The following is a 112,989-nucleotide window of genomic DNA, read 5'->3' as shown; positions in this document are numbered from 1 at the left end:
ACGATCAGCCCCGAAGCCGTGGTAATCAAGGCTTTGGAAATACCGCCGGCCAGCACGGCGGCGTTGGTCATCATGCCCGTACCCATGAACGAACTGAAGATATCGATCATGCCCAACACGGTACCCAGCAGACCCAGCAACGGCGCCATGGCGGCAATGGTGCCCAGTGCGTTGATGTAGCGCTCCAGCTCGTGGATCACCCGGGCTGCGGCCTCTTCGATACACTCCTTCATGATCTCGCGACCATGTTTTGAGTTGGCCAGGCCGGCCGCCAGGATCTCGCCCAACGGGGAGTTGGCGCGCAGTTCCTTGAGTTTTTCCTTATTGAGCTGTTTGTCCTTGATCCAGACCCAGACCTGCCCGAGCAAGTGCTCCGGGGTCACGCGGCTGGCGCGCAGAGTCCAGAGACGTTCGGCGACGATGGCCATGGCCACGATGGAGCTCAGAATGATCGGCAGCATCATCCAGCCGCCGGATTTGACCAATTCCCACACAGTGACAGTCCCCTCGAAAAAGTGCGCCACTCTAACATAGGGGGTGGGCGCACCGAAGACCGTGATGTCGCAACCGGTCGGGCTTTGATAACGCTCGGTCATGGGTTCAAAGGCGGCGGATCGCGCCAGAAACGCCGCTCCTGGCGCATTGTCCACGGTGGCTCGAAGCGCCCCAGTTGCAGACGAATGGCACCCTGCTCGACGCTGTCGTAGATCGCCATCCCGCGTTTTTGATAACGCGCGATGACCGTGGGATGCGGATGGCCAAACGAATTGCCCTGGCCGCGGGAGATCAGCGCCCCTTTAGGTTGCAGGACATCCAGCAGGGCGTTAGACGACGAACTGCGACTGCCATGGTGTGGCGCCTGCAGCCAGTCGATGGGCAGGGCCAACGGACTGTCCAGCAGGGCTCTTTCGGCGGCGGCATCGATGTCGCCACTCAACAGCAATCGTTCGCCATTGGCCTCGATCAACAAGACACAAGAGTTCTGGTTGCTGTCGCCGGCCAATTGCCAGTGCCAAAGCTGGAAATCGACGTCATCCCAGGTCCATTGCCGGCCGCTCTCACACCGCCCGGCCTGCAACTCCACAGGCAAGTCTGACGGTTCACCACTGATCACCTGTTTCACCGGCAAGCCCTTGGCAATCGCCGGGGCACCGCCGGCATGATCGGCATGGGCGTGGCTGATCAGCATCAGGTCGAGGCCCTTCACTCCGAGTTTGCGCAACGCCGGCAGCACCACCCGCTCCCCCTGGTCGAGTTCACCGAATCGCGGTCCGGCGTCATACAGCAAGGTGTGATGCCGGGTTCGCACCAGAACAGCCAACCCCTGCCCCACGTCCAGCTGCCAGACTTCAGCGATGCCTTGCGGCAGCGTTGACCGTGGTGGAAACACCAGCAACAGCAGCAGAGGCCAACCCAACGGGCGCAGCGGAACGCCACGCGGCAACAGCAGCAGAAAAGCGCCCAGCGCGCCGAGGCTCCATACCCCCAAAGGAATCGCCTCCGGCACCCACGCGGGTAGCACCTCGGCCAACAACGCCAGGCCCCTGAACAACCCACCAATCAATCCGCCTGCCAGCCACAATAGGCCCTCGCCCACATAGGGCACCGGCAACAGCAATGTCCCGAGCAAGGCCGGTGGCAACACCAGCAGACTGATCCACGGCACCGCCAGCAAATTGGCTGCCGGACCGCTAAGGCTGATCGGCAATCCCAATATCAACAGTAACGGGCACAATCCGATTGCAATCAGCCACTGGGCACGGGTCCAGGTTTGCCACCATCGCCAGGGCCCCAACCGGCCGCCGAAGGTCAAAATCAAGACGGCCACGGCTGCGAAAGACAGCCAGAAACCAGGCTGGAGACTCGCCAGCGGCTCCAGCAGCAAAATGCCGCAGAGTGCCAGCAATAGCGGCCACCATGCACCGAGATGACGAAACCGCAGACGCCACAACAACACCAGGCCCAGCATCAGACAGGCTCGCCGCACCGGCACTCCGAATCCGGCCAGCATCCCGTAACCGAGCGCAGCGGCGAATGCCAGGCCACACGCCCAAGGCAGCCATGGCAGACGGTTCGGCCATAACCCAAGGCGGGCCAGGCCGGCAACCAGCAGATACACGACGCCCGCCAGCAAGCCGATGTGCTGCCCGGAAATCACCAACAGATGCACCGTGCCGGTGTCCTGCAATACCTGCCAGTCTTCGCGACTCAGCCCGGCACCGTCCCCGAGCACTAACGCCGTCAACGCGCCGCCCCGCCCCTGGGCATCCACCGCTTGCAAACGCTGGCGGATGCCATCGCGCCAGGCCCATTGGGCTGGCGCAAGGCGTTCGCCCTGCTTGACCGTCCCGGTCGCCCCGATGTGTTGCGCCAGCAACCAGGCCTGGTAATCGAACGCCTGCGGATTGAGGAGCCCCACCGGACGCTTCAATTTGACTGCCAGACGCCAGCGCTCACCACTGTTCACCGACGGCCCGCCGTACCAGGACAGGCGCATTTGCCGCGGCAGCCGGGTACGCCGGGACTGGATGTCGGTCAATTCGAAACGCACGACACCGTCGTCATGCTGGGGCAAACCTGTGACCCGTCCTTCGACCCAGCGGGTTTCTCCGTCCAGCGCCGGCGGCAACCGATCATCCAGCGCCCATTGCGCATTCGCGCAGGCCCAACTCAGACCGAACAGGTAAAACGCCACCGGATACGCCCTGAACGGCAACAACATCAAACCCGCCACCGGCATCGCCAGCCACAACCAGACCGGCGGCAAAGCCGGTAAAAAACGCAAAGTCAGCAGACCCAGCGCCAACGCCATCATCCCTGTGCGCATAAGCCCGTCCTTGAGAGTCCCCTCCAAGGCTTAGCCCGCCCGTCGCGCGGACGCCGTTATCAATTGTCACAAAGTCTGAATGGGCAGTTCATAGAATCCAGACATACTTGCCCTCCTGACCGACCGAGAAGCCTTATGCCCCGGCGCTTATTCAAACGTTACATGCCAGACCCGATGAGCATCAGGGAACACAAGTCCTTACGCTTTCTCGGCACGCTGCTGCATGACCCGAACCTGTGGCACCTCAACCGCCACTCCGTGGCCCGTGCCATGGCGGTGGGTCTGTTCGCGGCGTTCCTGCCAATCCCGTTGCAGATGCTGCTGGCGGCAACCCTCGCCATTATCGTGCGTGGCAACATGCCGATTGCCGTGAGCCTGGTCTGGCTGACCAACCCGATCACCATGCCTGCCGTGTTCTTTTGCACCTACCAGACCGGCGCCTGGCTAATGGACGTCCCCGCCCGGCAGTTGCCGGACTCACTGACCTGGGAATGGATCAGGGGCGAAATCTCGACCTTGTGGCAACCGTTCCTGTTGGGTTCGGTAGTGACGGGGCTGGCACTCGGCGCGCTGTCCTACTTCATGGTGATGACGTATTGGCGCTGGTGGGTGGCAAGGCAATGGAAGCGGCGCAAGAAGAGCCGGATGTGAAAATGCAAAACGGCCTCCGCTGTGGGAGGCCGTTTTTTTTGCGGTGCCTGGTCTGACGCCATCGCGGGCAAGCCCGCTCCCACAAGGATCTGCTGAGTGACATAAATCGCATTCACACCAGAAACCTGTGGGAGCGGGCTTGCTCCGGGCGGCGTTCCGACGATACAGACAACTCGGTATTTCTCAGGTGCGCATCCCGCGACCGCTGACCAGCAACCGTGCACAACCGATATACAGCACTACGGTCGCCACCAGCATGAAAGCGATGGCCACACTAATGCGGATATCCGATACGCCAAGAATGCCGTAACGGAATGCGTTGACCATGTGCAGCACCGGGTTGGCCAGTGATACGGTCTGCCAGAACGGCGGCAGCAAGCTGATCGAATAGAAGACCCCGCCCAGGTAGGTCAGTGGCGTCAGCACGAAAGTCGGAATGATCGAAATATCATCGAAGTTGCGCGCAAACACGGCGTTGATGAAGCCCAGCAGCGAGAAGATGGTCGCCGTCAGCACCACCACCAGAATCGTCACGCCCAGGTGATGCACCTGCAAGTGGGTGAAGAACAGCGACAGCAGGGTCACGATGATCCCCACCATCAAGCCGCGCAGCACGCCACCCAGGGTGTAGCCGATCAGGATGGTATGCGGCGACAGCGGCGAAACCATCAGTTCTTCGATGGAACGCTGGAATTTGCTGCCGAAGAAACTCGACACCACGTTGCCGTAGGAGTTGGTGATCACCGACATCATGATCAGCCCCGGCACGATGTACTCCATATAGGTGAAGCCACCCATGTCACCGATTTGTCGACCGATCAGGTTACCGAAGATCACGAAGTACAGGACCATGGTGATGGCCGGTGGCAGCAGGGTCTGCGGCCAGATCCGGGTGAAACGCCGGACTTCACGGTAAACGATGGTGTTGAGGGCAATGAGGTTGGGGCGCAACTCGGAACTCATACCGCCACCTTCGACAGATTTTTCTCCACCAGGGACACGAACAACTCCTCGAGGCGATTGGTTTTGTTACGCAGGCTCAGCACTTCGATGTTCTGCTGCGCCAGTTGGGTGAACAGCGCGGTGATGCCCATGGACTTTTCCACCTGGACTTCCAGGGTGTGGCTGTCGATCAGCCGGGACGGGTAGCCGAGCAACTGAGGCGCGGCGGGCAGGTCGCCCTTGAGGTCCAGCAGAAAGGTTTCGACATGCAGTTGGCTGAGCAGCTGACGCATGCTGGTGTTCTCGACGATGGTGCCATGGTCGATGATGCCGATGTTGCGGCACAACTGCTCAGCCTCTTCCAGGTAATGGGTGGTGAGGATGATGGTGATGCCTTTCTGGTTCAGCTCGGTAAGGAAGCTCCACATCGAGCGACGCAGCTCGATGTCCACCCCGGCAGTCGGTTCGTCGAGGATCAGCAGGCGCGGTTCATGCACCAGCGCGCGGGCGATCATCAGGCGACGCTTCATGCCGCCGGACAGTGAACGCGACGGCACGTCCTTCTTGTCCCACAGCCCCAGTTGGGTCAGGTACTGTTCGGCGCGTTCCTTGGCGATTTTCGCCGGGATGCCGTAGTAGCCGGCCTGGGTCACGACGATGTCGAAGGTCTTTTCGAACTGGTTGAAGTTGAATTCCTGAGGCACCACGCCGATGCAGCGCTTGAGCTGCGCAGGATTGCGGTCCAGGTCGTGACCGAAGATATTCACCGTGCCGCTGGTCTTGTTCACCAGGGTCGAGAGAATGCCGATGGTCGTGGATTTGCCGGCGCCGTTGGGGCCGAGCAAGGCGAAAAAGTCACCTTCGGCGACGTCCAGATCGATACCACTCAGGGCCTGGAAACCGTTGCCGTAGGTTTTGGTTAGCTGCCGGATGGACAGAGCGGAACTCATATCTGATTTACGCACCAAGAAGGGAAGAAAGGGATAAGTATGGGCGGCGGCGAACAATACAACCGCAACAACTTGGCACAATGGTGCTTGTCGCCGCCGCACAAGTACAGTCAAGCGTGTCGATAGTGAGTATTAAGTCAACGCGGTCATGACCGCCTTTTGATACGCCGGACGCTGTTTCAACCGCGCGTACCAGGCCTGCAGATGCGGTAGTGGTGCCCGCTCGATCGGCATCTCGAACCAGGCATAAATGAAACTGCCCAAGGGAATATCACCCATACCGATCTCGTCTCCGGACAGGTATGGCTTGTTCGCCAGCGCCTGGTCGGCCATCGCCAGCAGCGTGTCGCACTCCTTGATCGCCGCCTTGATGGCGGGCCAGTCCTGCTGGTCTGCCGGGGTACGCAGCACGCCCCAGAACACGGTGCGGAACGGGCCGGCAAAGCTTGAGGTGGTCCAGTCCATCCATTTGTCGGCAGTGGCACGGGCTTGCAGATCCGCGGGGAACCAGGCCGTGTCGGCGGCGTGGCGGGCCATCAGGTATCGCACGATGGCGTTGGATTCCCACAACACGAAACCATCGTCCTCGATAACCGGCACTCGACCGTTGGGGTTCATCGCGCGGTACTCGGGTGTATCGACGACACCAAAAGCGCCACCGGCATCGATAGCCTCGTAGGCCAGGCCCAGTTCTTCGGCGGCCCACAATGGCTTTCTCACATTCGACGAGTTTTTCCGACCCCAGATCTTCAGCATGACCGCCTCTTTTTTGGTAAGTGGGCAGGCAGCATACGCCGGATCAGGTGCGACTCAAATCGCTCTGCATGTCACCCAACAGCGGTTGCAGTTGCTCACCGAACAGGTGCGGATAGCATTTTTCCAGGTGTTCGAAAAAGAACGCTTCAGGGACGTCGGCGAACTGGCCGTGATCGACGAGGTACTCCATCAGCTTCGCACCATCACGGTTGAAGGGATGAAAAACACTGTCGTTGATCCCGTCGAATTCCAGCGGCGCCACATTGAACAGCTCGCAAAGTTTGCGGTTGAACGCCGGCGTCGCCTTGATCCAGCGACCCTGCAAGTAAAACTCGGTGTAGCCGTGCATGGCGAACATGTCGCTCTTGAGCAATTCAAGCAGCCGAGGCGTCGACAAATGATTGCGCACATCCGCCAGGCCGATCCGCGCGGGAATCCCGCAATGCCGCGCTGCACCTGCCAGCAACGTGGCCTTGGGCACGCAGTAACTCTCCCCGGTCGCCAATGCATGACTGCCGCGCAGGGTCTGCGGATCGCGACTGAAGGTGTACGGGTTGTAGCGCACCGCTTCGCGCACGGCGTAATAGAGACTGATCGCCTGCTCAAGCGGATCGCGACTGGCACCACGGTGTTTTTCGGCGAACTCCACCACGGACGGATGGTCACTATCGATGAAGCGGCCGGGACTCAGGTACTCGTGCATGAGAATAATCTCCAGGGGAAGCCCCGAGTCTAGCGAGAGCTTCAGCACAGAGATAACGACGTTTCGGCCAAACATGGGCGCTTTGCCGCTCGTTCAATGAAGGTTGTTCCCACGCGTGCGGCCCATCTGGCACACGAAAATCATCCTGGGTCACCACCCGCCTGTTTTGCGGATGCGGTCTAAGCTCTGAGGGCTGGTTCGCCCTGGTTTCACGGAGGAATAAATATGCTGCTGTTGTGGATACTGGTTCTGCTGGTCGGTATTGCTTATCTGGCCCACCGCCGCATTGCCCCGCTGCCCGCCCTGGTCATCGTGGCCGTCTATGTCGTGGCCATGGGCGCTTTCAGCCGCGCGCCGGGCTGGTTACTGCTGGTTTTCTGGGTATTGATCGCTGCCGTTGCCGCGCCCTTGCTGCTACCCGACCTGCGTCGCAAATTGTTCAGCGCGCCGATGTTCAACTGGTTCCAGAAAACCCTGCCGCCGATGTCGCAGACCGAACGCGATGCCATCGATGCCGGTACGGTGTGGTGGGACGGAGAGCTGTTCAGTGGCCGTCCGGACTGGAACAAACTGCTGTCCTATCCCAAAGCGCAATTGAACGAAGAAGAACAGGCTTTCATCGACGGGCCGACCGAAACACTCTGCACCATGGTCAATGAATGGCAGCTCGGTCAAACCATGGACCTGCCGCCCGAAGCCTGGACGTTCATCAAGGACAACGGCTTTTTCGCCCTGATCATCCCCAAGGAGTTTGGCGGCAAAGGCTTCTCTGCCTATGCCCACTCGCAAGTGGCGATGAAACTGGCGAGCCACAGCGGCGACCTCGCCTCCACCGTGATGGTCCCCAACTCCCTCGGCCCGGCCGAATTGTTGCTGCACTACGGCACTGACGAACAACGCAATCATTACCTGCCACGCCTGGCACGCGGCGACGACATTCCGTGCTTTGCCCTTACCGGACCGCTGGCCGGCTCCGACGCGGGCGGCATGCCGGACTCCGGGGTGATCTGCAAAGGTGAATGGGAAGGCCAGGAGGTTCTCGGCCTGCGCCTGAACTGGGAAAAGCGTTACATCACCCTCGGCCCGGTGGCTACCCTCCTCGGTCTGGCCTTCAAGGCCTATGACCCGGATCACCTGCTGGGCGACAAGGAAGACCTGGGCATCAGCCTGGCGCTGATTCCGACCGACACCGCCGGTGTCGAGATCGGCCGCCGGCATCTACCGTTGGGCGCCGCGTTCATGAATGGCCCGAACTCGGGCAAGGACGTGTTCGTCCCGCTGGAGTTCCTCATTGGCGGCCAGGAAATGCTCGGCAAGGGCTGGATGATGCTGATGAATTGCCTGTCGGTAGGGCGTTCGATTTCCCTGCCGGCGGTGGGCACCGGCATGGCCAAGTTCACCAGCCTGGTGACGGGCCAATACGCGCAGATTCGTGAGCAGTTCAATGTACCGATTGCCGCATTCGAGGGCATACAGGAAGCCATGGCCCGCATTGGCGGCAACGCCTGGATGATGGATGCCGCCCGCATGCTGACTGCCAATGCAGTCGACCTGGGCGAGAAACCGTCGGTAATGTCGGCGATTCTCAAGTACCACCTGACCGAGCGCGGCCGCGACTGCATCAGCGATGCCATGGATGTGCACGGCGGCAAGGCGATCATCATGGGGCCGAACAATTACCTGGGCCGCAAATGGAACGGCGCGCCGATTTTTATCACGGTGGAAGGCGCGAACATTCTTTCGCGCAACCTGATGATCTTCGGTCAGGGTGCGATTCGCTGCCACCCCTTCGTGCTCAAGGAAATGGCCCTCGCGGGCCGTGAAGACAAGGATCAGGCGCTCAGAGAATTCGACGAGCTGCTGCTCAAGCACATCGGTTTTGCCGTGGGCAACGCCGCCAGTACGCTGGTGCTGAATCTCGGTTTCGGGCACCTCGAACATACCCCGGGCGACAAACTCAGCCAGGGTTACTTCCGCGCCCTCAATCGTCAGGCCGCGGCATTCGCCCTGCTCGCCGACCTCAGCATGATGTTGCTGGGCGGCGCACTGAAACGCCGGGAACGCCTGTCCGCACGGCTGGGTGACGTAATGAGCAACCTTTACCTGGCCTCTGCGGCACTCAAGCGCTATCACGATCTCGACACACCGGAGTACATGACGCCGCTGGTGAGCTGGGCCATGGAAGAAAGCCTGGGGCAGGCGGAACGGGCCATGGATGAGCTGCTGAACAACTTCCCGAACAAAGTCGTGGGCTGCCTGTTGCGGGTGATCGTGTTCCCGCTCGGTCGCCGGCACAAAGGCCCTTCGGACAGGCTCGCGGCCGAAGTCGCTGCCTTGATTGGCCGCACCAAGGGCGACCCTGCCCTGGAGGAATTGCTCCTGGGTTGCTATCGCCCACAGGCGAGCGACGATCCGGTCGGCGCCTTGCAACACGCCTGCAACCTGTTGAGTGCCGCACAGCCGCTGCAGAAAAAGCTGCATGTGGCACTCAAGAGCGGCCAGGTCAAACCGCTGGCCGGCGAGTCGCTGATCGATGCCGCGCTCGAGGCTGGCGTATTGCAGCCGGTGGAAGCGCAAACCCTGCGTGAAGCCGAGGCGGCCCGGCGCAAGGTGATCGATGTCGATGACTTTGACCAGGAGGCTTTGGCACTGGCCGAGGGAAAAGTCCGCTGATCCCTTCAAACATGTAAAAACGGGCGCGGGCGCTTTATACTCCCGCGCCCGTTTTGCTCTTGAGGACTTATCTCGTGTCCAACATCGTTGCCGATCATCTCGTTTTACTCGACCACCTGCGCAGCATCCTGGTCGCCGTAGGTGAGGCCGAGCAGGTTCCCGACGAAAGCCATGCCTTGTTCCTTGAGCGCTTCGACGAGCTGCTGGCGTTACTGCCTGTCGATCCGATCGAAAGCCAGTACCTGGGCCAGGACATTCTGTGCCAGGTCATCACTCGCTATCCGCAAATCGCGCACCTGGTGCCGCGTGACCTGCTGTGGTATTTCGCCGGTGACTGCCTGCATTACATGCCCGATGATGAAATCGACCTGTACCAGGCCCTGGAAGAGCGTCGCTTCGAAGCCGAACAGAACGACGAGCCTTTCGACTGGAACCAGGAAAAGCAGCTGCTGGCGTTGTCGAACCAGGACAGCAAGCACTGATCTGCAAAAGATCGCAGCCTTCGGCAGCTCCTACAGGAACTGCCGATGGCTGCGATACTTTGTTTCGACCTTTAGAACAAGCCGTCACTCTCCGGCAGTTCATACTCCGATGGCGACCAGCCCGGACCATTCGACCGACCCGGCTTGCCCAGCGTCGGCTCCTTCGCCAGACATTCCACCAGGTAATCGATCAACACCCGTAGCTTGGGCGGCAGGTATCGGGTTGGTGAATGCAGCAACCAGGCGCCGCCATGGTAGGACGCCAGAAAGGTCCAGTCCGGCAGCACTTGCACCATCAAACCCTTCTCCAGGGCATGGCGCGCCGTGAAATACGGCAGGCTGCCAATACCGATGTGCTGCAACACCGCGCCATAACGTACACCGGTGTGATTGGCGGCATATCGCCCGCGCACTCCCACGGTTACCGTCTTGCTGCCTTTCTTGAATTTCCAGCGTGCGTCACTGGGTGTTTCGCCCAGGTAAATGCAACTGTGATTGAGCAAGTCATGGGGATGAGTCGGCGTCCCATGTTCGGCCAGATACTGCGGAGTGGCGCAGAGCATGTGATCGATGGTCAGCAACTGCCGCCCCACCAGACCCGCAGGCGGCCGATCGGTGATGCGAATCGCCAGGTCGACATGATCGTCGATCAAATCGACCTGGCGGTCCTCAAGCAACAGCTCCACATCCACCTTGGGATAACGCCGCAAGAACTCCGGCATGTGCGGGTGAATCACGATTCGGCCCACCGCTTTCGGCACGCTGATACGCACCAGCCCCTCGGGTTCATCGGTGAACTGACCACTGATTTCCATCACTGACCGCGCGGCATTGACCATTTCCTGGCACCGCTTGAACACCTCCTCGCCACCGTCGCTCAGACGCAACTTGCGTGTGGTGCGTTGCAGCAACCGGGTGGCGAGCGCCTTCTCCAGGCGCGAAATGCTGCGACTGACCGCCGAGGGCGAAGAGCCCAACTGACGAGCAGCCTCGGAGAAACTGCCCGTCTCGACAACCTTGACGAAAATCGCCATTTCACCCAGCAGCGGCAGAGGAAGATTTATGCTCACAACGCAACAGTCCTTTGATGTTTGCCCGGATTATCACGTATTTACCGGCTTTCTATAATAGAAACCGATTACCAATACGAGCCCGGAATATGACGCTGCGCCTTTTTTTCCATAGTGATGAGCTCAAGGCCAACGTGGAAGTCCTGGAATGCACCCCCCACGAAAACGAGTATGCCGTGGTCTTGCGCGCGACCCTGTTCCACCCCCAGGGCGGTGGACAACCTTGCGACACGGGTTGGATCGGCGAAAGCCAGGTGCTGCGCGTGGTTCAGGATCCCGAGCGGATCATTCATTTTGTCGACCAGCCGGTAAAAACCGGGATGACGCCAATCCGCGTCGACGAACAACGCCGGCGGTTCAACACGCGCATGCATTCGGCTGGCCATTTGATCGGCCACTTTGTACAAGCCATGGGCTGGATGCCGATCAAGGCGCATCACTGGCCTGGTGAAGGCCGTGTGCAATTCCAGCCGGGCAAATCAGCGCAGGACGTCGAGGCCCAGGTCATCGAGCATGGCATCGGGCAGTGGATCGACCACGACCTGCCGCGCCTGACCTCACTGCGCGAAGGATCCCGGGAAATCGGCTTCGGTGACCTGCCCGCCTACGGTTGCGGCGGTACCCATGTACGTAGCTTGAAGGATCTGGGCGCGATCACCATCGCCTCCCTTTCGCAGAAAAAAGGCACGCTGTCCGTCCACTATCACGTGGACTGAGCACTGGGCGTTCGTGGGGGGCGCCTGATTTTATCGATGCAAACATTGCCCGGAACGCAAAAGGCCCGCCCAGTCATACTGGCGGGCCTTTTCTGCTTCAGTACATCCCGTCAACATCCGGCAACCGCACTGCGCTACACCCCTGCCCGCCCACCTGCCTCCACTCTTTGCACCAATAGTTTTCCTTTCATTCATGGCACTTTGGTTTGATTGAACTAATGTCAAACCATAAGAAGTCATAACGGCTCGAATTTCCACGTTAGCTTCAGTGATCAGATAGCGGATTGGCAAAAGGAGTTACCTCACTATGATCCTGGCAGGCGATTTCCGGCGCTGTACCTTCATTGCCGACTATTTCCCAGGGAAGCCAGGTCGGCGGACGGTGCAGTCCATGGCCGCGAGTCTCGCTCTGACAGGCAATCCAGATAACCGGATCACTAAAACCGTTTTTTGCAAAGGTCGCTCGCGGTCCAGCCGGATCAGCGAATGGCGCCCGCTCGTGAGTAGCACGCAAGGAATAACGCCTGGGCCACGGATGAGTGGTCTGGCGCATTGGGGGGGATAGCCCGATCCCCGTGAAGTGATCCGAGACAGCTCAGCCTGTCCAAGATTGGCCTATTCAGTGAGGATGTACTTGATGAGCCTTCGTCCCGTGCCCGCTTTCAAGCGAATTATCCATGGCCTGTTCTGGATGGGCCTCAGCGTGGATGCGGCTCAGGCCGCGCCGGCCAACTGTCCGCAACTGGACAATTGGCCGACAACGTACGAGGTCGGTCAGGGACTGCAGAATGAACTGCGCAGCCCCGTTCCGGTAACGCAACTGGCGGTGGGTGACCCGAAAATTGCCGACGTGCAACCCAGCGGCAGCAACGCGTTCATACTCACGGGCATTGCGCCGGGGACCACCAGCCTGATGGTCTGGACCGCCTGTTCGAAAACGCCGCGCCAAGCCATGGTGTTCGTCAAGGGCAGGGCCACGTCGGCGCTGACCAGCGTGCCGTCGGTGCCTTCCGACGACCCGTTGCTGCCGAGCCAGGTGCAGACCGATGTCCGCTTCGTTGAAGTCAGCCGGACCAAGCTCAAGGAAGCCTCCGCCTCGATTTTCGGCGTCCGGGGCAACTGGCTGTTCGGCTCGCCGAGAACCTTGCCCACCATCGGCGGCATAGTCACACCGGGGATACCGGTGAGAAACGACCAGTTCAACCTCACGTTTGCTACCGGCAGTACCCTGGTGGCGATCAACGCGCTGGAAGGCAGCGGTTTCGCCTACACCCTGGCGCGACCAAGCCTGGTTGCGCTCAGCGGGCAAAGTGCGAGCTTTCTGGCCGGCGGTGAAGTACCGATTCCAGTGCCCAGTTCAGGCAGCGATAACGTGTCCATCGAGTACAAGGAATTCGGTATACGCCTGACCCTGACGCCAACCATCGTCGGGAAAAACCGTATCGCACTGAAGGTGGCGCCGGAAGTCAGTGAACTGGATTTCACCAATGCAGTGAGCATCGCCGGCACGATTGTCCCGGCCCTGACCGTGCGCCGTACCGATACCAGCATCTCCCTGGCCGACGGCGAAAGCTTCGTCATCAGCGGCCTGATCAGCACCCACAACGACTCCCAGGTGAACAAGTTTCCGGGGTTGGGCGATATCCCGATTCTGGGCGCGTTTTTCCGCGACAACACCATCAACCGTGAAGAGCGCGAACTGCTGATGATCGTCACCCCGCATCTGGTCCAGCCATTGGCTGCCGATGCACAACTACCGACACTGCCTGGCGAACAGCTGCGCAATTACGACCCGAACTTCTACCGCATGTTCTTTCTGGAAAATGGTGACTTCGACAGTCTCAGCGGACTCTCGCAATGAAACGCAGCCTGAACCGCACTGACCTCGCCCTCACTCGTAACGGTGACTTTGAACACTTGCCGGGCCAGCTGTGCTGCCATTGGCCAGGCGTTCAACCTGTTGTAGCCAGAGGACATTCAATGAAAGCAGTCATTGCAATAGCGGCGACATTAATGCTCGCAGGTTGTGCCAGCAATGGCATGCCTTCGCGACCGGGTAGCTGTGCCAAGCCCGGTTCGGAGCAAGAACTGGCCCTGAACCTGGCCGACAACATGGCCGAAGAAGGCCGTTTGTATGCCAGCCTGGCGAATCTGGAAGGTTTGCCCGATAGCGTGGTCCAGGTTCGCCTGCGCAAGGCTCGGGTGCTGCGCTTGATGGGGCGTAGCGGCGACGCGCAGCCGTTGTACGAAAGCTTGCTCGGCACCTGTCTGGCGGCTGAAGGGGAACATGGCCTGGGCCAGTTGGCCGCCGCCAGAAATGATAACGCCAGCGCTACCACTCACCTTGAGCGTGCGGTGAAGATGGCCCCCACCGATGACAGGATGCGCAATGACCTGGGGGTCGTCTACCTCAACCAGCGACGGATCCCTGAAGCACGCTTTGAATTCATGACCGCCATGGAGCTCAAGCAGGCGAACACACTGGCGGCACTCAATATGGTGACGCTGCTGATCTACCAGGATAACTGGAAGGCGGCTGCCGAACTCGTGACCCGCGCCGACTTGAGCCCCAAGCAAGTCGTAGAGGCCCAAACCCGCGCGGAAAAACTCAAGGCTTCCGCCAGAAAAGTGGTGGCCTCCGAGGGCAATCGCAAGACTGAGGTAGCCGATGCCTCTACCAGTGCGAACAAGTAGAACGTACGAGGAGTCGAGATGAAGACCAAAAGGCTGTTGATCGGGTGCATGGCTTGCCTGTCCACCACTGCCTGGGCCATTGAACCGGGCCCTTCTTCGCCGTATCAACAAGGCACCGAACAGTGGTTGCAGCTGCAGATTCGCGGCGTGGTTGCCTCCCCTCACCTGCAAACCGCTTCGGCCACCGAACGTGACCTGGCCATGCAGCGCTGGCTGAACAGCTTCAACTACCCGATTCCGGAGTTTTATGACCAGGATACCGCGGGAGAAATCACTAGCGGCAACTGAGGGATGTCGATGGATGACAAGTCTCTGGCGTAATCCAGAGTGGCCTGGCTGCAAAGCCGGGCTTGATGTTGTGTGCAGAAAAGCAGTGGCATCTACGCATGATCCATTCCTGGACGAATTGCCCCGTAGGAGCTGCCGAAGGCCGCGATCTTTTGACTTCAAGCGATCGTGAAATCGCAGGAAGATCAAAAGATCGCGGCCTTCGGCAGCTCCTACAGGGGGTGTGTAAACCTATGGCAGGAAAGTGCAGATCTGGCTTGGTTGGCAAGGCTGTCGCACGCGACAGCCTCAAGCCGTTTGACCTCACCCGAATGCTCTCAACACCCCGATCAGGGCTGGGCCGATGGCAACCAGAAAGAAGCTCGGCCACAGACAGAAAATCAGCGGAAATATCAGTTTGGTACCGATTTTCGCCCCCGCTTCTTCGGCGGCCTGAGTGCGCCGGTCACGGAATTCATCGGCATAGATGCGCAGGGTGTCGGCCACGCTGGTACCAAAGCGGATGCTCTGCGCCAACAGGCTGACCAACCCTTGTACGTCCTCCAGACCGGTGCGCACAGCCAGTTGCTTGAGTGCCTCGGTACTGGTAATGCCCGCTCGGATTTGCGCATTGACCTGGGCCAGTTCCTCCGCCAGCTCAACGTGGCTGACCGACATCTCTTCAGCCACACGCTCAATGGTCGTGGGCAGGGCCAAGCCAGACTCCACGCAGACGACCATCAGGTCCAGCGCATCTGGAAACCCGACACGCAACCGGTTTTGACGCGACTCCTTACGCTTGCTGACATACAGTGCCGGCAGCAACCAACCGATACCGGCCGCCATGGTCACCACCAACAGGCCGATCATCAATGAAACCTTGGGGATCAACGGCAACAGCAGCAACGCCAGGCCGATCAGTAACAGCGGTAACATCAGGCGCACCGCCCAGTACATCTGCACTGCCGAAGAGGAACGGTAACCCGCATGCATCAACAGGGTCCGGGTTGCGGACGTCTTGTTCGACTCGGCCGAAGCAAAGCGCTGGCCGACCCGCTCCAGTAACAATTGCAGGTTACCCGGAGCCTCCTGCCCGACCGTATTGCCTAAATGACCACGCTTGATCAACGCCAGGCGACGCTGCACCGGGTCCTGAAGGCCTAACATCAACAACATCACGGCGACAACCGAAAGCACCGTACTGAAACCGATCACGCTAATGAACAAAATGCGCGCCAGTTCTTCGTTCCCCGTGAGCCGACTGAACAGCCCAAGTAAAAAGTCCATGATCCTGTACCTCCCGGTAGCGAGTACCGCTTAAACCTGAATCCGGATGATTTTTTTTATCCAGAAAATTCCGACCAACATGGCGCCGAACGCCCCGATGATCAGCTTATGGCCCGTGGGGTCATTGATCAGCACAGGAAGGTAACTGGGGCTTGTAACGATGATCGCGATCGCCAGCACGAAAGGAATCGCCACCAGCACCCAGGCCGACATACGTCCTTCCGCCGACAAGGTCTTGATCTTGCGCTGAAAGCGAAAGCGTCCACGGATCAGCCGACTCAGGCGCTCCAGCACTTCCGTCAGATTGCCGCCAGTCTCGCGATGGATGAGGATCGAAGTCACCAGCATCATCACCGTCATGCTTGGCATACGCTCCAACAGGCCGAGCATGGCCCGGCGCACATCGTTGCCATAGTTGATATCGGCGAAGGTCAGGCCAAACTCATGAGCGACCGCCCCTCGATGCTCCTCGGCGACCAGGCGCAGGGTTTCGTTGAAGGGGTGCCCGGCGCGCAGGGCTCGGCACATGGCATCCAGCGCATCTGGCAAACCTTCCTCGAACTGCGCAAAACGTTTGTTGCGATCACGCAGGATTTTCAGAACCGGGACCCAGGCCACCACAAAAGCCACCGCCAGCGCCATCCACCAGATCGCCGAAACCATCAGGACTACGGCGCCGGCTGCAACACCTAGGGCAAGCCCGAGCAATATCACCCGATAAGCACGATATTCATGGCCCGACTGCTCGATCAGCTGTGTCAGGTTCGCCATGAAAGGCAACTGCTCGAGCATCGCCTCCAGGGGCGACAAGCGCGTCAGGTACTTCTGCCTCAACACCGTTTGCATATTGGGTAGATGGTTGGCTTTCTCCAGTACATGCAAGCGGTTGCGGATGAGCTTGCGCATCTTCCCGGCTTCGCCGAATACCGGCACCGCCACGCCCTGGGACAGAAGGAACACGGCAATAAACACCATGCCGAGGAACATCAGAATGAATTCACCAGGAATTTGGTTCATGACTGCCGTGCCTCCATCCACTCAGGCCTGAACATCGTCAGCGGCAACTCGATGCCGCGCTTGGCCAGCACATCTCGGAAGGCGGGGATCATGCCGCTGGGACGATAATCCCCCAGCACCTCGCCGTTTTCGCCCACGCCATGGCGTGCGAAGGAGAAGATTTCGGTCATGGTGATGATCTCGCCTTCCATGCCGTTGATTTCCTGCACGCTGACCAGGCGGCGCTTGCCGTCCTCCTGACGTTCCAGCTGGATCACCACATCGATGGCCGAAGCGATCTGCTGACGCATGGCCTTGATCGGGAAGGTCGCCCCGGTCATCGACACCATGTTCTCGACCCGCCCCAACGCATCACGCGCGGTGTTGGCGTGGATCGTGGTCAACGAGCCGTCGTGGCCGGTGTTCATCGCCGTCAGCATATCGAGCGCCTCGACGCCGCGCACTTCACCGATCACGATGCGGTCCGGGCGCATCCGCAGGCTGTTGCGCACCAACTCCCGCTGGCTCACCTCGCCGCGCCCCTCGATGTTCGAAGGCCGGGTCTCCAGGCGCACCACATGGGGCTGCTGCAGCTGCAGTTCGGCCGAGTCCTCGATGGTGACGATCCGCTCGTTGTGCGGAATGAAACTGGACAGGACATTGAGCATGGTGGTCTTGCCACTGCCGGTACCGCCGGAAATCAGCACGTTCAAGCGCCCACGCACTATCGCCTTGAGCAGCAGGGCAATGGCCGGGGTCAATGTACCCACCTGGATCAGGCTGTCGGTATTGAGCAGGTCCACCGCAAAGCGCCGGATCGACATGCTCGGGCCGTCGATGGCCAGCGGCGGAATAATCGCGTTGACCCGCGAACCGTCCTTGAGCCGGGCGTCCACCAAAGGCGAAGACTCATCGATACGCCGCCCCAGGCTGGAAACGATACGGTCAATAATGTTCAGCAAATGCTGATCATCGCGAAAGCGCACATCGGTGCGTTGCAACTTACCGAAGCGCTCGACATACACCGAGGCAAAGCCGTTGACCAGAATATCGGACACGCTGTGATCGGCCAGCAAAGGCTCCAGGGGGCCAAGGCCGAGCACCTCATCGATGATCTGCTTTATGATCAACTGGCGGCTGGACGTACTCACCGGTGCCGAATGCTCATCAAGCAGGCGCTGACAAATGTCGCGAATCTGCCGCGTGGCCTCAGCCTGCTCAAGGGAGTCCAGCAAGGACAGGTCCATGACCTTGAGCAACTGCTGGTAGATCTTTTCTCGCCACTCGGCCTCCACCGGGGTGACCTGGGTTCTGGTTTCGTACATGACATCCGGGATTGCGTGCTCCCAAGCCATCAATTCATCTACCGGATCCGGAAGGTCACCGTCCAACGGGGTAGCCGACGATGAGGCGGGTTTAGCGGACTGTTTGCGCAAGCGGTTACGAAAGTCGCTGATCATGGGTCATCCCCCGAAAAAACGGTTGAAGGCGCGTTTGAGTACGCCTTTGTTCCCGGTAGCCTGTTGACCGACCAGGCCCTCGGTCATGTCGCGCAGTGCAGCAGTGATCGCTGCCTTCGGCGCATGCAGAGCCAAAGGCACGCCAGTGTTCTGACTCTGGCTGACCAGGTTGAAGTCGTTGGGTAATTTGGACAGGTTCGTGCAGCGCAGCGCCTCGCCGATATCCTTGAGGCTGACCGCTGCCGACTTGTCATAGCGGTTGACCACTATCTGCAATTGATCCCCGCGTACGCCCAGATCTTCGCGAAGAATCCGCACTAGGGAGCTGGCATCGCGCAGATGGCTGACGCTCTGCTGCACCACCACGTACACCCGGTCTGCCTGCTCCAGCACGGAGCCTGTGAGGTGGTCGATTTGCCGTGGCAGATCGATCACTACCCAGTCATAGGTGGCGCGGGCCAACTGCAACAAGGAGTCAAGTTGCTCGGGTTGGGCATCCTGCGGCAGACACAGCTCACCGGCACGGCCACCCAGCACATGCAAGGTTGGGCTGAAGTGGCTGCAAAAACCTCGTAGTGCAACACTGTCCATGCCGTCGATCTGATGCAACACCTCAAGATGGCTGTGGGTTTGCGCCACATCCAGGTAATGCGTCACGCTGCCAAATTGAAGATCCATGTCCAGCAACAGGGTACTGCCACCCTTCATGCTGAGCTGTTGGGCCAGGTTGCAGGCCAGCATGGTGCCGCCCGATCCGCCCTTGGAGCTGGTCACGGCGATCAATTTCCCTTCTGTGCCGCTGCCGGTCCGAACCTCCATGACCAGCCGATTCAAGGCGGCGACCAGTTCTGTCTCGGCGACGGGCTCGGGCAACACGTCACGGGCACCGGCCTGCATCGCCAGACGCATGCCTTCCTGTTCGCTGAGCAACCCGCACACCAGCATCGGCGGACGCTCATGGGCCGGGCGCTGCAACAGTGCCGCAAGCTCTTCACGCCACAGGTGGCTGACGCGCAACAGCAACAGATCAGGCATCCGGTCCAGGCCGTAGAGCGGGTCGACATGCCCATTGCTCACCAGGCGAGTGCTCACCTCCAGGCTGGGCATGCGCTGGCAGACGCTCTGCAGGTCGCGCAACGATGTGGCATCACGGCTACTGATCAGCAACCGTAGTCCGGCTTTGCCGGTCGCGGTAGAGAGTGGAGTATCCTTGGTATTCAGCATGGCGTGATCTCCCCGGAATCGGAATGACGCCCGAGGCTTTCGCGTGGCAACGTTGCCCTGATTACGGGCAAGGTAATGGGCACGCCGAACCCGGGAATAAACAGATTGAAAACGTAGTTCTGCAGACTCAACTGGACATAGCGGATGGCACGAAATCCATTGCTCCCACTCGTGTCGGTGGGGTTGGTTACCAACGCACCGTTTGCGTCCAGATATCTCAGCGTCAGGTTGCTGGTGCTCAGATTGGCTATCAGCTGGCTGGTACCCGCGTCGCCTGCGGCATTGAAGATCGCCCGCTGCAGGACCACCGGATCGCTGATGTTGCAAACCGCAGCCAGGCGCGTACCACGCCGTACGACTTCATCCAGCGCATTGACCGTGAAGTACACGCGGCCCATTTCCACTACGCCGAACAACAGTGTGAATACCAGCAGACCAACGATGGCGAACTCCACCGTATAGGTGCCGTGCATGTGTTTTCTATTCATCACAGAGCCCTCATCACGGTAGTGGCAACCAGCGGAATACTCAGAGCAATCTGATTACCCAAAAAACCGGGAAGCGATCCGGTGCAATTGCCACCGCCAATCACCGGGCAGAACGTGTAAGTGATGGTGACCCGCACATGGTCTGTGCCCACCGCGGCAACGACCACGTTGCCAGTCGTCAACCCTGACACCACCGCGGTCCCGGTGTTGGCAGGTACGCCATACACCGCAACGTTTTTTGTCTGGGTCAGTAGCGTATTGCTCAGAGAGACCGCACCCAGCGTCGAGTCCCAGGCATTGCTGGCGACGAAACGGTCCGCATCACGACTGGCCTGAAGCAGGATGTTGTACTGATAGAGCATGCGGCCGAACTCACCGAAGGCCAGCAGCAGCAACAGCAACACCGGCAGGACCAAAGTGAATTCCACCATGGCTAGGCCTCGCTGACGCTGCCGACTTTTAAATCCATGAAGTCTCATGACGCCCCCTACGAGTCAGTGCTCGGAGTACCGCTGCCGTTGAGATAGGTTTTGTACAGCTGAATGATCTGCGGGCCGGAATCGGTTGACGGCGAGGGGCCGGCCACGTTGTCGCCCTCACACTCCTTCACGAACTGGCCGAAGATCTGCGCGTCACCGCCCCCGCCATCCATGGGCTGCACCACGAAATAACAGCCAAAACCGAGAACGGGGATCGAGGTTGAACCGCCCTGTTTGCCGGCACAGTTGCCCACCACGACTTTCAGCATCCGGCGTTCGAACACCCCATTACTCTCACAGCCACTGCCAGACCCTGCGACACATGCGGCAACGCTCGCACGCCAGTCGTTGTAATCCATTATCGAGTTGCTGCCTGCCGTAAGATTGCCGTTGTTCGAGGTGACGGTCTGGCCTTGGTACTTGGCTTGTGGAGGAGAGACTGAGTCGTCGTAGATGATTGCGGGATTACTGGACGAGGTCACCAGGTCTGGCGGATAGTTCGAGGCACTGACCGGACCGTTGTAGATGCCGAAGCGAGTGTTCAGACCTTGAGACGCAGGACCGACCATGTTGCCCGGGGATGTCTGGACATTTTGCCCTACGTCGCGACAGACCTTGCCGCCTCCGGCCAGATCTTCCCGGACCTGACTGCCACCCGAGCCAAAATCGAGCAACTGAAAATTGCCTGGGCCAATGGGTGACGAATTGCCGGCCGCCGTCTTCAAAACCTGCAAATCACCAAACTGAAACCCCCAGAACATGCCGGCGCCCGGGTTGTATTGAGTCGGGTTGCCACAGACCATCAAAGGGGCAAGATCACAGGGACTGGTAGGGCTGGGTCCGGCGGTGGCGATCGCCGCCACCGCTTTGGCTCCCAGGCCACCAGCGCCGAAGACCTGGGCGAAGTTCCAGAAAAATCCTGTCAGGCCATAGCTCGGTACCGAGACCCGGACGTACTTGGCATCCGTCGGCCCGGGATAGGAGAACGGTCCATAAACGCTGCTTGCCAGTTCCACCACCGCAAATGCAGCGGCGTTGCCGCCAACAGCCGCAGCCAATTCATTGTTGCCCGTGGCATTGGCATTCTGTAGCAGCGTATTGAGCGCGGCGGTCTTCGTCGTGCTAGCACTGTTGACACCACCCGTCACCTGACTCAGGGTTTTTGCGCCACTCAGGGCGGCGGCGTCCACCGCATTCTGCAGGCGCGTTTTGTTCAGCATCATATGCCCGCCGTCCAGAGCCAACGCCGCCATCAGGCCAATCACCGCCAACGTGATCACCATCAATACACTCACCGATCCTTCCTGGCGCCTTGGCGTCGAAGTGAACGGCCGCTGAATACGAAGATTCATCATCAAGCCCTCGATTGCCGATACTGATCCGGATCGGCTCCGCCAATACCCAGGTGCCCGGATACCTGTTGCGCCCGTCAGCGAATGTTGACGACTTTGGCTTCGGTCCCGCGGATAACGGTGATACCCGCGCCCTCGCCACTGCTGCGCTGTACCACTCGTTTTGGCGCTTCGGCAGTGGCCACAGCCATGGCCGGGGCAACAGGTGCAGCAGGCGTGGTAGGCGCAACGGCCGGGCTTTTCTTCTCGAGGTTCAGCGGGTTACGCAGCGCCAGTTGCAACTTGCCTTCCGTCTGCGCCGTGACCAGGGTTTCCGCTTCAGCGGCCGACATCTCCAGGGTCACTGCGCGCACCACGACCGGTTGGGTCTTGTCGGTGCCCGCGGTCTGATCCACCGCCAACACCCGCAAATTCTCGAGGATGGTCCTGGACGTGGCGCTATTACTGCCGGCATTGGTAGTTTTGGTCGCCAGTACATCGACCCGGTTACCCGGCAACAGGAATCCACCCACGCCCACCACATCGTCCACCCGTACCGATATGGCGCGTTTGTCAGGCGCAATCAATGAGGCCAGGGTACTGCCCCCCAAGTGCTCGCTCAGCCGTGCACCGCGCACAACATCGCCCCGCAGAATGTCGAAGGTCGCGATTTTGCCCACGGCTTTTTCACTGGCATCGAAGGCATCGTCCGGGATCGTATCCATGGGCATGCGTACGGTCGTGACCTGCTGGGCCTCAACCATTTGCCCGAATGGAATCTCTACCGTGGCGACCACCACGTTTCGAAGGTGGTCATCCGGGCTGGCATTGAGCCGCGCGCTCAGCCAGGAATCGGCCATCCATGCGGCCCCCAGGCCCATGGCCAGGGAAACACCTATCAGGGTAAGCGTACGAGAACTCATGTCAGTATCTCCGTATCAAAGAAAGTCGAGCTGGACGAAGTAGTTGTGCCAGGCCCATTCCAACTCTTTCGGTGACAGTGGTCCGGAACCGCCTATATAACGCTGGCGATCGAGTGCCATGTTCAGGAGATCGCGGGGATGGCAAGGCACCAGGGGCATGCCTTCACTTGCATAAAGCCTTTGCAGCACATAACGCACCAGCAGCGGGTCATAAGAAACGCCCAGACGCTCGCTTTCCTGACGCCAGATCTTTTCGTACTGCTCGGGCTTCAGGTAACCGAACTGCAGCTTGTAGCCAATCCGGCGAAGGAAGGCCTCATCGGCCAGTTCCAGGGGATTGAGGTTGGTGGAAAACACCAGAATCAGATCGAACGGCAACTCGCAATGCCGACCACCGCCCAGGTTGAGGAAATCGCGCTTTTCCTCCATCGGGACGATCCAGCGATTCAACAGTTCGGCAGGGGCCATGCGCTGGCGTCCCATGTCGTCGATGATGAACAGGCCATTGCTGGCCTTGAGCTGCAAGGCGGCCTGGTACTGACGGGTGAAGGGGTCATATCGAACGTCCAGCTGCTCCATGCTCAACTCACCGCCGGTGATGACAATCGGGCGTTTGCAGCACAGCAGACGACGGTCGATTCCTTCGTTGAGCATCAGACTGTTTTGCTGAACGTTGTCATCGAGCCGCTGATGAACTTGCGGGTCATAGATTTCGATCACTGACTCATTGATGACGATGGCATGAGGGACCCAGATGGCCTCGGCGAACAGTCGGATCAGCCGGGAACTGACATAGGTCTTGCCGGTACCTGCGGGGCCATAAATCATGATTGCGCGCCCGGAGTTCATTGCCACACCCAACTGATCGAGCATCTCCTCCGTGAGCACTACGCCAGCAAGGGCATTGCGCATATCGTTGGCGTTGATGCGACCATGGTGAATGGTCTGTAGCTTGATCAGGGAGCGGTAGGTACTGACCGGGAAGGGTGCCGCTCCGATATAACCACTGCGCGACAGGGCATCACGGGCGGCACTGCGCCCACGTTCGGTCAGGCCGTAACGCAGCATCTGCCCGCCGGTTTGACTCATCTGGCCCAGCACTTCGACACGACCATCCTTGCGCAGAAACGCCAGAACCTCTTCAAGTACCGCGCCAGTCAGCGCCAGGCGATCCACCAGCCGCGACATGTCCAGCACCCCTGCATCAAACAGATGCTTGCACACCAACTCACCGAGAAAACTGTCGGTCAGACCTGTTTCGCGGATTGTGCACGGCTGAGGAGCCAGTCGTTGCACCGCTTCCCGCTCATTGGGGAAGGCATTAGTATCAACCATGACGTGCATGACTAAACTCCCAATCCACTGGCAACAAGTTGCCAGTAGATGCTGCCCAGCGTGCCGAGCAAAATTGCAATCGAATAAGGAAAAGGCTTGCCGGCTACTTCATCCGAAGTTGGCGCCAGATAAGCCTGCGCCCTTAGAATCAACCAATAACGCCCCAGGGTCTGAAACAGTTGACCGCGATACAGCACTATCAAAAAACCGCATACGCCGCCGGCTATCAAACTGAACATTGCAGCCCACAACGCGAAATGAAATGGTAGAAAACTGCCGACCATGGCCATCAACTTGACGTCGCCGGCAGCCATGCCACCGAAGGCGTACATGGGCAGAAACAGCGCAAAACAGATCAGAATACCCAACAGGCTGTCACCCAATCCGCTGATGCCACCTGAATACATTTGAGCCCCCAGTCCCAAGGCAAGCCCCAACAGGACCAGCATGTTGGGAATACGGTGGCGAAGCAGATCGCTCACCACCGCCACGCCCAATAGTCCAAGCAGTAAAACAGTCGACACCAGCAATTCCATGGACATGGCGCGTCTCCCCTGACGGGATTATCGTTAACAGCCAGTACCTTTAACCGCAGTGCACAGCGCTGTGATCTTAGTGTTCACCTCGCCGCCCAAGGTTACAAACATTGCGGCAACAGCTACCGTAATTAACCCACCGGCAACGGCGTACTCCACAATGGTCAGGCCATCTTCATCTTTGGCGAACTTGCTTATCAAAGTTCTGATTGTGTGCAGAGTCATTTTTGTGTACCTCACTTCAGCGGCAATACGGCTTAGAAAGTACATTGGCGGGGACAGCGCGAAGCGCCCCGCCACCGTGAGCTGCAATCATCAGCAGCCAGAACCTTTGACCGCCGTGCACAGCGCAGTGATCTTGGTGTTCACGTTGGTGCCCAAAGTTAAAAACATTGCAGCAACAGCGACCGTAATCAGCCCCCCCGCCACCGCATACTCCACAATGGTCAGGCCATCTTCGTCTTTGACGAACTTCAGAACCGAAGCCTTGATTGTTTGCATGATCATTTTGCCCACCTCACTCGAATGTTGTTTTTTCTGAGGCAGTACTTTCTGCGCTGCCTGAGTGCAACCCTAGTCAGGAGCAAGGCATGGGCGTTAGGAAGATTTTGCACATCGCTAGGACTTTTTTGCGGGGCGACCAATACGGAGCATTGGTCTTTGCAGCAGTCACGGGAGGGGTAAACAAAGCATTGAAACGCAAAGGCAATTGCCATTGATTCACAAGCGACAGGCGGTTAAACCTGGCTTTTTCGACGACACACGAGCAAATAATCGCCCGGAGCTGCCGTCCAGATAACCCATAGAGCGAAAAGAACTAAAGATCGTATTTTCTATCAGGATTAAATCTGCAAGATTGATGGCACATTGGCAATACTGGCGATGAGAGTCACTAGAACCACCAGAGTAGAGACATGACGTCCAATTTGACCAAAAGGCCATCGCTCCTATGGTTCGATCTGACTCATGATCGGTCCACGAAAGAACTCGTCGCGCAGTTCGAGGATGCCTGCGACTGCAAACTGGCAAAAAACTCCGTGTTGCCCATCAGGGAACAGGCAGACATGATCTGCATCCATTTTGATCGCCCCGATACTCCAGGCTTGAAGCTATTACTGGAGATCAAACGCACCACCCCGACCATCCCGATCACCATGTTCACCGTGCAGCACTCGGAGGAACTGGCGGTATGGGCCATGCGCTCCAGCGTCTGGGAATACATGGTGCTCCCGTTCTCGACCTCCGAGAAGAAGCGTTACCTGACGGCGGTGCTGCAGCTCTGCGAGCTGCGCCGAAATGCCAACGGCCAGAACAAGTCTTCGCAGATCGAACACTCCCCGACCCTGCCAGACAGCATCCGGCTGACCTCAGGCCACCAAAAACACCAGGCACTGAACAGCGTCATGCTGTACATCGAACAGCACTTTCGAGACAGCATCGATCAGAGGGACCTGGCGCAGCGCTGCGGCATGACGACATTTCGCTTCAGCCGCCTGTTCAAGGAAGCCAATGGACTTGGCTTCACGGATTACATCCTGGACAAGCGCATGAACTTCGCCAAAGAACTGCTCGACAACAGCCAGATGCCGATTACCAGCATCGGCTATGAGGCCGGCTTCAAGGATCCGTCCTACTTCGCTCGTGCCTTCAAGCAGTTCGCAAACTGCACGCCCAGCGAATACCGCCTGGCACGCCAACTCAGAGCAACTGCAGCTGTGCAACGGGTGCAGGATGAAGAAACCACTGACGCGCTCGAAAGCCTGGTACAGAGCCTCAGCAGTTGATCCGGTTTTTTACGCGCAAACAAAAACGCCGCTCAATGAGCGGCGTTTTCGTTAAATATGGAGCGGGAAACGAGACTCGAACTCGCGACCCCGACCTTGGCAAGGTCGTGCTCTACCAACTGAGCTATTCCCGCAAATGGCGTCCCCTAGGGGACTCGAACCCCTGTTACCGCCGTGAAAGGGCGGTGTCCTAGGCCACTAGACGAAGGGGACACGCTACCCGGAACACATGGTGTGTGTTTCGGTGCCCAGATCCGTATCCGAAGACTTGGTTCTGGTTTCACTCAGCCCTGCCCGAAAGCAACGCTGTTTAAAATTGGAGCGGGAAACGAGACTCGAACTCGCGACCCCGACCTTGGCAAGGTCGTGCTCTACCAACTGAGCTATTCCCGCATTGGCGTCCCCTAGGGGACTCGAACCCCTGTTACCGCCGTGAAAGGGCGGTGTCCTAGGCCACTAGACGAAGGGGACACACTACAACATTCACTCCCTGCTTCGTTTCGCTGTGTGCTTTACGCTGCAAGTGGCGCGCATTCTATGGATGGATTGAGAGGTCGTCAACCCCCTGATATAAATTTATTTAAATCAATGACTTCGCCCTGCTTTTGGACGCCATTGCGGTTTTTCCGCTGCCCGGTGTTTGACGCCTATATTCTGGCACCCGCCAAGACGTTATAGTCCTCCAGTGATGGCAATCTGTATATCGCGTGCCACCATTTATAGAAGCGAGGCTGCGGCCGATATAGGCGCAGGCATGTCCGATCCATCCCGTCATACGGGCCTAGGCGCTCAAATGCCAAGCCACTAGACTCGCATGCGTACCCTAAAAAGAGGTCTTACCGGTGACGCCACTCATGATCACCCTGCTAGTTGTAGCCGGGATCGCACTGTTGATCGCCATTGGCTACATGAACCATGTGGTGGAAAACAACAAGCTGGAAAAGGCCCGTACCAAGATTGAACTCAATGATCGCCTGCGTCGCTGCGGAGAAATCACCGAGACTTTCCCCGGCCAGTTGATGACCCCGGCACTCAAACTGTTGTTGGCCCGCCTGGAACTGAACGTCTGCCAGCGCCTGCTCAACCTGGAAAAATCCAGTGCCAACCTCAAGGCACGGATCGCCGAACTGGAGGCCCTTGTCGGCCAGGGTGAATCGATCCCGGTCAACAATCCGCCGGCACCGATCCAGACCGAAGCCAAGGCCAAGGATGTGCGTTTCCTGCTCGAAGCCCTGCACGGACAAATCACCCGCGCGGCACAGGACGGCTTCCTGCCCCCTAACGAAGCCAAGCGCTGGATTCGTGAGGTGCGCCACATTCTGGTGCTGCTGCACATCGAGTTCTTCAACAACCTCGGCCAGCACTCCCTGCAACAGAACCAGCCGGGGCAGGCTCGCCTGGCATTCGAGCGCGGCGTGCAATACCTGCGCAAGCAACAGGAACCACAGGTCTACGCCGAGCAACTGGAATACCTGGAAAAACTCCTGGCCCGCGCCAATGACCAGGTCATGGATCGAATTGCGCCGGTCGAAGGCGAGGTCAACCAATTGACCGAAGGCCTCAAAGACGTCGAAGCTGACGCGGACTGGAAAAAGAAAGTGATCTACGACTGATCGGCGAAAACAGAAAAGCCACCGCAAGGTGGCTTTTTTTGGCCTGGCCGATCATCATTTCAAAGCCTGAAATGCCCCACCATCCCCTTCAGCTCAACCCCCAGTTGCGCCAACTCGATGCTGGAGGCGGCATTGCCCTGCATCGCCAACGATGATTGATCGGCACTGGCGCGGATACTGGTGACACTGCGGTTGATCTCTTCGGCCACCGAGCTCTGTTCCTCGGCCGCCGCTGCGATCTGCTGGTTCATCTGCTGGATCAACGATACCGCCGCCGCAATACTTCCCAAAGCGCTCTCGGTCTGCAAGGCATCGCTGACCGCCAGCTTCACCAACTCGCCACTGCTCTGGATCTGCTGCACCGACGACTGCGCCGCCGAGCGCAAAGCGCTGACCAGGCGTTCGATTTCCTCGGTCGATTGCTGGGTTCGCCTGGCCAGCGCGCGCACTTCATCGGCGACCACCGCAAAGCCCCTGCCCTGCTCACCCGCCCGGGCCGCCTCGATCGCCGCGTTCAGCGCCAGTAGGTTGGTCTGCTCTGCCACGCTTTTGATTACACTCAAGACCGTGCCGATGTTCTGGATTTCCGCACTCAGGCTTTCAATGCTCGAACTGGCCGAGTTGGCCGAATCCGCCAACTGCTCGATCCGCGCCATGCTCTGGCGCACCACCTGCTGACCACTTTCAACCTTGCCGTCAGCCGTTTGCGCCGCCATGGCTGCTTCCTCTGCGTTGCGCGCGACGTCATGCACCGTGGCCGTCATCTGATTCATCGCAGTGGCGACCTGTTCGGTTTCCTCTTTCTGCGTGCTGACTTCGAGATTGGTCTGTTCCGTCACTGCCGACAGCGATTGGGCGGAAGTGGCCAACTGCTCGATACCCGACTGCAAGCCGCTGACGATTTGGCTGAGCCCCGCGCCCATTTGTTGCATGGCCTGCATCAACTGGCCAATTTCGTCACGGCGGGTCACGTCAATGGTCGCACTCAAATCCCCTGAGGCAATCTGCTGCGCCACCTGGATCACACTGCGCAGCGGCGCCACGATCAACCGGGTGATGAACCACGCAGCAACCAGCCCGACCAGCAACGCCAGAGCCGAGGAGCCAAGGATCAGCATCGAGTTCTTTTTCAGTTCGGCCTGCATCGCCTGGTCTTCAGCGACATAAGCCTGATCCACCCGTTCAACCACTTGGGCTGCGCGTTGGTGCAACTGTTGATAAACGGTTTTTTCCTGTTCCAGCAGACCGGTGTACTCGGCGAGCTTGTCACTGAAACCGGCGATATGACCCGTCACCTCATTGAGGACAGTCTGGTAACCCTCGTCCTTGACCGCGGTCTTGAGCTGCTCGGCCTGGGCCAGTGCCTGGCTGGCCTGTTCGATCTTGCCCTGCCCGGCGCTGTCGTCGCCTTTGCGACTTTGATCCAGGCGCACGCGCGCTTCATTCATGGCTTGCAGCATCAAGCGTGAAACCTGGCTGACCTGACCGGCCTGCTCGATGAATTGCGCACCGTCCTTGCCTTCGGAATCTTTCAGCGTATAAGCGCCGTCATCGGCGAGCCCCGATTGCAATACATCAAGATTATTAGCCACGCTGGACACCGACCAACTGGCCATTTCCAGCGCCAGGTCCTTGGCCTGGGTGAGCGAGACAAACTCGTCGAAGGCCTTGCGATAGGCCCCCAAAGACTGTTCGACATCATTCATCACCGGCACATTGGCGGCAGACGCGGCCTTGAGTTGGCCGGCCAGAGCGAGCAAGCCATCGACGCCCTCGTGCAGGGCATCGACGGTTTTCGGATTGCCGTGCAAGGCGTATTCCTGCTCCAGCAGCCGCACCTTGAGCAAACCGCTGTTGAGCGATGACATCTGCTTGAGCCCATCGAAGCGCTGGCTGATGGTTTGCAGGGACCACACGCCAATGCCCGCCACCAGCGCAGTCAACAACAGCACCAGGACAAACCCGACACCCAGTTTTTTCGCCATACCGAGGTTGGCAAAACGTCCTTGCACGGCCGAATTCATTGCACTTAGTCCCCTGCCAAAGTCTGTAGACGCAGATTCGCAACGGGCCAGTGGCAACACAAGGCTCTGGCGCCGGAATAATGGCAAAAAGCTACGCCAACGTCGCTTTCAGAACGCTTGAGGTCGATCCCGAGCAGTGGCCTGAAAGAACGCACGGGCCCGCGGGTCGCAGGCATAGGCCACATTGATACGCTGCCAGTCACTGGCCCCACCCGAGGCGTTGAAGGCGCGCTTCGATGACAACACCACACCCAGACGCCGTGCCCGGGCCTGCACCTGATCGTAGTCGGACATTCGTGATCGCGCCCAGATAAACAGGCCTCCCGCCGGTTTGCCGAAGACTTCCCATTCGGCATCCTCAAGCATTTGCAACACAGCCAACCGGTCGTTACTCAAGCGTTGGCGCTGACGTTGCACCAATTTGCCGTAGGCACCGTTAACCAACAGGCACGCCAGCACCGACTCGCAAAATCGAGAGGCGCCCATGCCAGAAATCATCTTGACCTCGGCCAGACGCGTAATGACTGCGCAATCGGCCACCACGAAACCGACCCGCAAGGAACTGCTGAGGGTTTTGGAATAGCTGCCCACGTAGATCACGTTGTCGTCCAGCGCAGCCAGTCGCGTACCGCAACCGCTGCGCAAATCCGCAAAAACGTCGTCCTCGATCACCTGCACGCCAAAGGTCCTAGCCAGTTGCAGCACGCGACGCGCCACCCCGGGTGAAAGGTTGCTGCCGGTCGGGTTGTGAAAGAAGCTATTGATGAGCAGCCCTTGAGGCCGGTGCTTGGCCAGCACCGATTCGAGCACGTCCACGTCCGGCCCGCGCGGTGTTCGCGGCACCTCGACCATGTGGATGCCGTGCAGCCTGAGCAGATCGAACAGCTGCGGATAACCGGGACTCTCCACGACCACACAATCACCGGCCTTGAACAGCGTCCGCACAATCAGGTCGAGCCCCTGACTGGCACCCGCGGTGGTCATGATCCGGTTGTCCTGTACCGGGATGTCCAGCTGCCTGAGGCGCTTGAGTATCTGTTGCCGCAAGGCTGGCAAACCCAGCGGCGTGCTGTAGTTGAACAGACTGGCCGTATCGGTACGACTGACTTGCCGGATCGCGTAGATCAGATCGTCGGTCTCGCGCCAGCTTTCAGGCAGCCCGCCACAGCCCAGCCTCAACTCACCCGACCACGGCCCGTACTCGGGTTCGGCCCCCTCAAACCACGCAGGCTCATGCCTTGCGTTCGTGACCAATGCCGGGTCGGCGACTGTATAGCCAGCCCCATGACCTGACACCAGCATCCCCTGCGTCACCAGGCGTTCACAGGCCTGAGCGACACTTGACTGACTGAGCAAATTGATACGTGCGATCTGTCGCACCGAAGGCAGGCGCGTACCGGGCGATACCCCGCTGGAATGAAGCCAGCAGGTCAGCGCGTCAACAATTTGCTGTACGACGGGCACCAGCGCCTGTCGGTCGATTCTCAACTCCATGAGCAAGCAAACTCCTGTTGATTTTGCAGGAAGCAGTTAATCACAGGAGGGTTCGAAGGCATGTGCGACAACACCGCCAAAACCATTCGATCTAATTATTTGAAACACATTGCCCGGCCCGGAACCAAAACACTGTGGGAGCGAGCCTGCTCGCGAAAGCGGTGTGTCAGCCGATATCAATTTCGACTGACACGCCCTCTTCGCGAGCAAGCCCCCGCTCCCACAGGTTCCGCGTGTATTCGGTATCGGTGCGTCGTTTTAAAACGCGGTAACGCCACCGTCCACGGCCAATGAGTGCCCCGTGGTGAACGCCGCGCCATCGCTGCACAGATACAGCACCGCGCTGGCGATTTCCTCGACCTTGCCGATGCGACCGACCGGGTGCATGGCGTTGGCGAACTCGGCTTTTTTCGGGTCGGCTTCATAAGCGCGACGGAACATGTCGGTGTCGATCACCGCCGGGCACACGGCATTGACCCGGATCTTTTTCTTGGCGTACTCAATGGCCGCCGATTTGGTCAGGCCGATAACCGCATGCTTCGAGGCCGCGTAGATGCTCATTTTCGGCGCTGCCCCCAGGCCCGCCACCGAAGCCGTATTGACGATCGCGCCGCCCCCTTGCGCCAGCAGCAGCGGCAACTGGTACTTCATGCACAGCCAGACGCCTTTGACGTTGACGCCCATGATCGCGTCGAACTCGTCGAGCGAACCGTCGGCCAGTTTGCCTTTCTCGATTTCGATACCGGCATTGTTGAAGGCATAGTCGAGGCGACCGTAAGTATTGATCACCTCCTCCATCAGATTTTTCACATCGTTTTCCAGGGTGACGTTGCAGCGCACGAAGGTCGCCTCGCCCCCGGCCGCACGAATCTGCGCCACCGTGCCCTCGCCGCCCGCCGTGTCCATATCGGCCACTACGACCTTAAGGCCCTCGGCGGCAAATGCCTGGGCGGTCGCGCGGCCAATACCGGCTGCCCCGCCTGTCACCACCACCACCTGGCCGGAAAACGTCATGCTCATTGTTATGTCCTCGAAGAGAATTAAGCGGGGAATCGCGCTGGACCAGTCTAGCCATGGAGGTGCTGAACGCGGCAGCACTATCAGGACTCCGGTTGGGCGCCCATGAGTTGCAGTGATGGAAATGCCGTACCAACTATCACTGCACTGGATCAACCTGCATTCGCCGCATCAGCCGAACTTGCGGCATCGGCACTGACCGGCTATCAACAAAGCTTCATTCATCTTGAGTGCCTGTCATGACCTCCCAGACCAATCGCCAATTCCTGCTCGCCAAACGTCCGGTTGGCGCGGCGACCCGCGAAACATTCACCTACCAGGAAGTACCGGTCGGCGAGCCGGCGGCGGGCCAGATCCTGGTCGAAAACCAATACCTGTCCCTGGACCCGGCCATGCGCGGCTGGATGAACGAGGGCAAGTCCTACATCCCGCCGGTCGGGCTCGGCGAAGTCATGCGCGCCTTGGGTGTAGGCAAAGTCATCGCGTCGAACAATCCGGGCTTCGCAGTTGGGGACTACGTTAACGGCGCCCTCGGTGTGCAGGACTTTTTCCTGGGTGAGCCGCGAGGCTTCTACAAGGTCGATCCGAAACTGGCACCGCTGCCACGTTACCTGTCAGCACTGGGCATGACCGGGATGACGGCGTACTTCGCCCTGCTCGACGTCGGCGCGCCGAAGGCCGGTGACACCGTGGTGCTCTCGGGTGCGGCGGGCGCCGTGGGCAGCATTGCCGGGCAGATCGCCAAGATCAAAGGCTGCCGGGTGGTTGGCATCGCCGGCGGCGCGGACAAGTGCAAGTTCCTGATCGATGAACTGGGTTTCGACGGTGCTATCGACTACAAGAGCGAAGACGTCCTCGCCGGCCTCAAGCGGGAGTGCCCGAAAGGTGTCGACGTGTATTTCGATAATGTGGGTGGCGACATTCTCGACGCGGTGTTGAGCCGCCTGAACATGAAGGCGCGGGTGGTGATTTGCGGTGCCATCAGCCAGTACAACAACAAGGAAGCGGTCAAGGGGCCGGCCAATTACCTGTCGCTGCTGGTCAACCGCGCACGCATGGAAGGTTTTGTGGTGATGGACTACGCCGCCCAATACGCCAGCGCCGCCCAGGAAATGGCCGGCTGGATGGCCAAGGGGCAGCTCAAGAGCAAGGAAGACATCGTCGAAGGGCTGGAGACGTTCCCGGAGACGCTGATGAAATTGTTCAACGGCGAGAATTTCGGGAAGCTGGTGCTGAAGATTTGACCCGATATTTGAACTAACCCAAGAACCACTGTGGGAGCGGGCTTGCTCGCGAATACGGTGTGTCAGCCGACATATCTATTGACTGATCCACCGCATTCGCGAGCAAGCCCGCTCCCACATTTTGATTTTCGGTGTCGGGTTAAGCCAGTTCAGCCACAACCGAAGCCAACGCCTTCGCCGGATCCACCGCCTGGCTGATCGGACGGCCGATCACCAGATAATCGGAACCGGCATCCAGTGCCTGACGTGGCGTCAGGATACGACGCTGATCGTCCTGGGCACTGCCCGCCGGACGAATCCCCGGGGTCACCAGTTGCAGCGAGGGATGTGCCGATTTCAGCGCCTGAGCTTCCAGGGCCGAGCACACCAGGCCGTCCATCCCGGCTTTTTCCGCCAGGGCGGCCAGGCGCAGAACCTGCTCTTGCGGCTCGATGTCCAGACCGATACCCGCCAGATCTTCACGCTCCATGCTGGTCAACACGGTCACGCCGATCAGCAGTGGTTTGGGACCGCTGCGTTGATCCAGCACTTCACGGCACGCGGCCATCATGCGCAGGCCGCCGGAGCAATGCACGTTGACCATCCACACGCCCATTTCCGCAGCGGCCTTGACGGCCATCGCGGTGGTGTTCGGGATGTCGTGGAACTTGAGATCCAGGAATACTTCGAAACCCTTGTCGCGCAGGGTGCCGACGATTTCCGAGGCGCAGCTGGTGAAGAGTTCCTTACCGACTTTGACCCGGCACAGCTTCGGGTCCAACTGATCGGCCAGCTTCAGTGCGGCGTCACGGGTAGGGAAATCCAGGGCGACGATGATGGGAGTCTGGCAGGCGGACATGAGTGGGCTCTCAGGCAAGTCGAAATCGGCGCGCATTGTAGCGGAAAACCAGCGCCGGTGCGGGATCCGATGATCGGTAAATCGTCGAGACGGCTCAGGCAAGACTAGCCCCCGAGGCCATTGTGTCGAGTTCGATACACACACGACACGCCCGCAACACCCGGGCCGGCTACCCTCGGCAACCGCAACTGGTCCCTGCAACAGCACTTCCCGCCTCAGGGCCGGACGCCTAGGCTGGAACCACAACCTCGCAGTCTATCCTTGGAGTCCATCGGCTCACTCCCTAGAAAGATAAGCCGGTGGTTTACCGGCTTATGCAGACTCAAGGCGTGACTTGTGCGGGTATGTGGGGGCCGAACTGAGCAGCGCGTTGCAGGCCAGCAGCAACGACTCGTCGACCAGCACCGGCACCAGTGCCGCGCTACTCAAGGCGCTGGACAGCGACAATAGCGGTGGCGTCAGCATATCCAGTCGGATAAACCGAGTCGCTTGCTGCGCGAGCAGGCTCGCTCCCACACGGATCTTGTGATCAACCCGTATCAATGTGGGAGCGAGCCTGCTCGCGAAGAGGCCCTGAAACCCAATACAAATCTCAGGGCAGGCGATCTTCTACCCGTGCCTGAGTCTTGCTCCAGTCGATCAACAGGCTATAGGCCACCGCCAGCAATGTCGGGCCGATGAACAGGCCGATGAAGCCAAAGGCAATCAACCCGCCAAACACCCCAAGCAGCACAATGACCAGCGGCAGGTTACCGCCGCGGCTGATCAGGTACGGCTTGAGCACGTTGTCGACACCGCTGATGACGAATGTGCCCCAGATGCCGAGGAATATGGCCATCCCGTACTCGCCTTTCCAGGCCAGCCACGCGGTCGCCGGAATCCACACCAGCGGAGGCCCCATGGGGATCAGGCTGAACATGAAGGTGACGATGCCGAGCACCAGCGCACCCGGTACGCCGGCAATCAGGAACCCGATCAGCGCCAGGATCGCCTGGGCCGCTGCTGTGCCGATCACACCGTTCACCACCCGCTGTACCGTGCCCGCCACCAGTTCAATGTAGTAGCCGGCCCGTTGACCGATCAGGCGTTCCAGCAATGTGTGCACAAACGCCGCCAGACGCGGTCCGTCACGATAGAAAAAGAACACGAAGACCATGCTCAGGGTCAGTTCGAGAATACCGCCGCCGATCTGCGCGCTGCGCGCCAGCAACCAGTTACCCACCTGTCCCAGATAAGGCTTGAGCGCCATCATCATCGCTGCGCCCTGTTCATCGATGCTGTTCCAGATCCCGACCAGCCGCTCGCCCACCAGGGGAATAGAACCCAGCCATACCGGTGCTTCGGGCAACCCCTCGACCTGCGCGTCCTTGATGAATGCGGTGGCATCACGCACATGATCGGCGAGGTTGAAACCGAGCCACACCAGCGGCGCCGCAACCAGTAACATCCAGCCCAGCGTCAGCAATGCCGCCGCCAGAGACTCGCGGCCGTTGAGCCAACGGGTCAGCAAGCGCATCAGCGGCCAACTGGCGAATGCCAGGACTGCGCCCCAGAACATCGCCGACCAGAACGGTGCCATCACCCAGAAGCTCGCGCCGAACAGCACCACGAGCAGGATCTGCACCAACAGGCGATCGTTATTGATCATCGAAAATCCCGAAAAAGTCAGTCAGCAAAAGAGTAGGCGAACGCAGCGCGCACGCCCGCCCGGTACAGCCTACCGCAATAGCTCGATGTGCAGGCCAGAGCCTTCGGTACTGCCGGTTTCCATCCGGGCGGCACGCACGCCCTGGGTAATCAGTGCCTGACGCCAGGCTTCGGCGTTCGCTCCGGAAATACTGACCCGCAAGGTGGTGTCCAGATTCAGCCCGCGGGAAATCAGGCGTAGCCAGGTCTCGTCAGGTGCGCTGTTGAGCCTGGAAAAATCAAGCTCGCCCGTGCTCTTGAGTTCACGCAGCAAAGTCGCGGAGGTCGGCAACAACTCACCCAGCGGTGCCGAAGCGTCGAACTGCTCGACATGCAGGTAGGCCTTGCGATTACCGCGAGTGATGCTGTACAGCGCGACGAGTGTGTTATCCCGTGGCGCGGCAAGTCGCAGCAGCAAATAGGCTTGTTGATCGTCGGCACCGTACAGCTTGGCGTTGCCGAAGACTTCATTGGCCCAGAGGCTGCTTTCGCCGCAATCGCGCGCCTGGCACCAAAAGAGCAACCCGGCGTCCTGCTTTTGCAAAGCCTCGCGGGCAGCGGTGAACGCCTCGATGGATGAATGCTCCGCTGGCAACTCGTAGGTCACCGAAGTGACGTTGCCGCGGGCACTGACCTGACCGTCGAAACGTAACTGGCCACTGATTTTGCGGATCGAGCCCAAGGGGTAGATCCGCTCCAGTTCGACGGCGGGGCGATAGTCGACAATCTGGGCGTCGACCATGCGCGGCACTATCGGCAGGTCCTGACTGCCCGGAACATCGGCGGCGAACAACAAGGGACTGAAACTGCACAGCACCAGCAAACTGAATGAACGCATGGATGGACTCATCGGATCAGCATGGCCTGGGCGCCCTTGATGATACTGGCTTCATCGGCGCGTTGCGGTACCTGCAGACCACGCTGCACCGCCGGCCGGGCCTCCAGGGTTGCCATCCAGCGTTGCAACGCCATCAAGCCCTCCACCGAGACGCCCGACCACTCGTAACCGCGCACCCAGGGAAAGGTGGCGATATCCGCGATGCTGTATTCGCCGGCGAGGAACTCCTCGCTTTGCAAGCGCGTGTCGAGCACTTCGTAGAGGCGACGGGTCTCATGCTGATAGCGGTCGATAGCGCCCTGGAGTTTTTCCGGAAAGTAGCGGAAGAACACGTTGGCCTGGCCCTGCATCGGGCCGATGCCACCCATCTGGAACATCAGCCACTGCAACACCAGCGAACGTCCCTTCGGGTCGCTCGGCATCAGTTTGCCGGTCTGTTCTGCGAGGTAAATCAGGATGGCGCCGGACTCGAACACGGCGAAATCGCCGTTGGCGCGGTCGACAATCGCCGGAATCCGGCCATTGGGGTTGATCTTGAGGAAGTCCGCGGACTTCTGCTCCTTCTTGTCGAAACTCAAGGCATGCACCCTGTAGGGCAGGCCGAGTTCCTCGAGCACGATAGAGACCTTGTGGCCATTCGGGGTCGCAGCGGTGTAGAGATCTATCATGGTTGTCTCCCTTTTCAACCCGCCAAGCCTCGACAGTTGCCCGACGCAAGTCAAGGAATGGCGAAAAACCGATTGAAACAGTCTGCGACAAGATCGGCACCGGACTCGTCATTCAGGTGCAAATGGTGGCCGCCTGGCAGCTGTTCCCGGCTAAAGGGTAGACGCTCCAGCAACTCGGGGTGTTTGGCGAGCATGCCGTCGGCAGCGACCACCAGCGTTGCAGGACATTTGACCCGCTGGACGAAGGCCATCGCCTGTTCGGTGGTCAGGCGCAGTGGCGATGGCAGCGTGAGGCGATTGTCGGTGCGCCAGGTATAACCACCCGATACCGGCATCAGACCACGCTGCGCCAGCAGTTCCGCGGCCTCGCGGCTGACCGCCACCAGGCCCTTCATGCGCGCTTCGATGGCCCGGTCGAGGGTGTCGTAGACCGGTTTGCGCTTCTCCCGCAGATCCAGTTGCGCCTGCAGGGCCATGCCCATGCGCTCGGCAGCGTTTTCACCCTTGTCTGTAGGAGGAATGATGCCGTCGATCAGCGCCAGGTGGGTGACCCGCTCGGGCATCGACCCGGCGATGATCAGCGAAGCGATGGCGCCCATCGAATGCCCCATCAGCGCAAATTTCTTCAGGCCAAGCTGTTCGGCGACCTGCAGCACATCGTGGGCATAGTCCCACATGGCGTAACCGGCGCCCGGCGGGCGATGCCCGGAATGACCGTGACCGGCCATGTCCAGCGCGATGATACGCAGGCCTTTGAGTTTGGGGGCCAGACGGGCAAAGCTGTTGGCGTTGTCCAGCCAGCCGTGCAGGGCAATGACCGGCAAACCGTCTTCAGGACCGAACAGATGTGCCGCCAGCTCGATGTGCGGCAGGCTCAGGCGAACTTCTTCGACGGCGTGGCTCATGCGCAATCCTGTTGTCGACGGCCGCCCCAGCGATGGAACAGGCCTTTGAGCATTTGGGCGGTATCAAGGGGACGTTCGAGCGGAAACATGTGGCCGCCGGGCATGGTCAACGACTCACCCAACGGCAGGCGGTCGACCGAACTGGCGTGATGGCGCATCACCACGCGGCTGTTGTGCCCGCGAACCACCGCCAGTGGCACTTGCAACTTGCGGGTGTTGCCCGGGCTGGTGTGTGGCACGCCGCGATAGATGCTGATTTCCGTGGCCGGATCGAACCGCAGGCGCAGTTTGTCGCCGACCTGGTGCAAGCCATGATGCAGGTAGGCATCGAAACATTCGGGGTCGAATCCGCGAAACAGGGTCTTGCCGGCAAAGTATTTCCGGGCACTTTCCAGGTCGGCGAATTCCTCACGGCGGCCCAGGGTACGGCCGGCCGGCGTCAGGCGGTCGATGAAACCGAAGCGTTTGGCCGCACGTATGACCCATTGATCGGCTCGGGTCAGCACGGGCGAATCGAGCATCACCACCCCTCGATACAATTCGGGGCAGCGCAAGGCCGCATGCAGGTGCAATACCCCACCGAAGGAGTGACCGACGCCCCACACGGGCTCGGCCTGTTGTTGCAGGTGATGGATCAGCTCATCCACCAGGTTGTACCAGTTGTCGTCCGCCGGATAACGCGGGTCGTGGGCGTGCTGCTCCAGATGCGTCACCTGAAACTCGGGTGCCAGCGCCGCAAACAACTTGCCGTAGGTCCCCGAAGGAAAACCATTGGCGTGGGCGAAAAAGATCTGTTGCGACATACCTGCAAATCCATGAGCGAGAACAGAGATTGATTGTCCGCAAGACCGCGTCTTGCAGCAATGACCGTAACTGCCAGGAATGATGACAGACCTGCCGTGGCTATGACGGCGCCACCTGTTATTTCTGACAGTTGACTGGCAACCGGCATCAAGCGGATAAGAAGGGCTGTTCCGCCGAGTCACGGGCATAGTCACAATGACCCACGCCAACACGCCGGCTATCCAGGTATTTGACCCGCGCGGGCTGAGCGTGCGCGGTGTAGCTTATCACCGTCGCCAGAACGAGTCGGTTGCGCAGCCGTGCATCACTCAGCAGGAATATGACGGCGCTGGTCGCGCCATCCTCAGTCGTGATCCACGCCTGTTCCGTTTACATCAGGACGGTCAGCCGACAGCCAATCAGCAAAACCTTTTCAGCTTATCGGGCGCTGTCGTTCTTTCGCACAACAGCGACGCCGGCTGGCGCCTGGGTTTGCTCGGCGCGCACGGACAAAGGGTTGAAGGCTGGGACCAGAAACTCAGCCGGAGCCGCGTGGACCATGACCTTCTGTGCCGCCCGGTCGCTACGTTCGAGCAGGCGTGGCAAGGAGCCGAACGCTGCGTCGCACGGTTCACCTATGCCGATAACGACGCCGATGTCGGGCATAACCTAAGCGGTCATTTGATTCGGCAGGACGACACCGCCGGCACCCTGCTCTTTACCGGGTTCAGTCTGAACGGTGCATCGCTGCAGCAAAACCGAACCTTCATCGCCGACCCGCAATGGCCGGTGGACTGGCCCGAGTCAGTGCCTGAACGCGACGCCTTGCTGGAAATCGAACCTGCAATCACGCGCCTTCATTGCAACGCCGCCAGCGAGCCGGTCAGCCAGACCGATGCATTGGGCAACCGGCAGACGTTCATTCACACCTGTGCGGGCGAACTGCGTGAGGTTCGTTTGAAACTCGCCGGGCAGGCTGACGAAACGGCGCTGGTCCAAGACATTCAGTACAACGCCTTTGGTCATGTCGAACAACAGCGCGCTGGAAATGGCGTTATATCCCGGGCGACTTTTCGGCCCGACGATGGCCGACTGGAACAGCTGAAAGCCTATGTAACAGGCCAGCCTGCGCTGCAAGACCTGACTTATGAATACGACGCGGTGGGCAATGTCACCTGCATCACCGATGCCGCGCAAGCGACTCACTTTCACCGCAACCAACGCATCGAGCCCGTTAATCGCTACCGCTACGACAGCCTCTACCGCCTGATCGAGGCCAGTGGCCGGCAATTGCGCAATGCGCCAGGTGGGCCTCAGCTCCCGGATTTCCAAACCACGATCGATCCCGGACAACTGGAAAATTACACGCGTGTCTACACCTATGATGAGGCCGGCAACCTGAAGGTCATGCAGCATCAGGCAGACAGCGCCTGCCGTACCGAACGCACGGCCGTCGCCCGGTTCAGCAATCGCAGCCTCCCCGAAAAAACCAATGACGAGCTGCCAGACGAACAGGAAATTGCCGCTGGTCATGACCTGAATGGCAACCGTACCGAGCTTCAACCGGGGCAATCCCTGCAATGGAACCTGTGCAATCAACTGCGACAGGTCGATCAGGTGGTGCGTGAAGAGGAGCCGGACGATTGCGAGTTTTATGTGTACGACGGCGGTGGCCAGCGTCAACGAAAAATCCGTCAGGCCTACACCGGCAAATTGATCCGCACTCACGAAACCCGCTACCTGCCGGGTCTGGAAATCCGCACATCCGCCGACGAAACTCTCCATGTCATCACAGCCAAGGCCGGGCGTGGCACGGTTCAGGTACTGCACTGGCAAAAAGGACAACCCACCGGCATCCCTCAGGACCAACAACGTTACAGCTTCACCGATCATTTGGGCTCCAGCACCCTTGAACTGGACGAAGCGGCTTTGCTCATCTCCCGAGAAAGCTACTACCCCTACGGCGGAACCTGCTGGTGGGCCGGACGCAACAAGGTTGAAGCCAGCTACAAAACGCTCCGCTACTCGGGACAGGAACGGGATGCCAGCGGCCTCTACTACTACGGCTTTCGATATTACTTGCCATGGTGTCAGCGGTGGCTGAGTGCAGATCCGGCAGGAACGGTCGATGGGCTGAATCTGTATTCAATGGTGAACGGAAACCCTATAGGCCATGTCGATTTACAGGGCTTGAGCTTGTTTTCTGTCGTTCGCGGCGCAGCCATCCGCTTATGGGAAAGAACCCGTTCCTTTCTTTCCGGAAACATTCCACAAGCCATGGCTTCAGCGGCTGCACGTGACTACCTGGGGAGCCATTTGGGTAATACCGTCGCAGCGGGTGTAAACCTGGGGTTTGACATGATTCCCGCGACCCCCGGAAGAAACACGGCATTGAGATACGTCGTGGAGTCCATCAGTTTCATCTCGGTTTATTACTCGTCATCAGGTGTATTAGGCAACCATTTGCAGGCAGCCAATTCGTTAGCTGTGGGCACCTTACCCGCGTTGGGTGTTTCAGCGGGTTACGACATTCATGCCCAACATGGACAAGACGAGTGGGATCCAGTCACTCGGGCAAGGTTTGTTGGCCAGACAAGCGCTATTTCCCGCGGCCTTTTCCAGCAATTGCTCAGAGGTTTTGGAAGCAATTTCGAGTGGGGCGAGGTGCCATTGCGTGAAAGGCTCCCGAGAACTGTCGCGGCTGCCGCACTGTACTTTCCAGGAACAACCAGCCGAGAGCTGGGACGCCCTCACGTGCCGGAAGTTCTTCAACCTAACCTTTCTCCGACTATTGAGGCTTTGGACGGTGCCACCGGCACACTTTTGCGTAGCACCCATCCGCATGCTGCACATCAGCCACACACCGCGACCCTACAAGTGCCCATCATCAATGATCTGGCCGCTGAAATATTGAGCCGCACTACCAATGCCGAATGGTCTTATTGGGGCGCAGAAGGCGTTGAATCGCTTGCTGAAGCCATCACAGGCAACCCCGCCGACTCGCAAAGCGCCACAACAAGAGGAGCCGTTGCCATGGGCCGAGCGGGGGTCTCTGCCGTGACCGAACTGCGAGGGTATGTAAATCAATACGTCAGACGCGGTTGGTCGAGAATTCTCGACCGTTCGATCGTGACGGCCAGTGCTCCATCGAGAGCAACCAGCAATAGTTTTGTTTAGGTCTGTGTTTATCAGCGGCAGAGTCCATCTGCACAACTAACGCACCGGAGGCGTCTCACCCAACGGCACCACTGCCATGGTCAACCGCGACACACAACTGGCCTTGCCCTCATCGCTGGTCAGGCGAATGTCCCAGACATGGGTCGTGCGGCCGATGTGGATCGGCTTGGCCACCGCGGTCACCCGCCCGCTACGCAGGCCGCGCAAATGGTTGGCGTTGATTTCCAGGCCAACGCAATAGAACTTGCTGGCATCGATGCACAGGTAGCTGGCCATGGAGCCGACCGATTCGGCCAGCACCACCGAGGCACCGCCATGCAGCAAACCGTAAGGCTGATGGGTGCGGTGATCGACGACCATGCTGGCGGTCAGGGACTCATCGTCAAAAGCTTCGAAACGGATGTCCAGCAATTCGCCGATGGTATTTTTCTGGATTGCATTCAACTGCTCGATGTTGGGAGTGGTGCGCCACAGACTCATCGCAGGGTTTCCTTGTCGGTTTTGTTGGTGGATCAATCCTGCCACAGCACCGCTTCGCTGCGCTCGCTCCATTCTTCAAAACGCTCACCGTACGCCGCTTCGATCACGTTGCGCTTGATCTTCAGCGTCGGGGTGAGAAAGCCGTTTTCCACAGCCCAGCTGTCCTTGACCACCACCAGGCGCCGCAACTGTTCATGCTTGTCGAGGGCGCCGTTGACCTCTTCCAGCAGCTTTTCCAGGCTGGAATGCAAACTGGCGCGTGCGGCCCCGCCGGCATCCTGTTGGCCGACCGCCGACAACACGCACAACCCCAGCGGTGCACTCAAGCCATCGCCCACCACGCACACCTGTTCGATGCGAGAATGCACGGCAAGGCGATTTTCGATCGGTGCCGGCGCCACGTATTTGCCTTTGCTGGTCTTGAAGATTTCCTTCAGGCGCCCGGTCAGGCGCAGATTGCCTTCGGCGTCCTCCTCGCCCTTGTCGCCGGTGCGCAGGAAGCCGTCCTCGGTAATGGTGTCAGCGGTTTTTTCCGGCTCCTTGAAATAGCCGAGCATGGTCGCGCCGCTGCGCACCATGACCTCCCCCGTCTCGGCGATCCGCACTTCAACTTCAGGGCACGGCTTGCCGATCCAGCCCGGTTTGTTCTGGCCCGGCATGCCGATGTGGGAGTAACCGCAACTCTCGGTCATGCCGTAGACCTCCAGCACGTCCAGTCCCAGTTTGCGGTACCACTGCAACAAGGTCTGCGGCACCGGAGCCGCGCCGGACAACGCGATGCGCAACGCATCAAGACCCAGCCCGGCGAGGACTTTATGCCCGACCCGTTTGCCGATAATCGGCAGGCCAAGCAGGAAGTCGAGGCGTTTTGCCGGGATCTTTCCGTACACGCCCATCTGGAATTTGGTCCAGATGCGCGGCACGCCAAACAGTGCGGTCGGGCGCGCACGCTGCAGATCGTTGAGGAAGGTGTCCAGGCTCTCGGCGAAAAATACCGTTTGGCCGGTATAGATCGACGCCAGTTCGACGAACATCCGTTCGGCAACGTGGCACAGCGGCAGGTAGGACAACAACCGGTCCGACTCGTTGAGGCCAAACAACGCAGTGCCGCGCGTGGTGGCGAAGCCCAGATTGCCGTAGCTGTGCATTACGCCTTTGGGCATGCCCGTGGTGCCGGAGGTGTAAATGATGGTCGCCAGTTGATCGGCGCCAGGTTTCGGGTCGTCCTGGATCGGCGAGCTGCCTTGCAGGTCGGCCCAGCTGAAATCGAACGTACCCGGCGGATGCAGGGGCAGGCTGATGGTCGGCAGGTCGGGGCTGATGCCACGGGACATGCCTGGCCAATCATCGAGCTTGCCGATGAACGCCAGCGCCGCTTCCGAGTGTTCGAGCACCTGGGCAACCGATTCGGCGGTGAGGTTGGGGTACAACGGCACCGACACATGCCCGGCCATCCAGATCGCCAGGTCGGCGATGATCCAGTGCGCGCAGTTCTTTGAGATCAGGGCGATATGGCTGCCCTGCGGCAACTCCCGCGCTCGCAACCAATGGGCCGCGCAACGGGCCTGATGACCGACGTCCGCCCAGGTCAAGGTCTCGACCTCGCCACCTCCGACAGGCTGGACCAGGAAGCGCTGGCGGGGATGACGGGCCTCACGCTCGTAGAAAACGTCCAGCGGCAAACGAAAAGCAGCAGACATGACTCGCTCCTGTGTTTTTGTTCTGGAGCAAGCGTAGTCAACCAAGCAAGTGCTTGGTTGACTATTTCATACAAAACTTTTCGGGTTATGACGTACCTGTGGGAGCGTGGCTTGCCCGCGATGCAGGCTCCGCGGTTTATCAGGCATAACCGAGTCCCTTCGCGGGCAAGCCACGCTCCCACAGAAAAGCGGCGCTAAGGATGCTTGATGCTGTCGAGCTTCATCGACCCGATCAGCAACTCATCACCCTTGAGCTCGGCCAATCCGGCGGTGCTGACTTTTTCCGGCGGATGCCCGGCGCCATGTTGCAGGTAACTCAACAAATGCCCCACCAGCGGGTTGTGACTGACCAAAAGGACGTTGCTCACCGATACCAGTTGTTCGGCGACTTTGTCCGGGTCGGTGTCCGGGGTCAGCCATTCGACAGTGCGGATTTCGGGCTCGAAACCTAATGCCTCACGCACCAGTTGCGCCGTCTGCTGCGCGCGCAGGTAAGGGCTGGCATAGATCGCCGTCAGCGGCTGCCCCATCAAGCGCGCGGCACTGCTTAACACTTCCTTGCGGCCGTGATCGGTCAGTGCCCGCTCGGAATCGGGTCGAGTGCCATACGGTTCGGCTTCACCATGACGCAATACCCAGAGTTTCATAGCTTGGGTTCCTCATCTCGAGCCGGATGCGGTGCCGGTGCCACAACATGCGGCGCTTCACCTTCCGGTGTACGCGGCGTCGGCCAATCGGCGAACGGCCAAGGCTTCTGGTCGCTGTGAAAGCTGCCGAAACGACCGATCTGCGCCAGAAACTGGCTCAGACTGTCGCCAAAGTTCATCAGGCTGGCGCTCGGGGCGCCATAGAACAAACGATAGATCAACTGCACCAGCACGACGGCGCCGAGGATGAACTGCGCGACTTGCCACACCAGCACGAAGACGATCATCCACAACACGCGCAGCAGGATGGATTCATACTTGGCTTCTACTTTTGGATCGTTCATGCGCAACTCCCTGCTTTTCTGGCAAGCGTGATTAATTGAAACCACTGGTGGAAATAAAGTCGACGTCGGTTTTCGGCTCGCCACGCATTAACAGACCGATGACCTGCTCCAGCGTGCGGCCTTCGAACAGGATCGCGTGCAGCCCGGCGACCAGCGGCATGTACACGCCAACCTCCTGGGACTTGGCCTTGAGTACCTTGAGGGTGTTGACCCCTTCGGCGACTTCGCCCAGGCGCGTGACAGCCTCGTCCAGGCTCAGGCCCTGGCCGAGGGCGAAGCCGACCTGATAGTTACGGCTCTTTGGCGAAGAACAGGTCACGATCAAGTCGCCCACGCCGGCCAGGCCCAGGAAGGTCATCGGGTTGGCGCCCTGATTCACCGCGAAGCGGGTCATTTCCGCCAGTGCCCGGGTGATCAGCATGCTCTTGGTGTTTTCCCCCATGCCCAGCGCTACCGCCATGCCGGCGATGATCGCGTAGACGTTTTTCAACGCACCGCCCAGTTCCACGCCGAAACGGTCGGCGCTGGCGTAAACCCGAAAGGTGCGGCCGTGCAGCGCGGCCTGAACCTGCTGGCACAGTTCTTCGTCTTCACTGGCGACCACCGTGGCCGTCAGCGCATGTTCGGCGATTTCGCGGGCCAGGTTGGGGCCGGACAGGACGCCGATACGTGCCTGCGGGGCGATCTCTTCGAGAATCTCGCTCATCAACTTGAACGTGTGGGCTTCGATACCTTTGGTCAGGCTCACCAGCATTTTGCCGCTCAAGCGTTCGGCGTGCGGCACCAGCACCGAGCGCAGCGCGCTGGAGGGCAGTGCGACGAAACACAGGTCGCAGGCGTCCAGGGTGGCTTGCAGGTCGGTGACCGGGGTGACGCCGGGCAGAATCTTGATGCCTTTGAGGTAACGCGGGTTTTCGCGATTGACCCGAATGGCCTCGGCCTGTTCGGGGTCACGCATCCACTGAAGGACCTGATGCCCGTTCTCGGCCAGCAGATTAGCCACGGCGGTTCCAAAACTTCCGCCTCCCAGGACCGCAATCGGGCGCTGTTCAGTCATATGCAATCCGTTAATCCATACCAGTGGCGATGTCGGCATTATACGGGGCAGCCCATCGGCGGCCAGCCCCGACATCAAATACCTGCCCCCCTAGGAAGAAGACCAATAAAACCGAGGAAAATGCAGACATCGTGAATGGAAAAGTCATTCGGCTCGGTTAACATGCGCGCCATCAATCACTGACAGGGATGTGTTGTGTCTCCGGCTGCTCCCTCACCGCGTTCGCCTCTGGTACTGGCGCTGATTTTCAGCTCGCCGGTGCTGGCCGACGACCTGTTCCTGGACAGCGAACCGCTGCCGCAAGTGCTCACCGCCACGCGCCTGAAGCAGTCGCCCGCTGCCGTGCCGGGCAGCATGACGGTGATCGACAGCGCCCTGATCCACGCCACCGGTGCCCGCGACATCAGCGAACTGCTGCGCCTGGTGCCGGGGATGATGGTCGGCAACATCAGCGGCAACCAGGCCGCGGTGAACTATCACGGCACCAATGCGACGCAAGCGCGGCGCATGCAAGTGCTGATCGACGGGCGCTCGGTGTATCGCGCCGGCCTGGCCACCGTCGACTGGAGCGACATTCCGGTGGCCATGGAAGACATCGAGCGCATCGAAGTCTTTCGCGGCCCCAATACCGTCAGCTACGGCGCCAATGCCCTGATGGCGGTGGTCAACATCATTACCCGGCGGCCGGCCGACAGCCACGGTACTCGCATGAAGGTCACCCGGGGTCAGCGCGGCATCAACGACTTTTATGCCAGCCAGGGCCTGGGCTGGGAGGATGGTGACATGCGCCTGTCCCTGTCCGGCCAGCAAGACGACGGCTTCGACACCGACCGCACCGGCGCTGATTACCATGACAGTCGTCGCCTCGATCGCTTCAACCTCGCCGTCAGCCAGAGCCTCGACGAACGGCAAAGCCTCGATTGGCAAGTGAATGCCAAAGACGGCACCAACCAGCGGCCCTATACCTACCAGCCGGTGTTCCCGGGAATTACCCGCGCCGGCAACGACTCCGACGTCACCGCCAAGGACTACGCCGGGTCGTTGCGCTGGAACCTGGACATCAATCCCGATCACAGCCTTTATATCCAGGGTTCGGCCCAACACTGGGATCGCCAGCAAACCTGGCGCGCCTGCGACGCAGAAATTTCGTTCAGCCCGCAACTGACCGAGCTCTGGCAACTGAACCCGAACTACACCGAACGCCTGGCCCGCAACATCACACGCTTCACCGACCGTGGTGCCCCGGCTGGCACACCCGCCGAGCAGGCGCTGGCCAACCAGGTACTCGATCAATGGCGCAACGGTGCGAACCAGACTGTTTGCGGCGACATCGACCAGAGCACCCGGGAAACGCGCTACGACCTTGAACTGCAAGACACCCTGAGCCTTGCCGATAACCTGCGGCTGGTCAGCGGGATGAACTATCGTTACGACCGGGCGGATTCCGAGACTTACTTCAATGGCACTCTCGATGACAGGATCTGGCGGGTGTTCGGCCAGGTCGAGTGGCGTGCCAGCGAACACTGGCTGCTGCAAGGCGGCGCCATGTTCGAGGACACCCGGTTGATCGGCAGCTCGCTGACACCTCGCATGGCGGTCAACTACCTGATCAACCCGCGCCACGGCTTGCGTGCGGTGTATTCCGAGGCTATCCGTTCGCCGGACATGTTCGAGAACAACGTCAACTGGAGTTATCAGGTCACCAACCTCAAGCCCGGTGCCTTTGGCCAGTCCAGTGCCCGTTACTTCGTCAAGACCCGTGGCCCCGGTGACCTCGATCAAGAGCACATGCGCTCCCGGGAACTGGGCTACAACGGCTACTTCCCCGAAGCGGGGCTGGCACTCGACGTGAAGCTGTTCCACGACGAAATCACCGGCATGATCAGTGAACCGCTGCGCAACAATCAGTACATCGCCAGCAACACCAACAAGGAGCGTTTTTCGGGCGCCGAAACCCAGCTCGACTGGCGTGTCGGCAGCTTCGACCGCCTGCGATTGACCTATGCCTATGTCGATGCCGACGCCAGCAACCCGCTGGATGCCAGGCAGACGGCAAGCAACAGTGATTCGGCCGGATGGCTGCGCGATTGGGGCCAGGGCTGGAACAGTGCGCTTTTCTATTATGGCGACGACGCAATCAACGGCTACCGCTTCGAACGGATCGATGCGCGCATCGCCAAACGTATCGCCTTGGGCAAGGCCAGCCTGGAGCTGGCCGGGGTGCTCCAGCAACGCCTGGACAATCAACCGACCACCTTCGTCGACAACCATTATGACCAGCGCCACGTGATGTATTTCAGTGCCGAGCTGGAACTTTAAGATGCCGTATCGCCCGGCCTGGAGAACACCGACCTTGGGCCGGTTGCTGGCGGTGCTTTGCCTGCTGTTCACCGGCATGTTGGGCAGCCTGGCGAGCAATGCGGCCGACATTTTGCTCACGGGGGCCGAAGACAGCCCCGGTGTGCGGGCGTTTACCCGGGCCCTGAGCGAGTTGCGACCGAACGACAAGGTGCGATTCCAGACGCTGGCCAATTTGCCGATACCGGGAAAACTGCCGGAAAACATCCGTTTGATTCTCCTCGACCTGCCCAGCCTCGACTGGCGCCTGCAGGACGCCCAGGGCCCGGCGACACTGGTGCTGCGCATCAGCCGCCTGCAAGCCCGGCAACGCTTGAGCAGCTCGTTGCCGGCGCGCCTTTGCCTGCTGTGGAGCGATCCACCGCCAGACCGCCAATTACGCCTGACCCGCACCCTGTTGCCCCAAGCCAAACGCATCGGCGTGCTCTACGACAACCACAGTGAATTCCTCTTGGATGAACTGCGTCAGGCCGCCCTCCCCCTGGGCCTTGAGGTGGTCACCCAACGCTGGAACAACATTCACGACAGCCGCCCGTTACAGACCTTGCTCAAGAACAGCGACGTGTTGCTGGGACTGGACGACGCCGACCTGTACAACCCGCAAACCGCAAAGAACCTGCTGCTGAGCAGCTACTCACGGCAAATGGCCCTGATCGGCCCCAACGCGGGCTTCGTCAAGGCCGGGAGCCTGGCCAGCACCTACAGCGATCAGAGCGACTGGCTGGCGGTCCTCGATGAATTGCTCGACCGGCCACCGGCCACCTGGCCACGCTCGCACTACCCCCACCGATTCAAGGTCGCGAGCAATCCCCAAGTGGCGCGTTCACTGGGTATCGAACAGATAAACGAAGCGTCAGTCGCCACATTGCTGGCTGAAGGAGAACGCCGTCCATGAACCTGCGTCGTCGCTGGGACATCAACACCCGCACCCAACTCATCAGCCTTGGCCCCGCCCTGCTGCTGACCTTGTTGCTGATCAGCTTCTTCACCTTCGTGCGTATCCAGGATCTGCGTCAGGAAATCTCCCACACCGGCCAGTTGATCGCCAACCAACTGGCCCCCGCCACCGAGTACGGGGTGATTTCGGGCAACAGCGAAGTGCTTGAAACCTTGCTCAAGGCAACGCTGACCACGCCTAACGTGAGTTTTCTGGAAATCCAGGACAGCGCCAACCGGGTTCTGGTGTACGTCGAACAACCGAACGAACACCACAATCGCGCGCAACAGCTCGAAGTGTTCCAGGCCCCCATACGGCTCCAGCGAATCGCTTTGCACAATGACTTTTTCCAGAGCAGCAAAACCGCCACTGCCGCCCCCACCGAGGACTACCTCGGCCGAGTGATCGTCGGGCTGTCCAACGATGCCTTCAGTCGGCGCCAGCAGGAAATCGTGCTCAAGGCTGCCATTCTGGCGCTGTTTGCCTTGCTGTTTACCTTCCTTGTAGCCCGACGCCTGGCGGGCAGCCTGTCGCAACCGATCCGTGATATCGGCAATGCCGTCAAGGCGATACAGGCCGGCGATTACAAAACACCGCTGCCGATTGTCGATGACACCGAGCTGGGGGCGCTGTCGCAACACATCAACAACCTCGCCAGCGGTCTCGAGCAGGCCAGCCGCGAACAGCACCAGGCCATGGCGCAGTTGATCCAGACCCGTGAAGAGGCGGAAAAGGCCAACAACGCCAAATCCGATTTCCTCGCCATGATGAGCCATGAACTGCGCACGCCGATGAATGGCGTACTGGGCATGCTGCAGTTGCTGGAAACCACCGACATGACCGAAGAACAGGTGGAGTACGCGGCGCTGGCCTCGGAATCCACCGAGCACTTGCTCAAGGTCATCAACGACATCCTGGATTTCTCGCGGATCGAACGTTCGGAGCTGGAACTGGAGCACATTCCCTTCAACCTCGCCGACCTGATCGGCAGTTGCGCCCAGTCGTTCCAGCACAGCGCCGCGCAACGCGGTCTCGACCTGCAATTGATGATCCCCGACGACATGCGCGGCCTGCAGGTCAAGGGCGACCCGACGCGTATCCGGCAGATACTGGTCAACCTGGTGGGCAACGCGCTGAAGTTCACCGAGCAGGGCAGCGTCACCCTCGAGGCGCAATGGCAGTCGCTGGATCACGAACTGCTGTGGTTCACCTGCACGGTGCGCGACAGCGGCATCGGCATCCCGGCCGAAAGCCTGGAATTGATGTTCAACGCTTTCCAGCAGGCCGACAGCTCCATTTCAAGACGCTACGGCGGCACCGGGCTGGGCCTGCCGATTGCCCGCACCCTCGCCGAACGCATGGGGGGCACCTTGCGCGCGCAGAGTGAGGAAGGCCGCGGTTCGGTGTTCACCCTGGAAATTCCCCTGGCCCTGCACCAGCAGACGCAGCCGCTGTTGCCCCACCGCACGCAAACCGGCGACAGCGACGGCGAAGGGCGCAATGTGCTTTTGGTCGAAGACAACCCGGTCAACCAGACGGTCATCGAAGCCATGTTGCGCAGTTTGGGCTTCAAGGTCAGTGTCGCCGCCGACGGCGCGCAGGCGGTACGCAGTGCCGAGAGCCTGATTTTCGAAGCGATCCTGATGGATTGCCGCTTGCCGGTCATCGATGGCTATGAAGCCACCCGGCAAATCCGCCAGTTACCCGGGTGCACCGACCTGCCGATCATCGCCCTGACCGCCAACGCCTTGCAGGGCGATCGCGAGGCCTGTCTGTCGGCAGGGATGAACGATTACCTGGCCAAGCCATTCAAACGGACTGATCTGCAACAAATTCTGCAACGGTGGGTGCAGTAGTACAGGCCTTTCGACCATCTGCGACTGGCGTGAAAGGCGAAAGTGCGGCAGTCTTAGGCACCTCGACAGGCCCGAAAAGGGGCTTGAATAATAATTTCAGTGCACAAGTGTACATTCATGTCCTTGGTGCTGTGACTTTCACCACAACGCAATAGTCTATGAGTAGGCTGCCGGTTCGAGGCATGAACGCTTCGATCGGCCGGGAAGATTTGCCCCACCTGCCGCATGGGACTATTGAGGAGCTCGCATGACCAAACAAAACGCCTTTACCCGGGAAGACCTGCTGCGCTGCAGTCGCGGTGAGCTGTTCGGCCCAGGTAACGCGCAACTGCCCGCCCCGAACATGCTGATGGTTGATCGCATCACCCTGATCAGCGAAGAAGGTGGCAAGTACGGCAAAGGTGAATTGGTCGCCGAGCTGGATATCAATCCGGACCTGTGGTTCTTCGCCTGCCACTTCGAAGGCGATCCGGTGATGCCGGGCTGCCTGGGCCTCGACGCCATGTGGCAACTGGTCGGCTTCTTCCTGGGCTGGCAAGGCCTGCCGGGCCGTGGCCGTGCGCTGGGCTCGGGCGAAGTGAAATTCTTCGGCCAGGTCCTGCCGACCGCCAAGAAAGTCACCTATAACATTCATATCAAGCGCGTCCTCAAGGGCAAGCTGAACCTGGCCATCGCCGACGGTTCGGTCACTGTCGACGGTCGCGAAATCTACACCGCCGAAGGCCTCCGGGTCGGCGTGTTCACCTCCACTGACAACTTCTAAGGGTTATCCGCATGCGCCGCGTCGTTATCACTGGTCTGGGCATCGTTTCTTGCCTGGGCAATGACAAAGAGACCGTCTCCGCTAACCTGCGTGCAAGCCGCCCTGGCATCCGGTTCAACCCGGAATATGCCGAAATGGGTCTGCGTAGCCAGGTTTCCGGCTCCATCGACCTCAACCTTGAAGAACTGATCGATCGCAAGATCTATCGCTTCGTCGGCCATGCGGCAGCTTATGCCTACCTGGCCATGAAAGACGCCATCACCGACTCGGGCCTGACCGAAGAGCAGGTTTCCAACCCGCGTACCGGCCTGATCGCCGGCTCCGGTGGCGCATCGACCCTGAACCAGATGGAAGCGCTGGACATCCTGCGTGAGAAAGGCGTCAAGCGCGTCGGCCCATACCGCGTCACGCGGACCATGAGCAGCACCGTTTCCGCTTGCCTGGCCACTCCGTTCAAGATCAAGGGCCTGAACTACTCCATCGCGTCTGCCTGCGCCACCAGTGCTCACTGCATCGGTACCGCCATGGAACAGATCCAGATGGGCAAGCAGGACATCGTCTTCGCCGGTGGCGGTGAAGAAGAGCACTGGAGCCAGTCGTTCCTGTTCGACGCCATGGGCGCCCTGTCCAGCAAGCGCAACGACACCCCTGAAAAAGCCTCCCGCGCCTACGACGCCGACCGTGACGGCTTCGTCATCGCCGGCGGTGGCGGCATGGTCGTGGTCGAAGAACTGGAACACGCTCTGGCCCGTGGCGCGAAGATCTACGCGGAAATCGTCGGCTACGGCGCGACTTCCGACGGCTACGACATGGTTGCCCCAAGTGGCGAAGGCGCGATCCGCTGCATGCAGCAGGCGCTGTCCACCGTCGACACCCCGATCGACTACCTGAACACCCACGGCACCTCGACTCCGGTCGGCGACGTCGCGGAAATGAAAGGTGTGCGTGAAGTGTTCGGCGACAAGGCTCCGGCCATCAGCTCCACCAAGAGCCTGTCGGGCCACTCCCTGGGCGCCGCCGGCGTTCACGAAGCGATCTACTGCATGCTGATGATGGAAGGCAACTTCATTGCCGGCTCCGCCAACATCGACGAGCTGGACCCTGAAGTGGCCGACCTTCCGGTGCTGACCAAGACCCGCGAAAACGCCACCATCAACACCGTGATGAGCAACAGCTTCGGTTTCGGTGGCACCAACGCCACGCTGGTACTGAAGCGCTGGGAAGGCAAGTAATTTCCCACTGCTGAGCCGCACATGAAAACGCCCCGACTGGTTCGGGGCGTTTTTTTTCGTCTGAAAATAGGGCAACACCACATCCTTGTGGGAGCGGGCTTGCTCGCGAAAGCGGTGAGTCAGCCGACATCCATGTTGAATGTTAAATCGCTTTCGCGAGCAAGCCCGCTCCCACAGGTTTTGCATTCAGCCTGCAGTTTCATCGTCACAAACATGAAACCTTTGTCATGAAACTCAATGGCCTGCGACAGAATGTCACGTATTTAGCGGGCTGCAGGACTGTTTCCGTTTTTGCAAAAAACCGTTACCGAACTCAGCCATTTACTTAGCAAGCTACCAAACTCTATAACAGAGGCCTGCACACGCCTTGCTGCAGATAACAGAGATTGGAGCTAGCAGATGACTGTCAAAGTAACTGAACGCGACGATTCACATAAATCCCACGAGGGTGTAGCCGCCGGTATCCGGATCTGGGACGTGCACCAACAAGACCTGCTGGTCGGTATGTTCCATTCCGAGACCGACGCGCAAAACTACAGGGCCGAACTGGAAATGCTCGAGCGTAAACGCGAGCTCGCAACCGGTTGAAAACAGACTCGACCAGAGTGCAGCCTGCCCTTTCCTGCCGGGCAGGCTGCATCCACATCAGACAACCTCGATCAGCGTCAAATGAAGGTCATCTTCGATCTTCACCGAAGGAACACTTTCAACAATCCAGCCCGCTTGAAGCCTGACCACCTCGACCTCGCCCTTGCCCATTCCGTCATTGCGGATCGAAAACTGCAGCGATGACGGGTGACGCTTGGCATAATTGAAAGGCAAGCCACAGGCGATCAGGAAATCGATTTTTGCCTCGGCCAGCTCAACCTGAATGTCGCGCTCGCCTTCTTTCAGACTGTAGTAATCCAGGCACAGATTGATTGCAAAAGGGCAGCCATTGACGAGGCTGTTGATGAACCGCCCCTCATAACCATCGAAATAACTGTGTTCAGCCCGCACGCTGCTGAGCTTCTTCACCTTGACTTCGATTTCCTCGGAAATCTTGAACAGCCAAAAGCCCCCCTCCGAAGCCAGGTGTTTACCGAAGTCGATACCTGATACATGGCGCTTCGGCCACATCGACATCAAAGGAATATCGACTTCATATTCTTTATTGGTGATCGCCAGCAAGTAATTAATAACGTCGTAATAACTCGACTCACCTTCTCCAACCTTGATGAGTGTCGCACAGCTTCCCGCCAGCAATACGACCTTCCCATAGCGCTCCACAGGCAGTTCGGTCATCAATAAAGCTATGCACGCTGGCACTTTCTCCAGGTAGGCAGCGTTCAGCTCATGGAGCTCCTCTTCATTACGTACCTCGCGCCAGGGAATGTTCCAGAAGAACTCAGGCAGGGTAAAAAAAACACAAGCGGTCGCGCCATGATCCTCGCGAGCAGCTTTTGCAGCGATCTTTATTTTTCGGCGTACAAGCTCGGCACGAGCGACAAGTTCATCGTCCAGATAATCGCCAATGGATTGTCCGAGCGGTCGTGCCTGTGAAAGCTGCGACTTGAAAGTGGGTTGGCGTAACGAAGCGATACTGACAAACATTTATTCCATCCTCGGACACTAAAGTTCATTCCATTTGTTTTCTCCAGACACCAACATCCTTATAAAAAGATATTATTTCCCGGCAAAATAAAACCCGAAAGATCGTATCGATACAATCTTTCGGGCTCAATGTATAAATCATGCAAAGTACTAGCAAACATGTAAGCCCGCTAGAACATTGAATCTGTTACCACATCAGGTCATCAGGAATCTGATAGGCCGCGTACGGATCGTCCTCGGCGATGACCTCTTCAGTCTGCACATTGAGCTGCACTATGCGCTGCGGATCGCGCTCCTGAATCTTCAGCGCCGCCTCGCGCGGAATCACTTCGTAGCCGCCAGCGTGATGCACGATGGCCAACGATCCGCTGCTGAGCTTGTTGCGCATCAGGGTGTTGACGCAGATGCGCTTGACCTTCTTGTCGTCGACGAAGTTGTAGTAGTCCTCGGTCGTCAGCTTTGGCAGGCGCGAGACTTCGATCAGTTGCTTGACCTGCGCGGCACGGGCCTTGGCCTCGGCTTTCTCCTGCTGCTGGCGGTTGAGTTCCTGATCGCGCTTGACCTTCTCGGCCATGGCTTCCTGAGCCGCGCGCTGCTGGGAGTCATCCAGCTCGATCTGGCCTTTGTGGGCCAGGCGCTGTTGTTTCTGCTTGTCTTTGCTGACCTGCTTGGCCTGCTTCTGGTTGACCAGCCCTGCTTTGAGCAACTGGTCGCGAAGGGAAATGCTCATGGTGCTTATTACTCACTTGGGCCACGGCTCAACCGCAGCTGGGCAAATTCTTTTCCTGACGTTTGGCTTCGCCCCACAAGGCGTCCAACTCTTCGAGGGTGCAATCTTCTATGGGACGACGGGTATCGCGCAATGCCTGTTCGATAAAACGAAAGCGTCTTTCAAACTTGCCGTTGGCGTCACGCAGTGCGGTTTCCGGATCAACCTTGAGATGCCGCGCCAGATTGACCACGGAAAACAGCAGGTCGCCGATCTCGTCGGCCACGGCTTCGGCATCGTTTTCCGACATGGCTTCGAGCACTTCATCGAGCTCCTCACGCACTTTATCGAGCACCGGCAAGGCGTCCGGCCAGTCGAAGCCGACCTGCCCCGCGCGCTTCTGCAATTTTGCCGAGCGCGACAACGCCGGCAATGCAGCAGGGACGTCGTCGAGCAACGACAACTGCTCGGGTGCCGAAGAGTTCTCCGCGCGTTCTTCGGCCTTGATCTCTTCCCAGCGCTGCTTGACCTGCTCTTCGCTCAGGCGCGGGACATCCAGAGGCGCGTACAGGTCACCGGTGGGGAACACGTGGGGATGACGGCGGATCAGCTTGCGGGTGATGCTGTCGACTACGCCGGCAAACTCGAAGCGCCCTTCTTCGCGAGCCAGCTGGCTGAAATACACCACCTGGAACAGCAGATCGCCCAACTCGCCCTGCAAGTGATCGAAGTCACCGCGTTCGATCGCGTCGGCGACTTCGTAGGCTTCCTCAAGGGTGTGCGGGACGATGGTGGCATACGTTTGCTTGATGTCCCATGGGCAACCGTACTGCGGGTCGCGCAGGCGATTCATCAGGTGCAGCAAATCTTCAAGTGAATACATCGATCAATCTCTACTGGACCCTGTGGGAGCGGGCTTGCTCGCGAAGAGGGAGTATCAGGCTACACAGATGTCGACTGACACACCGCTTTCGCGAGCAAGCCCGCTCCCACATTGAGTCGGCGCTGTTCATCAAGGTGTGCGGTTACGCCGGGTTTCGATGATGTTCGGCAACTGGGAAATCCGCCCCAGCAACCGCCCCAATGCATCCAGCCCCGGAATCTCGATGGTCAGGGACATCAGCGCGGTGTTGTCCTCCTTGTTCGAGCGGGTATTGACCGCCAGCACGTTGATCCGCTCGTTGAGCAGCACTTGCGACACATCACGCAGCAAACCGGAACGGTCGTAGGCGCGGATGACGATGTCCACCGGATAGGTGAGCACCGGCACCGGCCCCCAACTGACCTGAATGATCCGCTCCGGCTCGCGCCCGGCCAGTTGCAGCACCGAGGCGCAGTCCTGGCGATGAATGCTCACACCGCGGCCCTGGGTGATGTAGCCGACGATGGCATCGCCCGGCAACGGCTGGCAGCAGCCGGCCATCTGGGTCATCAGGTTACCTACGCCCTGGATCTGGATATCACCGCGCTTGCCCGGTTTATAGCCCGTGGCTTTGCGCGGAATCAATTCCAGCTGTTCGTTGCCGCGCTCCGGCTCGACCAGTTGCTGCGCCAGGTTGACCAGTTGCGCCAGACGCAAGTCGCCGGCACCGAGGGCGGCGAACAGGTCTTCGGCGGTTTTCATGTTGGCCTTGTCGGCCAGCTTGTCGAAATCCACCGCCGGCAAGCCGAGGCGATTGAGCTCGCGCTCAAGCAGGGTTTTACCGGCCGCGACGTTCTGGTCGCGAGCCTGCAGCTTGAACCAGTGAACGATCTTCGCCCGTGCCCGCGACGTGGTGACGTAACCCAGGTTGGGGTTCAGCCAGTCACGGCTCGGGGTGCCGTGCTTGCTGGTGATGATCTCGACCTGTTCACCGGTTTGCAGGCTGTAGTTGAGCGGCACGATGCGCCCGTTGATCTTGGCGCCACGGCAGTTGTGACCGATTTCGGTGTGTACGCGGTAGGCGAAGTCCAGCGGCGTCGCACCCTTCGGCAAGTCGATGGCGTGGCCGTCCGGGGTGAAGATATAGACCCGGTCAGGCTCGATATCGACCCGCAGCTGTTCGGCCAGGCCACCGATGTCGCCCAGCTCTTCGTGCCACTCCAGCACCTGACGCAGCCAGGAGATTTTCTCTTCGTAGTGATTGGAACCTGACTTGACGTCGGTGCCCTTGTAGCGCCAGTGCGCGCACACGCCGAGCTCGGCTTCCTCATGCATCGCGTGGGTGCGGATCTGCACTTCCAGCACCTTGCCCTCGGGGCCGATCACCGCCGTGTGCAGCGAGCGATAGCCGTTTTCCTTGGGGTTGGCGATGTAGTCGTCGAACTCTTTCGGGATGTGCCGCCACAGGGTGTGGACGATGCCGAGCGCGGTGTAGCAGTCGCGCATTTCCGGCACCAGCACGCGAACGGCACGCACGTCGTAGATCTGGCTGAACTCCAGGCCCTTGCGCTGCATTTTGCGCCAGATCGAATAGATGTGTTTGGCCCGGCCGCTGATGTCGGCATCGACGCCGGTGGCCTGCAATTCGTTTTTCAGCTGGCTCATCACGTCGCTGATGAAGCGCTCGCGATCCAGTCGCCGCTCGTGGAGCAACTTGGCGATCTGCTTGTACTGGTCCGGCTCCAGGTAACGGAAGGACAGATCCTCCAGCTCCCACTTGATGTGGCCGATACCCAGGCGGTGGGCCAATGGCGCATAAATGTCGAAGACTTCACGAGCCACGCGGTTGCGCTTTTCGTCATCGGCGGTTTTCACCGCACGGATGGCGCACGTGCGTTCGGCCAGCTTGATCAGGGCGACGCGAACGTCATCGACCATGGCCACCAGCATCTTGCGCAGGTTTTCCACCTGGCCCTGGGTGCCCAGCACCAGGGATTTGCGCGGGCTCAGGCTGTCGCTGATCGCGGCCATGCGCTGCACGCCATCGATGAGTTTGGCCACCACCGGACCGAAGCGCTGGCTGACCGCCGGCAACTTGATCTGGCCTTCGCGTACGCCTCGATACAGGATCGCGGCGACCAAAGAGTCCTGGTCGAGTTTTAGATCGGCGAGGATCTCGGCGATTTCAAGCCCGGTACGGAAAGTCGAGTTACCTTCCGACCACAGATTCTGTGCCGCATTGGCTTGTTGTTCGGCCTCGCGAGCGTACTCGCAGGCTTCCTTCAAGGCTTCGCGATCCAGTGCCAGATCGACACTCACCGCGTGATCGAGCCAAGCCTCGAGATTGATACTGCCGTCGGTGTTGATCGGCTGGTGTGCTCTCACCTGTACCATCTTGCTTACCTTCCCTACGACGCAGATTCAATGCGTCAAATCGCTGACCTTCGTTGCCGGTGCGCCCACGTCGGGCTCGGTGCGCGGCTGCACGGGCGGGCCAGTCGGACCAGACGAGCATCCTAGCTCGCTTCAAATAACGCCATGGCCTCGACATGTGCCGTTTGAGGAAACATATCGAGAATCCCGGCACGTTTTAACCGGTAGCCCTGCTTGATCAATTCGACCGTGTCGCGCGCCAGAGTTGCCGGGTTGCATGACACATACACCAACCGCTCGGCGCCCAGGGACTTGAGCTTGCGCACAACCTCGAAAGCACCGTCACGCGGTGGGTCCAAGAGTACCGCACAAAAGCCTTCGGCGGCCCATTCGGCGTCCGTCAAAGGCTGGGATAAATCGGCCTGAAAAAACTTCGCGTTATGCAGATTGTTGCTAGCGGCGTTCGCCGCCGCCCGGTCGACCATCACCTGCACACCTTCCACGGCCACCACTTCGCGAGCAGCCTTGGCCAGCGGCAAGGCAAAGTTGCCCAGGCCACAGAACAGATCGAGTACGCGCTCATCCGCCGTCGGCTTCAACCAGTCCAGCGCCTGGGCGACCATCGCTTCGTTGACGCCGGCGTTGACCTGGATGAAATCCCCAGGTCGGTAAGCCAGTTCCAGGTCCCACTGTTCAAGACGATAGCCCAGCGACTGGTCAGCCTCGACCGGTTGCGGTTCACCGTCGCCATGCAGCCACAACTGGGCCTCATGGAACGCGCAGAAATCCTTGAGGATGGTCATGTCACTTTCCGACAACGGCGCCATGTGCCGCAGCAAGACCGCCAGTGTCGAGCCGCTGAACAACTCCACGTGCCCCAGTGCCTGAGGTTTGCTCAAGCGCCGCAGCATTTCCGGCAAGCGGGTCATGATCGGTTGCAAGGGCTGTACCAGCACCGGGCAATCATCGATGCCAACAATGTCCTGGCTGCCGGCGGCACGGAAACCGACTTCGAGCTTTTTCGCCTTCATGTCCCAGCGCACCGCCACGCGGGCGCGACGCCGGTAGGCGAATTCCGCACCGCTCAAAGGCGGCGCCCACTCTTCGGGTTCGACGCCCGCAACCTTCGACAACTGCTCGGCGAGCATGCGCTGTTTCAGGGCGAGTTGTTCGTTATGAGGCAGATGCTGCACGCTGCAACCGCCGCAACGGCCGGCATGGGCGCACGGTGCCGGGCGACGCAATTCGCTGGCCTTGAACACCCGCTCGGTGCGCGCCTCGACCACTTTGCCGTGGGCGCCGAGCACACGCGCTTCAATCTCCTCACCGGCCAATGCGCCGATGACGAACCAGGTGCGACCTTCGAAAAACGCGATGCCACGACCGTCATTGGCCAGGCGCTCGATGGTCAGGCGCTGCTTTTTGCCGGTCGGGATTTGCGGGGCCTTGCTGCCACCGGTGGGCTGGAAGCGCAGACCTCTTTCATGTTTGGCCATCAGTTGGCCGCGTCGAAAATGCCGGTCGACAGGTAACGGTCGCCACGGTCGCAGATGATCGCGACGATCACCGCGTTTTCAACTTCTTTGGACAGGCGCAGCATTGCCGCCACGGCACCGCCTGAGGACACGCCACAGAAAATGCCTTCTTCACGGGCCAGCCGACGGGTCACGTCTTCGGCTTCGCTTTGGGCCATGTCGACGATCCGGTCCACGCGATCAGCCTGGTAGATCTTCGGCAGGTATTCCTGGGGCCAGCGACGGATACCCGGGATCGCCGAGCCTTCCATCGGTTGCAGGCCGATGATCTGCACGTTGTCGTTCTGCTCTTTCAAGTAGCGCGACACGCCCATGATGGTCCCGGTGGTGCCCATGGAACTGACGAAATGGGTGATGGTGCCCTCGGTCTGGCGCCAGATTTCCGGGCCGGTGGTGGTGTAGTGCGCCTCGGGGTTGTCACCGTTGGCGAACTGATCCAGAACCTTGCCGCGACCTTCGGCTTCCATCTTCTGCGCGAGGTCACGGGCGCCTTCCATGCCCTGTTCCTGGCTGACCAGGATCAGCTCGGCGCCATAGGCGGTCATGGCCGCCTTGCGTTCGGCACTGGAGTTGTCCGGCATGATCAGGATCATCTTGTAACCCTTGATCGCCGCGGCCATGGCCAGGGCGATCCCGGTGTTGCCCGAGGTCGCTTCGATCAGCGTATCGCCGGCATGGATCTGCCCGCGCAGTTCGGCGCGGGTGATCATCGACAGCGCCGGACGGTCCTTGACCGAACCCGCCGGGTTGTTCCCTTCGAGCTTGAGCAAAAGGGTATTGCTGGTGGCGCCGGGCAGGCGCTGCAAACGGACCAGCGGAGTGTTGCCGACGCAATCGGCGATGGTTGGGTACTGCAAGGTCATGGCGTATTCGCAATCCAGACTGCGGGGGCGCCTATCATACCGGCAAACGTTCGCAGGCCATATCACGCAAAGTGTGGTGCTTATGGTTTATGGGAATAAGGGAGACATTCGTGGCGAATGTGCGTGCCTGTTCGTGGGCAAGCCTCGCTCCTGCAACCCAACTCGCACGACACGGAGATAAGCACCTGTCGCAGCTTTCCGTCCTGTTTAAAAAAAGGGGTAACAAATCGCTGCCAGAAAATGCAATTTTCTGTAAGAAAAAAGAATGTATTCATCGGAAGTTTCCTGCGCATTGCAACGACACGCATGAACTAGTGAGTATCAGAGTTGGCAGGTAATCTTTTCCATGATCAGTCAACAAGACGTCTGACTTTTCATAGGGTGCAGGGAAACGCGACAGCTCGTATGCGAGGCTCACACCTTCAAATTTGTCAAAATGAATTTACTTCAAGGAAGAAACCAAATGAAAATTTTTCTTACATTTTCTCTCGCGGGACTGATACTTGCTGCCGGCCAGGCTTCGGCAGCATGCATCTACATTCAAAACTCCTATAGTGGCACTGTACCTGCCAACACAGAAATAACTGTACAGGGGCCGTTTACCATCACCAGCGCAAACGGATGCCAACAGGCAAATATTTCATCCACTATTACAGGTCTTGGTTCTGGCTCTCCTCCACAACTGTTTATTGAAAGACTGGATGGTTCAAACTGGACCAAAGTCGACGGTGGCAACCGCCAAAATGTTTCAGCATTGGGTCGACTAGGCACTTACAGAGTCCGCCTCAAAAATGAACACAACGTAGCCAAAGGTTACTCCGGCACCACGCGATATGGGCGATAAGCAGTAAGATTGCCAGTGCCCGGTAGTTTTTCGGGCACTGGTGAGTTCAGGCTTTAATGCTTACGGACAGATCGTTTTGATCCGAGCCTGCAAAAAAAGAGAGCGCGGCGATGGTGTGATTCGTACGTAACAAATCCTTGGTTATCTCATGAAATCCCGGATTGGAATACGACCCACTAATAGCCAATCGCTCCTCAAACATCTGATTAAACATGGCTATTGCGTTATACTTAACGTTTCTTGCCGCCTGATGACCATTTTCATCAGACGCCATATTCCCGGATATAAAAAAACCAAACACACCTGAATCAATCAAACCTTTCTCGAAGAATATCGCGCCAATCTCTACAAGTTCATCGGTAGTGACCGATGTGAAATCATAACCCTTCAGCGAATTTTTCAGATCATCAATTGAATATTTGTCTGTAAAATTCAGCTTGCTTTCGGCTTTATCTGCCTCTGTTATTGTGTATGCATTCTTTGTTTCCCCAGGATTATTGACAACATAAGGATCCACTTTCATCGACAGGGGTGGATAATTTATTATCATATTCTCTACCGTCCTCTCTTCGATTTTATTCGCAAACTAGGTATCGGTATCCAGACTTAGATCTTTAGCCTCCAACTCGCCAACCCCACCCAAAACATGTTGCAAGTTATATCAAACTAAGCATTGCGAACATCATCGAATCAAACCGGTGATGCATGAACCAACAACCGCATATTCACCTGCAGGCCAGTGCCGGTGTTCTGCGCCCAAATTTGCCCGCCTTGGCGCCGCACCGCATTCCTCGCAATGCTCAGCCCCAGGCCAAACCCACCGTCCCCCGGCCGTGAGCCGTCGAGTCGAGTGAAGGGCAGGAAAATCCGCTCCAGATCCTCTTCCGCCACGCCACTCCCCTGATCTTCCAGCCACAGGTGCCAGTAATCACCATCACGCCGTCCGCCGAGATGAACAACGCCACCGCTGGGCGAATGCCGAATCGCATTACGCAGAATGTTTTCCAGTGCCTGGGCCAGGGTGTTGAGATGACCGCGCACCCAGCAGGACGCATCCACCGTGCATTGCAGCCGAGTATCAGGCCAACCGCTTTCATAGCAGGCATTCTCCGTGAGCATCTCCCACAGCGCCTGGATCTGGATCGCTTCGTCGGGCAAGCGGGTGCGCTCGGTGTCCAGCCAGGCCAACTGCAGCGTGTCTTCCACCAGGCGCTGCATGCCATCGACCTCACGGCCGATGCGCTCGCGCAATAGCTCCAACCCCTGCTCACTTTCACTGGCCACCCGCAAGCGGCTCAGGGGCGTACGCAATTCGTGGGACAGGTCGCGCAGCAGTTGCTGCTGCAAGGCCACGGTACTTTGCAGCCGTTCAGACATGTGATCGAACGCCCTGCCCAGCTCGCCCAGTTCATCCGAACGATTGGTGGTGCGGCTCGAGAGCCGTACGTTCAGTTGATCGACACGCCAGGCATTGGCCTGCGCGCGCAAGTGATTGAGCGGCACCACCAGCAGGCGGTACAGCCCGACGCACAGCAACAGGGTGAATAACCCCGGAATCAGCCCGTTGGTGATCACTCGCCAGAACAGCCGGTAGTGCCCGGGAACGAAGCGCTCGGGCAACTCGATCACCAGGCTGCCGACGGAAGGGTCACCGGGAAACGGCACGCGCATCCAGGGCCGGCCCTTCTTGTGTACGGGCCAATCCAGGCCGCGCAAAAAAGTCAGGCGTTCGACTTCCTTGTCCGTCAGCGATTGGTTGCTCAAGGACTGCAAATCCGCGCCGATGACACCCACCCAGCCTTTTTCCCGCTGATGCATGCCTTGCAACCATTCATCGACACCCGCGCTCTGCGTCTGTTGCCATGCCTGCTCGGCCTCGGCGGCATAGCGCGTCAGGGTGCCCCGCGCTTCATCCGAGAGGAACTGGTTGCGCACTTCCATGTAGCGTCCCCAGGACCAACTGAGCCAGATCATCAGCAGACAGAACGCCACCAATAGGCAAGCAAGCTTCCAGAACAGCGAATGCCTGCCCGGCAAGTTACATTTCATCGGCGGCGCTCAGGATGTAACCCTTGCCCCAGACCGTGCGCACTTCGCGCTCGGTGTAGCCAATGGCCTTGAGCTTGCGGCGGATCTGGCTGATGTGCATGTCCAGGCTGCGGTCATGGGCCGCGTAACCGCGCTGCAGAACCTGCTGATAAAGGAAGGCTTTGCTCAAGACTTCGTCGGCGCTGCGGTGCAGTGTCTCCAGCAATCGATACTCGCTGCGGGTCAGGCCGCCGGCCCGTTCGCCATAAAACACCTCGAAGCTTTCATCGTCGAAACGCAGGCTGTCCATCGAAGGGGCTGGCACCGCGGGGACGGGACGGCGGTCGAGAGCCACCCGCCGCAGGATGGCTTCGATGCGCACCCGCAATTCCATCATGCTGAAAGGCTTTGGCAGGTAATCGTCGGCACCCAGGCGAAAGCCGCTGATGCGGTCGGCCTCGGCACCGAGGGCCGACATCAACAACACCGGGGTGGAATGGCTCTGGCGCAATTGGGTCAGCACCGCCAGACCGTCCATGCCCGGCAGCAGAATATCCATCAGCACCACGTCGAAAGATTGCCGCCGCGCCATGTCCAGGCCTTCCTGGCCGTTCTGGCACCAGGTCACCTGGAAGCCGCTGCGGTCCAGATGCTCATGCACGTAGGCGCCCAGCACGAGGTCGTCTTCGATGGACAGGATTCGGGGGAGGCTGGCAGTGATGGGAGTCATGACTATCTGCAAACAATTCTCAGTTCAACGATTATTCAAGATTGCCTCGCCAGGGGCAACCCACCGCTTGGCTGGAGCACCAATGAGCTGCTCGGGCTGACGAATGGCAGCCGCATTTTTACGAAGATTGCCCGCGAGCAAATCGCTACACTGCGCAAGTGCTGCATGACGGATATATGTGCAGATCCATGAATAGCGGGATGCAGGAGAGATGCGTGCTCAAGAAACTGGGAATCAAAGGCCGCGTGCTGTTGCTGACCCTGTTGCCAACCAGCCTGATGGCGTTGGTGCTGGGGGGATATTTTACCTGGATGCAACAGGCTGACCTGCAAACCCAACTCATGCAGCGCGGCGAAATGATCGCCGAGCAGTTGGCCCCACTGGCAGCGCCAGCCATGGGCCATCAGGACAACGAACTGCTCGAACGCATCGCCACCCAGGCCCTGGAACAAACCGACGTACGGGCCGTGACCTTCCTGTCTCCCGACCGCACGCTGCTGGCCCACGCCGGCCCGACCATGCTTAACCAGACGCCTTCCGGCAGTGGCACGCAGATGCTGCGCCGCAGTGGCAACGATGCGACCCGCTATCTGCTGCCGGTGTTCGGCAAGCACCGCAACCTGGCCGGAGACGTTATTCCCGAGGAAGCCGACCGCCTGCTGGGCTGGGTCGAACTGGAGCTGTCCCATAACAGCATGCTGTTGCGCGGTTACCGCAGCCTGTTCGCCAGCCTGATGCTGATCGCAGCCGGACTGATCGGTGCGGCACTGCTGGCCCTGCGCATGGGTCGCACGATCAACCGGCCACTGAGCCAGATCAAGCAGGCCGTAGCCCAACTCAAGGACGGCCATCTGGAAACCCGCTTGCCGCCCCTTGGCAGCCAGGAGCTGGACGAACTGGCCTCCGGCATCAATCGCATGGCCGGCACCCTGCAAAACGCCCAGGAAGAATTGCAGCACAGCATCGACCAGGCCACCGAAGACGTGCGCCAGAACCTGGAAACCATCGAGATCCAGAACATCGAGCTGGACCTGGCGCGCAAGGAGGCCCTGGAAGCAAGCCGGATCAAGTCCGAGTTCCTGGCCAACATGAGCCATGAAATCCGCACGCCGCTCAACGGCATTCTCGGTTTCACCCACCTGTTGCAAAAAAGCGAGCTCACCCCACGCCAGCTCGACTACCTGGGCACCATCGAAAAATCCGCCGACAGCCTGCTGGGCATCATCAACGAGATTCTCGACTTCTCGAAAATCGAGGCCGGCAAGCTGGTGCTCGACCATATTCCGTTCAACCTGCGCGACCTGCTGCAAGACACCCTGACCATCCTCGCCCCCGCCGCCCACGCCAAGCAGCTGGAACTGGTGAGCCTGGTGTACCGGGACACGCCGCTGTCCCTGGTCGGCGACCCGCTGCGGCTCAAGCAGATCCTGACGAACCTGGTAAGCAACGCAATCAAGTTCACCCGCGAAGGCACCATCGTCGCCCGCGCCATGCTTGAAGAAGAGCACGAAGACACCGTGCAACTGCGCATCAGCATCCAGGACACCGGCATCGGCCTGTCGAACCAGGACGTGCGCGCGCTGTTCCAGGCCTTCAGCCAGGCCGACAACTCGCTGTCGCGGCAACCCGGCGGCACGGGCCTGGGCCTGGTGATTTCCAAGCGCCTGATCGAACAGATGGGCGGCGAGATCGGCGTCGATAGCACGCCCGGGGAAGGCTCGGAATTCTGGATCAGCCTGAGCCTGCCGAAAGCCCGCGACGATGCCGAAGACCTGCCCGCCGCGCCCCTGCTCGGACGTCGGGTGGCGGTGCTGGAAAACCACGAACTGGCCCGGCAGGCGTTGCAGCATCAACTGGAAGACTGCGGCCTGAGCACCACGCCGTTCAATACCCTGGAAAGCCTGACCAATGGCGTCACCGCCGCCCACCAGACCGATCAGGCGATCGACCTCGCCGTACTCGGCATCACCAGCAACGACATGCCGCCGGAACGCCTCAACCAGTACATCTGGGACCTCGAACACCTTGGCTGCAAAGTGCTGGTGCTGTGCCCGACCACGGAGCAGACGCTGTTCCACCTTTCCGTGCCCAACCCCCACAGCCAGCTCCAGGCGAAACCGGCCTGTACCCGCAAGCTGCGACGCTCCCTGTCTGACCTGGTCAGCCCGCGCCCGATGCGCAGCGAGCCGGGCGAACCGGTGTCCAGCCGTGCACCGAAGGTGCTGTGCGTCGATGACAACCCGGCCAACCTGATGCTGGTGCAGACCCTGCTCGAAGACATGGGCGCCAAGGTGCTCGCGGTGGAAAGTGGTTATGCCGCCGTCAAGGCGGTACAGAACGAGACATTCGATCTGGTATTGATGGACGTGCAGATGCCCGGCATGGATGGCCGCCAGAGCACCGAGGCGATTCGCCAGTGGGAAAGCGAACGGCATTGCACGCCGTTGCCGATCGTGGCCCTCACCGCCCACGCCATGGCCAACGAAAAACGCGCACTGCTGCAAAGCGGCATGGACGACTACCTGACCAAACCGATCAGTGAACGACAATTGGCTCAGGTGGTGCTGAAGTGGAGCGGCCTGGCACTGCGCAATCACAGCCCGGAGCGCTCCGGCGATGGGCACGGTGGCGCCCATGACTTGTTGGTGCTCGACCACGAGGAAGGTTTGCGCCTGGCCGCCGGCAAGGCTGATCTGGCCGCAGACATGCTGGCGATGCTGCTGGCATCCCTGGAAGCAGACCGCGAAGCCATCCGCCTGGCTCAGCAAAGCAATGACCACAACGCCCTGATCGAACGGGTCCATCGCCTGCATGGCGCGACACGCTACTGCGGCGTGCCGCAATTGCGTGCGGCCTGCCAACGCAGCGAAACCCTGCTCAAGCAACAGGACCCGAAAGCCAGCGTGGCACTGGACGAGCTCGACCGGGCGATCAATCGCCTGGCAGCCCACGCGCGAATGAACGCTTGATGCAGCGCAATCGCGGGAATCAAATCTCAGCGTAAGCTCACCACCTGCTCTGTGGGAGCTGGCTTGCCAGCGCTTACAGGAACGAGGCAAAGAGGAAATCATGCGCACGATTCTTTTCAGCAGCCAGAACTACGACATCGACAGCTTTCTCGCGGCCGGGCGACCGGCCGGCATCGAGCTGCAATTTCAGCCTGCTCGCCTGAGCCTCGACACGGTCGCGCTCGCCCAAGGGTATGAAGCGGTCTGCGCGTTCATCAATGATGACCTTGGCGCGGCAGTGCTCGAGCGCCTGGCCGCTGGAGGCACGCGCCTGATCGCCCTGCGCTCGGCGGGTTACAACCACGTCGACTTGCCAACGGCAAAACGTCTGGGACTGGCCATCGTGCGCGTCCCGGCCTATTCGCCCCACGCCGTGGCCGAACACGCAGTGGCGCTGATCCTCGCACTCAACCGCCGCTTGCCCCGCGCCTACAACCGCACCCGCGACGGGGATTTCAGGCTGCAAGGGCTGACCGGTTTCGACCTGGTGGGCAAGACGGTCGGCGTGGTCGGTACCGGGCAGATCGGCGCCACCTTCGCCAAAATCATGAACGGTTTTGGCTGCCGGCTACTGGCCTATGACCCCTACCCCAACCCGCAGGTCGAAGCCTTGGGCGCGCGCTACCTGAGCCTGCCGCAACTGCTGGCCGAATCGCAGATCATCAGCCTGCACTGCCCGCTCAACGAGCAGAGCAAGCACTTGATCAACCGTGAATCACTGGCCCACATGCAGCCGGGCGCGATGCTGATCAATACCGGACGTGGCGGCCTGGTGGACACCCCGGCGCTGATCGACGCATTGAAAGACGGTCGCCTCGGCTATCTGGGGCTGGACGTATATGAGGAGGAGGCACAACTGTTCTTCGAGGACCGCTCCGACCTGCCGCTGCAAGACGATGTGCTGGCCAGGTTGCTGACCTTTCCTAACGTGATCGTCACCGCGCACCAGGCCTTTCTGACCCACGAAGCGCTGGACGCGATTGCCGCCACCACGTTGCGCAACATCGCCGCCTGGGTGGCGGGCAAACCGGAAAACCTGGTCACGGGCGACTGAAACGGATCGAAGGTCATCGGCCTGCGCGATGCAGCATGCAAGCCCGTGCTAGCATATCGCGCATATTTGGAGGACCCATGGTCGAACACGATTTCCGCTACAGCCTGATGAACCCGCAACACACCCTCACCGAATGCCGCGCCCTGGTGCCGGGGCGCTATCAGGTCACCGGCAACGGTGGCTCGATTCGCAACAACGACGTGCTGGTCGTGACCCTCAAGGGCGCCAAGGACTTGTCCATGCGCCTGACCGTCGAAACGGTTCGCCACCTGATCAATCCGCCCGGCCAATGGGTCGCGGTGGCCAGCGGCCCGGTGTTCGGCGAACTGGCGATCCATACCTGGCAAGTGAACTGCGACAGCTGCGCCAAAGCGCTGAGCTTCGAGTTCGCCGTCGACGCCAAACTGGGCAACAAGGCGGAAAAACCTGCCGCCACCGCAAGAATTGCCGAGCTGGGCTGGACTACCGTCGGCGAGAAACACCTGTGCCCGAAATGCCAGGAGCCTGCGTGATGAAACGCCTCGCCCTGAGCGCGATGGCCGGTGCCAGCCTGCTGGGCTGCGCCGCCGAGCCGGTGCAGCTTGAACACAATCGCAGCTACATCCTGGAGTGGATCGGCGAGCGGCCGCTAATGGACTACAGCCACCTGACCATCACGCTCGGTGAAGATGGCCGGGCCTACGGCAATGGCGGCTGCAACCACTGGTTCGCGCCGTACACCCTGGAGGGCGACAAACTGACCTTCGGCAAAATCGGCAGCACCCGCAAACTGTGCGCGCCGGCACTGATGGAGCAGGAAAAACGCTTCCTGCAGGCCCTGGAAAACGTCCAGCGCTGGGACGTCTCCCCGATCGAGCAGATCCGCTTCTGGCCAGCCGAAGGCAAGCCGCTGCGTTGGTGGCTTGAAGAGGGTTGATCCGCAAAAAAGATCGCAGCCTTCGGCAGCTCCTACAGGACTAGACGTAAACCTGTAGGAGCTGCCGAAGGCTGCGATCTTTTGCCTTAGTTTTTTGCCTGCAACGCCTCAAGCTTCGCCATCACCCCCGCTGCCGTCTGCTCACCCATCAACTGCTCACGCACCTTGCCCTTGTCATCGATGATGTACGTCACCGGCAATGCCTCGCTGCGCGGCAATTCGAACAATTCGGCAGGATCCTGGGCCAACACCGTGAACTTGATCCCCAGTTTCTCGCTCGCGCCCTTCAGTTCCTGCCCCTGGACGTTGTCGAAGTTAACCCCGAACACACCGATTTTCTTGTCCTTGAGCTGCTCGGCCAGGGTGTTCAACTCCGGGATTTCGGTACGGCAGGGTCCGCACCATTCTGCCCAGTAGTTGAGTACCAGCCATTTTCCGTCCAGTCGGTCGGCGGCGATCTTGTGGCCGTCCTGGTCGATGCCATAGTCATTCCCGCACCCCCCCAGCATCAACGCTCCGATGATCGCCAATGCTGCTGCCAGTCGCCTTGTCATGTCGTGTTCCTTGTCAAAAATTGAATACGCCTGCGACCCATCGCCTCTCACGGTTCTGGATTGCGCGCTGCACAGTTAGAATAGCCGCCACCTTACGCAAGATGCGACCCGCTCATGACCGATCTGACGCTTTATCACAACCCGCGCTGCTCGAAATCCCGCGGTGCGCTCGAATTGCTCGAAGCCCGTGGCCTGGCCCCGACCGTGGTGCGTTACCTGGACACTCCGCTGGACGCCACGCAAATCCAGCGCCTGCTGGGCAAACTCGGGATCAGCGCGCGGCAACTGCTGCGCACCGGCGAGGACGAGTACAAGACCCTCAATCTGGCCGACGGCAGCCTGAGCGAAGCGCAGTTGATCGCCGCCATCGCCGCCCACCCGAAACTGATGGAGCGACCGATTCTCGAAGTCGGTGACAAAGCCATCATCGGCCGCCCACCGGAGCAGATCCTGGAACTGTTGCCATGAGTGCACCTTACATTCTGGTTCTGTACTACAGCCGCAGCGGCTCGACCAACGAAATGGCCCGGCAGATCGCCCGTGGCGTCGAACAGGCCGGGCTTGAGGCCCGCCTGCGCACGGTGCCGGCGATTTCCACCGAGTGCGAAGCCGTTGCGCCGGATATTCCCGACGAAGGCGCGCTGTATGCCAGCCTCGACGACCTGAAGAACTGCGCCGGCCTGGCACTCGGCAGCCCGACCCGCTTCGGCAATATGGCCGCGCCGCTGAAGTACTTCCTCGACGGCACCAGCAACCTGTGGCTGACCGGCGCCCTGGTGGGTAAACCGGCCGGCGTGTTCACCTCCACCGCGAGCCTGCACGGCGGCCAGGAGACGACCCTGCTGTCGATGATGCTGCCGTTGTTGCACCACGGCATGCTGATCACCGGCCTGCCGTACAGCGAATCGGCACTGCTGGAAACCCAGGGCGGCGGCACGCCATACGGCGCCAGCCACCACGCCGGTGCCGACGGCAAAAGCGGCCTGGATAGCCATGAAGTGGCGCTGTGCCGCGCGTTGGGCATGCGCCTGGCCAAGACTGCACAGAAACTGGAGAGCTGAAGTGGCCAGGAAGCCGAAGATTCTCCCCGCCATTGACTGGCTCGAGCCGCGAGTGCGGGCGATGCGTGTCATCAGCCTGCTGTGCTTTTTGGGGCTGGTGGGCCTGCTGTGCGTCTACTACCTGCTGATCGCCGACCTGCATGGCGCCCGGCCATGGGTGATTCTGCTGATCGAACTGGTGCCACTGCTGATACTGGCGCCGGGCATGATCGTCGGCAGTCCTCGCGGGCATTCATGGATGTGCTTTGTGGTGAACCTGTATTTCATCAAGGGCGCGCTGGCCGCTTATGACCCGAACCGGCAAATCTTCGGTTTGCTGGAGATGGGCGCAAGCCTGGCGGTGTTTTGCTCGGCACTGTTGTATGTGCGCTGGCGTTATCAGTTGAACCGTAAGCTGGCTGGCGAGGGCGAGACTTCCGTCGCCTGATCAGTCGCCTTCGCGAGCAAGCCCGCTCCCACATTGAAATGCAATCCAATGTGGGAGCGGGCTTGCTCGCGAAGGGGGCGACGCGGTCTCAATGATTGACGGTATAAGCCAGCATCATCGAAATCTGGCTCATCGGCCGCCCGCCACTTTCCGCATGCCACTGGTTGAACACATCCTGCACCAACGCCAGGTCGCGCAGACTGCTCGGCACCTTGTCGATGATGTCTTGCGCATTCAGCGCCGCGACCACGTCGTAGCTCGGCACAAAGGTGTCCTTGCCGATCATCCGCAGGAAGCGCGGGGCTGACAGGCCACCCAACTGATGACCGCGTTTTTTCAGGAAGCTCCAGAGCCCGACGATATCGGTCACCGGCCAGTCGGCGATCAGCTCGCCGAAGCTGCCCTTTTCATGGGCCACGTCCAGTACGAACTGTGCATTGCGCGGCACACTCTTGAGCTTGCCCAGGTGCCGGATGATCCGCGTGTCCTGCATCAGCCGCTCAAGGTGCTCGGCGCTCATCAGCACGACTTTTTCCGGATCGAACCCGAAGAACACTTCTTCGAAGGCTGGCCACTTGGCGTCCACCAGACTGTGCTTGAGCCCGGCGCGGAATACCCGTAGCGCCATCATCGAGAGGTAGCGATCGTCGCTGATCTTGCGTAACTGCGCGGGAGTCTTGGGAACGGGCAGATGGGCTTCCAGTTCAGCCGCCGAACCGAAGCGGTTCAGACAGTATTCATTGAGCCACTTGTAATCGCGCATGCCCTCTCCAGTAATCTGAAATAAAACGAAAAAACCTGTGGGAGCGAGCTTGCTCGCGATAGCGGTGTGTCATTCAACATTGAAGTCGACTGACATGGCGCAATCGCGAGCAAGCTCGCTCCCACAGTAGTTGTGGTTAGAGGTTGACCACGTTGACGAAGCGCGATGCGGCGCTTTCGTCAATCTTGAGGCTGGTGAAGTCAAACAGGTTGCGGTCCGCCAGTTGCGACGGGATCACGTTCTGCAGGCTGCGGAAAATGCTCTCGGTACGGCCCGGGGTCTTGCGTTCCCAATCCTGCAGCATTTCCTTGACCACCTGGCGCTGCAAGTTTTCCTGGGAACCACAGAGGTTGCACGGAATGATCGGGAATTGCTTGAAGTCCGAGTAGGCCTGGATGTCTTTTTCGTTGCAGTAGGCCAGCGGGCGAATCACCACGTTACGACCATCGTCGGCGCGCAGCTTCGGCGGCATGGCCTTGAGCGAACCGTTGAAGAACATGTTCAGGAAGAACGTTTCGACGATGTCGTCGCGGTGGTGACCCAAGGCCATCTTGGTCGCGCCAATTTCATCAGCGAAGGTGTAAAGCGTGCCGCGACGCAGGCGCGAGCACAGCGAGCACGTGGTCTTGCCTTCCGGAATCAGCTCCTTGACCACCGAATAGGTGTCTTTCTCGACGATGTGGTACTCGATACCCAGCTCTTTCAGGTAGGCCGGCAGCACGTGCTCCGGGAAGCCCGGCTGCTTCTGATCCATGTTCACGGCCACGATCTCGAACTTGATCGGCGCGACCTTCTGCAAGTGCATCAGCACATCGAGCATGGTGTAGCTGTCCTTGCCACCGGACAGGCAGACCATGACCTTGTCGCCGTCTTCAATCATGTTGAAATCGGCAACCGCCTCACCGGCCTGTCGGCGAAGGCGCTTTTGCAGTTTGTTCTGGTTGACCGTGAGAGTGCCCATGACGCGAAATCCGTGAGGTGTGACGAAAGGCGGGCATTTTACGCAAAAAATCGACCCGTAGGAGCTGCCGAAGGCTGCGATCTTTTGATTTTGATCTTCGGTGGCGCTGAAATCACCAAAGATCAAAAGATCGCAGCCTTCGGCAGCCTCTACAGACGCAACCGCGATTAGGCCTCGTGTTTACAGCGCGATTTGCTCTAAAGCCCCTACTCCACCCATGGAAACTCCTCCCTATACTGCGACATAAGGTCGCTTACATATTTCAGACCTGTGACTTGCTTGGCCGCATTGGCCCGTAGGCGCTCCACTGGGGGGCGACGGTAAAGACAAGAGGAGTGACTGGCATGATCCATCACGTAGTGGGGCTCTTCACCCACCCTGACCAAGAATGGAAAGAAATCCGTGGCGACCAGGAGGAAAGCATCAGCCACATGTACCTGACCCATACGCTGATCCTGGCGGCCATCCCCGCCGTGTCTGCCTTCATAGGCACCACACAGGTCGGCTGGGTCATCGGCAATCGGCCTCCCGTGATGTTGACCGTAGAAAGCGCGATATGGATGACGGTCATGTCGTACCTGGCGATGCTCGGGGGTGTCGCGGTAATGGGCGCATTCATTCACTGGATGGCCCGCACCTATGACGCCAACCCAAGCCTCGCCCGCTGCATTGCGTTTGCAACCTACACCGCGACACCCTTGTTCATCGGCGGCCTCGCAGCCTTGTACCCGCACCTGTGGCTGGGGATGATCGTCGGCACCGCAGCCATCTGCTACACGGTGTACTTGCTGTATGTGGGCTTACCGACGTTCATGAACATTCCATCTGACGAGGGCTTCCTGTTTTCAAGTTCAGTGCTCGCCGTAGGCCTGGTGGTGCTGGTCGCCATCATGGCGTTCACTGTGATTGTCTGGGGACTCGGCGTGGGGCCGGTCTACACCAACTAGCCGCACATCATCGAAAATCAGAAATGCCGATAAAGGCCGCCGCGAAGCGGCCTTTTCATTCTTCAGCAACGAGAACGCCCACGACCATTCGGCAACCTGGTGATTCGCAACGTCCGAGGGTTGCGGCATACTCGACCGCTCTGGAGATCCATCAAGCATGCCCGAGCAACTCAATTCCCGCGTCGAAGACTGTTTCCAACTAGCCGAATCCTTTTTCAAACGACCTTTCAAACGCCCCGTGGTGAGCCTCAAGCTGCGCGGACAAAAAGCCGGTGTCGCGCATTTGCACGAGAACCTGCTGCGCTTCAACCCGCAGCTGTACCGGGAGAATACCGAGGACTTCCTCAAGCAGACCGTGGCCCATGAAGTCGCGCACCTGATCGCCCACCAGCTGTTCGGCGACCGCATCCAGCCCCATGGCGAAGAGTGGCAATTGATCATGCGCGGCGTGTACGAACTGCCGCCCAACCGCTGCCACACCTATGACGTCAAACGCCGCAGCGTGACACGTTACATCTACAAATGCCCGTGCGCCGACAGCGACTTCCCGTTCTCGGCCCAGCGCCACAGCCTGGTGCGGCAAGGGCGGCGGTACCTGTGCCGACGGTGTCGCAACACCCTGGTGTTCAGTGGGGAGATGCGGGTCGAGTAGCGAGATTTGCGGTGGCTGTACTGGCCTCTTCGCGGGCAAGCCCGCTCCCACAGGGATTCGCGTCGATGACAAGTTCTGTGGACAACCCCCGACCACTGTGGGAGCGGGCTTGCCCGCGAAGAGGCCGGATCTGACGCTAGAGAATTACCTTGGCGAACCGCAATTCAGCAATCCGCTCAGCACTGAACCCCAACTCCCCCAACACCTGATCCGTATGCTGCCCCAGCACCGCGCCGATATGCTTCGGCTCAGGCAACCCCTCTGAAAACTTCAGCGGACAAGCCATCTGCGCCTGAGCCGAACCATCGTCCCGCGGCACGTCGGTCACCAACTCCCGCGCTTGCAACTGCGGATGACACAGCGCCTCTCCCAGGCTCAACACCGGTTCGACGCACGCATCCAGTTCCGCGAACAGCGCACGCAACTCGGCAAAATCATGCTTTTCGAATTCGACCTTCAACGCGTCTTTCAGCTTTTTCTGATGCGCCGGTTGCGGTGACAGGCCTAAGCCAGCCAGTTCCTCCAGCCCCAACGCTGCGCACAACTGCTTCATGAACACCGGTTCCAGGCTGCCCACCGACAGCCAGCGCCCATCCCGGGAGCGGTAGTAATCGTAAAAGCTGCCGCCATTGAGCACCTGGTTTTCCGGCCCCGGCTCGACGCCACAGGCCAGATATCCCGCACCCGCCAGTGCATTCAGGCTGAACGCGCAGTCGGTCATGCTGACATCCAGATGCTGGCCTTGGCCGGTTTGCTGCCGGGCGATGACCGCCGCCAGCAAGCCAATCACCCCGTGCAGCGAACCACCGGCGACATCCGCTACCTGCATGCCCAACGGCAGTGGCCCACTGTCGGCTCGGCCGGTGTAACTCGCCAGCCCGGACAAGGCCAGATAGTTGATGTCGTGGCCGGCGCGGTCCTTGTAGGGGCCGGTCTGGCCGTAGCCGGTGATCGACACATAAATCAGTTTTGGGTTGATCGCCTTCAGGGCCTCATACCCCAGGCCCAGTCGCTCCATGACACCGGGGCGGAATTGCTCCAGCACGATGTCGTAGTCCTGCAACAGCTGCTTGATGACATCCAGCGCCTCAGGCTGTTTGAGGTCCAGGGCCAGGCTGCGCTTGTTGCGGTTGAGGTAGGCATGACTGGCCGACACCCCTTGATCGTGGGGCGGCAACACCCGCAGCAGATCCAGGCGGGTCGGTGATTCGATGCGCAGCACTTCGGCGCCCATGTCCGCCAACAGCAACGAGGCGAACGGCCCCGGCAGCAGCGTCGAAAAATCCAGAACCTTAAGTGATGCCAATGGACCGAGCATGAACGTTCTCCGTTAACAATGCCTCCAGCCTAGGCAGCCGATCGCATTGCAGCAATCACCTTATGTGCCACGTGCAGTGACCGTTACGCTCAAACCGCAGGCAACAAAAAACCCGCCGAAGCGGGTTTTTCATCAGAACAAGGCTTACTTGGCGTTAGCCGGGGCGACCTCTTCGACGTGGCCCAAAACATCGTCTTTAGGCTCGTCGGCAATGCCGCGACCGCCCGAAGCCAGTTCGGCTTGCAGCACGTCGGTGTCCAGCTCCTTGACCCACTTGGCCACAACGATAGTCGCCACGGCGTTACCGATCAGGTTGGTCAGGGCACGTGCTTCGGACATGAAGCGGTCGATACCGAGGATCAGCGCCAGGCCGGCAACTGGCAGGTGGCCGACGGCGGACAGTGTTGCAGCCAATACGATGAAACCACTACCGGTCACACCCGCAGCGCCTTTGGAGGACAGCAGCAACACCACCAGCAGGGTGATCTGGTGCGTGATGTCCATGGGCGTATCGGTTGCCTGGGCAATGAACACCGCGGCCATGGTCAGGTAGATCGCAGTACCGTCGAGGTTGAACGAGTAGCCAGTCGGGATCACCAGGCCTACTACGGATTTCTGCGCGCCCAGACGCTCCATCTTGATCAGCATGCGTGGCAGCACCGATTCCGAAGAAGAAGTACCGAGCACGATCAGCAGCTCCTCACGGATGTAGCGGATCATTTTCAACACGCTGAAGCCGTGCATGCGGGCGATGGAGCCCAGCACGATCAGGATGAACAGCAGGCAAGTGATGTAGAAGCACGCCATCAGTTGACCCAGTTGCACCAGCGAACCAACACCGTAGGCACCGATGGTGAACGCCATGGCACCGAAGGCACCGATCGGCGCGAGCTTCATGATCATGTTGATGATGTTGAACATCACGTGGGCGAAGCGATCGATGAAGTCCAGCAGCGGCTTGCCGTAGGCACCCAGGCGATGCAGGGCGAAACCGAAGATCACCGAGAACATCAGCACTTGCAGGATGTCGCCGGTGGCGAAGGCGCCGACGATGGTGCTAGGGATCACGTTCAGCAGGAAGCCGACGACGCTTTGGTCAGCACCGGCTGCAACATAAGTGGCAATCTTGGAGGCATCGAGGGTGGCGACGTCGATATGCATGCCATTACCTGGCTGCACGATGTTGACCACGACCAGACCGACCAGCAAGGCAATGGTCGACACGATTTCGAAGTACAGCAGAGCATAACCACCGGTCTTGCCGACGGACTTCATGTTCTGCATGCCGGCGATGCCGCTGACAACGGTACAGAAGATGATCGGGGCGATGATCATTTTGATCAGCTTGATGAACCCGTCGCCCAGTGGCTTAACGGCCACACCGAGCTGCGGATAGTAGTGACCGAGGGCGATACCGATGACAATTGCAACGATCACCTGGAAATACAGGGATTTGTACAGCGGCTGACGAGTCGTCATTGCAAAGTTCCTCAAGGGTGCCCGGTGACAACATCCATCTGTTGCCCGCAACACCGCAATTGCGAACCCTCCTGCACTGGAGGGATTTGTTTTTTCGAGCTGCGCAACGGCAGGCCTCTGCACGTTGTATCGCAAGGCCCGTGCCACCTTCCGTAAAAACCCTGCAAGCCTTTTGATATCAGGGGTCGCAGCAAATTCCCTGTCACCGGACAGTTACAAACATGTGGCGGATTTCCGCCCTTCCACTAAAAGTCGTCCTGCAATTTGGCGGATATCCGCCCTGTTCATGCCCGCAGTGCGCAGCTACCATCCGTCGTTCAACGGTCAGGCCTGCAGCCATGCGTGAACGCACCATCGCCAGTCATTTCGCCCTCGCCGCCCTGGGTGGTGCGCGTCGGCACGGCTACGATTACTCGGGCCTGCTACAACAACTGGGGATCAGCCCCGAGTTGCTCGACGAACCCCGGGCGCGCATCACTCCAGAGCAATTCACCCAACTGATTCAAGCCTTATGGTTGGCACTGGACGACGAGTACCTGGGGTTCGGGCAAGCCCCGAGCAAACCGGGCAGCTTCGCGATGATGTGCCATGCCGTGATCCACTGCCGCAGCCTGGATAAGGCACTCAATCGCGGCTTATTGTTTTATAGCCTATTCCCCGGGACTCCGCGTTTGACCCTGACTCACGAGGACGAATGGGTCCGCCTGAGCCTGGACGACTCGCAGCTTTGGGACCCGGACCACTTTCTGACCGAGGCTCTGCTGGTGATCTGGCACCGTTTCGGCAGTTGGCTGATCGGCCAGCGCATTCGCCTGGAACAGGCCACGTTCAGCTACCCCCGACCGGAACACGGCGCCGAGTACGACCTGCTGTTTTCCTGCCCGCTTGAGTTTTCACGCCCCCGGAGCAGCCTGTTGTTTCACAGCCGCTACCTGGCCATGCCGCTGTTGCAGGATGAGCGCACTCTCAAGCATTTTCTTGAGCACTCCCCGGCCAACCTGCTTTCGCGTCCGGATGACGGCGACAGCCTGAGCAGCCGTTTACGCCGCTTGCTGAGCCGAGACAGTTCACGCTGGCCCGACCTGGAAGCCGTGGCCGCACACCTGCACATCAGCCCGCAAACCTTGCGCCGGCATTTGCGTGACGAGGGCACGAGCTTTCAGGAATTGAAGGACCAGTTGCGCCGGGACATCGCGATTTACCACCTGAGCCGTGCCGACCTGTCGTTGCAACAGATCGCCGAGCAATTGGGGTTTTCCGAACCGTCGGCGTTTCACCGGGCGTTCAAGAAGTGGACCGGGCTGACACCGGGGGCTTATCGGGCGCAGGAACACTGAGTTTCAATGCCTGTTTTTTCGGTGTGATCACCGGCCCCTTCGCGGGCAAGCCCGCTCCCACAATGGCCGAAGTTGTTCACAAATCATCTGACTCACTCAAAACCCTGTGGGAGCGGGCTTGCCCGCGAAGAGGCCCGAAAGAGCACTATCAAACTCCCGGTCAAACCACCGGAAAATGAATCCGGAACGCCGCCCCGCCCATCGGTGAATCCCCCAGGGTCAGCTGGGCGCTATAGCTCTCGATGATGTCCTTGACCACCGCCAGGCCGATGCCCTGCCCCGGATGCTGACGGTCCAGGCGCTCACCGCGTTCGAGAATCCGTGCGCGCTGATCCGGCGGTACGCCAGGGCCGTCGTCCTCGACACACAACTCGGTGCCACTAAGGGTTTCACGCACGCTGATGCGTATTTCGCCGAGGCACAAGCGATAGGCGTTTTCCAGCAGATTACCCATCATTTCCAACAAAGCGCCCTGCTCGATCGGTACATGGCACGGGTCGGGCAGGTCGAACGCAACGTGCACGCGCTTGTCGCGATAGACCTTGTCCAGTGTGTCGCACAGACTTTTCAGCACCGGGTGCAAGTGCACCTGATGACGTACCAGACCGCTCTTGCGCAGGCTGGCGCGCTGCAATTGGTAGCTGATCTGCTGGCTCATGCGCTCGATCTGGGTTTGCAGCACCCAGGCCTGATCGCGATCCTCGGGACGCTGGGCCATGTCTTCACTGACGCCCTGCAACACCGCCAGGGGCGTTTTCAGGCTATGGGCCAGGTCATCGAGGGAATCACGGTAGCGACTGCGCTGCTCACGTTCACTGTGCAGCAAACGGTTGAGGGAACCGGTGAGGCGCAGCAACTCCCGGGGATGCTCCTCGCTGAGGCTTTCACGGGTGCCACCTTCAATCTGGTCCAGCTCCTGACTCAAGCGCCGCAATGCCTGCAAGCCCCAGGTCAGGCCGATCCACAGCAACGCCAGCAGTACCAGGAGTGCCGCACCAAAACCCAGATAGAGATTTTCCCGCAGACCTTCGAGGGTCAGTTCGTACTCGCGAACCGGTTGCAGGGCCACGATGCTGAAGGCTGCACTTTTGCCGCCGAGCAACTTGACCTCGACGTCGTAGACGAAGAATTCCTGGCCATTGGCTTCGCGGATCCGCGCAAACTCGTTACCACGTCCGTCATAACGTGGCTTGTAATTGATGCGCTCTTCCCGGGTCGCCTTTGAGCGCCAGACCAGATGCCCTTCGCGGTCATAGATATAGCCGAGCAGTCGGCTGTCGGTGAGGTTGAAGCGCTCGTCGGGCAATTGCGCCGGCATCTGCAGGCTGTTGTTCTCCACCCGGGCGGCGGAGATCAACGTGGTCACGTCCGATGCCAGACGTTGCTCGATGGAGTCCTGCAACGCCAGGCTGAAAGCACCCTGCATCGCCGGCAGCAACGCCAGCATGAACAACACCGCCAACAGCGTGGCGGCGAGCATCAAGCGAATGCGCAGCGAACGGATCAAGTGCAACGCTCATTGAACAGGTAGCCCAGGCCGCGCACGGTGTCGATCGGCTTGAATCCACCCGGCCCCTCCAGTTTGCGGCGCAAACGGCCGACCAGCACCTCGATCACATTCGGATCACGCTCGTCGTCATCCGGGTAGAGCTGTTCCATCAAGCGGTCCTTGGGCACCACCTGCTGATGGTGGCGCATCAGGTATTCGAGAATGCGGTACTCATACGCGGTCAGTGCGAGCGGCTGTTCGTCGAGGGACGCCTGCTTGCGATTGAGGTCCAGCAGCAAGGGACCGGCGACGATGGTCGACTGGGTGAAACCGCTGGAGCGGCGCAGCAAGGCATTCAGGCGAGCGTCCAGTTCTTCGAACTGAAACGGCTTAACCACGTAATCGTCGGCGCCGGCGGCCAGGCCTTCGACCTTGTCCTGCCAGTTGCCGCGCGCGGTGAGGATCAGGATCGGGAAGGTCTTGCCACCTGAACGCAACTGGCGGATCAGGTCGAGCCCGCTCATGCCCGGCAGACCGAGGTCGATCACCGCCAGGTCAAAGTTGAATTGCGCGGTCTGGTAAAGCGCCTCTTCGGCGTTGGCCACGGACTCGACCACGTGGCCGCTCTCCGTCAGGCGGGTTTTCAGGTGATGACGCAGCAACGCTTCATCTTCGACGACCAGCAGTTTCATAACGCTCTCCCGGGCAAATCAACATCTCCAGAGGCGCAACCTCGCACCTCGATAGCTAACATGGCGACGCCGGATCAGTCACTCGGACCGATCCGGCGCAGGCCGCTCACGAAACGCTTGTCAGAAAGCGTAGTTGGCGGACAGGTAGGTCTGGGCGCTGCTGGTCAGGTCCAGCGAACCCTGCTTGTTGCCACCACGCTCACTCATCTCGGTGCTGGCGTTGCTGCGCAGGTAACGGTAACCCAGTTCAACCGAGGTGTTCTGCGAAACCTGTTGCAGCACACCCACCTGGCCACCGATGGCGTAGCCGATATCGCTGTCGCGACTGAAGCCTGGCGACTCCTGGGTCATTTTGGTCAGGCCCGCCGTGGCGCCGCCGAACAATTTGGTGCTGCCGCCCACTGGGTAGAACAGATCGTAGCTGCCCAGGAGGTTTTCCTGACGCAGTTTAATGCCGTTGTGCGAGCCCGACACGTTGTCGTAAGTGGCGTAGTAACGGCCCTGGCTATTCTGCGGGCCCAGACGCACACCCCAGGTGGTGTCCTTGCCGATCACACCATCGGCGTTCGGGTGATTGAGGTTGTCGTTCAGGGCGTGGGATTTTTTGACCTTGTCGCTGGTCTGTCCAAGAGTGAGGCTGGCGAAGTTGTCGTCGGAGGCGAAGGCTGCGGTGCTTGCGCCCAGAACCGTGAATGCCAGAAGCAATTTTTTGAATGCAGTCATTGGGGAGTTTCCTCATGTGCCGTTTGTTTTTTGGGTACGGGGCAAGGTTACGCACCGCGCCCTGAACTCCCCCTGAACGCACTCTGAACCTGGGCTGAACCGCCCTTTCCCGAATGTTTCGACACGTTTCAACAGGAGATCCGACCATGCGCATGTTCTTCGCTGTCCTCCTGCTGGCCTTGAGCGGGCTCAGCCAGGCTGCCATCCAGACCCGGGAAATCCCCTACCAAAGTGCCGACGGCACGAAAATGATTGGCTACTACGCCTACGACGACACCCTCAAGGGCCCGCGCCCCGGGGTCGTGGTGGTGCATGAATTCTGGGGCCTGAACGATTACGCCAAGCGCCGCGCCCGGGATCTCGCCGGCCTGGGCTACAGCGCCCTGGCCATCGACATGTACGGTGACGGCAAAAATACCGAGCACCCCAAAGACGCCATGGCCTTCATGCAAGCCGTGACAAAAGACAGTGCCGTGTCGAGCGCGAGGTTTCAGGCCGGGCTCGACCTGTTGAAAAAACAACCGCAGACCGATCCGCATAAAATCGCCGCCATCGGCTACTGCTTCGGCGGTGGCGTGGTGCTCAATGCCGCCAGACAGGGCGTGCCATTGGCAGGCGTGGTGAGTTTCCATGGCGCCTTGGCGACCAATACGCCGGCAACGCCAGGCAGCGTCAAGGCGAAGATTCTGGTGGAACACGGGGCGCTGGACAGCATCGTCACCCCGGAAAACATCACGGCTTTCAAAAGTGAGATGGACAAGGCCGGGGCCGACTACACATTTGTCAGCCTCGACGGCGCCAAGCATGGGTTCACCAATCCGGATGCCGAGCGGTTGAGCCATGGCGATCATGGCGGGCCGGACATTGGTTACAACAAGGCGGCGGATGAAAAGTCCTGGGCAGACATGCAGGTTTTCTTCAAAAAAATCTTTGGTTGACACCGTCCTCTGTGGCGAGGGGGCTTGCCCCCGTTGGGTGGCGAAGCCACCCCAAAACCTGCAATCGCATTGGGCCAGATAGGGCGCGGTTGCAGGACTTACGACTGCTTCGCAGCCGAACGGGGGCAAGCCCCCTCGCCACAAAAGCTATCGGCCACTACCCAGTCTTGCTGCTTAACGGCAAAATGCCGACATGAATCCAGCACTGCCCGCCTGCTGCACCCCCCTCGATGACCACTGGCCGCTGCCGTTCGTGCTGCCTGATACGGTCCTGTTGAGCACTCACTTCGATAGCACCCGACTGGCCAGCGATGACTTTCAGCGCAGCGCTGTGGAGGTACCGGCGAGCATTCAGCGCTCTGTCGCCAAACGGCAGGCGGAGTTTCTCGCCGGGCGGGTGTGTGCCCGGGCCGCGTTGCAGCGCCTGGAAGGATTGAGCGTCATTCCGGCCATTGGTGAAGACCGGGCACCGGTCTGGCCTGCTCATATCACGGGCTCGATCACTCATAGCACGGGCCGGGCCGCGGCGATTGTCGCGAACAAAAGCCATTGGCGCGGCCTGGGTATGGACCTGGAAAACCTGCTCAATGTCGAACGCGCCGAACGCCTGGCCGGGGAAATCCTCAACCCGCCGGAGCTACAACGCATGGCGGCCGGTCCTCGCGAGCAACGGGCGTTGCTGGTGACCCTGACGTTCTCGGTCAAGGAAAGCCTGTTCAAGGCACTCTATCCGATCGTTCAGCAACGGTTTTATTTCGAACACGCCGAAGTGCTGGAGTGGCGTGAGTCGGGTGAGGTGCGGCTGCGACTGCTCACGGATTTGTCCCGCGAATGGCGCAACGGCACCGAGTTGGATGCGCAGTTCGGGGTCAAGGATGGGCAGTTGTTGAGTCTGGTCAGTATCAAGGCCTGACGATTTTCGGTGTTTGGCAGGGCCCCTTCGCGGGCAAGCCCGCTCCCACAGTTGACTTGTGTACGACACAAAACCTGTGGGAGCGGGCTTGCCCGCGAAGGGGCCATAACAGACTACACAGACCTCAACGCTTCTCCTGATTGCGCGGCCAACTCAGGCTGAAACACGCCCCGCCCAGACTCTTGCTCTTGCCGATCAACGCACGCCCGTCATGCCAGTGGATGATGCGCCGGACGATCGACAACCCCAGCCCATGCCCACCTGACGCACGGGTACGGCTGTCGTCCAGACGCAGGAACGGCGTAAAGATCTTCTCCCACGCCGACTCCGGCACACCCGGCCCGTCATCCTCGATATCCACCCGGCAGCGCTGCTGCCCCACCTGATAGCTGATGGTCACCCGTGATTGCGCATGGCGCATGGCATTGCTCACCAGGTTCTGGATCGCCCGGTGCAGATAACGCGGTTCGGCCTCGACCCAGGCATCGTCGTTATCAGCGGCCGACAGGCACAAACCCCGCTGTACCGTGACGTCGGCACGTAACGGCGCCAGCTCCTCAATCACCTGGTTGACCAAGGCATCCAGATCGATCCGCTGGAAATTCAGTGCCGGAGAACCCTGTTCGAGCCGCGCGTAAGTCAGCATCTCGTCCACCAGGCGGTCGAGATCCTCGATGTCGTTGTCCATGCCCTGGCAGTATTTTTCCAGGGCTTGCGGCGTGGTGGCCGAGCCGATCATCTCCAGGCCAAAGCGCAGGCGCGCCACCGGCGTGCGCAATTCGTGGGACACCGCGCGCACCAGTTCGCGCTGGATCGCCAACAACTGCTGCAAGTGCTCGGCCATCCCGTTGAACGCCGAGGCCAGCCGTCCCACCGAGTCCGCGCCGCGCGCCGGCACGCGGGTTTCCAGGCTGCCCTGGGCTATGCGCGTGGCGGCGGCCTCCAGGCCACGCAAACGGCGCTCGAGCTGGCGCACCAACAGATAAACGATCAAGCCGATCAGCGTCAGGCCCAGCGCGGCGATCAGCACCAGCCATTGCGGGGGATAAGGATTCATCTGATACAGCGGGCCGATTTCCAGGACCCACGGCGTGCCGACCATGCCGGCAAACACCCGGATCGAATCGCCTTCCTTGCCCAGCGCCATCACGGTGTCGCCTTCGGACACCCGGCGGCTCTGGTCTTCGTCCATGTCCGCCTCGTCAACCGTGACCAGCCGCAGGTCGAAGCCAAAGCCCTTGTCTTGCTTCAATTGCGCCAGACGCATGGGCTGATCGGCTACGGGGGTGCGTACCAGCTCATCGGTCAACAGGTAGATGGTCGCCCGGGCCAGTTGCTCGCTGATCTGCTGCACTTCCCCGGTCAGCATCAACTGCTCCTTGTCGCTGACCAGCTTGTAGACCTTCGCCGCGTGCGGGCCGGTCTGCTCCACCAATGCCTGGCCGTGCAACACACGAGTGCGCTGGGTAAGGTCGAGGTCAGTCTCGGCAAAGGTTTTCAGCGCCAGCGGAATGCCCAGCAACCGCTCCCACACCAGCAAGGCCCGATGGCGCTCGGTCTGGTTCATCGGTTGCAGGTTATCGGCCATCAGCGAAAACGTGCCGTGGGCCAGACGCTCGCGGTATTGCTCGCTGCGCACCTGATTGAGCAGGTGCAACGCCAGCACACCGAGCACCGCCACCAGAATCAGCGCGGCACACATGCCGCCATAGATACGCAGGAAGATCGAGTTCACAGGGTCTGGTCTACGCAAGCCTCGGGAACGAACAGATAGCCTTTGCTGCGCACAGTCTTGATCAACCGTGGATGCTCCGGGTCATCGCCGATCTTGGGACGGATGCGCGAGATGCGCACATCGATGGAGCGGTCCTGACCGTCATAACCGATACCTCGCAACGCAGTGAAGATTTCTTCCCGGGAGAGAATGCGCCCGGCATTGGCCACCAACAGCCAGAGCAAGTCGAATTCGGCGCTGGTCAGCTCGATGCCGTTGCCCTGCAACCAGGCTTCGCGCAAGGCGTTGTCGACGATCAGCGGGCCGAACTGAAGACGCCGCTGCTTTTCCGGGGCGACTTCGGGTGTTTCGCTACGGCGCAACAGGGCCTGGATGCGCGCCAGCAGCAGGCGCGGGCGTACCGGTTTGCAGACGTAGTCGTCAGCCCCCAGGTCCAGGCCGAGAATCTGGTCGGTATCATCGGTGCGAGCGGTGAGCATCAGGATCGGGCCGTCATAACGGGCGCGGACCTTGCGGCAGATGCTCAGGCCATCTTCACCGGGGAGCATCAGGTCGAGGATCACCAGGTCCGGTTGCTCCTTGATAATGCGGTTCGCAGCGAGGGCACCATCCCCTTCGATCGACACACGCAGGCCATTGGCTTCCAGGTAATCGCGGGTCAGTTCGGCCAGTCGCTGGTCGTCCTCCACAATCAATACCTGCCAGGCTTCTTGCTCCACGGGTGACCTCTGCTTGCCAAAAACACTAATAAGGAAGGATCCGCCCGTTTTTTTGTAATGATTCGGGGGGACAAATATGTATACACGCTGGGCCGAATGTATAAACGCCGCTCGTCGAGAACACAAGCGGGTAAATGCGTTCGGACAACGCGGTTTTTTGTGATAGGGTTCGCGCCCTTAAAAATCTGACCGAGCGTTTTCGAGCGCAGAAATTCGCTGAAAAAAGGTCCGGTCCAGCAGCGTCGCGGCCTACACGCCGGTTCCCTCTTTCACACACAATTTACGCACAGGTTTATCCACAGGTAGTACGTTGCAATCCTCCCCTAAAACGCATTATCTTGTAGCCCGGCGCTAAAAAAACCCTAGATATAGGGTTTTGCGCAAAAAACCAAACACAAACCAGACACCAATTTCAAGCGCTTTTATTGCCTCTGTCCGGTTGAACCAAACGTATTTTCGAAAGACCAAACCGCGCATGCGGATGGCTACTGTGTTTCGGCCCCGAGTGGTGAAAACGGTACGGGTGTTGCAGTCCCAACTGTCACCTGCAAAGGACCACGGTTTCAGGCCCAAGGCGTGAGACCAAAGACTTCGGCATGGAAGCGGCGCCCCATAAAGCCCCCTTCCTACTGTCCCGAAGTTGTTATGCCCGGCGCTCGCCGGTTGTAGTGCTTCAGGACGGAACGGTGGGCACCGTGATGGTGCCCAAACAAACATAGAGAATGTGGAGACACTCCCCCATGCAAACCGACACAACTCGCGAGAACCCGCAGGGCACCTTGCCGCAGGCCGCTGATTCGAATTCGGATCTGTCCGCCACCGCGCCTGGCCAGCTGCGCGTGATCAAGCGTAACGGCACTGTCGTTCCCTACACCGATGACAAAATCACCGTCGCCATCACCAAAGCGTTTCTCGCAGTTGAGGGCGGCACCGCTGCCGCCTCGTCGCGAATCCACGACACCGTTGCCCGCCTGACCGAACAGGTCACCGCGACCTTCAAGCGTCGCATGCCATCGGGCGGCACCATCCACATCGAAGAAATCCAGGACCAGGTCGAACTGGCCCTGATGCGTGCCGGCGAGCAGAAAGTCGCTCGCGACTACGTGATCTACCGTGATGCCCGTTCCAAGGAACGTGCCGTTCGTACCACCGAAGAACCGGTACAAGCGCACCCTTCGATTCGCATCACCCGTGCCGACGGCAGCCTGGCGCCGCTGGACATGGGCCGCCTGAACACCATCGTCACCGAAGCGTGCGAAGGCCTGGAAGAAGTCGACGGCGACCTGATCCAGCGCGAAACCCTGAAGAACCTGTACGACGGCGTGGCCCTGACCGACGTCAACACCGCCCTGGTGATGACTGCCCGTACCCTGGTCGAGCGCGAGCCGAACTACTCGTTCGTGACCGCCCGCCTGCTGATGGACACCCTGCGTGCCGAAGGCCTGGGCTTCCTCGGCGTCGCCGAAAGCGCCACCCACCACGAGATGGCCGACCTGTACGCCAAGGCGCTGCCGGCCTACATCGCCAAAGGTATCGAATACGAGCTGCTGAACCCTGAGCTGGCCTCCTTCGACCTGGAAAAACTGGGCAAGGCGATCAACCACGAGCGCGACCAGCAATTCACCTACCTGGGCCTGCAGACCCTGTACGACCGTTACTTCATCCACAAGGATGGCGTGCGTTTCGAACTGCCGCAGATCTTCTTCATGCGCGTGGCCATGGGCCTGGCGATCGAAGAGAAAGACCGCGAAGCCCGTGCCATCGAGTTCTACAACCTGTTGTCGTCCTTCGACTACATGGCTTCGACTCCGACCCTGTTCAACGCCGGTACCCTGCGTCCACAGCTGTCGAGCTGCTACCTGACCACCGTGCCGGATGACCTGTCGGGCATCTACCACGCGATCCACGACAACGCCATGCTGTCGAAATTCGCGGGCGGCCTGGGCAACGACTGGACGCCGGTTCGTGCGCTGGGTTCGTACATCAAGGGCACCAACGGCAAGTCCCAGGGCGTGGTTCCGTTCCTGAAAGTCGTGAACGACACCGCCGTTGCCGTTAACCAGGGTGGCAAGCGCAAAGGCGCTGTGTGTGCCTACCTGGAAACCTGGCACATGGACATCGAAGAGTTCATCGAGCTGCGCAAGAACACCGGTGATGACCGTCGTCGTACCCACGACATGAACACCGCCAACTGGATCCCTGACCTGTTCATGAAGCGCGTCTTCGATGACGGCAAGTGGACCCTGTTCTCGCCATCCGAAGTGCCGGACCTGCACGACCTGACCGGCAAGGCCTTCGAAGAGCGCTACGAGTACTACGAAGCCCTGACCGAGTACCCGGGCAAGGTCAAGCTGTTCAAGACCATCCAGGCCAAAGACCTGTGGCGCAAGATGCTGTCGATGCTGTTCGAAACCGGCCACCCATGGCTGACTTTCAAAGACCCGTGCAACCTGCGCAGCCCGCAGCAGCACGTCGGCGTGGTGCACAGCTCGAACCTGTGCACCGAGATCACCTTGAACACCAACAAGGACGAGATCGCCGTTTGCAACCTGGGCTCGATCAACCTGCCGAACCACATCGTCGACGGCAAGCTGGACACCGCCAAGCTGCAACGTACCGTGAACACTGCCGTGCGCATGCTCGACAACGTGATCGACATCAACTACTACTCGGTGCCACAAGCGAAGAACTCCAACTTCAAGCACCGTCCGGTCGGCCTGGGCATCATGGGCTTCCAGGACGCCTTGTACCTGCAGCACATCCCGTACGGTTCGGACGCAGCCGTCGAGTTCGCCGACAAGTCGATGGAAGCGGTCAGCTACTACGCGATCCAGGCTTCCTGCGACCTGGCCGACGAGCGCGGCTCGTACGAGACGTTCCAGGGTTCGCTGTGGTCCAAAGGCATCCTGCCGCTGGATTCGCAACAGATCCTGATCGAGGCCCGTGGCCAGAAGTACATCGATGTCGACCTGAACGAAACCCTGGACTGGGCACCGGTTCGCGCCCGTGTACAGAAAGGCATTCGTAACTCCAACATCATGGCCATCGCACCGACCGCGACCATCGCCAACATCACCGGCGTATCGCAGTCGATCGAACCGACCTACCAGAACCTGTATGTGAAATCGAACCTGTCGGGCGAATTCACCGTGATCAACCCGTACCTGGTTCGCGACCTCAAGGCTCGCGGTCTGTGGGACTCGGTCATGATCAACGACCTGAAGTACTACGACGGTTCGGTGCAGCAGATCGAGCGTATCCCGCAAGAACTCAAAGAGCTCTATGCGACCGCCTTCGAAGTGGACACCAAGTGGATCGTCGACGCTGCCAGCCGTCGTCAGAAGTGGATCGACCAGGCTCAATCGCTGAACCTGTACATCGCCGGCGCTTCGGGCAAGAAGCTGGACGTGACCTACCGCATGGCCTGGTACCGTGGCCTGAAAACCACTTACTACCTCCGTGCCCTGGCCGCAACCAGCACCGAGAAGTCGACCATCAACACCGGCAAGCTGAACGCTGTTTCCAGCGGCGGCAACCACGGTGAAGATTCGGTCCTGGCAGCGCCTGCCGGCCCTGCGCCAGTGCCGAAGGCTTGCGCCATCGACGAGCCGGATTGCGAAGCTTGCCAATAAGCTGAGCCGGTAAGCACCGCAAGGCGCTTGCTCGAAACCCCCGATCTGCCTCTGGCGGGTCGGGGGTTTTCTTTTGCCTCATGGAAAATGGTGCCCGGTCTGACGCCATCGCGAGCAAGCTCGCTCCCACAGGTTCAATGCGATCCCTGTAGGAGCGAGCTTGCTCGCGATGGTCGTTAACGATAACGGGGTCATCCTGAATACACGCGTCGCTCTCAAGAACATCGCGAGCAAGCTCGCTCCTACAGGTCTTTCTTTCGAGCACAAAAAAGCCCCTCTCTCGAGGGGCTTTTTATGCAGCACTATCCAGCATCAGGTCATCTGAATGATGGTCTGCATGATGGTGCTCTGAGTCGAGATGGTCTTGGCGTTCGCCTGGTAGTTGCTCTGCGCCTTGATCAGGTCGACCAGTTCGTTGGTCAGGTTGACGTTGGACTCTTCCAGGGAGTTGGAAACGATCGAACCCAGGGTGCCAGTCTGCGGCGCATCGTAGCCCGGGATGCCCGAGGTGTAGGTTTCTTTCCAGCTTGTGCCGCCTACCGGCTGCAGGCCTTGCTCGTTGGTGAAGCTGGCCAGGGAAATCTGGCCGATCGGCTTGGTCTGGTTGTTGCTGAAGTTGGCCAGCAGCACACCGCTGCCATCAATGGTCAGGTTGGTAATCTGGCCGGTGGCGTAGCCGTTCTGCGCAGGAATCGAACGCGCAGTGTCGGCGTTGAACTGCGTGGTGTTGCTCATGGAAGTGGTCACACCTGCCGGATCGGCGGCGGCGCCGTTGGCTGCCCATACACCGTTGGTCACTTTGCCTGGAACCCAGTTGGTGATCTTCAGATCCGGGCTGACGACAGGCGGAGTACCTGGAGTGGTAACCGAAACCAGCTTGCCGCTCGAATCGAAAGCCATGGTCGAAGGGATTGGAGCCGTCACGGCAGGATCACTGCCATCCGGGTTGCGACCATCGATCAGGGTGTAGGTATCCCAGGTGTTCGGCCCCGTCTTGACCATGTACTGGTCCATGGGGTGCTGGTTACCCTGCGTATCGAAAACCGGGGTAGTGAACTGCTTGGTGTAAGTGGCGGGCTTGCTCGGATCGAACTTGTTGGTCGCCACCGTCTGATCGATCACCGGCGCCGTGGAGTTCAGGTTGATCGTCGACGAAACGGTGTTGGTGGCCTTCGGCGCCAGGTTGGAGGTATCGATCCGCAGGTCGGTCAACACGCCGTTGAGAATCTTGCCATTGGCATCCACACCGTAACCCTGCAATCGGGCCGTGCCGTCGCTATTGGTGACGTAGCCTTCCTTGTCGGTCTTGAACGTACCGGCACGGGTGTAGGTCAGCGAACCGTTGTTGTTCAGGACGAAAAAGCCGTTGCCCTGGATACCCATGTCGAGCACGTTGCCGGTGTTGCTCACGTCACCCTGGGTGAACTGCTGGGAAACGTTGGCCAGGCGCACGCCGTTGCCGATGGTCTTGCTGCCGGTGCCCAGGCGGGTCGCCGAGTACACGTCTTCGAATTCTGCACGGGAGGATTTGAAACCCGTGGTCGCGACGTTGGCGATGTTGTTGCCGGTAACGTCGAGTTGTTTGTTGGATGCAAAGAGACCGCTAAGACCGATGTTGAAAGACATATTTCACTCCTTTGTGCCGGGTTAGTCGGCTTTACATACCAATGGTTTGTACTTTGGACAGGGCAACGCTGCCCAGCCCGGCCAGATTGAGCATCAACTCACCGCCGGTCTGGCTGATGGTCACGCTGTTGACGGTCGCGGGCAGGTTGGTGATCAACGCGACGGACTTGCCATCGATCTCGGTCGTGGCGCCGAAGGTGTAGGTGCCCGCAGGTACCGTCTCACCCGCATCGTTCTTGCCGTCCCAGATGAAGCTGGCGTTGCCGGCCTTCTGCGAACCGAGGTCGATGGTGCGCACGGTCTTGCCGGTTGAGTCAGTGATCTTCAGGGTCGCGGACGCCACCGAAGACGGCACCACCACCGTGCCGCTCAAGCTCTTGGTGGTATCGACCACGGCCTTGTCGCCCGGTGCGATGACCGAACGGCCCACCAGCGACGACGCCTGCAAGGCCTGGGACGAGTTGTAGTTGCTGGCCAGGCCGCTTACGGTGTCGTTGAGCGTGGTGATGCCTTCCAGGCTGCTGAACTGCGCCAGCTGGGCCACGAACGCACCGTTGTCCTGAGGCTCCAGCGGGTTCTGGTTTTTCAGCTGGGTTACCAGCAACTGCAGGAACGCATCCTTGCCCAGGGCCTTGTTGCCCGAGGCGCTGCCGGCTGCCGAGGCGAGGCCGTCAGTCGTGGTGTTGGTCTTGATCGAAGAGTTGGCCAGGATGTCGTTGAGGCTCAAACCACTGGTGGAATCGGTAACACTCATCTGAGTCGCCCCTTATCACTGACCGAGGGTCAGGACTTTCTGCATCATGGTTTTGGCGGTGTTCATCATTTCGGCGTTGGTCTGGAACGAACGGCTCGCCGAAATCATGTCGGCCATTTCTTCAACCACGTTGACGTTCGGGTAGTAGACGTAGCCCTTGGCATCGGCGGCCGGATGGTTCGGCTCGTAGCGCGCCTCGAGATTGCTCTGGTCTTCGACCACACCCAGCACCTGCACGCCTTGGCCGGCGGCGTCCTGGCTCTGGAACAGCGAGTCGCTGCCGCCGCTCTGGCCACCCTGGAACATGGTGGCGAATACCGGGTGACGTGCGCGGTAGGTCTGGTCGATGCTCGACGAGACGGTCTCGGCGTTGGCGATGTTCGAGGCGACGGTGTTCAAACGCGTGGTTTGCGCACTCATGCCGCTACCGGCAATGTTGAAAACACTGGATAGAGACATGGCTTACTCTCCGCGCAGGGCTGACACCAGCCCTTTGAATTTGCTGTTGAGCAGGGTGAAGCTGGCCTGGAAGCCGATCGCGTTTTCCGCGTAGTTCGACTGTTCCAGCTGAGCGTCCACGGTGTTCTGGTCGATCGACGGTTGCATCGGCGTGCGATACAGCAACGACTCGTCGCCATTGCCCAGGCCTTCAGCTTCGATATGACGGCTGTTGGTCATGTTCAAGGCGAAGGTGCCGCTTTTGGTTTTCTCGTTCTGCTCGGCGAGCACTTTCGAGAAGTCCAGGTCCCGAGCCTTGTAGTTCGGGGTATCGGCGTTGGCGATGTTATTGGCCAGGACTTCAGCACGCTGGGCGCGGAAGCCCAGGGCTTGTTCGTGGATACCGAGCGCTTTATCGAAGCTGATGCTCATGTCGGGAAACCTTCGGGTGACCTGATTTTTCGTAGGATCAACTTAGCAAGCCCCATGCCAATTCAAAAAACCCCGAAAACCGGGGCTTTGCCGGACATGGCAACGCGGCAATGCCAGAAAAGCGGCAACGGTTTTCCGCCGCCTGCCGCTTTTCTGCCGCTTGGCACCGCTTACGAAGACACCAACTGACCCTGTGGGAGCGGGCTTGCCCGCGAAAGCGGTGTGTCAGGCAAAGTTGATATCGACTGACACGACGCCTTCGCGGGCAAGCCCGCTCCCACAAGGGGTGTGGTGATTTCAAATGATCATTTGCAGACATAAAAAAACAGGAGCCCTGAGGGCTCCCGTTTTTTTGACAACACCAGCGAAATCACTTCGCCTGGTAAATGATCCCCGGGCTGCACTGGACCATCTGGTAATGATCCGGCAAACCGTTCAACGCTTCGGAAGCACCGAGGAACAGGTAACCCCCCGGCTTCAACGTGCTGTGGATGCGCAACAGGATGTCCTTCTTCACCTCGGCGGAAAAGTAGATCAGTACGTTGCGGCAGAACACGATGTCGAACTTGCCGAGACTCGCGTAACTGTCCAGCAGGTTGAAGGAACGGAATTCCACCCGGCTCTTGATCGGCGCCTTGATTGCCCAGCGCCCCGGCCCTTTCGGGTCGAAATATCGCTGCAGGCGCTCGGGCGACAGACCGCGGCCGATGGCCAGGCTGTCGTACTCGCCGGTCTTGCAGTTGTTCAACATGGTGCCGGACAGGTCGGTGGCAACGATCTGTACGCCCATCCTCAACTGGCCCATGTTGACCCGTTCGAACTCGTCGATGGACATCGACAGCGAATACGGTTCCTGGCCCGACGAGCACGCCGCCGACCAGATACGCAGGCGCTGGCCGGGGCTGGCCTTGATCGCTTCGGGCAAGACCTTGTTCTTCAAGACTTCAAACGGATAGGTGTCCCGAAACCACAGGGTTTCGTTGGTGGTCATGGCATCCACCACCTGCTCGCGCAAACCGCTGCGCGGCTGGGTCTGCATGCGCTGAACCAGCTCACCCAAAGACTTGATGCCTTGCTGTTCCATCAGTTTGTTGAGACGGCTGGAGACCAGGTATTGCTTGTTTTCACCGAGCAAAATGCCACAGGCTTTTTCCAGGAATACCCGGAACTGTTCGAAATCCAAATTACCCGTAGACAATGATGCCGCCTCTTAAATCGTGTTGACTGCCAGGGGCGCAGGCCCCTAGCTGATATCTGCTGCTTTGATCCGGTCGACTACCCGGGATGCCAGGTCATCAGGACGGAACTTGGCCAGGAAGTCATCGGCACCGACCTTCTTGACCATCGCCTGATTGAATACCCCCGACAACGAAGTATGCAGGATGATATGAAGCTTTTGCATGCGCGGGTCGTTGCGGATTTCCGCCGTCAGGGTGTACCCGTCCATCTCCGGCATCTCGATGTCGGAGATCATCATCAGGAACTCTTCTTCCGGCTTCTTGCCCTCGTCGACCAGTTTGCGCAGGTAATCCAGCGCTTGCCGACCATCGTTCAACGCCACCACTTCGACGCCGACCGTTTGCAGGCAACGCGTGACCTGCTTGCGCGCCACCGAGGAGTCGTCGACCGTCAGCACGCGCAACGAAAGCGCCTTGTGCTGGGTTTCGACATCCACCACGCCGACGGAAATCGCTTCCGGCGTCGGTGCCACTTCCGCGAGCACCTTCTCGACATCGATGATTTCGACCAACTGATTGTCGACCCGCGTCACCGCCGTCAGGTAGTGATCGCGCCCGGTGCCCTTGGGTGGCGGATGGATCTCCTCCCAGTTCATGTTGACGATGCGCTCCACCGAGCGCACCAGGAAACCCTGGGTCTTGGTGTTGTACTCCGTGATGATCACGAACGGATTGTTCTTGTCCTTCAACGCACCGGAGCCGGTCGCCATCGCCAGATCAAGGATCGGAATGGTCGCCCCCCGGATGTTCGCCACGCCGCACACGACAGGACTGGACTTGGGCATCAACGTCAGTTGGGGGCATTGCAGCACCTCCCGAACCTTGAATACGTTGATCCCGTACAGCTGCTGGCCGTCGAGACGGAACAACAACAGCTCAAGGCGATTCTGCCCCACCAGTTGCGTGCGCTGGTTTACCGAATCCATTACACCAGCCATGCCCAGACTCCTACACCAACGCCAAGTGTTGTTGCGACGCGCCTTCATCACTAAACGGCACGGCGCTTGCTTTTTTAATCGTTATGAACACAGAACCGACATTTTTTCGACGCCTGACCACACCCTACCGCAAATTCCTCGGCGTGCTGGCGGCTGTTTGCCTGTTCAACGCTGGCAGCCCTGCCCTTGCTGACGCGGTTACCTTGCCTGACATGCTTATCGGCGTCACTCAGGGCTTTCTTGAATTCACCGTAGAAGACTATCTGGCAACCAGTCAAACCGAAGGTCGCTACGAGCTCCAGGTCAACCCGCTCGACCCGCGCATGCACATGCCGATGTGCGACAAGGAATTGACAGCAACGCTCGAGTCTCCAAAGCCGCTGGGACGGGTCTCGGTCAAGGTCCGCTGCGAGGGCGCCTCTCCCTGGACCGTGTTCGTACCCGCTCAAGTCCGCCTGTTTCGCGATGTCGTGACCAGCGCCCGGCCACTGCGCCGTGCCGCCATTGTCGAGCCTGAAGATGTGGTGCTGCGCGAGCGCGATATCAGCCTGATCAGCCAGGGCTACCTGACGTCCCTCGACCAGGCGATCGGGCAGCGATTGACCCGACCAATGGTCACCGACCAGGTGATTACCCTGGTACATATCGAACAGGCCGAGGTGATCCGCAAGGGGGATCAGGTCGTGATTACCGCCCGCAGCGGTACGCTCAGCGTGCGCATGCCCGGCGAAGCCCTGTCGAACGGCAGCCTGAGCGAACAGATCCGGGTGAAAAACCTCAACTCCCAACGAGTCATCAAGGCGCAGGTCATGGCGCCGGGGCAGGTGGAAGTGTCCATGTAAGGCGCTCTGCTCATCGGAATGTGGCGCTCGCCGCGGCTGTTCCCTAGACTGTGCTCCATGCAGGGCAAGCGCTGACGCGCGCGAGGTTCATTGATAAATGAGCCTAAAGTTTTCCAGGGAATGGCCGAAACCATGGCAAGCGTCCAAATTCCCAGAGGTTTTTTTTATCATGGTCATCGATTTCAGCCGTTTGAACAGCTCCTCGTCCCTTACGGGCAGTACACGTACCAGCGCCAGCAAGGAAAGCGCCGAAGCCGGCAAAACCGCGCCGCTGGAATCCACGGCCGAACAGGCCGGTACCGTCAACAGCGGGGAATCGGTACATATCAGCAATGAGGCTCAACAGTTGCAGAAGGTCACTGACACGCTGCGCGATCAGCCTGCCGTCGACAAAGCCCGCGTGGCCGAGTTGAAAGCAGCGATTGCCGATGGCAGCTATAAAGTCGACAGCAACCGTGTAGCCAGCAAACTGCTCAACTTCGAAGCCCAGCGCTAGGCCACCGCCGGCGCCAGGCTTTTGGACGCTTAAAACCCAAGGCCAGCCATGCACGACACTCAGCTACTGCAACTGATCACCGACGACTTTGCTCCAGCGCAACACCTGCTGGAATTGCTGCAGACCGAATCCCTCGCGTTGCATGGCCGTGACATGCCATTGCTCGAGGGTATCCTGGCGCAGAAACAGGCATTGGTCGTCTTGCTCGAACAGCATGGCCGCAAGCGCAGTGAAATTCTCGCCAGCCTCAACCTGCCGACCAACCGCGGCGGGCTGGAGCAACTGGCCAGCCAGTCGAGCATTGGCGACCAGTTGCTGGCGCAAAGTGACGTGCTGAGCGATCTCCTGGTCCAGTGCCAGGCCAGCAATGCCAGCAACGGTCAATCGATCCTCACTCAGCAGGCCGCTACGGCCACCCAGCTGAGAATTCTCAACGGTGGAGAAACCCCGGCGCTCTACGATGCCAGCGGAACATTCTCCAAGCTTGCTAAGCCGCGCCCGCTCAGTCAGGCTTAGGCCGCTTGATGCGCCCGCTCTATCCAAGACGCGAAGGATGCTGGCAAAATGCTGGCCAGTCGTAGTCAAATTTTGTCTGGAGATTGATTAACCGTGTCCAATGCCTTATCCGTGGATGATGCTCCGCAGCCCCCCAAGGTGCTCTCCACGCCCTTGGAAATCTCCAGCAATCTGCGCCAGCTGCTCGAAAGCCATGACCCACTGATCATCACCTTCCACGAGCGCAGCCAGCGCTTCCAGAGCTATCTGGTGGAACTGGACCGTGACAGCAACATGATTGCCCTGGACGAAATGATCCCTCGCGATGGCGAGCGCTACCTGATGGCGGGCGAACCCTTCAGGGTCGAAGGCTTCCACGAAGGTGTGCGCATTGCCTGGGAAAGCAACGGCCAATTGAACATCGACGAATCCGGTGGCAGCCGCTGCTATCGCGGCGCCCTGCCCGATGAAGTGGTGTACCACCAGCGCCGCAATGCGTTCCGCGCGGCATTGAAGCTGGCACAACTGGTCAACGTCAATCTCGACGGCGAAAAGCTCAAGACCCCCATCAGTGGCAAGCTGCTGGATATTTCCGCTACCGGCTGCAAACTGCGTTTCGACGGCGACATCACGGGCAGCCTGCAACTGGGCCAGGTGTACGACCGTTTCAACGCCGACCTGCCCTTTGGCAAGATGACGGCGCCGGTCGAGTTGCGTTATCTGCACTTCGAAGAAAAGATCTCCACCACCTTTGCCGGCGTTCGCTTCCACAACATGAGCGGACTGGTGCAGCGTCAGGTCGAACGTTTCGTCTACCAGCTGCAACGTGAAGCGCGTCGCTTCGACAAAGACGACATCTGATACAGCATCAATAAAAAACGGGCAGTCCCTTGCGGTGACTGCCCGTTTTTTTGTGCCCCGGCTTTAAGGCCTGGCTTCGCTGAAGTTAGGGTCCCGCCCTGTATCAGGGTCCTGCGGCGGCTGATCGGTTTCAGTTTCGGTGACAGGTTCAGGTTCAGATGCTGGCTCAGGATCTGGCCCGGTACTCACCGGAGTGTGCATCTGCTCCTGCACCACCTGCTCATCGACACGCGGGTCGAGGCAGGCCACCAGTGGCGAACTCGTCATATTGTCCGGCATGGCCACGTGATGCAGCGGTGCATCGTCGACCTGATGCAGGTTGGTCACCGCTTTCGGGCGAATCCGCCACACCAGCACCAACGCAAAGAAACTGAAGAACGCATAGAGCATCTGGCTGCCAAACAGCTTCATCAGCACACCTGCCACCAGCGGTCCGATACTCGCACCCACGCCATAGGTGACCAGCAACATCGCCGTCAGGGACACCCGGCGGTCGCCTTCGACGTGGTCATTGGAGAACGCCACCGCCAACGGATACAGGCAGAACTGCACCAGCGAGCAAAGGAAGCCGGCGATGAACAATACCTCCAGCGGCACCTGCGGCATGATCGCCAGCGGCAGTGCAGCCAGTGCCAGGCTGAACGCGAAACTGCGGATCAGCACGGCCCGATCGTAGCGGTCGGACAACCAGCCCAACGGCCACTGCACCAGCAGCCCGGCAAAAATGCAGCTACCCATGAACAGACCGACCTGCTCCGTGGACAACCCTTGCTGCGAGGCATACAGCGGCGCCAGACCGTAGAACGAACCAACAATCAGGCCCGCCCCGAGCACCGTACTCAATGATTGCGGGACACGCTTGATAAAGAACCGTGGCTCCATCGGCGCAGGATGCAAGGGTGCAGGGTGAATCCGCCGGGTCAGGGCCACAGGCACCAGGCACAGCGCAAAACACAGGGCGACCAGCATCAGCAGTTCCAGCCCCAGCGCCGGGTGCATGACCAGAATCAGCTGCCCCAGTACCAGGCCCAGGTACGAAGCGATCATGTAACCGCTGAATACCATGCCGCGCTGATTGGCATCGGCCTGCTCATTGAGCCAGCTCTCGATCACCATGTACTGGCACATCATGCCCAGACCCACTATGACCCGCAGGAACAGCCAGGCCGGCAGCCAATCGACCAGGCCATGGCCGAGCACCGCCGCGCCGACGATCCCGGCACAGGCCGAGTAGGCCCGGATATGCCCTACCCGGGCGATCAAGCGGTGTCCGATCTTGCCCCCCAGCACCAGGCCGAAATAGTTGGCGGCCATCAACGCACCGACCCACAGGCTGTCGACATGGTCGGCCGCCAGGCGCAAGCCCAGGTAAGTACTCAACAGGCCCGAGCCGATCAACATCATCAGCGAGGCGAAATACAGTGCTCGAAAGGATTTCCAGATTTGGCGCATCGGCGTTCCGAGCGGCTCCTTGCAGTGAGAATCGGCTATCGCTAAACGATAGCCGGATGTCGACAGATCGTCAGGCCTGGGTGGCTAAAACACGTCGTTCCCAGGGCGTAATTTCATCATGGAAACTGGTCAGCTCCAGGGTCTTCGAAGCGATGTAGCCTTCGATGAATTCCGTGCCGAACAGTTCCTTGGCCAACTGGCTACGTTTCAGACGCTCAAGAGCCGCATGCAAGGTACACGGCAATGAAAGATTGTCCGGTACTTCGAACTCACCCTGGATCGGTGCGCTCGGCTCCAATGCGTTCTCGATGCCATGCAACCCTGCCGCCAGGCTTGCGGCAATCGCCAGATACGGGTTGGCATCGGCCCCGGGCAAGCGGTTCTCGACCCGACGGGCCACCGGCAAACTGGCCGGGATTCGCAGGCCGGCCGCCCGGTTGTCGTGGGACCAGCAGGCATTGTTCGGCGAGGCGTAAGGGTGGCACAAGCGCTGATAGGAGTTCACGTTCGGCGCAAACAACGCGGTGAAGTCGGCCATGCACATTTGCTGACCGGCAATGAAATGGCGGAAGGTGGCCGTCTCCTGCCCCGCCTCGTCACTGAACACGTTACGCCCCGAATCGATCTCGACCACGCTCTGGTGGATATGCATCGAACTGCCCGGCGTATGCGCCAAGGGCTTGGCCATGCAGACCACGCTCAGGCCATGCTTGAGAGCCACTTCCTTGAGCAGGTGCTTGAACAGGAACGTCTGGTCGGCCAGCAGCAATGGATCGCCATGCAGCAGGTTGATCTCGAACTGGCTGACGCCCATCTCGTGCATGAAGGTATCGCGAGGCAATCCCAGCGCCGCCATGCACGCGTAGACTTCGTTGAAGAACGGCCGCAAGCCGTTATTGGAACTGACGCTGAACGCCGACTGACCGTCCTCGCGGCGACCGTCCTGCCCCACCGGTGGCTGGAACGGCTGAGTCGGGTCGGTGTTAGGCGCAAAAACGAAGAACTCAAGCTCGGTCGCCACCACGGGCGCCAGGCCGCGGGCCGCGTAACGGGCAATTACCGCCTTGAGCTGGCCACGGGTCGACAGGTTGGAGCTGGTGGTAGTGCCCAGTTCGTTCGCGTCGCAAATGGCGAAAGCACGCGGCGGGTTGCTCCAGGGCAAGCGGTGGATTTGTGCAGGGTCCGGAATCAGCGCCAGGTCGCCATCATCGCTGCCGTAAAACCGCGCCGGCGGGTATCCGCCCATGATGCATTGCAGCAGCACACCCCGCGCCAGCTGCAAACGTCGACCGTCGAGAAAACCCTCGGAGGTCATCACTTTGCCCCGTGGAACGCCATTCAAATCCGGCGTGACACATTCAACTTCATCAATGCCCGTCAATCGCTGCGCGAGTGAACTCAGGCCAACGGTCGTCATGACGCTATCCTTGTTATTGTGCGGGCCGCGAACGGCGACCGTACAAAATAGGCTCCGCGTGTTCGGAATTTCAAGCAGCGTCGATAAATATGCGGCCTGTCAGGGCAGGTAAAGACGAAACACCCCACCGCCCAACGGACCGCCATTGCTGATTTCGGTGTGCCCGCCCACGCCGTTGCGTTGATGCAGTGCGGCAATTCGTCCGGCAAAGTACAGGCCCAGGCCGGTGCTGCCGGTGCTTTGATTGATGCCCTGGGCGTAATCGGCCTGACGCTCGATCATCTGCGCCGGATACCCCTCGCCATCGTCATTGATGGTCAACACCAGTTGCCCGGCTTCGTCACTGACACTGATCAGAACGGCATGCCGTGCAAAACGAATGGCGTTGTTGATGCAGTTGGCCAATACCGACGCGATCAACTCGCGGTCGAAGAAACCCAGCGGGCTCAGCGGGTCCACTTCATAGGTGGCCATGATGCCGCGGCTGGCGAACACCTCTTGATGACACGCCAGTTGCGCTTCGATGAAGTCGTCCAGCTCATGGTAGGCCGGTTGCAGCGGCATCTGGTTGACGCCGAGCTTATACAGCCCCAGCAACTGCACCAGCATGCCGTTGAGGTGGGCGAACTCGAAGTCGATCACGCCCTGCTCCGGCGTCTGCTGCGCCGACTCCGGCAATCGCGCCAGCCACTGGCTGTGGGCCTGCATCAGCATGGCCAGCGAGTTCTTCATGTCATGCACGGTGGAGGCGATCACCGTAGAGAAGTCCAGTGCCTGTTCGTTGTCGTTCATTGGCCAAACGCCTTGCTTTTGAGCTTTTGGTAACGTGGAAAACGCGCGTCGGTGTCGGGCATCAGGCCGACCATTTTCAGGCAGGTCCGGCATTCCTCCAGCTCCGCCGAAGCGACGCTGGTATCGGTGCCGTGCAACAACGACTGCGCCATGTTCAGGGCAATACTGATGTTCTTCGGTTGCATGGCCAGGGCTTTGCGAAAGACCTGCCGGGCCTCCACCAGATTTCCGGTCTTGTAGACGCGCACGCCCTGACGGTTGAGTTCTGCGGCGGCGTTGCCGGAATTGAGGATGCTCGGGTCGTCGGTCTGCTTGGCGATGTCCTTCATGACCGCCGGATCGTCGCCATAAATTTCCACGCAGTTTTTCAGCATCGCGGTGCCGGCCTCGGACTGCCCGAGCATTTTCAGCTGCTTGGCCACCAATAACGCTGCTTCGGCGCTCATGAATTGCTCCATGCCATCGAGGCGCAACAGGGCCTGCTCGGTGAGCTTGTCGGCCGTTTCCGCATCGTTGATCAGCAGACTGGTGGCCTTCATCAAGCGTGCACGAATTTGCAGGCCAGGGTCGCCAGGGTTGTCCTTGGCCACTGCGCTCAGCGTGGTGTTGATTTCCAGCCGGGTGCGGGTATCCAGCCCCCTGTCGCTGCCCTTGCTGATCAAGGCGTGAGCCAGGCCGAGGTTACTTTCAGGGTCCTTGAAACGTGACTGCGCGCCTTGGGCCACAGCCTGACGATAGGCTTTGGAAGCGGTATCGAAGTCCTCGTTGGTCATTGCCAGCTTGCCCAGCAACGCTTGCCGGCGCACCGCCAGCGGCGACAGGCGGATCGCTTCCTCGAGAACGCGCTGCGCACCCTTGGTATCCCCTTCGGCGACCAGCACGTCAGCCATGCCGTCGTACAGCGACGGCATCATCGGGAACACTTTCAGGGCTTTTTCGTAAATACCTTTGGCCTGCCCGACCTGACCGCGCTTGAACAGCAACTTGCCCAACCCGGCAAATGCCCAAGGCAACGGACGGTCGGCGATGATGCCGTCGTACAGCCGCTCCAGCGCTTCGTTCTGATTGAGGTCGCGCAAGGCATCGGCGCGATAGCGCAGGCACAACGGCGAGTAACGGATGTCTTGCTTGCACAAGGCGATGCAGGCGTTGAGCACCTCCATCGGCTTGCCCCGGTCGAGGGCCTGCAGGATCGGCTTGAGCAAGGTCTTGCGCTGCTCCAGGCGCTCCAGGCGCTGGGCCAGGCTGGAACGGTTGAACGGCTTGGTCAGATAGGCATCGGGCTCATGCTCCAACGCACTGAGCACCATGGCCTGGCTGGTTTCGGCGGTGACCATCACGAACACCGCTTCATGGCTGATCAACTTTTCTTCCATCAGGTCTTCGAGCACCTGCTGGCCGTTCTTCTTGCCGTCGCCCAGGTGAAAGTCCTGCAGGATGAAATCGTAGGCCTTCTGCGAACACATTTTCAGCGCCTGTTCGCCGGTATCGGCAGTGTCCACTTCCTTGACGCCCAGTTCGCGCAGCATCGAGCGAACCGAACTGCGGAAGTCCGAGAAATCATCGACGATCAGAAAACGCTTTTGGTGATACGACAGCATCGAAGATTTCCAGGCAATTTAAGAAGGAGAACCCAAAGGCAAATACACGGACGGACTCAGCTTCGCAGCCCTTGATTTGGCGCGCAGATGATAACTGGTAGCTATTAGCCATCAAACAGCTTCTCATCGCCAGTCAGCACATGCACTGACCACCACAGATGAAGAAGCTCGTCACTGTCCGGGTTATCGGCCAGCCATGGCATTCCCTTGAGAACTACCCCCAATGCTCACTCTGAATAGGTGAAGGCGTTTCTGGAAACGAGACATCGCGCACAAAAACGTGCTGATTCATGAACAGCGGCAATACATGAACACCGCAATAACCAAGCGGCTGGCCAGGCGGATTTCGCCGATTAATTGACCATGTTGATATTAGCGCTCCTAAGTTAACACCACTCGTCGATTAATTGACGACCATGATGTGGATCCGATCTTGGCCATTGGCCATCTATGGCAGGCCTAATACCTTGATTTTCTAGGGCTACTCTCCCTTCTCGAGAGCATCGGATAGGCCTGTCCGCACCCGACCTGGATTGAGGACTGATGGATGGCCGGGCAGGTAGCGCTCCGGCTTGACCTAGAATCAGTTGAGAGGCGGGAGGGAGCACATCATCATGCGCAAACCACTGATAATTATTCGTATTTATCTGCTCTCCCGGGCCTTGGCTGCCTTCTGGAAACGTTCGCACCGCCTGCCGGTGGAGGCCATCATTGGTTTTTCAAGGAGGTCAGGAAGATCATGACTGACCCAAAAGAGCCAATTGGCGTGATGCTGATCGATTGTCGCCCCCTCGTACTCATGGGCCTTCACGACTTGATCAATGCCAGAAAGCCCCGGATGGAAGTGACAGGACAGGCCACCACCTATACCCAGGCGCTGGATCTTGCCGATCAGCTGCGGCCCGATGTCATTTTTTTCAGTTTCTTTCCGGATGCGCTGAATCCCCTGGATGTCGTCGCCGGACTCACCCGTAGCGCCGCAATGAAAGTGCTGCTGCTCAAGGGCCTGTACGAAGTTGTCCCCGCTGCCCAAGCGATAGAGGCCGGCGCTCGCGGCATCGTGTTGGCGGAAGACCCGACGGAATCGATTATCCAGGCCATCCTCAAGGTCCACCATAGCGACTGCGCAATGGATAGAGCCTGGGCCGGCGGCCTTTCCGGCTATGCCGCGAACGGGCATATACCCATGAAGTGCAATCTGGAGCAGGCAAAACAGGCGCGGTTGACGCTGCGCGAGAGAGAGCTGATTCGCGCCATCGTGGGCGAACCGTCCGCCAAATATGTAAGCATCGCCGGGCGCCTGGGGATCAGCGAGCACACCGTGCACAACCACCTCAGCAACATCTATCAAAAGCTTAATCTGATCAACCGCATCGACTTGCTGATGTATGCGCTGAAACATGGGCTCACCAACGAAGCGCCGACAGAGTCCGCCTGGGTGGAACTGGATTGAATTTCAGGTCGATACAAGGCGGTCTGCCCCTCACTTTCAGGGGCCAGGCCGTCACTGCTCCACCATACTTGTCACTGGCCCGGGACAGAGTGCCCCCGCAAGACTGATGTCGTTCTCGGTAAATCCTGCCTCGCCCACCTGCACCTACCCTGCGCGCTCTTCAAGCCTTGTGCTGCTCGCCAGCTCACAGCGCATAGGATCATGGGAATCGCGCATCAGAACTGCAAAGAGATTGCGAGGGTGGTTTCCTGCGCCACCCCCGCATCCTTTCATGCGCGCAAAGCCTCAGGCGCTGCCAAAAAAGATATCGGTACTCTGAACATCGACCCCGACCAAGGTGATGGTCGTTGTTTGACCGCCCGTCTCGGCAACCGTCACGACGCCGTCTGCGCCGGCGTTGTTGATCGATTGGACAACAGCGTTCGGATCACCGTTGAGCACCAGCTTGTCTTGCGTGCCTGAGCCCACATCGAAGCCGCTGACCTGGTACAGATTCTCATTGACTGACAGATCGATGTTGAACGCATCCTGCTTACCGATCGTGCCCACCAGCGAGAAGTCGAAGGCTGCGTTGGCCGGGTCATTGGCGAACAGGTTGGCGGCAAACGTACTCGTCGCCGAGTCCCCATCCTTGTCCGTCAACGTCGCACTGAACGCCAGCTGGACATCGCTGGCCAGACTCTCGCTCTGCTGAATGAACTGGATCACCGGGATCTTGACATCGCCCCGACCCATCGTCAGCTGGACAGCGTCAATCAGTGTCGCGCCCTCCTTCTGCACGAGGAAGGACACCTGCCCTCCAGCCTCCGGCGTCAGGGTGTTCACCTCGACGAGGCTCGAATTCGAGCCATCGGCATAGTAGATCCTGTAGTACAGGTCCTCGGTCGCCGTGTTGTAGCCCGCCACGGAGTTGTCGATGAAGACCTTCATGCCCGTCAGCAGGCTCTCTGGATTGATGACGAAACTTTCATCGGCGGTGCTGATTGCCGCCAGGTTATCGCCCTGGAAAACGTTGTTGCCGACGCCGATGCCGGACGTGCTGACGTTCATCGCCGCCGGGTCTATGTACGACGGCAGGGGGTTGGTCTGTAGCGTGGCTTCGGTGGGGTCGGGTGCTCCGAGCCCGATGCCGGTCAGGATGTCCGCAGTAGACGCAAGCGCCTTCGCGGAAAAGAACACGATCTCCTCGGATGTCGAAGGAATAGCCGGGTTACTCGTCTGAGGAATCAACAATGTGCGCACCGAGTCCGGGCCGCCGGCAGCGAGCGAGCCGTCGGCACTGCTGAGCACGATCGTCGAACTGAAGCCCTGCACCAGATCCAGTGCATAGCGACCATCGGCATAGGCGGTCAACGTGTAGTCGACGGTGGTATTCGCCGTCGCGGCATTGTTGTCGAAATCACCGGTCAAGGTTCCGGCGAACTGGTACGCGCCATTGACATCCGGTGACTGCGCCAGCTCGGTGAGCGTACCGGTCCCGGTCGTGGTCGTGTTGTCTGGCCTGACGAGGGTGAACTGGTTATTGACCAACGAGATATCCAGACCGGCCGCTCCCAGCCCGTCGGCTCCCGTTGCCATATTCCAGAACCCGGATTGCGCAAGGACGCTACCGGTCCCGATCAGGTTGCCGAAACTGAGTGCCGGCCCGTCGTCCTTGAACACCAGGTTCTGCCCGATGTTCAGCGTCGCCTGGGCGCTGTCGCCGTCCCCGTCGGTCTTGGTCGCGGTCAGTGTCACCAGGTTGTCCGAGGTCAACGTCTTCGAATCATCGGGATTGTTTGGGTCGGAATGCACCACAGCGCGGAGCTGGTCGAGCGTGACGCTACCATTGGCAGCGACGCCGACCGTGAACACCAGCAGGTTGCTCGTGGCCGTACGCCCTTCGACCACGGTGCCATTGAGCGACAGGGTCACCGCCTGGCCCGAGGCCGTGTCCGTCAGCCCGGAGGCCCCGGCCGCCACGCCCAGCGCATAGCTCAGCGTGCCCGCCCCATCGGCGCCAAATGCCGAGGTGAAGTTGGCAGCGAAGCTCTGGGTATCGTCGGTCGTCAGTAGCGTCTCGTCCACTGTCAGCGTTGGCTCCGCGCCGGTGGTGCTGATGCTCGGCCCGTCGTCCTTGAACACCAGGTTCTGCCCGATGTTCAGCGTCGCCTGGGCGCTGTCGCCCTCCTTGTCGGTTATGGTCGCCGTCAGCGTCACCAGGTTGTCCGAGGTCAACGTCGTCGAATCATCCGGATTGGTTGTGTTGGGATGGACCACGGCCCGGAGTTGGTCGAGTGTGACGCTGCCATCGGCGGCGACGCTGACCGTGAACACCAGCAGGTTGCCGAGGGCTGTACGCCCTTCCACCACGGCGCCATTGAGCGACAGATTGATCGCCTGGCCCGAGGCTGTGTCCGTCAGCCCGCAGGCTCCGGCCACCATGCCCAGCGCATAGGTCAGGGTGCCTGCCCCATCGGCGCCAAACGCCGAGTTGAAGTTGGCGGCAAAGCTCTGAGTGGCGTCGGTCGCCAGCAGCGTCTCGTCCACTGTCAGCGTGGGCTCCGCGCCGGTGGTGGTGATGCTCGGCCCATCGTCCTTGAACACCAGGTTCTGCCCGATGTTCAGGGTCGCCTGGGCGCTGTCGCCGTCCCCGTCGGTCTTGGTCGCGATCAGCGTCACCAGGTTGTCCGAGGTCAGGCTCGTCGAATCATCCGGATTGGTTGGGTCGGGATGGACCACGGCGCGAAGCTGGTCGAGCGTGACGCTGCCATCGGCGGTCACGCTGACCGTGAATACCAGCAGGTTGCCGAGGGCTGTACGCCCTTCGACCACGGCGCCATTGAGCGACAGGTTGACTGCCTCGCCCGAGGCCGTGTCCGTCAGCCCGCAAGCCCCGGCCACCATGCCCAGCGCATAAGTCAGCGTCCCGGCACCATCAGCACCAAACGCCGAGTTGAAGTTGGCGGCGAAGCTCTGGGTATCGTTGGTCGCCAGCACCGTCTCGTCCACCGTCAGCGTCGGTTCCGTACCAGTGGTGCTGATGCTCGGGCCATCGTCGTCGAAGATGATCCTGGAGCCGATTTCGGCTTTCGAAATAGAGGCCTGGACCAGCGTGAAACCACCGATATCAAAATCGGCGTGCTCATTGCCCTTGGCATTGACGGCCGCCCCGTTCTCGACAAGCACGCGGTTGTGGTCCGACGTCGTGGTGTATTCAATCTGGTAGCCGGCTTTAACGCCGGTGATGGTTGCAACCCCTGCTGCAAAGCTGATGGTGATGGCCGGATCATTCACCGAGCCGTTTGAATTTTCGATCACCTGCCCGGTACTGTTGAAGACGCGAACATTGCTGATGGCCACCGACGCATCATTCCCATACCCATTGATGAAATTCGTGCCGGGTTCAGCAGCGGTGCTGAATGCGCTGACCCTTACCACGGCACTCTTGCCGCTTTGCAACTGCACAACGTCGAAACTGGCCGACTTCGCATTGAAGACGCCGGTAAAGTCGACGTTGGATTCAACATCGGCTTCGTTCTGGTCCAGGTTGGGAATGGTCACATTCTGCCTGGCACCCGTGACGAACGAAAAGCGGATGCCCTCTTGCTCCACAATCATCTGATTGTTGGTACCGAAGGTGGTCGGCCCCCCCGCCTGACTGGTATTGATCGTGTCGCCAGTCGTTATATTGACGCCGCTTGACTGGTCTGCGGGGTCTTTGCCGGTGGCGATGATGGTGGGATCCGTGATCCGCAACACACCTGCGACATCGACAACGTTCGGGTTCGCCTTCGTGAACATCAGGAAGAGGTTCTGACCGGACGGCGCATTGGCCAGGCTGAATTCCAGGTCCTGGCTGGCCCCGATGAAAACCTTATCCGCCAGATTGAGCGAATCATCGGCATTCGTCACGACGGGATGTTTGAGTGGTTGGTACTCCACGGTCCAGATCTTGCCGCCCGTGACCGGCGATCCGGTTTCCTCTATATAGGCGGCGAACACGATCGCGCCGGTTGCGCTCCCGGCTCGGCCCACGACGATGTTGTTGTTCGTATCTGTATAGAGAAGGATGCTGGTGCCATCGAGGGTATCCAGTCCACTGTCCACGCCATTGAGCGGTGCACCGGAACTGCCGACGAAGCTGATATCGGTAATGGTGGCTCCAGGGTCAGCGGTGATGGTGAATGCATTGCTGCCCGTGTTGCCCGCGGCACCGGTATAGCCACTCAAGGCCGCGCCCGTGGCAGTACCTGCCCCCAGTGCGGCTAAACGGGTTGTGAAGGTCGAAGGCAGGGACGCCACCAGAATGTCGTTGTCGTCAGCGTCCCCCGCAGGGGTTGGCGTGGCAGTGGCGTTCTGCAACCCGGCCGTTTCGTCCAGTGTCACGTCCTCGCCAGTCGCCACGACGCCCAAAACGCTGTCCGTAAACGAAGTTGTCGCCATGGCGTCGTCACCGCTGCCGATCACTCCATCGACGCCCGCAGAGGCCGCGGTTAGCAGAAACGTTGCGCCCGCTGAGTCGTCGGGATTCACGTACCAGGAAGTGGTGACGCTGCCGTTGACCTGGCCGTCGAGATCGCCGGCACCGCCGTCGGTCACGGACCAGGGCTCGTGACCCGCGCCGGTGTTGGTATCGAGCACATCGTCGGACGTGCCCCACACGCTATCCGCGCCAGCACCGACGGCGTGGTCCACTTCGAGCGTGACTGTGCTGCCGGCAGCGAAACCGCTGGCCGTGATGATGGCAGTGCTGCCCGGTGCGTAGTCTTTAAGGTTGGTGGTGACGGTCGGAATGTAGGTAAAAGTCCAGTCGTGGCTGACGGGTGAAGGATGGTCACCGGCGTTACTGGTCAGGTCATTCGTTAGCGATGAGGTTCTCTTGCGCATAGCCATGACTTTCTCCTGAGCGGGGGTCCAGTCATCGGAGGTCGACCTTGGACCATTTTCTGATCTATAGGTCCAACTATGAACAAGCACTGCAGGCCGCACATCCGCGGAAACTCCCAGACGGAATGGGAGATTCAGACTACGTGGGAGAGGAGGACGGAAAGTCGCGAAGACAGGGTTGATGGCTTCGATAAATCCAGGGCACCTGAATCTGTCGAGTTTTATCTACAAGTCGTGAAAAGGAAGCGTTGAAACAGGCGGGGAACTGAAGAATATGGTGTCCCAGGGCAGGTTCGAACTGCCAACCTTCCCCTTAGGAGGGGGATGCTCTATCCAATTGAGCTACTGAGACACAAGTCGACCGCGAAGAAACGCGGTGCGATGGACGGCGTGCATGTTAACGGCCGGGCTGGCTTTTGTCATGTCGTCCGTGGGCTTTTTAAGTGTAGGCAGACGCCTCGGCCGGGCGCGGACTTGTTTACCGTGCAAATTGCATCACTGCAAAAAGCTATCATTGCAAAATGCAATATGGAGCCTTACCAAAAATAACTTAATTCATTGTTTTTAAAGAATTTAATTGTCGATAGACTCTGGCATGCGAGCTGCTTCTGCTGTTCTCACAGAACAACCGAGGTCCGCGCCATGAAATGCGCCCTTTTACTCTCGAATGCACTCGCACTGGCAGTTTTACTGGGATTTCATTTTTTTCCCGAAAGCAGCGCTACGCAGATTGCCCAACGCATCCCGCATTACCTTCAATTGCAAAAGGCTCCGCAGCTGGCAGCGATAAGCGACCAGCACGGCTTTGTCAGCCAGGAGGTCAGCCAGGAAAACATCCCGGTGCCGAACCCGCCGGCCGAACGTTTGGTATTTTGAATCCCCCACCAGGAGCACCGCATGTCCAGATCAGCCGCGAGTTTTTTCATCCTCGCCTTGTTGAGCGGCATTTTTCATTTGTCATTGACCCAGGACATGGTCGTCACCCTCCCCCTGATCGTCTGTGGTGTATTCACCGCTCTATTCGTGCTCGCATTGATTGCCGGACGCAAGATCAAGTTTGATCCGGTCCTGCGTTGACCCTGGCTTGGCAGATTCAGTGCAAGGGCCTGTCTTCCATCCTGAATTCAGCCCCTCAATACCACCTCCCCTAGTAAATCGGCCATTTGCCACTATTCTGTAAAGGCAAGGAGCAGGGATCGAGTCCGCTTTTTCTTCCCGCCAGAGACCTTTCGTCGGTCGGAGAGAGCACCAAGCGAAACGGCCCGGTCAAACTTTTCAAACCAGTGCGCATTTCTGATAATTGGTGCTGGCAGAACGCCTTTATCCAGTTCAATATTTGTCACAGAATTGACGCCAAGGATCTGGCTTGTTTGAGGCATGATGCGCGCCTCTATCAATTCAGGTTGAACATTTGGTCAGAGAGCTTGTCCTATCAGACATCCTGCGGCCAATCCCGAAAACCGCTCCCCTGAACTAACCGGTTAAATATATGCGCCCATTGAAACAGGCAATTTATTCCAGCCGTACGGCTGACAAGTTCGTCGTACGTCTGCCAGACGGAATGCGTGAACGCATTGCCGAAGTGGCTCGCAATCATCATCGCAGCATGAACTCCGAAATCATTGCGCGCCTTGAGCAGAGTCTTATTCAGGAAGGCGCACTGGGAGAAGAGTTGAGCATGCGCCTGGACAGCCCGGAGCTTTCCTTGCACGAACGGGAGCTGCTGCAACGCTTCCGCCAACTCTCACATCGACAGCAGAACGCTCTGGTTTCGCTGATCGCTCATGACGCTGAAATGGCCGCCGACGCGTCCTGATTCAGCCAGAAAGCTCAAGCCAGCCTGATCGCTGGCTTTTTTTTTGGCTATTTCACTGGCCTGAGCATGGGCTCCTACAGACGCGGTCCATTGTGGGAGCCAGCTTGCCAGCGATGGTCGTTAACGATAACGCAGGCAAACTGGATAAACGCGGCGCGCTTGAGTCCATCGCCAGCAGGCTGGCTCCTACAGTTTCAGCGTGGGCACGGCCCCTTGTGGGAGCTGGCTTGCCAGCGATGGTCGTTAACGATAACGCAGGCAAACTGGATAAACGCGGCGCGCTTGAGTCCATCGCCAGCAGGCTGGCTCCTACAGTTTCAGCGTGGGCACGGCCCCTTGTGGGAGCTGGCTTGCCAGCGATGGTCGTTAACGATAACGC

Annotated in this window: 105 protein-coding genes, 5 tRNA genes and 1 pseudogene (1 of these 111 only partly in view); 41 read left to right on the top strand and 70 right to left on the bottom strand. The window is 59.7% G+C overall.

What is annotated here, in order from left to right:
- A protein-coding gene (locus KW841_RS20890; RefSeq protein WP_032829396.1) for a MotA/TolQ/ExbB proton channel family protein crosses the window boundary here: on the bottom strand, positions 1 to 494 show its 5' portion. It extends 142 nt beyond the left edge of the window; only the first 494 of its 636 coding nucleotides appear in the window; the start codon lies at positions 492 to 494; its stop codon lies off the left edge, out of view.
- A 98-nt stretch (positions 495 to 592) separates the two neighbouring features.
- Positions 593 to 2,827: a DNA internalization-related competence protein ComEC/Rec2 gene (locus tag KW841_RS20885; protein ID WP_218479594.1), complete on the bottom strand. Its 2,235-nt coding sequence runs from the start codon at positions 2,825 to 2,827 to the stop codon at positions 593 to 595.
- 135 nt (positions 2,828 to 2,962) lie between these two features.
- Here KW841_RS20885 and KW841_RS20880 point away from each other — a divergent pair, with 135 nt between their 5' ends.
- Complete coding sequence (locus KW841_RS20880) at positions 2,963 to 3,478, top strand: DUF2062 domain-containing protein (protein WP_007972350.1); 516 nt, start codon at positions 2,963 to 2,965, stop codon at positions 3,476 to 3,478.
- 183 nt (positions 3,479 to 3,661) lie between these two features.
- Here the strand turns inward: KW841_RS20880 and KW841_RS20875 are convergent, their stop codons facing one another.
- The 4 genes from KW841_RS20875 to KW841_RS20860 form a co-directional block, all read right to left on the bottom strand.
- Positions 3,662 to 4,441: an ABC transporter permease gene (locus KW841_RS20875; protein WP_218479593.1), complete on the bottom strand. Its 780-nt coding sequence runs from the start codon at positions 4,439 to 4,441 to the stop codon at positions 3,662 to 3,664.
- Positions 4,438 to 5,370, bottom strand: a complete 933-nt coding sequence (locus KW841_RS20870) for an ABC transporter ATP-binding protein (RefSeq protein ID WP_102700913.1) — start codon at positions 5,368 to 5,370, stop codon at positions 4,438 to 4,440. The genes KW841_RS20875 and KW841_RS20870 overlap by 4 nt, the downstream gene beginning before the upstream one ends.
- Before the next feature lie 132 nt (positions 5,371 to 5,502).
- Positions 5,503 to 6,126, bottom strand: a complete 624-nt coding sequence (locus KW841_RS20865) for a glutathione S-transferase family protein (protein ID WP_218479592.1) — start codon at positions 6,124 to 6,126, stop codon at positions 5,503 to 5,505.
- A 43-nt stretch (positions 6,127 to 6,169) separates the two neighbouring features.
- Positions 6,170 to 6,829 carry a transglutaminase family protein gene (locus KW841_RS20860; protein WP_102700915.1) on the bottom strand — a complete coding sequence of 220 codons (660 nt, stop codon included), beginning with the start codon at positions 6,827 to 6,829 and terminating at the stop codon, positions 6,170 to 6,172.
- A gap of 225 nt (positions 6,830 to 7,054) precedes the next feature.
- On the opposite strand from KW841_RS20860, the gene KW841_RS20855 reads away from it, so the two are divergent.
- Together KW841_RS20855 and KW841_RS20850 are read left to right on the top strand one after the other, a co-directional pair.
- A complete protein-coding gene (locus tag KW841_RS20855; protein WP_218479591.1) occupies positions 7,055 to 9,502 on the top strand; it encodes an acyl-CoA dehydrogenase in 2,448 nt (815 codons plus the stop codon).
- Positions 9,503 to 9,576: 74 nt separating this feature from the next.
- On the top strand, positions 9,577 to 9,984 hold the full coding sequence (locus tag KW841_RS20850) for a PA2817 family protein (protein ID WP_007972361.1): 408 nt from the start codon (positions 9,577 to 9,579) through the stop codon (positions 9,982 to 9,984).
- Positions 9,985 to 10,055: 71 nt separating this feature from the next.
- On the opposite strand, the gene KW841_RS20845 is transcribed toward KW841_RS20850, so the two are convergent.
- Positions 10,056 to 11,054 carry a LysR family transcriptional regulator gene (locus tag KW841_RS20845; RefSeq protein WP_116579969.1) on the bottom strand — a complete coding sequence of 333 codons (999 nt, stop codon included), beginning with the start codon at positions 11,052 to 11,054 and terminating at the stop codon, positions 10,056 to 10,058.
- A gap of 89 nt (positions 11,055 to 11,143) precedes the next feature.
- Here KW841_RS20845 and KW841_RS20840 point away from each other — a divergent pair, with 89 nt between their 5' ends.
- The 4 genes from KW841_RS20840 (at position 11,144) to KW841_RS20825 (ending at position 14,752) form a co-directional block, all read left to right on the top strand.
- Positions 11,144 to 11,770 (top strand): alanyl-tRNA editing protein, encoded by a 627-nt coding sequence (locus tag KW841_RS20840; protein ID WP_218479590.1) that lies wholly within the window; start codon positions 11,144 to 11,146, stop codon positions 11,768 to 11,770.
- A 637-nt stretch (positions 11,771 to 12,407) separates the two neighbouring features.
- Positions 12,408 to 13,631: a type II and III secretion system protein family protein gene (locus KW841_RS20835; protein ID WP_218479589.1), complete on the top strand. Its 1,224-nt coding sequence runs from the start codon at positions 12,408 to 12,410 to the stop codon at positions 13,629 to 13,631.
- Positions 13,632 to 13,750: 119 nt separating this feature from the next.
- Positions 13,751 to 14,464, top strand: a complete 714-nt coding sequence (locus KW841_RS20830) for a tetratricopeptide repeat protein (protein WP_218479588.1) — start codon at positions 13,751 to 13,753, stop codon at positions 14,462 to 14,464.
- Between the two features lie 18 nt (positions 14,465 to 14,482).
- Entirely contained in the window at positions 14,483 to 14,752 is a 270-nt protein-coding gene (locus KW841_RS20825; protein ID WP_218479587.1) for a DUF3613 domain-containing protein, read from the top strand.
- Between the two features lie 303 nt (positions 14,753 to 15,055).
- Here the strand turns inward: KW841_RS20825 and KW841_RS20820 are convergent, their stop codons facing one another.
- The 12 genes from KW841_RS20820 to KW841_RS20765 all read right to left on the bottom strand — a co-directional run bounded on the left by KW841_RS20820 (position 15,056) and on the right by KW841_RS20765 (position 25,297).
- Positions 15,056 to 16,018, bottom strand: coding sequence for a type II secretion system F family protein (locus tag KW841_RS20820; RefSeq protein WP_218479586.1), 963 nt, complete (start codon positions 16,016 to 16,018; stop codon positions 15,056 to 15,058).
- A gap of 30 nt (positions 16,019 to 16,048) precedes the next feature.
- A complete protein-coding gene (locus KW841_RS20815) occupies positions 16,049 to 17,035 on the bottom strand; it encodes a type II secretion system F family protein (protein WP_218479745.1) in 987 nt (328 codons plus the stop codon).
- The gene (locus KW841_RS20810; protein WP_218479585.1) at positions 17,032 to 18,474 is read right to left on the bottom strand and encodes a CpaF family protein; all 1,443 of its coding nucleotides are present in this window, start codon (positions 18,472 to 18,474) and stop codon (positions 17,032 to 17,034) included. Before KW841_RS20810 ends, KW841_RS20815 begins: the two co-directional genes overlap by 4 nt.
- 3 nt (positions 18,475 to 18,477) lie before the next feature.
- Positions 18,478 to 19,698 (bottom strand): AAA family ATPase, encoded by a 1,221-nt coding sequence (locus tag KW841_RS20805; RefSeq protein ID WP_218479584.1) that lies wholly within the window; start codon positions 19,696 to 19,698, stop codon positions 18,478 to 18,480.
- The gene (locus KW841_RS20800) at positions 19,692 to 20,186 is read right to left on the bottom strand and encodes a TadE/TadG family type IV pilus assembly protein (RefSeq protein WP_218479583.1); all 495 of its coding nucleotides are present in this window, start codon (positions 20,184 to 20,186) and stop codon (positions 19,692 to 19,694) included. Before KW841_RS20800 ends, KW841_RS20805 begins: the two co-directional genes overlap by 7 nt.
- Positions 20,186 to 20,665 (bottom strand): TadE/TadG family type IV pilus assembly protein, encoded by a 480-nt coding sequence (locus KW841_RS20795; RefSeq protein WP_218479582.1) that lies wholly within the window; start codon positions 20,663 to 20,665, stop codon positions 20,186 to 20,188. The genes KW841_RS20800 and KW841_RS20795 overlap by 1 nt, the downstream gene beginning before the upstream one ends.
- An 8-nt stretch (positions 20,666 to 20,673) precedes the next feature.
- Positions 20,674 to 22,020, bottom strand: a complete 1,347-nt coding sequence (locus KW841_RS20790) for a TadE/TadG family type IV pilus assembly protein (protein ID WP_218479581.1) — start codon at positions 22,018 to 22,020, stop codon at positions 20,674 to 20,676.
- Positions 22,021 to 22,094: 74 nt separating this feature from the next.
- On the bottom strand, positions 22,095 to 22,919 hold the full coding sequence (gene cpaB / locus KW841_RS20785) for a Flp pilus assembly protein CpaB (RefSeq protein WP_218479580.1): 825 nt from the start codon (positions 22,917 to 22,919) through the stop codon (positions 22,095 to 22,097).
- Between the two features lie 15 nt (positions 22,920 to 22,934).
- Entirely contained in the window at positions 22,935 to 24,263 is a 1,329-nt protein-coding gene (locus KW841_RS20780; protein ID WP_218479579.1) for an AAA family ATPase, read from the bottom strand.
- Positions 24,264 to 24,265: 2 nt separating this feature from the next.
- On the bottom strand, positions 24,266 to 24,796 hold the full coding sequence (locus KW841_RS20775; protein WP_218479578.1) for a prepilin peptidase: 531 nt from the start codon (positions 24,794 to 24,796) through the stop codon (positions 24,266 to 24,268).
- 27 nt (positions 24,797 to 24,823) lie between these two features.
- Positions 24,824 to 25,015 (bottom strand): Flp family type IVb pilin, encoded by a 192-nt coding sequence (locus KW841_RS20770; protein WP_218479577.1) that lies wholly within the window; start codon positions 25,013 to 25,015, stop codon positions 24,824 to 24,826.
- Between the two features lie 90 nt (positions 25,016 to 25,105).
- Positions 25,106 to 25,297 (bottom strand): Flp family type IVb pilin, encoded by a 192-nt coding sequence (locus KW841_RS20765; RefSeq protein WP_218479576.1) that lies wholly within the window; start codon positions 25,295 to 25,297, stop codon positions 25,106 to 25,108.
- A 407-nt stretch (positions 25,298 to 25,704) separates the two neighbouring features.
- On the opposite strand from KW841_RS20765, the gene KW841_RS20760 reads away from it, so the two are divergent.
- Positions 25,705 to 26,574 carry a DNA-binding response regulator gene (locus KW841_RS20760; protein ID WP_218479575.1) on the top strand — a complete coding sequence of 290 codons (870 nt, stop codon included), beginning with the start codon at positions 25,705 to 25,707 and terminating at the stop codon, positions 26,572 to 26,574.
- A 58-nt stretch (positions 26,575 to 26,632) separates the two neighbouring features.
- Here KW841_RS20760 and KW841_RS20755 read toward each other — a convergent pair.
- The 4 genes from KW841_RS20755 to KW841_RS20740 all read right to left on the bottom strand — a co-directional run bounded on the left by KW841_RS20755 (position 26,633) and on the right by KW841_RS20740 (position 27,045).
- A tRNA-Gly gene (locus tag KW841_RS20755) sits at positions 26,633 to 26,708 on the bottom strand.
- 3 nt (positions 26,709 to 26,711) lie between these two features.
- Positions 26,712 to 26,787: transfer RNA gene (locus tag KW841_RS20750), tRNA-Glu, on the bottom strand.
- 104 nt (positions 26,788 to 26,891) lie between these two features.
- Positions 26,892 to 26,967, bottom strand: a tRNA-Gly gene (locus tag KW841_RS20745).
- Positions 26,968 to 26,969: 2 nt separating this feature from the next.
- Positions 26,970 to 27,045: transfer RNA gene (locus tag KW841_RS20740), tRNA-Glu, on the bottom strand.
- A 383-nt stretch (positions 27,046 to 27,428) separates the two neighbouring features.
- Here KW841_RS20740 and KW841_RS20735 point away from each other — a divergent pair.
- A complete protein-coding gene (locus KW841_RS20735) occupies positions 27,429 to 28,187 on the top strand; it encodes a hypothetical protein (RefSeq protein WP_172435305.1) in 759 nt (252 codons plus the stop codon).
- A gap of 59 nt (positions 28,188 to 28,246) precedes the next feature.
- Here the strand turns inward: KW841_RS20735 and KW841_RS30130 are convergent, their stop codons facing one another.
- The 4 genes and pseudogenes from KW841_RS30130 to KW841_RS20720 all read right to left on the bottom strand — a co-directional run bounded on the left by KW841_RS30130 (position 28,247) and on the right by KW841_RS20720 (position 32,725).
- A complete protein-coding gene (locus tag KW841_RS30130) occupies positions 28,247 to 29,110 on the bottom strand; it encodes a methyl-accepting chemotaxis protein (RefSeq protein WP_371319526.1) in 864 nt (287 codons plus the stop codon).
- A pseudogene (locus KW841_RS30125) lies at positions 29,105 to 30,172 on the bottom strand (HAMP domain-containing protein); the annotation flags it as partial. The pseudogene KW841_RS30125 and the gene KW841_RS30130, both read right to left, overlap by 6 nt.
- A 147-nt stretch (positions 30,173 to 30,319) precedes the next feature.
- The gene (locus KW841_RS20725; RefSeq protein ID WP_218479573.1) at positions 30,320 to 31,705 is read right to left on the bottom strand and encodes a PLP-dependent aminotransferase family protein; all 1,386 of its coding nucleotides are present in this window, start codon (positions 31,703 to 31,705) and stop codon (positions 30,320 to 30,322) included.
- Between the two features lie 258 nt (positions 31,706 to 31,963).
- On the bottom strand, positions 31,964 to 32,725 hold the full coding sequence (locus KW841_RS20720) for an SDR family oxidoreductase (protein ID WP_218479572.1): 762 nt from the start codon (positions 32,723 to 32,725) through the stop codon (positions 31,964 to 31,966).
- A gap of 236 nt (positions 32,726 to 32,961) precedes the next feature.
- Here KW841_RS20720 and KW841_RS20715 point away from each other — a divergent pair, with 236 nt between their 5' ends.
- On the top strand, positions 32,962 to 33,966 hold the full coding sequence (locus KW841_RS20715; RefSeq protein WP_007974579.1) for an NADP-dependent oxidoreductase: 1,005 nt from the start codon (positions 32,962 to 32,964) through the stop codon (positions 33,964 to 33,966).
- Positions 33,967 to 34,105: 139 nt separating this feature from the next.
- Here the strand turns inward: KW841_RS20715 and pyrF are convergent, their stop codons facing one another.
- From pyrF to KW841_RS20680, 7 genes are all read right to left on the bottom strand, one after another.
- Positions 34,106 to 34,804 carry an orotidine-5'-phosphate decarboxylase gene (pyrF, locus tag KW841_RS20710; RefSeq protein WP_218479571.1) on the bottom strand — a complete coding sequence of 233 codons (699 nt, stop codon included), beginning with the start codon at positions 34,802 to 34,804 and terminating at the stop codon, positions 34,106 to 34,108.
- Positions 34,805 to 35,116: 312 nt separating this feature from the next.
- A complete protein-coding gene (locus KW841_RS29935; RefSeq protein ID WP_218479570.1) occupies positions 35,117 to 35,269 on the bottom strand; it encodes a hypothetical protein in 153 nt (50 codons plus the stop codon).
- Between the two features lie 127 nt (positions 35,270 to 35,396).
- A complete protein-coding gene (locus tag KW841_RS20700) occupies positions 35,397 to 36,452 on the bottom strand; it encodes an AI-2E family transporter (protein ID WP_218479569.1) in 1,056 nt (351 codons plus the stop codon).
- A gap of 69 nt (positions 36,453 to 36,521) precedes the next feature.
- The gene (locus KW841_RS20695) at positions 36,522 to 37,328 is read right to left on the bottom strand and encodes a DUF4892 domain-containing protein (protein WP_218479568.1); all 807 of its coding nucleotides are present in this window, start codon (positions 37,326 to 37,328) and stop codon (positions 36,522 to 36,524) included.
- Positions 37,329 to 37,336: 8 nt separating this feature from the next.
- Complete coding sequence (locus tag KW841_RS20690) at positions 37,337 to 37,996, bottom strand: glutathione S-transferase family protein (protein WP_218479567.1); 660 nt, start codon at positions 37,994 to 37,996, stop codon at positions 37,337 to 37,339.
- A 50-nt stretch (positions 37,997 to 38,046) separates the two neighbouring features.
- Positions 38,047 to 38,901: an alpha/beta hydrolase gene (locus KW841_RS20685; RefSeq protein WP_217836118.1), complete on the bottom strand. Its 855-nt coding sequence runs from the start codon at positions 38,899 to 38,901 to the stop codon at positions 38,047 to 38,049.
- Complete coding sequence (locus KW841_RS20680; RefSeq protein WP_218479564.1) at positions 38,898 to 39,704, bottom strand: alpha/beta fold hydrolase; 807 nt, start codon at positions 39,702 to 39,704, stop codon at positions 38,898 to 38,900. The genes KW841_RS20685 and KW841_RS20680 overlap by 4 nt, the downstream gene beginning before the upstream one ends.
- 196 nt (positions 39,705 to 39,900) lie before the next feature.
- On the opposite strand from KW841_RS20680, the gene KW841_RS20675 reads away from it, so the two are divergent.
- Positions 39,901 to 42,861, top strand: a complete 2,961-nt coding sequence (locus KW841_RS20675) for an RHS repeat-associated core domain-containing protein (protein ID WP_218479561.1) — start codon at positions 39,901 to 39,903, stop codon at positions 42,859 to 42,861.
- Positions 42,862 to 42,897: 36 nt separating this feature from the next.
- Here KW841_RS20675 and KW841_RS20670 read toward each other — a convergent pair whose 3' ends face one another.
- From KW841_RS20670 to KW841_RS20650, 5 genes are all read right to left on the bottom strand, one after another.
- A complete protein-coding gene (locus tag KW841_RS20670) occupies positions 42,898 to 43,341 on the bottom strand; it encodes a hotdog fold thioesterase (RefSeq protein ID WP_218479560.1) in 444 nt (147 codons plus the stop codon).
- A 32-nt stretch (positions 43,342 to 43,373) separates the two neighbouring features.
- Positions 43,374 to 45,041: an AMP-binding protein gene (locus tag KW841_RS20665; protein WP_218479558.1), complete on the bottom strand. Its 1,668-nt coding sequence runs from the start codon at positions 45,039 to 45,041 to the stop codon at positions 43,374 to 43,376.
- 194 nt (positions 45,042 to 45,235) lie between these two features.
- Positions 45,236 to 45,688, bottom strand: a complete 453-nt coding sequence (sixA, locus tag KW841_RS20660) for a phosphohistidine phosphatase SixA (protein WP_218479556.1) — start codon at positions 45,686 to 45,688, stop codon at positions 45,236 to 45,238.
- Complete coding sequence (locus tag KW841_RS20655) at positions 45,685 to 46,032, bottom strand: DUF4389 domain-containing protein (RefSeq protein WP_007974561.1); 348 nt, start codon at positions 46,030 to 46,032, stop codon at positions 45,685 to 45,687. Before KW841_RS20655 ends, sixA begins: the two co-directional genes overlap by 4 nt.
- 31 nt (positions 46,033 to 46,063) lie before the next feature.
- Positions 46,064 to 47,089, bottom strand: a complete 1,026-nt coding sequence (locus KW841_RS20650) for an NAD(P)H-dependent glycerol-3-phosphate dehydrogenase (RefSeq protein WP_033047849.1) — start codon at positions 47,087 to 47,089, stop codon at positions 46,064 to 46,066.
- Positions 47,090 to 47,284: 195 nt separating this feature from the next.
- Here KW841_RS20650 and KW841_RS20645 point away from each other — a divergent pair, with 195 nt between their 5' ends.
- From KW841_RS20645 to KW841_RS20620, 6 genes are all read left to right on the top strand, one after another.
- A complete protein-coding gene (locus KW841_RS20645) occupies positions 47,285 to 49,408 on the top strand; it encodes a TonB-dependent receptor domain-containing protein (RefSeq protein ID WP_218479553.1) in 2,124 nt (707 codons plus the stop codon).
- A gap of 1 nt (position 49,409) precedes the next feature.
- On the top strand, positions 49,410 to 50,342 hold the full coding sequence (locus tag KW841_RS20640; RefSeq protein WP_218479551.1) for an ABC transporter substrate-binding protein: 933 nt from the start codon (positions 49,410 to 49,412) through the stop codon (positions 50,340 to 50,342).
- Entirely contained in the window at positions 50,339 to 52,240 is a 1,902-nt protein-coding gene (locus KW841_RS20635; protein ID WP_218479549.1) for an ATP-binding protein, read from the top strand. The genes KW841_RS20640 and KW841_RS20635 overlap by 4 nt, the downstream gene beginning before the upstream one ends.
- Positions 52,241 to 52,487: 247 nt before the next feature.
- Positions 52,488 to 53,003 carry a 3-hydroxyacyl-[acyl-carrier-protein] dehydratase FabA gene (gene fabA / locus KW841_RS20630; protein WP_003227150.1) on the top strand — a complete coding sequence of 172 codons (516 nt, stop codon included), beginning with the start codon at positions 52,488 to 52,490 and terminating at the stop codon, positions 53,001 to 53,003.
- Positions 53,004 to 53,014: 11 nt separating this feature from the next.
- Positions 53,015 to 54,235 (top strand): beta-ketoacyl-ACP synthase I, encoded by a 1,221-nt coding sequence (gene fabB, locus KW841_RS20625; RefSeq protein WP_007974551.1) that lies wholly within the window; start codon positions 53,015 to 53,017, stop codon positions 54,233 to 54,235.
- A 399-nt stretch (positions 54,236 to 54,634) separates the two neighbouring features.
- A complete protein-coding gene (locus KW841_RS20620) occupies positions 54,635 to 54,823 on the top strand; it encodes a hypothetical protein (protein ID WP_056728002.1) in 189 nt (62 codons plus the stop codon).
- Positions 54,824 to 54,880: 57 nt separating this feature from the next.
- Here KW841_RS20620 and KW841_RS20615 read toward each other — a convergent pair whose 3' ends face one another.
- From KW841_RS20615 to cysM, 6 genes are all read right to left on the bottom strand, one after another.
- A complete protein-coding gene (locus KW841_RS20615; RefSeq protein WP_218479547.1) occupies positions 54,881 to 55,828 on the bottom strand; it encodes a hypothetical protein in 948 nt (315 codons plus the stop codon).
- A 187-nt stretch (positions 55,829 to 56,015) separates the two neighbouring features.
- Positions 56,016 to 56,558, bottom strand: coding sequence for a DUF2058 domain-containing protein (locus KW841_RS20610; RefSeq protein ID WP_007974544.1), 543 nt, complete (start codon positions 56,556 to 56,558; stop codon positions 56,016 to 56,018).
- A 28-nt stretch (positions 56,559 to 56,586) separates the two neighbouring features.
- On the bottom strand, positions 56,587 to 57,420 hold the full coding sequence (gene mazG, locus KW841_RS20605; protein WP_218479544.1) for a nucleoside triphosphate pyrophosphohydrolase: 834 nt from the start codon (positions 57,418 to 57,420) through the stop codon (positions 56,587 to 56,589).
- Between the two features lie 129 nt (positions 57,421 to 57,549).
- Positions 57,550 to 59,793, bottom strand: a complete 2,244-nt coding sequence (gene relA / locus KW841_RS20600) for a GTP diphosphokinase (protein ID WP_007974540.1) — start codon at positions 59,791 to 59,793, stop codon at positions 57,550 to 57,552.
- Positions 59,794 to 59,915: 122 nt separating this feature from the next.
- Positions 59,916 to 61,268, bottom strand: a complete 1,353-nt coding sequence (gene rlmD / locus KW841_RS20595) for a 23S rRNA (uracil(1939)-C(5))-methyltransferase RlmD (protein ID WP_218479542.1) — start codon at positions 61,266 to 61,268, stop codon at positions 59,916 to 59,918.
- Complete coding sequence (cysM, locus tag KW841_RS20590; RefSeq protein WP_116579933.1) at positions 61,268 to 62,170, bottom strand: cysteine synthase CysM; 903 nt, start codon at positions 62,168 to 62,170, stop codon at positions 61,268 to 61,270. Before cysM ends, rlmD begins: the two co-directional genes overlap by 1 nt.
- Before the next feature lie 463 nt (positions 62,171 to 62,633).
- Between cysM and KW841_RS20585 the strand changes: the two genes are divergently transcribed.
- Complete coding sequence (locus KW841_RS20585; RefSeq protein WP_218479541.1) at positions 62,634 to 63,014, top strand: hypothetical protein; 381 nt, start codon at positions 62,634 to 62,636, stop codon at positions 63,012 to 63,014.
- Positions 63,015 to 63,060: 46 nt separating this feature from the next.
- Here KW841_RS20585 and KW841_RS20580 read toward each other — a convergent pair whose 3' ends face one another.
- The 3 genes from KW841_RS20580 to KW841_RS20570 form a co-directional block, all read right to left on the bottom strand.
- The gene (locus KW841_RS20580) at positions 63,061 to 63,537 is read right to left on the bottom strand and encodes a hypothetical protein (RefSeq protein WP_218479539.1); all 477 of its coding nucleotides are present in this window, start codon (positions 63,535 to 63,537) and stop codon (positions 63,061 to 63,063) included.
- A gap of 167 nt (positions 63,538 to 63,704) precedes the next feature.
- Positions 63,705 to 65,063, bottom strand: a complete 1,359-nt coding sequence (locus KW841_RS20575; protein ID WP_218479537.1) for a sensor histidine kinase — start codon at positions 65,061 to 65,063, stop codon at positions 63,705 to 63,707.
- Entirely contained in the window at positions 65,053 to 65,772 is a 720-nt protein-coding gene (locus KW841_RS20570) for a response regulator transcription factor (protein ID WP_218479535.1), read from the bottom strand. Before KW841_RS20570 ends, KW841_RS20575 begins: the two co-directional genes overlap by 11 nt.
- A gap of 215 nt (positions 65,773 to 65,987) precedes the next feature.
- Between KW841_RS20570 and KW841_RS20565 the strand changes: the two genes are divergently transcribed.
- The 4 genes from KW841_RS20565 to KW841_RS20550 all read left to right on the top strand — a co-directional run bounded on the left by KW841_RS20565 (position 65,988) and on the right by KW841_RS20550 (position 70,750).
- On the top strand, positions 65,988 to 68,741 hold the full coding sequence (locus tag KW841_RS20565; protein ID WP_218479533.1) for a response regulator: 2,754 nt from the start codon (positions 65,988 to 65,990) through the stop codon (positions 68,739 to 68,741).
- Between the two features lie 100 nt (positions 68,742 to 68,841).
- Entirely contained in the window at positions 68,842 to 69,834 is a 993-nt protein-coding gene (locus KW841_RS20560; protein WP_218479531.1) for a 2-hydroxyacid dehydrogenase, read from the top strand.
- A gap of 77 nt (positions 69,835 to 69,911) precedes the next feature.
- Positions 69,912 to 70,346, top strand: a complete 435-nt coding sequence (locus KW841_RS20555; RefSeq protein WP_015096451.1) for a hypothetical protein — start codon at positions 69,912 to 69,914, stop codon at positions 70,344 to 70,346.
- Positions 70,346 to 70,750 (top strand): META domain-containing protein, encoded by a 405-nt coding sequence (locus KW841_RS20550; RefSeq protein WP_095963697.1) that lies wholly within the window; start codon positions 70,346 to 70,348, stop codon positions 70,748 to 70,750. Before KW841_RS20555 ends, KW841_RS20550 begins: the two co-directional genes overlap by 1 nt.
- Positions 70,751 to 70,836: 86 nt before the next feature.
- Here the strand turns inward: KW841_RS20550 and KW841_RS20545 are convergent, their stop codons facing one another.
- The gene (locus tag KW841_RS20545) at positions 70,837 to 71,304 is read right to left on the bottom strand and encodes a TlpA disulfide reductase family protein (RefSeq protein ID WP_104449059.1); all 468 of its coding nucleotides are present in this window, start codon (positions 71,302 to 71,304) and stop codon (positions 70,837 to 70,839) included.
- Positions 71,305 to 71,418: 114 nt separating this feature from the next.
- Between KW841_RS20545 and arsC the strand changes: the two genes are divergently transcribed.
- Genes arsC through KW841_RS20530 form a run of 3 tightly spaced genes read left to right on the top strand, consistent with a single transcriptional unit; the run spans position 71,419 to position 72,792 of the window.
- Positions 71,419 to 71,772, top strand: coding sequence for an arsenate reductase (glutaredoxin) (gene arsC / locus KW841_RS20540; RefSeq protein WP_218479529.1), 354 nt, complete (start codon positions 71,419 to 71,421; stop codon positions 71,770 to 71,772).
- On the top strand, positions 71,769 to 72,365 hold the full coding sequence (gene wrbA, locus KW841_RS20535; protein ID WP_218479527.1) for an NAD(P)H:quinone oxidoreductase: 597 nt from the start codon (positions 71,769 to 71,771) through the stop codon (positions 72,363 to 72,365). Before arsC ends, wrbA begins: the two co-directional genes overlap by 4 nt.
- Before the next feature lies 1 nt (position 72,366).
- Entirely contained in the window at positions 72,367 to 72,792 is a 426-nt protein-coding gene (locus KW841_RS20530) for a DUF2069 domain-containing protein (protein ID WP_102699792.1), read from the top strand.
- Between the two features lie 88 nt (positions 72,793 to 72,880).
- Here KW841_RS20530 and KW841_RS20525 read toward each other — a convergent pair whose 3' ends face one another.
- Together KW841_RS20525 and ttcA are read right to left on the bottom strand one after the other, a co-directional pair.
- The gene (locus KW841_RS20525; protein ID WP_218479525.1) at positions 72,881 to 73,555 is read right to left on the bottom strand and encodes a DNA-3-methyladenine glycosylase I; all 675 of its coding nucleotides are present in this window, start codon (positions 73,553 to 73,555) and stop codon (positions 72,881 to 72,883) included.
- Between the two features lie 136 nt (positions 73,556 to 73,691).
- Positions 73,692 to 74,516 (bottom strand): tRNA 2-thiocytidine(32) synthetase TtcA, encoded by an 825-nt coding sequence (gene ttcA / locus KW841_RS20520; protein ID WP_015096458.1) that lies wholly within the window; start codon positions 74,514 to 74,516, stop codon positions 73,692 to 73,694.
- Positions 74,517 to 74,860: 344 nt separating this feature from the next.
- On the opposite strand from ttcA, the gene KW841_RS20515 reads away from it, so the two are divergent.
- Together KW841_RS20515 and KW841_RS20510 are read left to right on the top strand one after the other, a co-directional pair.
- Positions 74,861 to 75,463 carry a Yip1 family protein gene (locus tag KW841_RS20515; RefSeq protein ID WP_015096459.1) on the top strand — a complete coding sequence of 201 codons (603 nt, stop codon included), beginning with the start codon at positions 74,861 to 74,863 and terminating at the stop codon, positions 75,461 to 75,463.
- 157 nt (positions 75,464 to 75,620) lie between these two features.
- Entirely contained in the window at positions 75,621 to 76,115 is a 495-nt protein-coding gene (locus tag KW841_RS20510) for a SprT family zinc-dependent metalloprotease (RefSeq protein WP_007980095.1), read from the top strand.
- Positions 76,116 to 76,251: 136 nt separating this feature from the next.
- On the opposite strand, the gene KW841_RS20505 is transcribed toward KW841_RS20510, so the two are convergent.
- Both KW841_RS20505 and KW841_RS20500 read right to left on the bottom strand, forming a co-directional pair.
- A complete protein-coding gene (locus KW841_RS20505) occupies positions 76,252 to 77,433 on the bottom strand; it encodes a CaiB/BaiF CoA-transferase family protein (RefSeq protein ID WP_218479523.1) in 1,182 nt (393 codons plus the stop codon).
- Between the two features lie 144 nt (positions 77,434 to 77,577).
- Positions 77,578 to 78,912: a dicarboxylate/amino acid:cation symporter gene (locus tag KW841_RS20500; protein ID WP_218479520.1), complete on the bottom strand. Its 1,335-nt coding sequence runs from the start codon at positions 78,910 to 78,912 to the stop codon at positions 77,578 to 77,580.
- A 338-nt stretch (positions 78,913 to 79,250) separates the two neighbouring features.
- On the opposite strand from KW841_RS20500, the gene KW841_RS20495 reads away from it, so the two are divergent.
- Positions 79,251 to 80,249 (top strand): AraC family transcriptional regulator, encoded by a 999-nt coding sequence (locus KW841_RS20495; RefSeq protein ID WP_218479518.1) that lies wholly within the window; start codon positions 79,251 to 79,253, stop codon positions 80,247 to 80,249.
- A gap of 160 nt (positions 80,250 to 80,409) precedes the next feature.
- Here KW841_RS20495 and KW841_RS20490 read toward each other — a convergent pair whose 3' ends face one another.
- The 3 genes from KW841_RS20490 to KW841_RS20480 all read right to left on the bottom strand — a co-directional run bounded on the left by KW841_RS20490 (position 80,410) and on the right by KW841_RS20480 (position 83,153).
- On the bottom strand, positions 80,410 to 81,756 hold the full coding sequence (locus KW841_RS20490) for an ATP-binding protein (protein ID WP_218479517.1): 1,347 nt from the start codon (positions 81,754 to 81,756) through the stop codon (positions 80,410 to 80,412).
- A complete protein-coding gene (locus KW841_RS20485; RefSeq protein ID WP_218479515.1) occupies positions 81,753 to 82,430 on the bottom strand; it encodes a response regulator transcription factor in 678 nt (225 codons plus the stop codon). Before KW841_RS20485 ends, KW841_RS20490 begins: the two co-directional genes overlap by 4 nt.
- A gap of 120 nt (positions 82,431 to 82,550) precedes the next feature.
- Positions 82,551 to 83,153, bottom strand: coding sequence for a porin family protein (locus tag KW841_RS20480; protein ID WP_218479513.1), 603 nt, complete (start codon positions 83,151 to 83,153; stop codon positions 82,551 to 82,553).
- 146 nt (positions 83,154 to 83,299) lie between these two features.
- On the opposite strand from KW841_RS20480, the gene KW841_RS20475 reads away from it, so the two are divergent.
- Entirely contained in the window at positions 83,300 to 84,091 is a 792-nt protein-coding gene (locus KW841_RS20475; protein ID WP_218479511.1) for a dienelactone hydrolase family protein, read from the top strand.
- Positions 84,092 to 84,284: 193 nt separating this feature from the next.
- Positions 84,285 to 85,004, top strand: coding sequence for a 4'-phosphopantetheinyl transferase (locus tag KW841_RS20470; RefSeq protein ID WP_218479509.1), 720 nt, complete (start codon positions 84,285 to 84,287; stop codon positions 85,002 to 85,004).
- Positions 85,005 to 85,128: 124 nt separating this feature from the next.
- On the opposite strand, the gene KW841_RS20465 is transcribed toward KW841_RS20470, so the two are convergent.
- Both KW841_RS20465 and KW841_RS20460 read right to left on the bottom strand, forming a co-directional pair.
- Entirely contained in the window at positions 85,129 to 86,739 is a 1,611-nt protein-coding gene (locus KW841_RS20465) for an ATP-binding protein (protein WP_218479507.1), read from the bottom strand.
- Positions 86,736 to 87,458 carry a response regulator gene (locus tag KW841_RS20460; RefSeq protein WP_007980115.1) on the bottom strand — a complete coding sequence of 241 codons (723 nt, stop codon included), beginning with the start codon at positions 87,456 to 87,458 and terminating at the stop codon, positions 86,736 to 86,738. The genes KW841_RS20465 and KW841_RS20460 overlap by 4 nt, the downstream gene beginning before the upstream one ends.
- Positions 87,459 to 88,198: 740 nt before the next feature.
- On the opposite strand from KW841_RS20460, the gene KW841_RS20455 reads away from it, so the two are divergent.
- On the top strand, positions 88,199 to 91,090 hold the full coding sequence (locus KW841_RS20455) for a ribonucleoside-diphosphate reductase subunit alpha (RefSeq protein ID WP_218479505.1): 2,892 nt from the start codon (positions 88,199 to 88,201) through the stop codon (positions 91,088 to 91,090).
- A gap of 312 nt (positions 91,091 to 91,402) precedes the next feature.
- Here the strand turns inward: KW841_RS20455 and flgE are convergent, their stop codons facing one another.
- The 4 genes from flgE to flgB are packed head-to-tail and all read right to left on the bottom strand — an operon-like array spanning position 91,403 to position 94,340.
- Complete coding sequence (gene flgE / locus KW841_RS20450) at positions 91,403 to 92,716, bottom strand: flagellar hook protein FlgE (protein ID WP_116579916.1); 1,314 nt, start codon at positions 92,714 to 92,716, stop codon at positions 91,403 to 91,405.
- Between the two features lie 31 nt (positions 92,717 to 92,747).
- Positions 92,748 to 93,470 (bottom strand): flagellar hook assembly protein FlgD, encoded by a 723-nt coding sequence (gene flgD, locus KW841_RS20445; protein ID WP_116579915.1) that lies wholly within the window; start codon positions 93,468 to 93,470, stop codon positions 92,748 to 92,750.
- A 15-nt stretch (positions 93,471 to 93,485) separates the two neighbouring features.
- A complete protein-coding gene (gene flgC / locus KW841_RS20440; RefSeq protein ID WP_007980123.1) occupies positions 93,486 to 93,929 on the bottom strand; it encodes a flagellar basal body rod protein FlgC in 444 nt (147 codons plus the stop codon).
- 3 nt (positions 93,930 to 93,932) lie between these two features.
- On the bottom strand, positions 93,933 to 94,340 hold the full coding sequence (gene flgB / locus KW841_RS20435; protein ID WP_008051530.1) for a flagellar basal body rod protein FlgB: 408 nt from the start codon (positions 94,338 to 94,340) through the stop codon (positions 93,933 to 93,935).
- Between the two features lie 54 nt (positions 94,341 to 94,394).
- Here flgB and KW841_RS29750 point away from each other — a divergent pair, with 54 nt between their 5' ends.
- Positions 94,395 to 94,529 (top strand): hypothetical protein, encoded by a 135-nt coding sequence (locus KW841_RS29750; protein ID WP_256357897.1) that lies wholly within the window; start codon positions 94,395 to 94,397, stop codon positions 94,527 to 94,529.
- A gap of 181 nt (positions 94,530 to 94,710) precedes the next feature.
- On the opposite strand, the gene cheR is transcribed toward KW841_RS29750, so the two are convergent.
- Together cheR and KW841_RS20425 are read right to left on the bottom strand one after the other, a co-directional pair.
- The gene (gene cheR / locus KW841_RS20430) at positions 94,711 to 95,538 is read right to left on the bottom strand and encodes a protein-glutamate O-methyltransferase CheR (protein ID WP_007980127.1); all 828 of its coding nucleotides are present in this window, start codon (positions 95,536 to 95,538) and stop codon (positions 94,711 to 94,713) included.
- Positions 95,539 to 95,583: 45 nt separating this feature from the next.
- Positions 95,584 to 96,516 carry a chemotaxis protein CheV gene (locus KW841_RS20425; protein WP_015096472.1) on the bottom strand — a complete coding sequence of 311 codons (933 nt, stop codon included), beginning with the start codon at positions 96,514 to 96,516 and terminating at the stop codon, positions 95,584 to 95,586.
- 83 nt (positions 96,517 to 96,599) lie between these two features.
- Between KW841_RS20425 and flgA the strand changes: the two genes are divergently transcribed.
- The 4 genes from flgA (at position 96,600) to KW841_RS20405 (ending at position 99,210) form a co-directional block, all read left to right on the top strand.
- Positions 96,600 to 97,358, top strand: coding sequence for a flagellar basal body P-ring formation chaperone FlgA (gene flgA / locus KW841_RS20420; protein ID WP_218479502.1), 759 nt, complete (start codon positions 96,600 to 96,602; stop codon positions 97,356 to 97,358).
- Between the two features lie 169 nt (positions 97,359 to 97,527).
- Positions 97,528 to 97,854, top strand: coding sequence for a flagellar biosynthesis anti-sigma factor FlgM (gene flgM / locus KW841_RS20415; protein WP_218479500.1), 327 nt, complete (start codon positions 97,528 to 97,530; stop codon positions 97,852 to 97,854).
- 48 nt (positions 97,855 to 97,902) lie between these two features.
- Complete coding sequence (locus tag KW841_RS20410; RefSeq protein ID WP_218479498.1) at positions 97,903 to 98,370, top strand: flagella synthesis protein FlgN; 468 nt, start codon at positions 97,903 to 97,905, stop codon at positions 98,368 to 98,370.
- A gap of 93 nt (positions 98,371 to 98,463) precedes the next feature.
- Complete coding sequence (locus KW841_RS20405) at positions 98,464 to 99,210, top strand: flagellar brake protein (protein WP_218479495.1); 747 nt, start codon at positions 98,464 to 98,466, stop codon at positions 99,208 to 99,210.
- A 63-nt stretch (positions 99,211 to 99,273) separates the two neighbouring features.
- On the opposite strand, the gene KW841_RS20400 is transcribed toward KW841_RS20405, so the two are convergent.
- The 4 genes from KW841_RS20400 to KW841_RS20385 all read right to left on the bottom strand — a co-directional run bounded on the left by KW841_RS20400 (position 99,274) and on the right by KW841_RS20385 (position 104,472).
- Positions 99,274 to 100,662: an MFS transporter gene (locus KW841_RS20400; RefSeq protein WP_218479493.1), complete on the bottom strand. Its 1,389-nt coding sequence runs from the start codon at positions 100,660 to 100,662 to the stop codon at positions 99,274 to 99,276.
- A 70-nt stretch (positions 100,663 to 100,732) separates the two neighbouring features.
- Positions 100,733 to 101,977 (bottom strand): glutamine synthetase family protein, encoded by a 1,245-nt coding sequence (locus KW841_RS20395; protein WP_218479744.1) that lies wholly within the window; start codon positions 101,975 to 101,977, stop codon positions 100,733 to 100,735.
- A 201-nt stretch (positions 101,978 to 102,178) separates the two neighbouring features.
- On the bottom strand, positions 102,179 to 102,871 hold the full coding sequence (locus tag KW841_RS20390; protein ID WP_218479491.1) for a sensor histidine kinase KdpD: 693 nt from the start codon (positions 102,869 to 102,871) through the stop codon (positions 102,179 to 102,181).
- A complete protein-coding gene (locus KW841_RS20385) occupies positions 102,868 to 104,472 on the bottom strand; it encodes a tetratricopeptide repeat-containing response regulator (protein WP_218479489.1) in 1,605 nt (534 codons plus the stop codon). The genes KW841_RS20390 and KW841_RS20385 overlap by 4 nt, the downstream gene beginning before the upstream one ends.
- A gap of 614 nt (positions 104,473 to 105,086) precedes the next feature.
- On the opposite strand from KW841_RS20385, the gene KW841_RS29745 reads away from it, so the two are divergent.
- Together KW841_RS29745 and KW841_RS20380 are read left to right on the top strand one after the other, a co-directional pair.
- On the top strand, positions 105,087 to 105,215 hold the full coding sequence (locus KW841_RS29745) for a hypothetical protein (RefSeq protein ID WP_256357896.1): 129 nt from the start codon (positions 105,087 to 105,089) through the stop codon (positions 105,213 to 105,215).
- Complete coding sequence (locus KW841_RS20380; RefSeq protein WP_218479488.1) at positions 105,212 to 105,925, top strand: response regulator transcription factor; 714 nt, start codon at positions 105,212 to 105,214, stop codon at positions 105,923 to 105,925. The genes KW841_RS29745 and KW841_RS20380 overlap by 4 nt, the downstream gene beginning before the upstream one ends.
- A gap of 285 nt (positions 105,926 to 106,210) precedes the next feature.
- On the opposite strand, the gene KW841_RS20375 is transcribed toward KW841_RS20380, so the two are convergent.
- Both KW841_RS20375 and KW841_RS20370 read right to left on the bottom strand, forming a co-directional pair.
- Positions 106,211 to 110,350 (bottom strand): DUF5801 repeats-in-toxin domain-containing protein, encoded by a 4,140-nt coding sequence (locus KW841_RS20375; protein WP_256357904.1) that lies wholly within the window; start codon positions 110,348 to 110,350, stop codon positions 106,211 to 106,213.
- A gap of 719 nt (positions 110,351 to 111,069) precedes the next feature.
- Positions 111,070 to 111,146: transfer RNA gene (locus KW841_RS20370), tRNA-Arg, on the bottom strand.
- A 290-nt stretch (positions 111,147 to 111,436) separates the two neighbouring features.
- On the opposite strand from KW841_RS20370, the gene KW841_RS20365 reads away from it, so the two are divergent.
- The 3 genes from KW841_RS20365 to KW841_RS20355 all read left to right on the top strand — a co-directional run bounded on the left by KW841_RS20365 (position 111,437) and on the right by KW841_RS20355 (position 112,610).
- A complete protein-coding gene (locus KW841_RS20365) occupies positions 111,437 to 111,670 on the top strand; it encodes a hypothetical protein (protein WP_218479484.1) in 234 nt (77 codons plus the stop codon).
- A gap of 21 nt (positions 111,671 to 111,691) precedes the next feature.
- Positions 111,692 to 111,871, top strand: a complete 180-nt coding sequence (locus KW841_RS20360; RefSeq protein ID WP_218479482.1) for a PA3371 family protein — start codon at positions 111,692 to 111,694, stop codon at positions 111,869 to 111,871.
- Positions 111,872 to 112,283: 412 nt separating this feature from the next.
- Positions 112,284 to 112,610, top strand: a complete 327-nt coding sequence (locus tag KW841_RS20355) for an Arc family DNA-binding protein (RefSeq protein WP_003178899.1) — start codon at positions 112,284 to 112,286, stop codon at positions 112,608 to 112,610.
- Positions 112,611 to 112,989: the final 379 nt, after the last annotated feature.

Origin of the sequence: Pseudomonas sp. PDM28, assembly GCF_019219115.1 — a bacterium.
Lineage (GTDB): Bacteria > Pseudomonadota > Gammaproteobacteria > Pseudomonadales > Pseudomonadaceae > Aquipseudomonas > Aquipseudomonas laurylsulfatiphila.
The sequence above is the reverse complement of the archived record's forward strand: the minus strand, read 5'-3'. Positions and strand labels throughout refer to the sequence as shown.

What these genes read in the sequence shown, in the direction of transcription:
- pyrF (WP_218479571.1), bottom strand. Translation starts at nt 34,804, where the DNA reads ATGTCCGCCTGCCAGACTCCCATCATCGTCGCCCTGGATTTCCCTACC.
- wrbA (WP_218479527.1), top strand. Translation starts at nt 71,769, where the DNA reads ATGAGTGCACCTTACATTCTGGTTCTGTACTACAGCCGCAGCGGCTCG.
- KW841_RS20575 (WP_218479537.1), bottom strand. Translation starts at nt 65,063, where the DNA reads ATGAAATGTAACTTGCCGGGCAGGCATTCGCTGTTCTGGAAGCTTGCT.
- KW841_RS20680 (WP_218479564.1), bottom strand. Translation starts at nt 39,704, where the DNA reads ATGTCGCAACAGATCTTTTTCGCCCACGCCAATGGTTTTCCTTCGGGG.
- KW841_RS20840 (WP_218479590.1), top strand. Translation starts at nt 11,144, where the DNA reads ATGACGCTGCGCCTTTTTTTCCATAGTGATGAGCTCAAGGCCAACGTG.
- KW841_RS20640 (WP_218479551.1), top strand. Translation starts at nt 49,410, where the DNA reads ATGCCGTATCGCCCGGCCTGGAGAACACCGACCTTGGGCCGGTTGCTG.
- cysM (WP_116579933.1), bottom strand. Translation starts at nt 62,170, where the DNA reads ATGACCTTGCAGTACCCAACCATCGCCGATTGCGTCGGCAACACTCCG.
- KW841_RS20820 (WP_218479586.1), bottom strand. Translation starts at nt 16,018, where the DNA reads ATGGACTTTTTACTTGGGCTGTTCAGTCGGCTCACGGGGAACGAAGAA.
- KW841_RS20510 (WP_007980095.1), top strand. Translation starts at nt 75,621, where the DNA reads ATGCCCGAGCAACTCAATTCCCGCGTCGAAGACTGTTTCCAACTAGCC.
- KW841_RS20385 (WP_218479489.1), bottom strand. Translation starts at nt 104,472, where the DNA reads ATGCTGTCGTATCACCAAAAGCGTTTTCTGATCGTCGATGATTTCTCG.
- KW841_RS20690 (WP_218479567.1), bottom strand. Translation starts at nt 37,996, where the DNA reads ATGATAGATCTCTACACCGCTGCGACCCCGAATGGCCACAAGGTCTCT.
- relA (WP_007974540.1), bottom strand. Translation starts at nt 59,793, where the DNA reads ATGGTACAGGTGAGAGCACACCAGCCGATCAACACCGACGGCAGTATC.
- KW841_RS20870 (WP_102700913.1), bottom strand. Translation starts at nt 5,370, where the DNA reads ATGAGTTCCGCTCTGTCCATCCGGCAGCTAACCAAAACCTACGGCAAC.
- KW841_RS20525 (WP_218479525.1), bottom strand. Translation starts at nt 73,555, where the DNA reads ATGCGCGATTACAAGTGGCTCAATGAATACTGTCTGAACCGCTTCGGT.
- KW841_RS20860 (WP_102700915.1), bottom strand. Translation starts at nt 6,829, where the DNA reads ATGCACGAGTACCTGAGTCCCGGCCGCTTCATCGATAGTGACCATCCG.
- KW841_RS20835 (WP_218479589.1), top strand. Translation starts at nt 12,408, where the DNA reads ATGAGCCTTCGTCCCGTGCCCGCTTTCAAGCGAATTATCCATGGCCTG.
- KW841_RS20665 (WP_218479558.1), bottom strand. Translation starts at nt 45,041, where the DNA reads ATGTCTGCTGCTTTTCGTTTGCCGCTGGACGTTTTCTACGAGCGTGAG.
- KW841_RS20390 (WP_218479491.1), bottom strand. Translation starts at nt 102,871, where the DNA reads ATGAACGACAACGAACAGGCACTGGACTTCTCTACGGTGATCGCCTCC.
- KW841_RS20635 (WP_218479549.1), top strand. Translation starts at nt 50,339, where the DNA reads ATGAACCTGCGTCGTCGCTGGGACATCAACACCCGCACCCAACTCATC.
- KW841_RS20815 (WP_218479745.1), bottom strand. Translation starts at nt 17,035, where the DNA reads ATGAACCAAATTCCTGGTGAATTCATTCTGATGTTCCTCGGCATGGTG.
- KW841_RS20585 (WP_218479541.1), top strand. Translation starts at nt 62,634, where the DNA reads ATGAAAATTTTTCTTACATTTTCTCTCGCGGGACTGATACTTGCTGCC.
- KW841_RS30130 (WP_371319526.1), bottom strand. Translation starts at nt 29,110, where the DNA reads ATGGGCGCGGGGCTCAGCCAAATCGTCAGCGGCTTGCAGTCGGGTATC.
- KW841_RS20560 (WP_218479531.1), top strand. Translation starts at nt 68,842, where the DNA reads ATGCGCACGATTCTTTTCAGCAGCCAGAACTACGACATCGACAGCTTT.
- KW841_RS20475 (WP_218479511.1), top strand. Translation starts at nt 83,300, where the DNA reads ATGCGCATGTTCTTCGCTGTCCTCCTGCTGGCCTTGAGCGGGCTCAGC.
- KW841_RS20495 (WP_218479518.1), top strand. Translation starts at nt 79,251, where the DNA reads ATGCGTGAACGCACCATCGCCAGTCATTTCGCCCTCGCCGCCCTGGGT.
- KW841_RS20355 (WP_003178899.1), top strand. Translation starts at nt 112,284, where the DNA reads ATGCGCCCATTGAAACAGGCAATTTATTCCAGCCGTACGGCTGACAAG.
- KW841_RS20880 (WP_007972350.1), top strand. Translation starts at nt 2,963, where the DNA reads ATGCCCCGGCGCTTATTCAAACGTTACATGCCAGACCCGATGAGCATC.
- KW841_RS20365 (WP_218479484.1), top strand. Translation starts at nt 111,437, where the DNA reads ATGAAATGCGCCCTTTTACTCTCGAATGCACTCGCACTGGCAGTTTTA.
- mazG (WP_218479544.1), bottom strand. Translation starts at nt 57,420, where the DNA reads ATGTATTCACTTGAAGATTTGCTGCACCTGATGAATCGCCTGCGCGAC.
- flgC (WP_007980123.1), bottom strand. Translation starts at nt 93,929, where the DNA reads ATGTCTCTATCCAGTGTTTTCAACATTGCCGGTAGCGGCATGAGTGCG.
- KW841_RS20765 (WP_218479576.1), bottom strand. Translation starts at nt 25,297, where the DNA reads ATGATCATGCAAACAATCAAGGCTTCGGTTCTGAAGTTCGTCAAAGAC.
- KW841_RS20865 (WP_218479592.1), bottom strand. Translation starts at nt 6,126, where the DNA reads ATGCTGAAGATCTGGGGTCGGAAAAACTCGTCGAATGTGAGAAAGCCA.
- KW841_RS20395 (WP_218479744.1), bottom strand. Translation starts at nt 101,977, where the DNA reads ATGACCTCCGAGGGTTTTCTCGACGGTCGACGTTTGCAGCTGGCGCGG.
- KW841_RS20360 (WP_218479482.1), top strand. Translation starts at nt 111,692, where the DNA reads ATGTCCAGATCAGCCGCGAGTTTTTTCATCCTCGCCTTGTTGAGCGGC.
- KW841_RS20810 (WP_218479585.1), bottom strand. Translation starts at nt 18,474, where the DNA reads ATGATCAGCGACTTTCGTAACCGCTTGCGCAAACAGTCCGCTAAACCC.
- KW841_RS20725 (WP_218479573.1), bottom strand. Translation starts at nt 31,705, where the DNA reads ATGGAGTTGAGAATCGACCGACAGGCGCTGGTGCCCGTCGTACAGCAA.
- KW841_RS20685 (WP_217836118.1), bottom strand. Translation starts at nt 38,901, where the DNA reads ATGAGCCACGCCGTCGAAGAAGTTCGCCTGAGCCTGCCGCACATCGAG.
- KW841_RS20485 (WP_218479515.1), bottom strand. Translation starts at nt 82,430, where the DNA reads ATGAAACTGCTGGTCGTCGAAGATGAAGCGTTGCTGCGTCATCACCTG.
- KW841_RS20615 (WP_218479547.1), bottom strand. Translation starts at nt 55,828, where the DNA reads ATGTTTGTCAGTATCGCTTCGTTACGCCAACCCACTTTCAAGTCGCAG.
- KW841_RS20675 (WP_218479561.1), top strand. Translation starts at nt 39,901, where the DNA reads ATGACCCACGCCAACACGCCGGCTATCCAGGTATTTGACCCGCGCGGG.
- KW841_RS20795 (WP_218479582.1), bottom strand. Translation starts at nt 20,665, where the DNA reads ATGAGACTTCATGGATTTAAAAGTCGGCAGCGTCAGCGAGGCCTAGCC.
- KW841_RS20505 (WP_218479523.1), bottom strand. Translation starts at nt 77,433, where the DNA reads ATGCTCGGTCCATTGGCATCACTTAAGGTTCTGGATTTTTCGACGCTG.
- KW841_RS20570 (WP_218479535.1), bottom strand. Translation starts at nt 65,772, where the DNA reads ATGACTCCCATCACTGCCAGCCTCCCCCGAATCCTGTCCATCGAAGAC.
- fabA (WP_003227150.1), top strand. Translation starts at nt 52,488, where the DNA reads ATGACCAAACAAAACGCCTTTACCCGGGAAGACCTGCTGCGCTGCAGT.
- fabB (WP_007974551.1), top strand. Translation starts at nt 53,015, where the DNA reads ATGCGCCGCGTCGTTATCACTGGTCTGGGCATCGTTTCTTGCCTGGGC.
- KW841_RS20455 (WP_218479505.1), top strand. Translation starts at nt 88,199, where the DNA reads ATGCAAACCGACACAACTCGCGAGAACCCGCAGGGCACCTTGCCGCAG.
- KW841_RS20470 (WP_218479509.1), top strand. Translation starts at nt 84,285, where the DNA reads ATGAATCCAGCACTGCCCGCCTGCTGCACCCCCCTCGATGACCACTGG.
- flgA (WP_218479502.1), top strand. Translation starts at nt 96,600, where the DNA reads ATGAACACAGAACCGACATTTTTTCGACGCCTGACCACACCCTACCGC.
- sixA (WP_218479556.1), bottom strand. Translation starts at nt 45,688, where the DNA reads ATGAAACTCTGGGTATTGCGTCATGGTGAAGCCGAACCGTATGGCACT.
- rlmD (WP_218479542.1), bottom strand. Translation starts at nt 61,268, where the DNA reads ATGGCCAAACATGAAAGAGGTCTGCGCTTCCAGCCCACCGGTGGCAGC.
- KW841_RS20735 (WP_172435305.1), top strand. Translation starts at nt 27,429, where the DNA reads ATGATCACCCTGCTAGTTGTAGCCGGGATCGCACTGTTGATCGCCATT.
- KW841_RS20800 (WP_218479583.1), bottom strand. Translation starts at nt 20,186, where the DNA reads ATGAATAGAAAACACATGCACGGCACCTATACGGTGGAGTTCGCCATC.
- ttcA (WP_015096458.1), bottom strand. Translation starts at nt 74,516, where the DNA reads ATGGGCACTCTCACGGTCAACCAGAACAAACTGCAAAAGCGCCTTCGC.
- flgM (WP_218479500.1), top strand. Translation starts at nt 97,528, where the DNA reads ATGGTCATCGATTTCAGCCGTTTGAACAGCTCCTCGTCCCTTACGGGC.
- KW841_RS20480 (WP_218479513.1), bottom strand. Translation starts at nt 83,153, where the DNA reads ATGACTGCATTCAAAAAATTGCTTCTGGCATTCACGGTTCTGGGCGCA.
- KW841_RS20410 (WP_218479498.1), top strand. Translation starts at nt 97,903, where the DNA reads ATGCACGACACTCAGCTACTGCAACTGATCACCGACGACTTTGCTCCA.
- KW841_RS20780 (WP_218479579.1), bottom strand. Translation starts at nt 24,263, where the DNA reads ATGCACGTCATGGTTGATACTAATGCCTTCCCCAATGAGCGGGAAGCG.
- flgB (WP_008051530.1), bottom strand. Translation starts at nt 94,340, where the DNA reads ATGAGCATCAGCTTCGATAAAGCGCTCGGTATCCACGAACAAGCCCTG.
- KW841_RS20580 (WP_218479539.1), bottom strand. Translation starts at nt 63,537, where the DNA reads ATGAAAGTGGATCCTTATGTTGTCAATAATCCTGGGGAAACAAAGAAT.
- KW841_RS29935 (WP_218479570.1), bottom strand. Translation starts at nt 35,269, where the DNA reads ATGCTGACGCCACCGCTATTGTCGCTGTCCAGCGCCTTGAGTAGCGCG.
- KW841_RS20655 (WP_007974561.1), bottom strand. Translation starts at nt 46,032, where the DNA reads ATGAACGATCCAAAAGTAGAAGCCAAGTATGAATCCATCCTGCTGCGC.
- arsC (WP_218479529.1), top strand. Translation starts at nt 71,419, where the DNA reads ATGACCGATCTGACGCTTTATCACAACCCGCGCTGCTCGAAATCCCGC.
- KW841_RS29750 (WP_256357897.1), top strand. Translation starts at nt 94,395, where the DNA reads ATGCCAATTCAAAAAACCCCGAAAACCGGGGCTTTGCCGGACATGGCA.
- KW841_RS20855 (WP_218479591.1), top strand. Translation starts at nt 7,055, where the DNA reads ATGCTGCTGTTGTGGATACTGGTTCTGCTGGTCGGTATTGCTTATCTG.
- KW841_RS20400 (WP_218479493.1), bottom strand. Translation starts at nt 100,662, where the DNA reads ATGCGCCAAATCTGGAAATCCTTTCGAGCACTGTATTTCGCCTCGCTG.
- KW841_RS20875 (WP_218479593.1), bottom strand. Translation starts at nt 4,441, where the DNA reads ATGAGTTCCGAGTTGCGCCCCAACCTCATTGCCCTCAACACCATCGTT.
- KW841_RS29745 (WP_256357896.1), top strand. Translation starts at nt 105,087, where the DNA reads ATGCGCAAACCACTGATAATTATTCGTATTTATCTGCTCTCCCGGGCC.
- flgD (WP_116579915.1), bottom strand. Translation starts at nt 93,470, where the DNA reads ATGAGTGTTACCGATTCCACCAGTGGTTTGAGCCTCAACGACATCCTG.
- KW841_RS20770 (WP_218479577.1), bottom strand. Translation starts at nt 25,015, where the DNA reads ATGACTCTGCACACAATCAGAACTTTGATAAGCAAGTTCGCCAAAGAT.
- KW841_RS20805 (WP_218479584.1), bottom strand. Translation starts at nt 19,698, where the DNA reads ATGCTGAATACCAAGGATACTCCACTCTCTACCGCGACCGGCAAAGCC.
- KW841_RS20425 (WP_015096472.1), bottom strand. Translation starts at nt 96,516, where the DNA reads ATGGCTGGTGTAATGGATTCGGTAAACCAGCGCACGCAACTGGTGGGG.
- KW841_RS20380 (WP_218479488.1), top strand. Translation starts at nt 105,212, where the DNA reads ATGACTGACCCAAAAGAGCCAATTGGCGTGATGCTGATCGATTGTCGC.
- KW841_RS20885 (WP_218479594.1), bottom strand. Translation starts at nt 2,827, where the DNA reads ATGCGCACAGGGATGATGGCGTTGGCGCTGGGTCTGCTGACTTTGCGT.
- KW841_RS20670 (WP_218479560.1), bottom strand. Translation starts at nt 43,341, where the DNA reads ATGAGTCTGTGGCGCACCACTCCCAACATCGAGCAGTTGAATGCAATC.
- KW841_RS20830 (WP_218479588.1), top strand. Translation starts at nt 13,751, where the DNA reads ATGAAAGCAGTCATTGCAATAGCGGCGACATTAATGCTCGCAGGTTGT.
- KW841_RS20825 (WP_218479587.1), top strand. Translation starts at nt 14,483, where the DNA reads ATGAAGACCAAAAGGCTGTTGATCGGGTGCATGGCTTGCCTGTCCACC.
- KW841_RS20515 (WP_015096459.1), top strand. Translation starts at nt 74,861, where the DNA reads ATGATCCATCACGTAGTGGGGCTCTTCACCCACCCTGACCAAGAATGG.
- KW841_RS20650 (WP_033047849.1), bottom strand. Translation starts at nt 47,089, where the DNA reads ATGACTGAACAGCGCCCGATTGCGGTCCTGGGAGGCGGAAGTTTTGGA.
- KW841_RS20790 (WP_218479581.1), bottom strand. Translation starts at nt 22,020, where the DNA reads ATGATGAATCTTCGTATTCAGCGGCCGTTCACTTCGACGCCAAGGCGC.
- KW841_RS20620 (WP_056728002.1), top strand. Translation starts at nt 54,635, where the DNA reads ATGACTGTCAAAGTAACTGAACGCGACGATTCACATAAATCCCACGAG.
- KW841_RS20375 (WP_256357904.1), bottom strand. Translation starts at nt 110,350, where the DNA reads ATGGCGACAACTTCGTTTACGGACAGCGTTTTGGGCGTCGTGGCGACT.
- KW841_RS20700 (WP_218479569.1), bottom strand. Translation starts at nt 36,452, where the DNA reads ATGATCAATAACGATCGCCTGTTGGTGCAGATCCTGCTCGTGGTGCTG.
- flgE (WP_116579916.1), bottom strand. Translation starts at nt 92,716, where the DNA reads ATGTCTTTCAACATCGGTCTTAGCGGTCTCTTTGCATCCAACAAACAA.
- KW841_RS20720 (WP_218479572.1), bottom strand. Translation starts at nt 32,725, where the DNA reads ATGAGCATGACGTTTTCCGGCCAGGTGGTGGTGGTGACAGGCGGGGCA.
- KW841_RS20695 (WP_218479568.1), bottom strand. Translation starts at nt 37,328, where the DNA reads ATGCGTTCATTCAGTTTGCTGGTGCTGTGCAGTTTCAGTCCCTTGTTG.
- KW841_RS20775 (WP_218479578.1), bottom strand. Translation starts at nt 24,796, where the DNA reads ATGTCCATGGAATTGCTGGTGTCGACTGTTTTACTGCTTGGACTATTG.
- KW841_RS20555 (WP_015096451.1), top strand. Translation starts at nt 69,912, where the DNA reads ATGGTCGAACACGATTTCCGCTACAGCCTGATGAACCCGCAACACACC.
- KW841_RS20760 (WP_218479575.1), top strand. Translation starts at nt 25,705, where the DNA reads ATGACGTCCAATTTGACCAAAAGGCCATCGCTCCTATGGTTCGATCTG.
- cpaB (WP_218479580.1), bottom strand. Translation starts at nt 22,919, where the DNA reads ATGAGTTCTCGTACGCTTACCCTGATAGGTGTTTCCCTGGCCATGGGC.
- KW841_RS20550 (WP_095963697.1), top strand. Translation starts at nt 70,346, where the DNA reads ATGAAACGCCTCGCCCTGAGCGCGATGGCCGGTGCCAGCCTGCTGGGC.
- KW841_RS20610 (WP_007974544.1), bottom strand. Translation starts at nt 56,558, where the DNA reads ATGAGCATTTCCCTTCGCGACCAGTTGCTCAAAGCAGGGCTGGTCAAC.
- KW841_RS20500 (WP_218479520.1), bottom strand. Translation starts at nt 78,912, where the DNA reads ATGACGACTCGTCAGCCGCTGTACAAATCCCTGTATTTCCAGGTGATC.
- KW841_RS20715 (WP_007974579.1), top strand. Translation starts at nt 32,962, where the DNA reads ATGACCTCCCAGACCAATCGCCAATTCCTGCTCGCCAAACGTCCGGTT.
- KW841_RS20545 (WP_104449059.1), bottom strand. Translation starts at nt 71,304, where the DNA reads ATGACAAGGCGACTGGCAGCAGCATTGGCGATCATCGGAGCGTTGATG.